Source organism: Roseomonas sp. AR75, assembly GCF_005222815.1.
GTDB lineage: Bacteria > Pseudomonadota > Alphaproteobacteria > Acetobacterales > Acetobacteraceae > Falsiroseomonas.
Map to the genome: position 1 here is coordinate 604,127 of NZ_STGB01000004.1, position 114,107 is coordinate 718,233.

The following is a 114,107-nucleotide window of genomic DNA, read 5'->3' on the forward strand; positions in this document are numbered from 1 at the left end:
TGATGTCGCCCGCGGGCACCCCGAAGAGGACGCACGATCCTCCGAACTGCATCCCGCCGTCATCGCGGCACAGCAGGCTCGGGCTGCGAACCTTCACAGCGCACTGACAGATGGCCTTCCGGAGAGATGCCCTCCACGACCACATTCCTGCGCTCAGGACATGGAAGTGAAGCAAGTGAGCGGCCAACCAGGCCCACCTCGACATCGACGACAGATGTCTTGCCACTCCGGCAATCGTGCTGCGTCACATCGAGGTCAACTCGCACGGCCTCGTCCTCTCCTGGGAAGCGCCAGCCGTCAGCGCTGAGCCCGACATAGGGATGGTCAGGGCGAAGACGACGGCGGTGCCGCGCTGAGCGGGCTCGGCTCCGCGAAGTGGCACGCAGCCGCATGGCCCGGCTTCACCGCGCGCAGCGGCGGCCGCTCCCGCGCGCAGACCTCCTGTGCAAGCGGACAGCGCGTGCGGAAGCTGCAGCCGGAGGGAATGCGGCTCGGGCTCGGCACATCGCCCGCCAGCACGATGCGCTGGCGCGGCGCGTCCGGATCCGGTTGCGGCACGGCGGAGAGCAGCGCCTGCGTGTAGGGGTGATGCGGTGCGCGATAGACCTGCTGCTTGGGCCCGATCTCCACCACGCGGCCAAGATACATCACCACGACGCGATCTGCGATGTGGCGCACCACCGCGAGATCATGCGCGATAAACAGGTAGGAGAAGCCGTGCGCCGCCTGCAGATCCTGCAGCAGGTTCACGATCTGCGCCTGCACCGAGACGTCGAGCGCGGAGACCGGCTCGTCGGCGACAACGAAGCTCGGCCCGGCGGCGATGGCGCGCGCGATGCCGATGCGCTGGCGCTGCCCGCCGGAGAAGCTGCGGGGGAAGCGGTCCATGGCGGCGGCGGGCAGTCCGACCTGCGTCAGGATCTCGGCGACGCGGTCGCGCATCGCGCGGCGGCCGCGGACGATGCCGAAGACCTCGAGCGGCTCTGCGACGATCTGCGCCACGGTGCGCCGCGGGGAGAGCGAGCCGAAGGGATCCTGGAACACCATCTGCGCCTGGCGGCGCACCTCGCGCATCTCCCGTGCGGAGAGCGCCGCAAGGTCGCGCCCCTCGAAGACCACCCGTCCCTCGGACGGCTCGATGAGCCGCAGGATGAGGCGGCCCAGCGTGGACTTGCCGCAACCGGACTCGCCGACGACCGCCACCGTCTCGGCCCGGTCCACCGCAAGACTGACGCCGTCCACCGCGCGGACGCCGCCGGCGCTGTTGCCCCGGAGCAGGCGCCCCGGCGCGTCGAAAGTCTTGCCGATGTTCTCGACGCGGATGAGTGGCTCCCTCATCCCCGCGCCCCGGCCGTCACCCAGCAGGCCGCCCGATGCCGGTCGGCGATCTCGACCAGCGGGGGCATCTGCTCCGCGCAGCGTGCGATGCGCAACCCGCAGCGGCCGAGGAAGGGACAACCCGCCTTGACCCGGCCGGGCAAGGGCACCGAGCCTGGAATCTGGCTCAACCGGTGGCGATCGTCGTCGAGCCGTGGGATGGATTGCAGCAGGCCGCGCGTGTAGGGATGTGCGGCACGATGGAAGATCGCGCGCACCTCGCCATCCTCCACCACGCGGCCGGCGTAGAGCACGACGACGCGCTCGCACATCTCGGCGATGACGCCGAGGTCGTGCGAGATCAGCAGGATCGCGGCGCCGGTCGTGTCGCGGATCCGCTTCATCAGCTCCAGCACCTGGGCCTGGATCGTCACGTCGAGCGCGGTGGTCGGCTCATCGGCGATCAGCAGCTTCGGGTGGCAGGCGAGCGCCATTGCGATCATCACCCGCTGGCGCATGCCGCCCGAGAACTGGTGCGGATAGGCGCCGAGACGCGACGCCGGATCGGGGATGCCGACCAGGCCGAGCAGCTCGACCACGCGGGCGCGACGCGCGGCCCGGTCCAGGTCCTGATGCAGCAGCAGCGCCTCGCCGACCTGGTCGCCGATGGTCATCAGCGGGTTGAGCGAGCTCATCGGCTCCTGGAAGATCATCGCGATGTCGCGGCCGCGGATCTCCGGCATCTGCGCGGCGGGGAGGGCGAGCAGGTCCTCTCCCTGCAGACGGATCTCGCCGCCGGCGATGCGGCCGGGCGCACCGATCAGCCGCAGGATGGAGAGCGCGGTCACCGACTTGCCCGAGCCCGATTCGCCGACCAGACCGACGGCGCCGCCGGCCTCCACCTCGAAGCCGACGCCGTCCACGGCGCGCAGGGGCGCCCCCGGCTTGCCGAAGTCCACCACGAGATCGCGGACCGCCAGCAGCGGTTCGGGCATCATTGGATCTCCGGGTCGAGCAGGTCGCGCATCGCGTCGCCCAGGATGTTGAAGGCCAGCACGACGACGGTGATCGCGAAGCCCGCGCCGATGATCGGCCAGGGCGAGCCGAAGATGTTGCCGAGGCCGTCACGGATGATGTTGCCCCAGCTCGGGTTGGGCGGCTGGGTGCCGAGGCCGAGGAAGCTCAGCGAGGCCTCCAGCCGGATGGCGGAGGCCACCCAGAGCGTCGCCAGCACGACGACCGGCGCGGAGATGTTCGGCAGCACATGGCGCCAGATGGTCTTCATCGTGCCGAGGCCGACCGCGACCGCCGCCTCGATGTAGGGCTCCTGCTTCACGGCCAGCGTGGCGGAGCGCGCGACGCGGGCGAAGCCCGGCACGAAGGCCACCGCGATCACCATCACCACGTTCCAGAATCCGCCGCCGAGCACGGCGGAGACCATGATCGCCAGCAGCAGTTCCGGGAAGGCGAGCAGCGTGTCTATCAGGCGGCTCACTGTGCGGTCGATGACGCCGCCGAAGTAGCCCGCCGCAACGCCGAGCGTCGTGCCGACCACCGCGGCGATCGCCGGGGAGACCAGGCCGAAGATCAGCGAGTTGCGCGCCCCGTAGAGCAGGCGGGAGAACACGTCGCGCCCGAACTGGTCGGTGCCGAGCCAGTGCTCGGCGGAGGGATAGGTGTTGATGCGCAGGTAGCTCTGCGCCAGCGGATCATGCGGCGCCAGCCACGGCGCGGCGAGCGCCACGACGACGAAGACAAGCACGACGGCGCTGGCGACCAGCGTCGCCGGACGCTCGCGCGAGAACAGCCGCCGCAGCGCCGCGAAGCGCGGCTCCTCCGGCGCCAGGTCCTGGGCGGGTTCCAGCGCGCTGCTCATGCCTGCGCCCGGATCCGCGGGTCGATGACGATGTAGGCCAGGTCCACCAGCAGGTTCACGGTGACGACGAAGAAGGCGAAGACCACCACGCCGCCCTGGATCACCGGATAGTCGCGCTTGGCGATGGCGCTGATCAGCAACTCGCCGATGCCGGGTCGGTTGAAGATCAGCTCGATCGCGACCGAGCCGGAGAGCGTCGCCAGCAGGCTGAGGCCGAGCCCGGTGGTGACGGGCAGCAGCGCATTGCGCAGGGCGTGGCGGTAGACGACCCGGTTCTCCCGCGCGCCCTTGGCGCGCGCGGTGCGCACATAGTCCTTGCCGAGCGTCTCCAGCAGCGCGGTGCGGGTCAGCCGGCCGAGGAAGGCGGTCTTGACGAAGGCGAGCGTCAGGGCCGGCAGGAAGACGTGGTACATGCGGTCCCAGAAGCCCTCGCCGCCACCGTTGATCGGGAACCAGCCGAGGTTCAGCGCGAAGACGATCAGCAGCAGCGCGCCGAGATAGAAATCCGGGATGGCGTAGCCGATCAGCGAGAAGGCCCGCACGCCGCTGTCGGGCGCGCGGTTCCGGTGGACGGCGGCGAGCACGCCCATCGGCACGCCGAACAGCAGCCCCATGCCGGTCGCGACCAGGGTGAGCTCGATCGTATAGGGCAGGTTCTGCCCGATCAGCTGCACCACCGGCTCGCGCGTGATCATCGAGACGCCGAAATCGAGCGTCAGCATGTCGCGGACGAAGGCGAACCACTGCCAGAGCAGAGGCTGATCGAGGCCCATCTCGCGCCGGAACAGGTCGAGCTGCTCCTGCGTGGCGTATTCGCCCAGCACAACCAGCGCCGGATCGCCGGGCAGCAGCCGGAGCGCGACGAAGACGAGCGTCAGCACCAGCAGCACGGTCGGCACGGCGTCGAGCAGCCGTGCAGCGATCATCCGCGCCATGCGGCGCCCCTCAGGCGACGCGCCGTGCCCGGTTCAGCGGCCAGTAGGCATAGCCGGACTCCACCGGGAAGCCGAGGTCCACGCGCGGGTTGCGGGCGATCACGTAGGAGAGGGTGACGATCCCCAGCAGAGGCAGGTCGCGCAGCACCTGGCGCTCGATGTCCTGGATGACGGCGACGCGCCGGTCGAAATCCGGCTCGTCCAGCGCCTTCTCGATCTGCGCATCGATGCCGGGCATGGCGACCCCGTAGTGGCTGTAGTTCTCGCCGCCGCGGCCGTCGGGCTTGACCTGCGCGCGCGACAGAAGCTGCTGCAGGAAGGGCTGCCAGGGGATCGGCGGGAAGCTCGAGGAGTAGAGCGTCATCGCGTTGCGGTCGCGCCGGTTCTCGGCATGCATCGTCGCGTGGTCGATGATCCGCATGTCGAGATTGATGCCGGCCGCGCGCAGCTGTTCCTGGATCATCAGCATGATGGAGGCGTAGTCCTCACGCTGGCTGGTGAAGCAGGGGATGGTCACGCCGTTCGGATGCCCGGCTTCGGCCAGCAGGGTGCGGGCACGTGCGATGTTGTGGCCGTAGCGCAGTTCGGCGGGAAGATCCTCGTCCTTCACTGCACCGGCAAATTGCGGCGCGATGATGCCGACCATCGGTACGGAAAGGCCGGAGAAGGCGGCGGCGATCTGCGCGTTGTTGATCGCCAGCCTGATCGCCTGCCGCACGCGCAGATCGTCCAGCGGCGCGCGCGTGAGATTGAGGTGCAGCGAATTGAAGCTGCCCGGCGCGGTGGCGTCGAAGATCGTGCGCGGCGCGCGCTGGCGGATGGTGGGAATCCAGCCCGGCTGGCGCACGCCCTCGATCATGTCCACCTGGCCGGAGGCGAAGGCCAGCGTGCGCGCCGTGGTGTCGGCGATGAAGGCGATGCGCAGCGAGGGGCTGGCCGCCACGCCGCCGAAGTGCTGCGGGAAAGCGGAGAGCATCACGCCCTGGGCCGGGCTCACGCTGTCCACCTGGTAGGCGCCGGTGCCGATCGGGTCCATGTTGAAGCGCTCGGCGCCGCGCTCCTCGAAGGCCCTCTTGCAGAGGATGTTCGCCGAAAGCGTCGTCACCATGCTGCCGTTGAACAGGGGGTCGGGACGCCTCAGGTGGAAGCGCACCGTGTAGCGGTCCGGTGCCTCGATGCGCTCCAGATTCGCGAACAGCGCCTTCTGGTTGGTGACGATCGAAGGGTCGAGCTGGCGGCCGTAGGTGAAGGCCACGTCCTCCGACGTCATCTCGCCCTGGCCCTTGTGGAACTGCACGCCGCGGCGCAGCCGGTATGTCCAGGTGCGGGCGTCGGCAGAACTCTCCCAGGCTTCGGCGAGGCTGGGCCGGAAATCCCCGGGGCGCACCGCGAAGGTGCCGTCCTCCGCCTTCACCAGCGTGTCGAAGACCTGCCGGATCGCCCAGGAATCGCCGCCGGTCAGCGCGGTCTTCTGCGGGTTGAGGCCGGTGGGCGCGCGCGAGGCGAGCGCGATGGTGATCGGTCCAGCCTGCGCCTCCGCGGGCTGCGCGGCGCCGAGCCCGAGCGATGCGGCGCCGAGCGCGGAGGCCTGCGCCAGAAGGCCCCGTCGTGAGGTGGTCATGCGTCTCTCCCCTTGCGCGCCGTGTTTCCCGGTGAGGTCCGGCGTTTGATCCTGATCAGATGGCGAGCGGGATCTTGCGTCGCTCCATCTCCGCGGCGTCGAAGTCCATCCCGAGGCCAGGCGACGTCGGCACGGTGAAGATCCCGTCCTTGGGCTCCGACGGGTTCACGAAGATGGCGCCCGCGCGTTCCCAGTTGTCCGCAAGCTCGACCGGCTTGGCCAGGTGCATCACCGTCGAGAGCAGGTGCAGATTGGCGAGGTGCCCTATGGAGGGCTGCGTCTGGTGCGGCACGAATTCGACGCCATGCGCATGCGCCAGCGCCGCGCACTGCATCATGCCGGTGATGCCGCCCATCTTCACGATGTCCGGCTGCACCATGCGGACGCCCGCGTTGATCAGGTCCTTCAGCCCCTGCAGCGTGTAGGTCTGCTCTCCGGCCGAGACGGTGATGTCGAGCCGCTGCGCAACCTCGCCCATGGAGGCGATGTGATAGTGCTGCACCGGTTCCTCGAACCAAGTGTAGCCGAGATCCTCGAGCGCGCGGCCGACGCGCATGGCGCCACCGACCGAGTAGCCGTTGTTGGCGTCGAACCCGATGACGAAGTCGTCGCCGAGCAGCTTGCGCACTGCGCGCGCCTTGGCGATGTCGCCCTTGATGTCCACGTCCACCTTCGTGCGGTCGCCGTCCCAGCGGATCTTCACCGCCGCAGGCTTCTCCTTCGCCACACGCCGCTCCACGACCCGCAGTACTTCGTCTACGCTGCGCCAGGCATTGCCGCCGATCGAGGCGTAGCAGGCGAGTTGGGTCCGCCAGGCGCCGCCGAGCAGCTTATGGACCGGAAGTCCCAGGCGCTTGCCCTTGAGATCCCATAACGCGATATCGAGCGCCGCCAGCGCGCCCGTGACGGCGCCTTCGGGCCCGAGCTTGATGAGCTTGTGGAACAGCGTGTCGAGCAGGACGGCATGGTCGAACGGGTCCTTGCCCGCCAGAACCGGCGCCATGTGCTTCGCGATGATGACCAGCGAGGCAAGCCCGCCTTCCATGGGCGAGGCTTCCCCGAGCCCCACCAGCCCGTCATCCGTTTCGATCCGGACGAAGGCGCTGCGCGCACCCTGCTTTCCGGGCTCGCCCCATCGCACCTGGAACGGCTCGACCGCGCTGATCTTCATGGATGTCCGCGTCCTCCAGGCATGGACACTGGCATTGCCTCCTCGCCGCGACAATAGATTCCTCGTTCGTCTCTGATCTCGACCGGCACGGCGCGAGCAGCGGGGGAGGATTACTTGCGCCACCCGGATGGCGGCGGCGGCCGCAGTTGCACGCCGCGACAGTGGGAGCCACGGCGCGGACGCCCCTGGTGCGCGACTTCAGAACCGATCGGGCGATCTCGGTCTGTCGGCGCCGAGGGCGAGAGTGGGTCGCTTCGAAGGATCATGACGACAATGCGTGAAAGCCACGAGGACCCCTCGCTCAGCGGTCCAGGCTGGTGTCGCGCAGCCAGGGCGGCGGGCTGCCGTGGAAGGCACCGCTCAGCGCGGTCCGGCAACCGCACCCGGCGGCCGGCAAGGCCCTGACCGCGGCCATCGCCTCGATCAGGATCCGCTCAATCAGGTCGTGCAGCCCGCCGCTGTAGTAGACATCGTTCATGCTGCCGGGCCCGAAATGGATGACGGCCGGCGCCATCCCGGCGCCGTAGTTGATCACGGGCGCGATGGAGGCGAAGCACAACTCGGCCTCGCGCGCCATCACGACCTCCGGCACGAGCGGCGTTCCGACGATATCCGCGCCTTCAAGGCGCAGCGCGCGGATCTCCGCCGGCGTCTCGAAGCGTGGTCCCTCGGTGCAGGCGAAGACGCCGCGCGGGATGACGCGATCACTGAGGCGGGACGCGGCGCCGATCAGCGCGCCGCGCAGCCGCGGGCAGAAGGGCTCGGTCATGTCCACGCGCACCCAGCATTCGCAATCGTCGAACAACGAGAGGGGCCGGTTCTTCGTGCGATCCAGCACATCGTCGCTGATCACGATGTCGCCGGGGCGGATCGCCATGTTCACCGAGCCGATGGCGTTCTGCGACACAACGTCCCGCACGCCGAGTTCGCGCAGCGCCCAGATGTTGGCGCGGAAGTTGATGCGATGGCTTGGCAGCGTGAGGCCGGCACCGTAGCGCAGCAGCACTGCCGCCTCGTGCCCGCCGATGCGGCCGGTGAGGATCGAGGCTTCGCCGAACGGCGTCGCCACGCGATGTTCGCGCCGGTCCTGCAGCAGCGTCTCGGAGGCCGCGCTGGTGATCAGGCCGATGGGGGCGTCGCTCATGCCGGAAGGGCCTCGCAATACAGGCGGGAGATGCGGGCGCGCAGCGCGGCTTCGTCCACGCGAAGCAGGCGGCCATCGACGAAGACGGTTTCGCCGGCGACCAGGACCTCGCGCACATGCTGCGGCCCGGCGCGGAAGACCAGGTCCGACAGCACGCGATGTGGCGTCAGTCCAAGCGGATGATCGAGGTCCAGGACCACGAGGTCCGCCTGCTTCCCCGCTTCCAGGCTGCCGATCTCGTCGTCCCAGCCGAGCACGCGCGCGCCCTCGATGGTGGCCATCGCGAAAGCATCCGCGGCGGTCAGTGCGTAACCGTCCAGGCTGGTGGCGCGGGCCAGCAGCACGCCGAACTTCATCTCTGCGAAGATGTCCTGCGCGTTGTTCGACAGCATCCCGTCCGTGCCGAGGCCCACCGGCACGCGGCGCGCGCGCATCGCCTTCACCGGGGCGATACCGCTGGCAAGCTTGGCATTGCTGATCGGGTTGTGCGCCACGCCCGCGCCGGAGGCTGCAAGCAGGTCCAGCTCCTCCTCGTCGAGCCAGACGCAATGGGCGAGGATGCTGTTGCGATCGAGCAGGCCGAGCCGGTGCAGATGCCGCAGCGGCGTGGTGCCGTGGCGCTCGATGATCATCTCCGTCTCGCGCCGGTTCTCCGCGAGGTGGATGACGAAGGGCAGGCCGTGGCGTTCCGCCGCATCCTTCACCTCGCGCAGCAGTTCCGGCGTGCAGTTGTAGGGCGAATGGGCCCCGAGATAGTGGCGGCAGAGGCCGTTGCCCGACTGCGCGCGCATTGCCTCAAGCGTCTCCTCCAGCGCCAGCGGCCAGTTCGGGCGGCCGGCGCTGCGCAGGCTGGGCGAGTTCGCCAGCGCGCCGCTCAGTGAACGCATTCCCATCCCGCTCGCCACTTCGCCGAAGATGCCGGCACCGAAGCGCGTGCAGTCGCAGACGGTGGTGACGCCGTTGCGCAGCATCTCCGCCACCGCGATGGCGCTGCCCCAGCGATTGTCCTCGAGCGTCAGATGCGCGGTGGTGGGCGCGAGCGCCGCGGCCCATTGGAACAGGTCGCCCTCGTCGCAGCAGCCGCGATGCAGGCTCATGCCGCCATGGGCGTGGGTGTTGATCAGGCCGGGGATCACCACGCGGCCGCCCAGGTCGCGTTCCGCAGTACCCTCCGGCTGCTCGGGCATCGCGGCCACCGGCCCGACCCAGGCGATGCGGCTGCCCTCCAGCACCAGGGCGCCATCGGGGATGAAGCCGTCCGGCAGGCCGGTGCACAGGAACAGGTTGCGCAGGACGCTGCGCATCAGATGAGCGCACCGTTGCGCAGCAACTCGCCACGCAGCGCCTCCACATCCAGCTTCCGTGGCATGACGCGCTTTCCGAGGCTCAGCGCCGCCGCGGTCCCCGCCGCCTGGCCCATCGCCATGCCCGGCCCCATCACGCGCACCGACGCCTGCCCATCATGCGTGGCGGAGACGCATCGGCCGGCCAGCAGCAGCCCATCCACCTCCAGCGGCAGCAGGCAGCCATAGGGCACATGGTAGTAGTCGTCGCCCGGCAGATGCAGGCGCACCGTCTCCATGTTGGGCGTGTGGTCCTCGATCGGCCAGGAACTGCGGCAGATCGCGCTGTCGAAGTGCCGCGCGCCGAGCACGTCCTCGCGCGTCAGCACGTATTCGCCCATGATCCGCCGCGTCTCCCGCACGCCGAGCTGGGGAGCGATGGCATCCACATGCGCCTCCTCAAACCCCGGCACGTATTTCTGCAGGAACTTCGCGAACAACCCGACCTGGCGGCGACCTTCCAGCGTGCCATTGGTCAGACTCCACGGGTCGGTGCCGTCCACGCCATGCACGCGGCTCATGTTCACATGCACCTTGCCCTTCGGAGGGATGGGCGAGAAGGAGCCGCTGACGCGCGGGAAGCTGAATTCGCCGCGCTGCTGAGTCTCGATCAGCAGGCGTCGGATCTCGCTCTCGGGGAAGGCCATGGCCCGCTCGATGTCCACGCCGCCCATGTAGAAGACCATGGTCGGCGCCTGCATCACCTCGCTCTTCTCATATGGCGCGCCGCAGAGCGCCGCGACGTCGCCATCGCCCGAGGCGTCGATCACCCGCCGCGCGAGGATCGCTTCCCGTCCGCCCTTGTGCTCCACGACCACGCCGCGGATCACGCCGTCGCGGATCAGCACTTCCGACATCACGGTATGCAGCAGCAACTCGACGCCGGCCTCCTGCAGCCAGTCGTCGAGCACCAGCTTGAACATCTCGTGGTCCACCTGGAAGCGGTGGCGGTACTTGTAGCCCGCGCCGATGCGCTCCAGCCGCTGCATCGCCTCGTGCGGGATCCCGCCGACGAGGAGCTGGTGCGTGGAGTCCGGCCCGCAGGTGTAGACGCCGCAGAACACGCCGACCATGGCGGCGGTCGCGGTGCCCCCGAGGAAGCCGTAGCGATCCAGCAGCAGCACCTTCGCTCCGGCGCGCGCCGCGGCGACGGCCGCCGCGCAGCCGGAGGTGCCGCCGCCGACCACCAGCACATCCACCTCGCGCGAGACAGGCAAGGTGCGCGCGGGCTCCAGGATGCTGCCGGCGGCAGGATCGAAGGCGATGGCCATGGCTCAGTTCTCCACCTGCGAGAGGCGCGGGTCCAGCATGTCCCGCAGCCGGTCACCAACCAGATTGATGCCGATCACAGTGAGGAACAGCGCGAAGCCGGGCATCGCCGCCACCCACCACGCATTCGCCACGTAGTTGCGCCCATCCGCGATCATCGCGCCCCAGGTCGGGATGGAAGGCGGCACGCCGAGGCCGAGGAAGCTCAGCGAGGATTCGAACAGGATCATCTTCGCCACCAGCAGCCCGCTGATCACGGTGACGGAGGACATCACGTTCGGCAGCAGGTGACGCGTGACGATGCGGATGGGCCGCGTGCCGGCGGCCTGTGCGGCCAGCACGAAGTCCAGGTTCCGCAGCACGAGGCATTCCGCGCGCACCACCCGCGCATACTGCACCCAGTTCGCCACGCCGAGCACCAGGATGAGGTTCAGCAGGCTCGGCCCGAGCACTGCCACGACGGCAAGCGCCAGGACGAGGAAGGGAATGGCGAGCTGCACATCGGCGACCGCCATGAGCGCGCGGCCGACGCCCCGGTCGTCATAGCCTGCGGCGAGACCCGCGGAGACGCCGACCAGGGCCGAAACCACCATCGCCGAGACCCCGACCAGCATCGACACCCGCGCGCCGACGATCAAGCGACTGAGGATGTCGCGCCCCAGCGCGTCGGTGCCCAGCCAGTGCGCACCCTCCTCGCCTTGCGACAGTGGCGGCAACAGGCGGGACATGATGTCCTGCGCATCGGGGTCGTGCGGCGAAATCGCCGGGCCGAGGATGGCCGCGGCGAGCGCAACCAGCACGATCGCCAGACCAGTCGCGGCGGGCAGGCTGCGGAGGAAGCGCCGAAGAACGTCCATTCAGCGCCGCCTGATCCGCGGGTCCAGAAGCGCATAGAGGATGTCGACCAGCAGGTTGATGCTGACGATCAGCACGGCCATGAACACGACGAAGGCCTGAACGACGGTGAAGTCGCGGTTGGTGATTGACTGGATCGCCAGACGCCCGATGCCGGGCCAGGCGAAGATCTCCTCGGTGATCACGGCGCCGCCCAGCAGCGCGCCGACCTGCAGACCGACCACGGTGATCGTGGGAATGGCGGCATTGCGCAACGCGTGGACGAAGATCACCGTGCCCGATGCCAATCCCTTCGATCGCGCGGTGCGGATGTAGTCGGACTGCAGCACCTCGATCATCGAGGAGCGCAGGAGCCGCGTGATGATCGCGGTGGAATAGGCGGCCAGCGCCATCGCCGGCATCACCAGGTTCTGCCAACCGCCGCGGCCCGAGGGCGGCAGCAATTGCCACGTCTCGGACAGCAGCAGGATCAGCATGATCGCCAGCCAGAACACCGGAAAGCTCTGCCCGACCAGCGAGAACAGCAGACCCGCCCGGTCCGCCACCCGTCCCCGCTGGACGGCCGTCAGGATGCCAAGAGGCACGGCGATCGCCAGCGAGAGCGCCAGCGCGGCTGCACTCAGTTCCAGCGTTGCCGGCAGTCGCTCCAGCACCAGACCCATCGCCGGCTGCTCGTAGCGGAGCGACAGGCCGAAATCGCCGCGCAGGGCGTTGCCGAGGAAGTCGAGGAACTGCAGCGGCAGCGGGCGGTCGAAGCCCATCAGATGCCGCACGCGCTGGATCTCCTCCAGCGTCGCCTCGGGCGGCAGGAACAGGGCGGTCGGATCGCCGCCGAGCCGGATCAGGAAGAACACCGCCACCGCGACGCCGAAGACGACTCCGACGGCGTGCAGCAGCCGCGTGACCAGGAAGGCCAACACGTCAGACGTGCATCCTCAGGTGAAGCGCGCCTGCCGCAGGTTGATCATGCCGTCGGTGCGCGGCGCCCAGTCGAGGTTCGCGGCCAGACCGTACAGCAGCGGCGGCTGCAGCATCGGCAGGAACGGCGCGTCCTCGTGGATGATCTCGCGTGCCTGGGCATAGATGCGGCGGCGCTCCGCGGGGTCGATGGTGGAGCGGCCCTGCTGCAGCAGCGCATCCAGCTGCGGGTTGCTGTAGTAGCTCTGGTACTGGCCGGTCACCAGCAGCGGATACCACACCAGGTCCGGATCGCGCCCGCTCCAGCCGCCGAAGATCAGCCCCTCGCGCCCCTTGCGCTCCGACACCTGCGCCCAGACGCCGGGCTCCAGGTAGTTCGCGTTCACGCGGATGCCGACCCGGCGAAGATAACCGATCGACGCCTCCATGATCTCGAAATCCTTGAGATACCGGCCGCGGCGCGAGGTCAGCGGAATGGTGAAGCCGTCGGCGTAGCCGGCCTCGGCGAGCAGCGCGCGCGCACGCGCGGGGTCATAGGGATAGGGCTTCCAGGCCGGGTCGTAGGCGAAGGCGTCGGTCGGCAGCACCGTCGCGATGCGCTGCCCGAGGCCGCCGAGCAGCGCGCGCTGGATCGCGTCCACGTCGATCGCGTGGTTGATCGCCTGGCGCACGCGCCTGTCCTTCAACGGCGTGTCGCGGGTGGTGTCGAAATGGAAGAAATAGAGGAACTCGCTGGCGATGTTCGCGACCTTGGTGCTTCCACCCTGCAGGCCCGGCATGTCTTCCGGCGTGATGTCCGCGACGATATGCGCCCCGCCGCTGCGCAACTCTGCGATTCGCGTGCGCGGCTCGCGGATCGGGCGGAAGATCACGCGGTCCATCGCAGGCCTGCCGCCCCAGTAGTCCGGGTTCGCCTCCAGCACCACGCGGTCGTCGCGTCGCCATTCGACGAACCGGAAGGGGCCGGTACCGACCGGCGTCGCGGCCAGCTTCTCGGCGGCCTCGCCGGGCGGAACGATCATTGCCGCGAAGGAGGCTTCGTAGAGCGAGAACAGCATGGTGGGGAAAGGCGCGGCGGTCTTGAAGTCCACCGTATGGCGGTCCACCACCTGCACGCTGCGGATGGCGGCGATGCGCGAGCGGTAGGGCGCGCGGAATTCCGGGTTCAGCGCACGGTCGAAGGTGAACTTGACCGCGTTTGCGTCGAAGTCCTGGCCGTTGTGGAACTTCACGCCCTGCCGCAGCACGAAGCGCCAGGTCGTCGGGTCCGGGTTGGACCAGGACAGGGCGAGTGCCGGCTTGAATTCGCCCTTCTCGTCCATCGTGACGAGGCCGTCGTAGATGGCGAACATGACGTTGGCCGTGGGGAAGGCCGAATGGCGCGCCGGGTCCATGGTCAGCGCGTCGTTCTGTTGCGCGATGACAAGCGTGCGGCCCTGGGCCTGCGCCGCCACGCGGCTGCCCGGGGCGAGCATGGAGGCCGCAAGGCCACTTCCCAGCAACGGCGCGAAATCTCGACGCTTCATGTCGGAAGCCCCTCTGACGGTGTTGTTGGAGTCCCTGGCGCCTCGGCGAGCAGCGCGATCGCCGCAAATCCGCCTAGCCGGGTCAGCGATATGACAGTTTCATCGCCGTCCCGCGTCAAGGCCAGGGGGGCTGTGTCGCCGTCGAGGCGAATGGCGGCGGCCACCGGCCAGCCCAGGTGCAGGGTGAAGCCGGCCAGCGGCACGAGCTCCGACAGCCCCGCCCCCTGCGGGGCGGCGTTGTTGATGAGATGCAGCAGATGGCCGCGCGGAGACGCATACAGGATGGTCTCCACCGCACCCGGCGCGTCGCTGCGGATCGGCGGCGGCCCGACGAGGCCCTCCACCACCAGCCCGATCAGGCGGCGGTAGTCGAGGATGGCGTGGCGATGGAACAGGGCGCCCGGCTGCCAGGGCAGCCAGCTGGCCCGCCCTCGGCGCAGCAGGCCCGGCAGCGTGCCCGGCCTCCCCACGCTGGTGAACTCCGGCGCGTTGTTGGCGAAGGGGCCGATCAGGCGCAGATCGGCCTCGGTATCCGGCAGGTCGGGCGACCAGAAGCGGCCGGCGGCGCCGAGATGCGGCGCGCCACAGAACGCTTCGCGCAGGCGCGCCGAGCCGAGCGCGAAATAGGCGCCCGCGACATTCCGCGCCGCGCCAGGCAGCGCCGGCAGGCAGCGCAGCGCCGGCGATGCACGCGCGTGTCCATCCGCATCGCAGGCGCCGGTGTCGCCGGTGACGAGCAGCGCGCCACCGGCGGCGACGAAGGCGTCGAGCGCTGCGGCGTCCGCATCCGACAGGCAGCAGACAGCGGGCAACACCACCAGCGCGTAGCGCGCCAGCGCGGCCGGTGTCAGGCCATCGGCCGGCAGGATGTCAAGCGGATGACGAAGCTGCGTCAGCGCCTCGTAAAGGCCGCGATACTCCGCCAGGTGTCCCTCGCCCGCCGGGTCGCCGGCCGGCCGGCCGGCATCCTCGCCCCACAGCACGCTGTCCTCCGAGCGGACCATCGCGATGCGCGCGACGGAGCGCAGGTCGCGGTACCAATCCTCCACGCCGGCGCGCCAACGCCCGAAGCCAGCCATCACCGGCACGGCACGCGGATCGTCCTGCGTCGCGACGCGGCCGTTCACCGCTGGGCAGGTCCCGGCGCCATGCGCCGCGGCCTGCGCCATGTTCCGTAGCATGCGCGCCGCGGGCATGGCGGTCTGGCGGCTGGCGAAGAATCCCGATGCTGTCTGGATCAGCAGCGACGCCGCCTGCGGCTTCACCGCTCGCGCCAGCAGCGCCTCCTCGGCCGCCCAATGGTTCCAGATCGGCTGCGGGTCCACCGGGTTCGGCAGTTCCGGGTTGGAGATCTGCGAACTCACCATGCCGGAGGCTTCCGCCATCGCGCGCATGTCCCAGCCGTCGCGCACATGGTGATAGGGCACCAGCACCGCATCCGGCCGCAATGCGCGGATCAGTTCCGCCATGCCGCGGACCGCCTCGGCGAGGAACCGGCGCCGCCAGCCTTCATGCGCGGGACTGCGCGTGCCGGGCGGCGGGACGTCGCCGCCGGTGGCCTCCCGAACCAGGTGGCGGCAGCGCGCGCACCAGCAGCGGGGCACGTGGAGGTAGTTGTAGAAGAAGCCGTCCACCGGATAGCGGGCCAGGATCTCCGCCAGGATCGCCGGGTTCTGCTCGCGCCAGAAGGGGCCGGTGGCGCAGATCTGCGGCATCTCCCACACTGTGGCGAGGCTGCCGTCGGGGCGATGGACGAACCAGTCGGGATGCCGGGCCGCAAGCTCGGGCCTGCCCTTGCTGATGTCCATCCGCGCCAGCACACGGATGCCGCGGCGCCGCGCGGCCTGCACGATGCCGCCCAGCACGTCGCCCTGCAGATGCGGGTTGCGCGGCTGCGCGTCGATCCCGGTCGGGTACCATGCGGAGAAGCCGCCGCCCATGCAGATCGTGCCGGTCGCACCCATCGCCGCGACCTCCTCGACCACGGCGGCCGGATCGAGCCCGATCGCGTCCACTTCCCGCAGCAGGTGCTGGAAGAAATGGCGCGGCTGGCTTGTCCACCCGCTCACGCGCAGCATCCCCGATGCAGACGCGCATACATGCGGCGGATGGGGCGTTCGAGCGCCGCCGCATCGGCCAGCACGCCGGCATTGTCGCGCAGGCGCTTTTCCGCCAGCGCCTGGGCCTCGGCCCAGATCGCGCCTTCGTCGAGCGTGGTGCAGCGGCCATGGCGCAGCACCGCGCGGCCCGCGACCAGCACCGTGTCCACCGCGGCACCGCTCTCGCCAAGGACGAGTTGCCGCACCGGATCCAGCAGCGGCGAGAAGGCAGGCGACGCCAGACGCAACAGCGTCAGATCCGCCGCCATGCCCGGGGCGATGCGACCGGTGACCGCGCCCAGGCCGAGCACATCCGCGCCACCCGCCGTGGCCATTGCCAGCACCTCACCCGGCGAGACCCACGCCTCCGGCATCGGCGATTTCTGCCGCGAGAGCAGGGTCGCGGCCTTCATCGTCTCGATGAGGTTGTTGCTGTCATTGCAGCATGCGCTGTCCGTGCCGAGCGCCAGTCGCAACCCGACATCGCGCATGCGACGAAGACCGAAGACGCCGCTGCCCAGCCGCGCATTGGAGACGGGGTTGTGCACCACGGCGGCACCGGCTTCCGCCATCAGCTCGGCATCTCCCGGCTCCAACCAGAGCGCATGGGCGAAGCTCGAGCGCGGCCCGAGCAGGCCGAGCCCATTCAGATGCGCCACCGCGCCGCGGCCGTAGAGGCTGAGGCAAAGCTCCCGCTGCGGCCTGGTCTCCAACAGGTGCATGTGCAGCGCCAGCCCGTGCCGCGCCGCAAGCTCCCCGGCCGCGCACAGCAGCGCGTCGGAACAGCGTTGCGGGGCGGAGGGACCCGGCGCGACGGAGAGCCTTGCCTCGTGCCCGTGCCAGTCGCGGATGAACGCTTCCAGGAGCGCGATCTGCTCGGCCGCCGGCATGGCGGGGCGATGGCCGTAGGCGGCGATGTCGGCGCCGTCCAGGTCGTCCTCGGTCAGCGGCATGGTATCGGCCACGGCGCGATCGGCCATCACTGGTGCGATCACCGCGCGCATGCCCGCATCGCGATAGGCCTGCGCCACGGCATCCATCGTCTCCGGCGCCATGGCGGGCGAGAAGCGGATATGGTCCAGGACGGTGGTCGCGCCGGCGCGCAGCATCTCCACGCAGCCGAGAAGGGCCGCGAGATACACTTCTCGCGGGCTCCGCCGCTCGCGCCCCGCACTGGAATGCAGGGACCAGAGCTCGAGCGGCAGATCCGGGGCGGTCCCGCGGATCAGGTTGTCGGGCGAATGCGTATGGGCGTTGACCAGCCCGGGGACGCACAGCATGCCGCGCGCGGCAAGGACCACCTCGCCGGGTGCGTGCTGGGGCGGCGAGTCGTGCAGCGCCGCGATGCGGCCGTGGCGCAGCTCAAGGCTGCATGTGCGACCTTGCCAGTTGCCGGCGGCATCGTGGACGAGGCACAGCGCATCCACCAGCCAAGTGACTTGCATCGTCTCGATGCCTCCGCGCGCCGCAACAACTCTAGAACGAAGGCCGCTGAAGGCACAAACACCTTCCGGCACCGTGGTATCCACACGCGCTGTCGCTCGCCTGCCGGCTGCTGCCGTGCAGGACTGAACCTTGCTCGGGACTCATCGGCCGTCCGGTGCGACGGGCGATCTCCTTGATCGCGGCTCCCGCGCTCGCCATCGCGCGTCTACCGCGGTTCTCCTCGAGCCGACCGCCCCCGCAGGCGGGACAGCAGCGCGCCGGCATGGCGCTTCGCACGGTCATGGCGATGCGCGTGCTGACGATCTCGACCTCGTCGAGCACCAATCCGACCGGAATGGCCGCGTGAAGATCGGGGCCGGACAGAGCGGGGCCCTTGAGGTGGATGCACCTCCTGCGCGCCAACCATGCAGCCGCCGGTGCATCGGCACGGAACGTGAGTCAGAGCCCGCTTTGCACGCCGATCCACACTGGGTCCCAGTTGGCCGCCGCCCTAGCGTGCGCTGACGCCAGAAGGTCGGCGTGGATCGGCTGCCGCCTCGATGCTGCCGGCCGCATCGGTGATGACGACGCCCACGCTCCCCGCGCGCCAATCCCACGCGGCCCAGGGTGCCACCTGGTGGCCCGCGCGCCGCATCCAGCCAAGCACCGCCTCGCCATAGCGGGCCTCGATCGCGACCCGGCCCGGGAAATGCTCATGCGGATCGCTCGAGCGCGGGAAGGACATGGTCGCGAAGCGTGGCGCTTCCACCGCGTCCTGCGCTGCCATGCCCTCGCGCGCGATCCGCAGCAGCACCTGGCCCATCGCCTGCGGCTGCACGTCGTCGCCTGGCGTGCCGAAGGCCATGCGACGGCCATCCGGTAGCCGAGCCATGGCAGGGGAGGTGGTGAGCCGCGGACGCCGCCCCGGCCCGAGGCAGGCCGGATGCGACGGATCGGTCCAGGACTGGCTCCCGCGCGAGGATGGACAGAGCCCCGTTCCCGGCACCATCGGGCCGGCGAAGCAGCCATCGCTCGGCGTCGCGGCGAACAGGCCGCCGTCGCGATCCACCGCGCAGATGAACGCGGTGTCGAGCTCCGGCTCGGTCCAGCGCGCGGCTGCGGCAGGGCGCCGTTTAGGTGGCGCCACGCCGGGCGGCGGCATGTCGCCGAAAGCGCGGTCGGCCTGCACCAGCCTCGCGCGTTCCGCGCCATAGGCGGGGTCCAGCAGGCGCTCGATCGGCACCGCGACGAAGTCGGGATCGCCGAAGCTCGCATGCCGATCCGCGAAGGCCAGCGCGAAGCTCTCGGCCAGGGCGTGGACCGCTTCCGGCTCGGAGAGGTCGCGTCCCGGCGGCAGCAGTGGCGCGGCGTTCACCAGCGCCATGCCGAGCACCGGCCCCTGTGACCAGGCGCTGCACATATGCACCTCCGCGCCGAAGGCGCTGGTGGTGACGGCTCGCTCCACCGGCACCGAGAATGCCGCGAGGTCATCGCGCTCCAGCCAGCCGCCCTGCTCCGCGTAGAAGGCGGCGATCCGCGCCGCGATATCGCCGCGGTAGAAGGCATCGCGCGCCGCCTGCAGCGCCGCCATGCGGCCCCGCGCTGCCGCCGCCCGCTCCTCCTGCACCAGGAAATTGAGCGTTGCGGCGAGCTCCGTCATGCGGATCCGCTCGCCGGGCCGCGGCAGGCGACCTTCCGGCAGGAACACGGCGGCGCTGCCGGGGGAGGCGCGGAAGCCGGCCTGGAACTCGCGCACCACCTCGCAGAACAGCTCCGTTGCCCGAAAGCCTTCGCGCGCATAGGCGATCGCCTGGCTCGCCACCTCGCCGAAGGACATGGTGCCGAAGCGGGCAAGCGCGGTGATCCAGGCATCGGGCGCCGCCGGCACCACGGTGCGCAACACGCCCTCCGGGATGCGCCCGCCATGCGCCCGACGAAAATGTTCCGCATCGGCGCGCCGCGGCCAGGGCCCGACACCGGCGATCACCGTCGGCGCCGCGTCACCAGGCGGCCAGACGATGATCGGCGCGACACCCGCGAAGTGGCAGAACTCGCCCTGGACGACATTCAGCACGAGGCCGCCCGCGACGCCCGCATCCACCGCGTTGCCGCCGGCATCCAGGATGCGTCCGGCCGCCTGGGCCGCCAGGTGATGCGTCGCGGCCGCGGCGTGACGCGTCGCGTAGCCCCGCGCGCGGTAGGGCGCGCTCACCGTGCGGGCCGGACCATGGTGGCCAGCGTGAACTCGTCCTGCCGCGGCGTCTGCACCAGCGTCGCCCGTGTCGCCCAGGCGTTCACCTGATGGTGCACCGGCACCAGCGCGACCTCCTCGATCAGGATGCGCTGCGCGCGGTCCATCAGCGCCGCGCGCGCCGCGGGATCGAGCGTGGTCTGCGCCTGTGCGAGCAGCCCGTCGAACTCCGCGTTGGAGTAGCGCCCGCGGTTGATCGCGCCGGTCCGGCGCTCGCGGTTCATCGTCGCGACGCTGGGCAGCAGCAAGGAGGCGGGCTCGGCCAGCTCGGTGCTCAGCCCGTGCATGAACAGGCTGAACTCGAAGCGTTGCGCGCGAGGCACGAACACCGCCTGTGGCATCGCATCGACGGTCGTGCGGATGCCGATGCGGCCCAGCATCTGCGCCACCGCCTGGCAGATCTGCTCGTCATTGACGATGCGATTGTTCAGGCAATGCAGCGTCAGGCGGAAGCCCTCCGGGAAACCGGCCTCGGCCAGAAGGCGCCGCGCTTCCGCCACATCGGCCGCCGGCACCGCGATGTCGGCCAGATGCCCGGAATAGCCGGGCGGCATGAACTGGACCGTCGGGCTCGCCAGCCCGTCCATCACGCGCTCCGCGATGCCGCGTCGGTCGATCGCGATTAAAACGGCACGCCGCACGCGCGAGTCGCGGAACGGGTTCGGCATCGGCCGCCCGTCATTGGTGGTCGCGAAGGGCGCCTCGCGCTCGCTATGGTCGGGGAAGAAGGTGACGAGCAGCGGCGAGACGCCGGTCACCACCTTGAACCGCGCATCCTGGCGCAACCGAGCGACCTGCTGCGGCGGGACATTGGCGATCATGTCCACGTCACCGGCGAGCAGTGCGGCGACGCGTGCGGCGGGCTGGGCGATGACGCGGAAGGTCACGTTCTCCCAGGGCTCCGGCTCGCCGGTCCAGGTCGTGCTGCGCGTGAGCTCCACGCGCTCGCCCGGCACGAAGCCGCGGAAGCGATAGGGGCCGGTTCCGACGGCGGCCCGGCCGGCATTGTAGTCGGCGGTCTGCGCATCGGCGCCGAGGCGTGCGGAGATGATGCCGATCTGGCTCACATAGGCCGGCAGGTCCGGGAAGGTCGCCGTGGTGGTGATGCGGATGCGCTGCGGATCCAGCACCTGCACATCGCGCACGGGCGCAAGGAAGAACGCGTAGCTGGAGGGGCTGCCCCGCACATCACGGGCGCGACGGAAGGTGAACGCGACGTCCTCGGCCGTGAAGGGCGTGCCGTCATGGAAGCGCGCATCGCCGCGCAGCGTGAATTCCCACTCGTTCGGCGCGGTGGCGCGCCATGCGGTTGCCAGCGCCGGCACCACGCTCTGATCCGGCGCTCGGCCCACGAGCGCCTGGTAGATATGTGCATGCAGGGACTTGTTCGGGCCGAAATTGTGGAAATGCGGATCCATCGAGGTCGGCGCGACCTCTACGCCAATCGTGAGGTCCGCCGCCCGCACGGCCGTTGCCGTGCCGAGCAGCAAGCCAGCCAGTGCGAGCCTCGCTACGATGCGCATCCTTCAACCTCCCGTCCCCGCCGAAGACAGGCTAGCCTGACCTCGGCCATAGACGAAAGGCGGCGCCGACATGGCGGTGTGGCGGCAATACGGACAGGCGGAGCTCGACGCGCAATTCACGCTGGATTCGATCGACAACCTCGATGCGCTGTTCGCGCGGCGGGCCGAGGCCGCGGAACGCGCGCGCGCCACCCTGCCTCACCGGGCTGGGCTGCGTTACGGACCAGGCCCGGCCGAGACGCTGGACTTCTATCCCTCTTCGTCGCCTGGCCCGTGGCCCCTTCTCGTCTTCATCCATGGCGGCTTCTGGCGTTCGCTTGATGCGCGCAGCTTCGCCTTCGTGGCCGAGGGCTACGTCGGTCAGGGCGTCGCTGTCGCCGTGCTTGACTATCCTCTTATCCCGGACGTGCGCCTGGACGACATCGTGGAGAGCTGCCGCCGGGCCGTCACCTGGCTGCATGGTCACGCCGAGTCCCTGGGATGCGATCCCTCGGCGATCTTCGTCTCAGGCAACTCGGCAGGAGGCCACCTTGTCGCCGAGTTGATGGAACGCACCTGGCCGGCGACGCATGCCGTTCCGGAACTGGTCATCGCCGGTGGCTGCGCCATCAGCGGCCTGTTCGAACTGGAGCCGGTGCGGCGCAGCGCGCAGAACGCAACGCTGCGCTTCACCCCGGAGGAGGCGGAGCGCCGCAGTCCCGCGCGCCGTGTGGGCCGAGGCGCGCCGCTCCTGGTCTCGGTCGGCGGGGCGGAGGCTGAGGAGTTCATCCGGCAGTCGCAAGACTTCGCCGCGGCCTGGGCGGAAGCCGGGAACCGGGCGGAGTTGGTCATCCCTGCAGGTGCGGACCACATTACCGTGGTGCTGGACGAATTCGCGGTGCCGGAATCGCGGCTGAACGCCGCGATGGTGACGCTGATCCGAGAAGGCCGCGAGGGATGAGCGGTCCGGCCTGAACTGTGTCTCTCGGCAACTCGCCGCGAGCTCCGGCAGGTGGAGGTGCTGGTTGGCCAGGTCATTTGGAGGGTGCTTTCGTGGCGGAGATTGCCCTCCGCTCCACCACCATCCTTCCTGACCAAGGGCCTGGGGAGATCCTGGGGTCGCCGTGGGACAAGGCGCGCCATACGGGCCGGTCTGCGGCGCTATCGCTGGCCGCTATCGCCCCGCCATCGGCGACGACGAGAGCAGCCGCTCAGCGCACCGGAGCGCCGGACATGCGCGCCTCGATCGTGCCGCGCGCCGCTCGCATTCCATCCCCTGCTGCATCAGGGTCTCGCGGTCGACCTGCAGGCTGATGCTCGTCGCCAGACCCGGTGTCGCGGCAGGCGCCCCACTGCGGGCGATGGTCCCGCTACACACCCGACATTGGCATTCCCGGTGAGCGAGCCGAAGACGCCGGTCGCCCTGCTCAGCGTTTGCCTGCAGTCGAGCCAAGCTCGGCGCGATGTCGGGACTTCGTCGTCAAGACATGCTTCGACTCGATGCGCTTGCGCCGCGCCTGCCGCAAGCACGCGTGCGAGCATGTTCGTTGTGCGCCGAGCGCGAGGAAACTCACGCCGCATTCGCTGCAGGAGATCAGCGAGAGCAACGTCGTGCGACGGTTGTCCGGCCGCGGGCCACCGATGCTTTGCGCCATGAGCGTTGGTCGGTCCTCTGGTGCCGCGGGTGCGGAGCAGCGTCAGGGAGCGGTGTACGACCACAGCGTGTGCGCGGGTGTGAGGACTTGTCAGGAACTGGGAGGAACCGTGCAGGCCGGGCCGACAGACCCGGCCTGCAGCGCCCGAGCAGCGCTGCTGACCTTGCGGGGCGGTCCTGGTGGGGAGACCGCATCGGCGCCGATCGTGGCGACGGTGTCACGCGCCGCCTCCGACGATGCGCGCAGCGCGTACACGCACAGCAGGCCGGGCCTCACCGTGTCGGGAAGCCCGTGCCGACCGCTCACCCGCCCCGCAAGGCGCGCAACGCGAGCGCCCGACCGGCCTCAGATGCAGATCAGGCCGCTGCCCTGCGGGCCGGCAGGCCGGTCGAAGGACTCCAGGGTGGCGAGCAGGTCGGCCAGAAAGCGTCCGACTGCCGTGGGATCCGCTCCGTCGTCGGGCAGGCGCAACAGCCAGGCACGGAAGGGCTGCGCCGGTATGTCGGTGGCCTCCCGCCCCGCCGCGCGCGCATCCAGCAGCGCCACGAGGACGCCAATCCCCTCCGCCGCATAGCGCCCGCGCATGTAGTCCAGGATGTCGGCCTCCATGTCGCGCGCATTCATGGCGGGGATGAGGAAATGCCCCATGCAGGTGCAGCCTGCGGGATGCACCGGCCGCGACAGGGCGACCCGCCACAGCGCCGCCGCCCGCTGCGCCAGCGCGCCCAGATCCGGCGGCGCGCCCGCCGACATCAGCCGGGCGTCAGGTCGAGCGGCGGCCCCTCGCTGGCCTCCGCCATGCTCGTGGGCCGCGCGGCGGAGACGTCGCTATGCGCCCGCAGCGCGCGTGTGGCGGCCTCGTCCACGCGGCCGGCGCCGTCCAGCACCACGCGGTACGTCTCGAGCGCCGTCTCGCGGCTGACATAGCCTTCGCGCACGTCGCGCGCGACGAGATCCGGGTCTCGCTCCATCGGCGGGCCGAAGCCGCCGCCGCCGCCGGAGCGCATCATGTAGGCATCGCCGGGCTTGAGGCGGACATTGAACACCTTGGCGTTCGGGAATTCGGTCTGCCATTCGCCGTTGCGCCGGAGGCCGATGCCGTTGCCCGCCGCCTCGCCGCCGCCATGCAGGCCCCAGGGCTTGCAGTGCATGCGGTCGATGCGCGTGGTGAGCTGGAAGGGCGCGAGCGCCTGCACAACCTGCTCGCAACCGAGGCCCCCGCGCCATCGCCCTGCGCCGCCGCTGTCCTCGCGCAGCGCGTAGCGCTCGACCAGCACGGGATACTTGGCTTCAAGCTGCTCGCTCGGGCCGTTATGCGTGTCGCCATCGTTCATGCAGACGGTGGCGGACATCCCGTCCTCGCTCGCCTTCGCGCCCCAGCCGCCGCCGAGCGGCCCGATGCCGACGATGTAGAATTTTCCGTCGTTCGGATTGATGCCGTGGATGTTCGGGAAGACCAGGTCGGCATGGTGGCCGGCCGCTACGCGGTCGGGGATGGCATCGGCCAGTGCCTTGAAGATCGTGTCGATCACCGTCATCGGATAGGTCATCCAGACGCGCATCGGCGCCGGGCGCTCCGCGCTGACCACCGTGCCCATCGGCATGATCACCTTCAGCGCGCGGAAGCTGCCTTCGTTCACCGGATAATCGGTGGGTGCGGCGAGGCATTTGAACGCCACCTGGGCGCAGGCGATGCCGGTGGTGACGCCGGAATTGTAGAAGCCGCGCACCTGCTTGGAGACATCGGAGAGATCGATCGTCATCTCCTCGCCGCGCTTCTCGATCCGCACGCGGATGGGCACGGGCTCGCCCACCTCCACGCCGTCATCGTCCATGAAGCTCTCCGCCTCATAGACACCGTCCGGGATGGCGCGGGTGTTGGCGCGGGCCAGTGCCTCCGACTGGTCCATGATCACGCTGATGGACTCGCGCACCGCCGTCCAGCCATAGCGGCGCACCAGCTCCAGGTAGCGCCGCTCTCCGGTGGTCACCGCGACGATCTGCGCGCGCAGGTCGCCCAGCGCCTTGTCGGGCAGGCGGACATTCATCGCGATGATGTCCACCAGGTCCTGGTTCACCTCGCCGCGCCTGCGGTACTTCACGATAGGGATCTGGATGCCCTCGGAGTATATGTCCGTCGTGACGGTGCCGAGCGTGCCGCCGACATCCAGCCAATGCGCCATGCAGCAGGCAAAGCCGATCAGCTCGCCCTCGTGGAAGATCGGCAGGCTGAAGGTGAAGTGGTTGAGGTGGCTGCCGGTGGTGTAGGCATCGTTGGTGACGAGGATGTCGCCCTCGTGGATGTTCTCGTAGCCGAAGTGGCGGATCTTCGCCTTCACCGTCTCCGCCATGCCGCGGATGAACATGGGCAGGCCGAGGCCGATGGAGACCGTCTCGCCCTCCTTCGTGAACAGGCCCACGGTGAAGTCCAGCGCCTCGTAAATGATGAGGTTGTAGGCGGTCCTCATCAGGTTGGTCTTCATCTCCTCCGTTACCGCCAGCAGGCCCCTGCGGACGATCTCGACGGTGACGGCATCCACTGCCGCGCTTCGTGTGTCGTTCATCGCACGACGCTCCCGATCGCGACCCGCAGGTTGCCTGCGCTGTCCACCTCCATCCGGTCGCCGGGCTGCAGCAGCGTGGTTGAGGCGTGTTCCTCGATCAGCGCCGGGCCTTCGATGCAGTTGCCGGCGCAGAGCGCTTCCCGCCGATAGACCGGCGTCTCCACCATGCCGCCGCGGTCACGGAAATAGACCGGCTTGCGCCGGCTGAGCGCGTCCGCCGGCGGCAAGGCGCCGCCTTCCGCCACCGCATGGCGCGGCGGCTTGCGCATGATACCGGTGACGGTGGCGCGCAGGCTGACGAGTTCCGCAGGCTCGCCGGGCGCGCTGGTGCCGTAGCGGATGCCGTGCTGCGCATCGAAATGGCGCTTGATCGCCTCGCGGTCCTGCGCGGCGAAGACTTCGCGCGGCAGCTCGACGGTCACGGCGTGTTCCTGCCCGACATAGCGCATGTCCGCCGCGCGTTCGAAGGTGATGCTGTCTGGACGCACGGCGGAGGTCTCGATGGCTGCCAGGCCCTCCTGCTCCATCGCCGCATAGAGGCCTTCGATCTCGCCGAAATCGGCCGTGGCCAGGCGGCGGAAGCAGGAGCGCACGAAGTCGTAGCGCAAATCGCTGTAGAGCATCCCATAGGCCGAGAAATAGCCCGGCGACCAGGGGATCAGCACCTGACGGATGCCGATCTCTCGCGCGATGGCGGAGGCATGCAGCGGACCCGCGCCGCCATAGACCACCATGACGAAGCTGCCGACATCGAGTCCGCGCTCCGTCGTCACCGCCTTCACGGCATAGGACATGGAGGTGACGGCGATGCGCAGGATGCCCTCGGCCGCTTCCATAGGATCCATGCCGAGCGGCGCCGCCACTTTCTCGCGCAGCGCGCGCTCCGCCGCCGCGATGTCGAGCCGCATCTCGCCGCCGAGGAAGTGCTCGGCATCGAGGCGGCCGAGCAGCAGGTTCGCGTCCGTCACCGTGGGTTCCGTGCCACCACGCCCGTAGCAGGCGGGGCCCGGATCGGAGCCCGCGCTCTGCGGCCCGACGCGCAGGCTGTTGCCCTGGCCCAGGCGCGCGATGCTGCCGCCGCCGGTGCCGACCTCGAAGATGTCGGTCATCGGGATCTGGATCGGCAGCGCCTGGTCGTAGCCGCCGATCAGCGCGCTGCCGGTGGTCAGCGGGCGGCCTTCATGGATCACGCCGGCCTTGGCGGTGGTGCCGCCCATGTCGAAGGCGATCGCATCCTGCAGGCCGAGCTGGGCGCAGATCGCCTGGGTGCCGATGACGCCGGCGGCCGGGCCGCTTTCCAGCATGCGCACACAGTCGCGCCGGGCATGCGCCACGGGGAACAGGCCGCCGGTGGACTGCACGACGTAGAAGGCGCCGCGGAAGCCGCGCGCGTCCAGGTGATCCGACAGCTCGCCCAGGTAGGTCGAAACGCGCGGGCCGACATAGGCGTTGGCGGCGACGGTCGAGACGCGCTCGAACTCGCGGTATTCCTGGCTGAGCTCATGGGACGCCGTGACGAAGACGCCCGGCAGCTCCTCCTGCACGATCTGCTTCACGCGGATCTCATGCGCGGGGTTGCGGTAGGAATGCAGCAGCAGGATCGCGACGGATTCGGGGCGCTGCGGCTTCAGCCCGCGCAGCACGCCGCGCAGCCCCTCCTCCTCCAGCGGCTTGTGCACGGCGCCGCTGGCCAGCAGCCGCTCCTGCACCTCGAACCGCCGGGATCGCGGCACCAGCGGCACGTGCCGACGGAAGAACAGGTTGTAGGCATCGGGGCGGTTGACGCGGCCGATCTCGTAGATGTCGCGGAAGCCTTCCGTCACCAGCAGCGCGGTGCGCGCGCCGCTGCGCTCCAGCAACGTGTTGATTGCGATGGTCGAGCCGTGCAGGAACAGCCGCCCGTCGCGGAGCGCGACGCCCGCGCCGTCCAGCGTGTGCTCGATGCCTTCGACCAAGGCGTGGTGGGTGGAGAGCGCCTTGCCGAAGCGCAGCGCGCCGGCCTGCTCGTCGAAGGCGGCTAGGTCGGTGAAGGTGCCGCCGATGTCCACGGCGATGCGCAGGCTGCCCGGTGACGTCACGATCTGCCGCGCATCCGGCGCCCTCCCGCTTGCCGCGCGGCTGGCCGCGCGCCGCCCGGATTTTCGGAATGCGAAAGTTTCTTCGCACGCTGGGCGAGTTGCCTGTATGCCGAGGCGGCTCACGCGGTGTCAATCGCGCGCTCGTCCGCCGGGCGAATCCACGGCTTGACCGACCAGGGCAAAGGCGCGCAGCATCGCCGTGAACGAAAAATCCTTCGCATTCCGAAAGTCCCTCGGAATCACGCGAAGGCGGCGCGAACACGGCGCAAGGCGAGGGAACCTTTGGCACGCGAGGCAGAGGCAGGCGGTCCATCCGCCGCCACCGCAGCCCGGAACCATGTGGGATCGCTCCTCAAGGGGCTGTCGGTGCTCGAGGCCTTCACCGCCGAGCAGCCGGAGCTCTCCGTGTCCGAAGCCGCCGCCGCGGCGCAGCTTGATCCCGGCACCGCCTATCGCATGCTGACCACGCTGGCCGAGGCCGGCTACCTCGCGCGCGATCCGGCGACGCGCCGCTTCCGCCTGACACTGAAGGTGCTCGATCTCGGCTTCGCCGCCATCGCGCGGCGCGACCTGCGCGACACCGCGCGGCCGATCCTGCGCTCGCTGGTCGGCGAGACATCCGAAGCCGCGAGCCTCGGCGTGCTGGACGGCGCGGACATCCTGTATGTCGAGCGCGTGCGCGCGGGCCTCACGCGGCTCGGCGTGGACATTCGCGTCGGCACCACCATCCCGGCCGCGACGAGTGCGATCGGCAATGCGCTGCTCGCCTTCCTCGACAAGGCCGAGGTCGCGCGCATCCTGGCGCTGCCGCCGCGTCCGGGCGCGCTGCCGATGGTGCCGGTCGATCCGGCGGCCCTGGCCAGGCGCCTCGCCGCCGCGCGACGCGACGGCTTCGTGCTGAACGAGAGCCCCTTCACGCCGGGCCTGCGCCTGCTGGCCGTGCCGGTGCTGGACGCTGACCGCCAGCCGATCGCGGTGGTCAGCGTCGCCGCGCCGTCATCGCGCGCCTCGGCCGCCGAGTTCCGCAGCAACCTGCTGCGCCCCGTGATGGCCGCCGCCGCCGAGATCGGCCGCGCGCTCGCCGCGGGCGGCGCCACCCTCGCGGTCGTCGCGCCGGCGACGCAGCCAAGACCCGGCCGGCGCAAGGCGGCCGCCTGACGACCAGGACAGCAAAGGGAGGAAGCAGCATGAACACCACACGTCGCGGCCTGATGGCTGCCACCGCGGGCCTTGCCATCGCACGGCCCGCCGCTGCGCAGGACACGCTGCGCATCGGCGCCATGCCGGTCGGCTCCGGCTGGTACGTCGCCGCCGCCGCCATCCAGCGCGTCATCGCGCCGGTGCTCGAAGGGCGCACGGTGGAGATCATCCCGCGCGGCGGCGGCGTGGCGAACCCGATGGTGGTGGAGCGCGGCACCGCCCAGATTGCGCTGTCCAACGTGCAGACCGCCGTGCTCGCGGCGAATGGCGACGCGCTCTACAACGGGCAGAAGGCTCAGAACATCCGCGCCCTCGTCGGCGGGCTGAACCCGGTCTTCATCGGCGCGATGGTGCGCAACGAATTCCTGCAGCGCAACAACTTCACCACGCTCGACCAGGTGCTGGATTCCGGCAAGCCGCTGCGCATCGTCATGAAGCCGCAGGGCTCGAACGTGCCGCCGGCAGTGGACACCATCCTGGCCGCGCACGGTCTCTCGCGCGACAAGGTGCGCGCCAATGGCGGCAGCATCATCCAGGTGGACGTGGCGCAGATCCCCTCCATCCTGCGCGACGGGCGCGCCGACATCCTGTTCGACACGGTCCTGCGCGGCCATCCGACCATCACGGAGATCGCGCTGACCGCCGATGTCCGCTTCCTTGACCTGTCGGAGAAGTCGCTGCAGGCGCTGGCGCAGGTCGGGCTTCGTCCGGCGATGCTGCCGCAATGGTTCCAGGGGCAGGACGGGCCGACGAAGAGCGGCGATTTCGGCACGGTGCTGATCGCCAATGCCGCACTGCCGGACGACGTTGCCTATCGCGTGGTGAAGGCGATCGTGGAGAACCGCGATAAGCTCGTCGCCGAGTACCCCGCCTTCAACGCCTTCAAGCCGGAGGATGCCTGGAAGCCGGAGAATACCGGCGTGCCGCTGCATCCCGGCGCCGCGCGCTACTTCCGCGAACGCGGCTGGATGAGCTGAGGCACCACGGGTGCGGCGCGGAGTGCTGGATCCGAGATTCTGGCTGGCTGCGGGCTTCTGCGCCTTCCAGTACTGGATCCTCTTCGCGCCGCAGGCGCCGCTGGTGGAGCGGCCGGCGCATCTCGTCACCGCGCTGTTCCTGCTGTTCCTGTTCCAGCCGCTGAAGGCGCCGGCCTTCCCGGCCCTGGTGCGCCATGGGCTGGACGCGCTGTGCCTTGCGGGCGTGGCGGCGGTGGGTTGGTACTACTGGGCCAGCGCGGACCGGCTCGCCAACCGGATCGACATGGTGGATCCGGTCTTCCCGCTGGACATCGCGATCGGCGTGCTGTTCGTCGCGCTGCTGATCGAGGGCGTGCGGCGTGCGGTGGGCGGGATCCTGGTGGCCGTCATCCTCGCCTTCCTGGCCTACGGCATGTTCGGCTTCGTGCTGCCGGGCGAGGCCGGCTTCCGCGGCTTTGCGCTGCCGGAGGCGATCGAGATCCTGACGATGTCCACCAGCGGCATCCTCGGCGTCACCACCGAGACATCGGTGGGCTTCGTCTTCTACTTCGTCGCCTTCGGCGTGGTGTATTCGGCGGTCGGCGGCGGGTCTCTCTTCGTGGACCTCGCGACGCGGCTGGTCGGCACGGCGCGCGGCGGCTCGGCGAAGGTCGCGATCGTCGGCTCCTCGCTGATGGGCACGATCTCCGGCAGCGCGGTGGCCAACGTCACCGCAACTGGCGTCTTCACCATCCCGCTGATGCGCCGCGCCGGCATCACGGCCGAGCGCGCCGCGGCGACGGAGGCGATCGCCTCCACCGGCGGGCAGCTGATGCCGCCCATCATGGGCGTCGCGGCCTTTGTCATGGCGGAGCTGCTGGTGATCCCCTATGCGCAGGTCGCGCTGGCCGGGCTGCTGCCGGCGCTCGGCTTCTATGCGGCGCTGTTCATCGGCGCCCATCTGCACGCGTGCCGCACCGGCCTCGGCACCATCGACCGCGCGACGATCGAGGCCATTCCCGCGGTGTTGCCGCGGCTCGTGCTGCTCGCGCCGCTGTTCGTGCTCATCGGCGCGCTCGCGGCCGGCTGGTCGGCGCCGAGTGCCGCAATGTACTCCACGCTGTCCTGCTTCCTCATCGCGCCCTTCGGGCCGGCTGGCTGGCGCACGCTGCTCGACGCGCCGAAGATCGTGCGCGACGTGGCGCGCCAGGCCGCCGAGATCGCGGTGCCGATCGGCGCGGTCGGCATCGTCATCGCCGTCGCCATCCAGTCGAACCTGGCCCTGAAATTCGCCGCGGGGCTGATGAGCGCGGGCGGCGATACGCTGGGCGGTGCGCTGCTGCTGGTGATCCTCGGCTGCATCATCATGGGCATGGGCCTGCCGACCGTCGCCGCCTACATCATCGGCGCCATCCTCTTCGTGCCGGCGGTGCAGAATTTCGGCGTGCCACCGCTCGGGGCGCATTTCTTCGTCATGTACTACTGCGTGCTGTCCATGGTGACGCCACCGGTGGCGCTGGCCTCCTATGCCGCTGCGGGGCTGGCGCGATCGCCGATCATGGCGACCAGCCTGCGCGCCTTCCAGATGAGCTTCGTGTGTTTCCTGATCCCCCTCGGCTTCATCGCCGATCCCGCGCTGCTGGCGCAGGGCAGCCTGTGGCAGGTGCTGCTGGCCAGCGCGGGGCTGCTGCTCTCGACCGGCGTCTGGGCGGCCGGCGTCGTGGGCTATGCCACGCGCGTGCTGTCCTGGCCGGAGCGCGTGCTGCTGCTGGCCTGCGGGTTCTGCGCGATCATCTATCCCACGATGTCCTTGCCATGGTGGCTGGCCAATGGCGCGGCCGCGACCTTCCTCCTGCTGTCCTGGCGCTTTCCCGGCTTCGTGCTGGGCCTGCCCACGGCGCGCCGCGCCGGCAACGCGCCATGAGCGGGCGCGGCCGCATCTGGCCGGCGGAGGCGCGGCGCTTCCGCGATCCGCGAAGCAGGCGGGTGATCCGCCAGGTGACGGATCATCCCTCGATCCATCATCATCCCTTCTTCTTCGTACCCGCCTGGGACCGCGCGATGACGAAGCTGGTCTTCGTCTCCCATCGCAGCGGCGCGCCGCAGATCCTCTTCGAGGACCGCGCGACGGGAAGGCTGGTGCAGGCCACGGACCGCGCTGACCTCGCCGCCTGGTCGCTGCATCCCTCCCCCTGCGGCCGCTTCGCCTACTACACCGCCGGCACCGCCGCCTTCCGCGTGAACTTCGAAACCTTCGCGGAGGAGGAACTCGCCTCCTTCGGCGCGGTGGAGATGCGGGAGAAGGGCATGGTCGGCGCCGCCATGGGCACCACCGCGCTCTCCGCCAGCGGGCGGTGGTGGGCGGTGCCGGTGCGCGCCGGCGCCGTCTCGCGCTTCGTGCTGATCGACACGCAATCCGGCGAGACGCGCGTCTTCCTGGAGCGCGACACCATCGGCCACCCGCAATTCTGCCCCGATGACGAGGACCTGATCCTCTATGCCGGGCCGATGACCGACCGCGTCTGGGTCACCGACCGCAGCGGCGCGCGCAACCGGCGGGCCTATGCGCGGGAGGACCGGATGCAGTGGATCACCCATGAGACCTGGATCCCCGGCCGGCGCGAGATCGCCTTCGTGGACTGGCCGCGCGGCATGCAGGCGGTGCATGCCGACAGCGGCGCTACGCGCTGGATTACGCGCTTCCCGGCGTGGCATGCCGTGGCCGATGCCAGCGGCGAACGGATCGTGTGCGACACCACCTTCCCCGATCGCGGATTGCACCTGCTGCCGGTTGCGGGCGATGGCGAAGCGCGCTTCCTCTGCGTGTCCGAGGCATCCTCGCAGGGCGCGCATTGGGGCGGGCCGTTTCCGTACAATGACGGACCCGTGGCGGTCGAGGCGGCGCAGCATACGCATCCGCATCCGCGCTTCTCGCCGGACGGCACGCGCGTGGTGTTCACCTCCGACCGCACGGGCCATGCGCAGATCTACGAAGTGACCCTGGACGAGGGCGCATGACGGACCGCATCGACGGATGGACCCATATCCTGCCGCCAGCCTATCTCGCGCGGCTCCGGCGCTATCATTCCGAGACCGGCCGGCTGAAGCGCTGGCTGACGATGACCACGCTGTTCGACCTGGATGCGCGCTTCCGCCTCATGGATCGCTTCGCGCCCTATCGGCAACTGCTCACGCTTTCCATGCCGCCGATCGAGGAACTGGTGCCGCCGGGGGAAGCAGCGGAGGCCGCGCGCATCGCCAATGACGGGCTGGCGGAGATCGCAGCGCGCCATCCGGATCGCTTCGTCGGCTGGACCGCCAGCCTCTCGCTGCTCGATCCCGCGGCAGCCATCGAGGAAGCGCAGCGTTCCGCCTCACTTGGCGCCTGCGGCGTGCAGATCCCCACACACATCCTGGGCCGACCGCTGGACGAGCCGGATTTCGCGCCGGTGTTCGACGCCGTCGCGGCGCTCGGCTGGGCGATCTGGCTCCATCCCGTGCGCGGACCGGATTTGCCGGACTATCGCAGCGAGAGCGCCTCGAAGCACGAGATCTGGTGGTGCTTCGGCTGGCCCTATGACAGCAGCGCGGCGATGGCGCGACTGGTCTTCTCCGGCCTGTTCGACCGGCATCCGGGGCTGCGCGTCGTCACCCACCACATGGGGGCGATGATCCCCTACTTCGCCGGGCGCATCCGACAGGGCTGGGGCAAGGACATGGGCAGCCGGACGCCTTCGGGCGACTCGTCGCTGCTCGGCCCAGGGCTGCTCCGCGCGCCGATCGAGTATTTCCGCGAGTTCCACGCCGACACCGCGCTCTCCGGCGAGGTCGGGGCGATGCGCTGCGGCCTGGATTTCTTCGGCGCCAAGCGGGTGATGTTCGCCAGCGACTTCCCCTTCGACGCCGAAGGCGGCGCGTATCTGGTGCGGGAGACGCTGGCGGGGCTTGATGCGCTGGGGCTGGATGCCGCCACGCGGGACCGCGTCATGCAGGGCACGCTGCACGCGCTGATGGCGCGGCAACAGACGCCATGATCGAGCCGCAGCGCATCCGCGCGCTGATCCGCGCCGGCGAGATCACCGGCACCAGCCGCGGCCTCGCGATGGGCTATGTCCAGTGCAATCTGGTGATCCTGCCGAAGGCCTGGACCTATGACTTTCTCGTCTATTGCCAGCGAAACCAGCGCGCCTGCCCGGTGATGGAGATCGGCGATCCCGGTGACCCCGTGCCGCGCCGCCTGGCGCCCGGCGCCGACATCCGCACCGACGTCGCGCGCTACGCCATCTGGCGCGACGGCGTGCGCCAGGCGGACCGCACGGAGATCGGCGATCTGTGGCGCGACGATCTCGTGCTCGTGCTGATCGGCTCCGGCATCACCTTCGACGGCGCGCTGGAACGCGCGGGCGTGCCGACGGACCGGCATCGCTGGGTGGTGAACACGACGCTGCCGACGGAGCCCGCCGGTCCGTTCCGCGGCCCGCTCGTCGCCACCATGCGCTGGCTCACACCGGCGCAGGTGATCCGCGCGGTGGAGGTGACGGCGCGCTTTCCGCACAATCACGGCACGCCGATCCATCTCGGCGACCCTGCGGCGATCGGCGCCGATCTTGCCGCGCCGCTGTTCGGCGGCCCGGTGCCGCCGCTGCCCACTGGCATGGTGCCGGTCTTCTGGGCCTGCGGCGTGACGCCCCAGGCCGCCGCCGAGGCCGCGCGGCCCGAACTGATGATCACCCATGCCCCGGCGCACAGCTTCATCACGGATCTGCCGGCCGATGCGGTGATGACATGCGCCAATGCCGAGGCCGATCTTCGCACGAGTGCTGGCTGACGAATTTCGGATCTCGTCGCCAGCGGCGGGTGGTGGGCCATGCGTGCGCCTGCCATCGCCATGAGCCGCGAAGGGGTGGACCTGCTGCCGCAGTCAGACCGCGCGCGCATCCATGTCGCCTTCCGCCAACCCGATCACCCAGTCGAGGGCGTTGCCGATATCCGCTTCCATGCTCCTGCGGGCCGAGGGGCCATCGCCGCCCGAAAGCGCCCGCAACGTCGCGGATCGCGGGCTGCCGCGCTGCTGCTGCGCGTGGCCGCGGAACAGCAGGCCCACATGGGGGCCGCTGCGGAGTCAGAGCCCCTCGATCAACTGCACCAGCGCCGGCATCCCCGCGGGGGTGGCGTGGGCGGCGGCGCGCTCGGTGGCCAAGCCCTCCAGCGCGACGCGAATCTCACGCAGCCCGCGCAGTTCGGCGCCGTTGAGCAGCGGGATGCGCATCCAGCGGTTGGGCCCCGCGAAGACCGCTCGTTCGGCTGCCGGCCGCGCCAATGCCCTGCGTACGGCGCTGCGGATGCCCGAGGAAAAAGCCGGATCCGATGATCGCCATCAACAGGCGGATCCGAACTGCGAAGGCTGGCCTCAGTCAGCGTGCGCGAACGCGGCTCCACGCCGCAATTTTGGCCTGTGGACAACTTCGCTAAGTGATGGTGCCGACACCCGGATTTGAACCGGGGACCTACTGATTACGAATCAGTTGCTCTACCGCTGAGCTATGTCGGCCCGACCCCGCGCGGCGCTATAGCGGCCCCGGGCGCGGCGGGCAACCTCCGGCGCGCCAGCCTCCCCCGCCGCACGTAAAATGCTACCCTTCCATCCGACATGCTGCGCCGCACCCTGCTCCTCCTCGCCCTCGTGGCCCTGGGCGCGGGGGCCTGGTGGGCGTGGCGCGCGCTGCCGCCGCGGGTGGCGATCGCCATCGCCACCACCGGCCCCGCGCTGGAAGCCGTCTATGCCACCGGCTCGGTCGAACCGGTGCATTGGGCCCGCGTCGGCCCGGCCACCCGCGCCCGGATCACCGCGGTGCTGGTGCAGGAAGGCGACCGCGTCAGCGAAGGACAGCCGCTTGCACGGCTGGATGACCGTCAGGCCCGGCTGCTCGCGGACGAGGCCGAGGCGCGCGCCCGCTTCGCCGAGGACGACTTCAACCGCACCCGCACCCTCGTCGCCCGTGACATCGCCGCGCGCACCACGCTGGAACGCGCCGAGCGCGACGCCCGCGCCGCCCGCGCCGCTGCGGATGCGCTGGTGCAGCGGCTGGAGGATTTCGTGGTCCGTGCCCCGACCGACGGCCTGGTGCTGCGCCGCGACGCCGAGGTGGGGGAGGTGGTGGACACGCCGGCCTCCCTGTTCTGGATCGGGGAGCCGAAGCCGTTGCGCGTCACGGCGGAAGTGGATGAGGAGGATATCGCGCGCATCCAGCCCGGCCAGCGCGTGCTGCTGCGCGCCGACGCCTTTCCCGGCCGCGTGCTGACCGCCGAGGTCACCCAGATCACGCCCAAGGGCGACACCACGCGCAAGGCCTATCGGGTCCGGCTCTCGCTGCCGGATGATACGCCGCTGCTGATCGGCATGACGGTGGAGGCGAATATCGTGCTGCGCGAGACGCCGGATGCCGTGCTGGTGCCGCCTGCCGCCCTGGTCCTTCCCGGTGGCGGGCGCGGCGCTGCTGCCGCGCCGCCGCCGCCCCGCCCCGGCACGACGCGCAGCGGTATCGTCTGGCTGGTGGAAAAGGAGCGCGTGCACCGCCGCGAGGTCGAGGTCGGCGTGCAGGGGCCCCGCGCCACGGAAATCAACCGCGGGCTCTCGGCCGGGCAGGCGGTGGTGCTCGATCCGCCGACGGGCCTGTCCGACGGGCAGGCGATCAGGCTGCGGCGATGAGGCTGCGGCGATGAGGCTGATCCTGGAACTCGCCCGCGGGATGCTGCGACGGCGCCGGCGGCAGACCATCGTCTCGGTTTCCGGCGTCGCGCTCGGCGTGGCGTTCTTCATCGCCATCGCCGCCCTGATGCGCGGCTTCCAGACCTATTTCATCAACCAGATCATCGACGTCGCGCCGCACATCACGATCAAGGACGAGACAAGGCAGCCGCCCGCGCAGGCGGCGGAGATCGCGGTGACGGACGGCGCCGTGCTCGTGCACGGCGTGAAGCCGCGCGACCGCATCCGCGGCATCCGCGCCGCCGGCGACAAGCTGGCGATGCTGGAGGCGATGGAGGGCGTCGCCGCGGCGCCCGTGCTGCAGGGCCAGGCGCTGCTGCGCTACGGCTCGCGCGACGTGTCGGCGGTGATCACCGGGATCGATCCGGCGCGCCATGTCCGCGTCTCCAACATCGAAAAGGACATGACGGCGGGGCGGCTCGAGGATCTGCGAAGTACCGCGAACGGCATCGTCATCGGCGAAGGCCTGGCCTTCAAGCTCGGCGTGCAGATGGGCGACACCATCACGGCAGTCTCGCCCGCCGGGGTCACGCTGTCGATGAAGGTGGTCGGGCTGTTCCGCACGGGCATCCAGCAGGTGGACCAGGCGAACGGCTTCGCGCTGCTGAAGGTGAGCCAGGTGCTGCAGGACCGCCCGAACGTGGTGAACCAGATCCTGCTGCGCCTGGCCGACGTGACGCGGGCGGAGCCGCTGGCGCGCCAGATCGAGGCGCGCTTCGGCGAGCGCACGGAAAGCTGGGAGGAGCAGAACCAGAACATCCTCACCGTCTTCGTGATCCAGAACGCGATCATGTATTCGGTGGTCGGCGCGATCCTGCTGGTCGCCGCCTTCGGCATCTACAACATCATCTCGACCGTGGTGTTCGAGAAGACGCGCGACATCGCCATCCTGAAGTCGCTCGGCTTCACGGAAGGCGACATCCAGCGCCTGTTCCTGGTGCAGGGGATCATCGCCGGGCTGCTCGGCGCCGCCGCGGGCTGCCTGCTCGGCGCACTGATGGTGGAGGCGTTGGGCCAGGTGCGCTTCGGGCTGGAGACGCCGGCCGGCAACGACCGCTTCATCCTGGCGCGCGACTGGCGAGTCTATGTCGCGGCCACGCTGTTCGCGGTCTTCGCCGCGGGGATCGCCGCGGTGATCCCGGCGCGCCGCGCCAGCCGGCTCGATCCGGTGCAGGTGGTGCGCGGCGCGGCGTGAAGCCGCTTGAATCCGTGATCGTTATGCAGCATAACGATCACGGGAGAACGTCCGATGAATGCCACTCGCCGCGCCCTGCTGGGCGCAACGCTGGTGCTGCCTTTCGCGCGCGCCGCGCTTGCCTTCCCCGATCGTCCCGTCCGCCTGCTGGTCGGCTTTCCGCCCGGCACCGGCCCCGATCTCGTCGCGCGGCTGCTCGCAGAGGGGCTGCGCGAAGCCTGGCCCGGGGGGATGGTGGTGGAAAACCGGCCGGGCGCCGCTGGCCACATCGCCGCACAGGAAGGTGTCCGCGCGCCGGCGGATGGCTACACGCTGCTGTTCAGCGAGATCGGCCAGCTCTCGATGGCGCCGAGCACCTATGCGCGGCTCAGCTACGATCCGCGGCAGCTTGCGCCGGTCGCGCGCGTCGTCACGGCGGATTTCGGCTTCGTCGTGCCGGCCTCGCTGCCGGTGACGGACCTAGCCGGCTACATCGCCTGGGCGAAGCGGCAGCCGCAGGTGTTCATGGGCACCTTCGGCGCCGGCACGCTCGGCCATTTCGGGGCGGTCATGCTCGCGCAGCAGGCGGGATTTCCGCAGGAATCCGTGCACTTCCGTGCCACCGGCGAGGGCATGACGGCCATCCTGAAGGGCGACGTGCAGGGCATGTTCGGCTCCGTCGCGCTGGTCGCGCCGCAGGTGCGCGCGGGTACGCTGCGTGCGCTGGCCACCACCGGCCCGGTGCGCTCGCCCTTGCTGCCGCAGGTACCCACGATGGCGGAGCTCGGCCATCCCGGCCTGGAATTCGAGGCCTGGTTCGGCGTGACCGCGCCGGCCGCCACGCCGGCACCGGTGCTGGCGACGCTGGAGGCGGCGATCCTGCGCGCCATCGCCAACCCGACGACGCGGACGCGGCTGGAGGAGGCCGGCTTCCGCCTGGCGCCGCAGGACCGCGCCGCCTTCGGCGCGCAGATCCAGGCGGATACGCGGCGCTGGGCCGAGGTGGTGCGCCAGACCGGCTTCCGCGCGATCGAGTAGCCGCGCGGTTCAGAGCGCGAAGATGCGCACGCGCACGCTGTCGGGCTGCCGCTCGCCCAGGCCGAGGAACAGGCTGCGCGTCAGCCAGGCATGGGCGGGGGATGCTGTCTCGAAGCTGGGTGTGGTGCGGAAATAGACGCGCTCGGGCGGCACCGTCTCGCCGCGCAACAGCTTCGCCATGTCCTCCGGTGAGGCGTGGCGCAGGCCGCGGTTGACGACATAGACCAGCGCGCCGTCGGTCAGCTTCAGCGTGTAGCGCGCCTCGATCTCCGCCACGCCATCCGCGCGGATCAACTGGTAGTCCGCGCCGCCGGGAAGGATCTCGCCTTCGAGCCGCGGGCCGATGATGCGGCCGCCGAGGATCGGTACGATCCGCCTCTCGCCCGTGGCGCCCTTGCCGATGACGAGCGGCGCGGCGACCGCGGCGCTGACTTCCGCGACGAAATCGAATGCCGGATCCATCGCGTCCTCGCACATGCCGCCACCGGGAGGCTGCAGGATAGGACGCCGCGCGGCCGGCGTGGAGGGGCGCAGCGTTATCGCCGCAACAGGGCGAAGGCAGCACGCCGGCCCAGGCCGCGCTTCAGCGCCAGGTCGATCCACAGCATCGCATGTGCCTCCAGCAGTCGCGCATTCGCCAGCGGTCCGGCATCCAGCGCCTCGAAGCCGAGATCGGCGACCAAGCGCAGCACGTCCGGCTTGCGGGCGGCATCGTCGCCGACCACGAACATCACGGGCGGCATGGCGTAGCCGCGCGGATCCGCCATGATCTCGGCGCCGGTCGTGTTGAGCGTCTTGAACACCGACGCGCCGCGGCACCAGGCCGCGACCCGCTCGCCGCCTGAATCCGAATGCCCGAAGGCGAGGCCGAGGCCCTCCGGCCCCATCGCCAGCGGATTCGTCGCATCCAGCACGAGCTTGCCCGCGAGATTGCCGAGCGCCGCGATGGCGGCTTCCGTCTGCTGCCAGGGCGTCGCGAGCACCACGGCCTCGGCCTCCGCCGCGGCGTCCGCGGGAGCGGCAAGGCGACCAACAGCGGCGAGCGGCGCGTATCTCTCGGCCTCCGGGTCGCGCAGTCCGAAGCCCACCGCATGACCATGGGTGGCCCAGTTGCGCCCGAGCGCGGCGCCGACATTGCCTGCGCCGATGATCGCGATCCGCATGAGCCGCCTCCGCCTGTCGCGCAAGGCTGGCGCGGGCGTATCATGCGCGCAATCGCAATCCGCTCATGTCGGATATCGATGCTGCCGCACTCACGCGCGGGCGGCGTCGCGCAGCGCCTCCCGCACCCGCGCGAGCAGCCATTCCCGCAACGCGCTGCGCGCCTGGCGCCGATGCCAGACCGCGGAGACCGTGAAGCTGCGCAGCGGCAGGGGGGGCTTCGCGCTGGCCAGCCGGAAGCGCCGCGCCTGTGAGCGCACCAGCCGTGCCGGCAGCGTCGCCAGCAGGTCGGAATCCGCCACGGTGGCCAGCGCGGGCAGGAAATGCGGGACTGCGGCGACGACGCGCCGTGCGGCGCCACGCTCGGCCAGCGCCCGGTCCACCACGCCGTGCAGCGCGCCGTCCTGCGACACCAGCAGGTGCTCGGCCGCCAGGAAGCGCGGCAGCGTCAGGCGGCGCAGCGCCGGATGGCCCGCGCGCCCGACGACGGCGTAGTTCTCCTCGAACAGCGTCTCCTGGCCGAACTCCTCCGGCAGCGCCCAGAAATAGCCGAGGGCGAGGTCGAGTTCGTCGGCCGCCAGCGCCCGGAGTGCGTCGCGGCGCGCGGCGGCGCGGAAGCTCACGGTCAGCCCCGGCGCGACGTGGCGCATCCGCGCCAGCAGCGGCGCGGCGAGCAGTGCGCAATGATAATCGAGCCCGCCGATGCGCAGCATGCCCTGCGCGGTGGCGGGATCGAAGCCGGGATCGGCGCCAAGCGCCTCCCGCGTCAGCTCCAGGATCCGGCGGATGGTCGGCGCCAGCGCCAGCGCATGTGCCGTTGGCTCCACGCCGTTCGGGCGGCGCAGGAACAGCTCCTCCCCGAAGATATCGCGCAGGCGCTTGAGCGCATGGCTGATCGAGGATTGCGTGACGCCGAGACGCTCCGCCACCACCGTCGCCTTGCGCTCGCGCAGCAGCCCGTCGAAGACGAGCAGCAGCGTCATGTCCAGGCGGCGCAGCTCGGTGTGTCCGATGGCAGGCATTGGCCGATATCGCCCAAATCGAAATCACATATCAAGCGATTTCAGTTCCGCTGCACCCGGCGCGCGGGCAGCCTGGGGCCATGCGGGATCGCCCGCCGCCGAGGGATGCAGCATCGTGAGCCTGAAGGATCGCAACCTACTCCACCGCACGCGCCCGAAGCGCATCGCGCTGGTCATCGCCAATCCCGCCACCTCCAGCACCACCGGCTGGCCGGTGGGCTTCTGGTGGAGCGAGCTGACGCATGCCTGGCTGGCCTTCCACGAGCAGGGCTACGCCGTCGATCTGTTCAGCCCGGATGGCGGGCGCTGCGTGGCGGATGCGCTGAGCGATCCGCGCGACGCCTCCGGCTACGCCGCGGACGATCTCGTCAGCATGGGCTTCATCGCCACGCCCGCTCTGGCCTCGCTGATCGAGGCGACAAGGCCGGCGGAGGCGATCGCGCCCGAGGATTTCGATGCCATCTTCGTCGCCGGCGGCCAGGCGCCGATGTTCACCTTCGCGGAAGCAACCGCGCTGCAGGCGAAGTTCAGCGCCTTCCTCGAATCCGGCAAGGTCGCCGCCGCGCTCTGCCACGGCACCGCCATCCTGCGCTACGCGATGCGATCGAATGGCGAGCCGGTGGTGCGCGGCCGCACCGTCACCGGCTTCGCGAATGTCGAGGAGGATTTCGCGGACGAAGCGGTCTGGTCCATGGGCGCGTTGCCGCGCGGGACGCATGTGATGCCGTGGCGCATCGAGGATTCGCTGAAGGCGCTCGGCGCCAACTACGTTCAGGCCGGGCTGTGGCGCGGCTTCGCCGTGCGCGATGCGAACCTCATCACCGGCCAGCAGAACTTCTCGGGCTTCGAGACCGCGCAAGCGGTCATCGCGGCGCTCGGCGCCTGAACATGGAGACGAACCGCATGATCCTGCGAACCACGAGGCGCGCGCTGCTGGCAGCCGCCCCGCTCGCCATGGCCGCGCCGCTGCGCGCCCAGGCGCCGGCGCAGCCGCCCATCGTGCTGGTGCACGGCGCCTGGATGGGCGCCGGCGTCTGGCGCACCACCGCGCAGGCGCTCGCTGCTTCGGGCCATGAGGTGCTGGCGCCGGAACTGCCCGCGCATGGCGCCGATCCGACGCCGGCAAACGAGGCGACGCTCGCGCGGTATGTCGAAGCGGTGACCGCCGCCATCGGCGATCGCCGCGACGTGGTGCTGCTCGGGCACAGCTTCGGCGGCATCGTCATCTCCGCGGTCGCCGAGACCGCGCCGGAGCGGCTACGGCGGCTGGTCTATCTGGCAGCCTATCTGCCGCAATCGGGCGAGAGCGCCTATGCGCTGTCGCAGCGCGACCCGGCGAGCCTGGTCGGCCGCTACTGGCGGCAGGAGGATCCGTCGCGCTACTCGCCCGCCAGCATCGCGCGGGAGGGCATCGTGGAAACCTTCTGCGCCGATTGCGCCCCGGCCGAGGCGGCCTGGCTGGTCGCGAATCACCGCGCCGAGCCGGTGCCACCTCTCGCCACGCCGGTCGCGCTCAGCGCCGCGCGCTTCGGCAGCGTGCCGCGCGCCTACATCCTCACCACCGCGGACCGCACCATCTCGCCAGCGTTGCAGCGGGCGATGGCGGAGGCGGCGGGCATCGCGGCGCCGGTGGAACTGCCGACCGGACACGCGCCGATGCTGTCGGCACCGGATGCGCTGGCCGCGGCGATCGGGCGCATCGCCGCGGCGCCATGACCCGCACTGCCGCCAGGCGGCAATTCCGCCTAGCATCGGCTGCGTGGCAGAGACCGAGACGGACAGACCCGCACCCATCGCCGCCGACGGCCCGAAGCTGATCGAGGCGCGCGGCGTCACGCGCAGCCTGGCGGAGGGCGTGACGCTGGTGCGCGACATCAGCCTCGGCATCGGCCGCGGCGAATTCGTCGCGATCACCGGCCCGTCCGGCTCGGGCAAGTCGTCGCTGCTGTATCTGCTGGGCCTGCTCGACCGGCCGACCTCCGGGGAGGTGCTGCTGGAAGGCCGCGACACCGCGCGGCTCAGCACGAAGGAGATGGCGGCGCTGCGGCTGGCGCGGCTCGGCTTCGTCTTCCAGTTCCACTTCCTGCTGCCGGAGTTCAGCGCGCTCGACAACGTGTTGATCCCGATCCGCCGGCTCGGCGCGCTGGCGGAGAAGCCGGCGCGCGAGCGGGCGCTGTCGCTGCTGGATGCGCTCGGCCTCGCCGATGCGGCGCGCAAGCTGCCGGAGCAGCTTTCGGGCGGCATGCGCCAGCGCGTCGCCATCGCGCGCGCGCTGGCCAATGATCCCGCGCTGCTGCTGGCGGATGAGCCGACCGGCAACCTGGACACGAAGAACGCCGCGGCGGTGTTCGACATCTTCGCGCGCATGGCGGCGGAGGAGGGCCGATCGGTGATCGTCGTCACCCATGATCCCGGCCTGGCGGCGCGCGCGACGCGCCAGGTGCACCTGGTAGATGGCCGCATTCTCTACGACGAGGCGACGGCGGCCGCGCCGGGCTGACGGCTTCGTGTTTAATCGTGGCAAGAAAGAGGCGTATACATCACGTGACTGCCATGATCCGAAGGGGGCCCACGGTGCTGATCACGCTCTGCCTGCTGGCCGGCTTCGCTGCCCTGGCGGGGTTGTCGAGTGCTGCCGGCGTGCTGCTGCTGGGCCTCGGCACGGCGGGGCTGATGGCCGCGCTGGGCTTCGGCGTGGTGGCGTTCGGCGCCGCACTCTGGGCGGGGGTCCTTGCCTTCGGGGCGCCGGGCGCGGCCTGACCGTCGGGGACCGCAATCAGGGCAGAAGAATCCGCAGCTTCCCGGCTGCGTCGGTGATCTCCGCCGGCAGCAGCCCCGCGGGGTCGCCATCCGCCTGCACCGGCACGGGGGCGGCGGCGGAAAGCCGGATGTGGCGTGCCGCGACAATCTCCACCCCCGGCAGCCGCGGGATCAGGCCAAGCGGCAGCGCCGCGCCGGCCAGCGCGGCCTGCAGCGCGCCCGGCCTGCGGAACAGCACCAGCTGGAACCCGGGCGCATGCGGCCGCGCTTCCGGCGCGATGCGATAGCGCCCGGCATAGAGCCGCCCCTTGGTCACGATCACGCTGGCGGCCTGCGAGACGACGCCGTCGCTCTCCACCGTGATCGGCGGGAAGTCATAGCGCGCCATCTCCCGCAGCGACTGCAGCACATAGGCCGCGCGACCGATCCGCCGTTTCATCCCGAGATCGAGATGGGCAACCACCGACGCATCGAATCCGGCGCCGAGCATCTGCACGAAGAGCCGCGTGCGGCCGTCGCCGAACTGCGCGAAGCCCGGCCGCAGCACCGCTTCCCGCCCGGCGGCCACCGCCGCCGCAGCGCGTTCGGGCGCGAGCGGCACGCCGAGTTCCCAGGCCAGCACATTCGCCGTGCCGAGCGGCAGCACGCCGAGCGCCGCGGCGCTGCCGGCGAGCCCCGCGGCCACTTCCGCGATGGTGCCGTCGCCACCCGCCGCGACCACCACGCCGACGCCGCGTTGCGCGGCGCTGCGCGCCAGCGTCTCGGCATCGCCCGGCCCGCGCGTCTCCGCGAGTTCCGGCCGCAGCCCGCGCGCGAGCAGGGCGGCGAGCGCGCGCGACAGCCGGCGGCGTCGCCCGGCACCGGCGGCGGGGTTGAACACGATCAGCACGCGCGCCGCGTAGCGCCGCAGCATGACGATTCGCCATCGTTTTCCTGACGGCTGCGTGACATGCGATGCGCGCATCGCTCCACAGCCTGCCGCGTGCAGGACGTCATTCAAGATTCACGTCGAATCGTTGAGCGGCCGGCTAAAGCGCGGCAACGCAACGGAAGCAGCCATGCCGCGTTCCGCGGTGGTGGCGGCGGGAACCGGATGGGCATGCACAGCACCGAGGCGAAGCGCCACTACCGCACCGTGTTCCTCTCCGACATCCATCTCGGCACGCGCGGGTGCCGCAGCGATTTCCTGGTGGATTTCCTCAGGCGCGTGGAATGCGACCGGCTGTTCCTCGTCGGCGACATCGTCGATGGCTGGCGGCTGCGGAAATCCTGGTATTGGGACGCCAACCATGACGAGGTGATCCGCCTGCTGCTGCGCGCCGCGCGCAACGGCACGCAGGTCACCTACATCCCCGGCAACCATGACGAGGCGCTGCGCGACTGGCTCGGCATGGAGATCGCGGGCGTGCGGCTGGTGAACGAGGCGGTGCACACCGGCGCCGATGGCAGGCGCTACCTGGTGATCCATGGCGACCAGTTCGACAGCGTGGTGCGCTACGCCAAGTTCATCGCGCATCTCGGCGACTGGGCATACGACTGGGCGCTGACGATGAACCGCTGGTTCAATGCGGCGCGGCGGCGCTTCGGCTATCCCTACTGGTCGCTGTCGCAATGGCTGAAGCGCCAGGTGAAGGAGGCGGTGAAGGCGATCGACCGCTTCGAGACGGCGCTGGCGCAGGAAGCGCGGCGCCGCGGGCTGGATGGCGTGGTCTGCGGCCACATCCATCACGCGGAGATGCGCAGCGTGCAGGGCGTGCTCTACATGAACGACGGCGACTGGGTGGAAAGCTGCACCGCGCTGGTCGAGCACGCCGATGGCCGCTTCGAATTGGTGGACTGGGCGCGCGAGAATCGCCTGTCCTTCTTCCAGGCGCCGCCGCGCGCCGTCGCGGCGACGGCCTGAGCACGGCCGCGCGCGTGGACAACCCGGCCGAGTGGGGCATGGGCGCGCTGGCGGAAAGCCGCCGCACACCGCATCGCATCCTCGTCGTCAGCGATGCCTGGAAGCCGCAGGTCAACGGCGTCGTCCGCACGCTGTCCGTCGTGGTGGACCGGCTGCGCGCCGAGGGCGACGTCGTGGAGGTGATCGGGCCCGACCGCTTCGTCTCGATCCCGATGCCGGGCTACGCCGAGATCCGCCTGGCGGTCGCGCCCGGCCGCAAGCTTGCGCGGCTGGTCGAAGACTTCGCGCCTGAGGCGGTGCAGATCTCCACCGAGGGCCCGCTCGGCTGGGCGATGCGCGGCATCTGCCTCAAGCGCGGCTGGCGCTTCACCTCGAGCTTCCACACGCGCTTCCCGGACTACCTGCACGCCCGCACGCGCATCCCCACCGCTTGGTCCTGGGCCGTGATGCGCCGCTTCCATGAGGCCGGGGCTGGTACCTTCTGCGCCACGCCGTCGCTCGCGCGCGAGCTCGCCGCGCGCGGCTTCACCCATGTCGTGCCCTGGTCGCGCGGCGTGGATCTTCAGCGCTTCCGCCCCGACGCCGCTACCCATGGCGCGCCCGAGCCGTGGGAGGATCTGCCGCGGCCGATCTTCCTCTATGCCGGCCGCGTGGCGGTGGAGAAGAACATCGAGGGCTTCCTCGCGCTCGACCTGCCCGGCAGCAAGGTGGTGGTGGGCGACGGGCCGCAGCGCGCGGCGCTGATGAAGCGGTTTCCCCAGGTGCATTTCACCGGCTACCGGGAGAACGGCGCGCTGGCGCGGGCCTATGCCCGGGCGGATGTCTTCGTCTTCCCCTCCCGCACCGACACTTTCGGCCTGGTCCTGCTGGAGGCGCTGGCCAGTGGCACCCCGGTGGCGGCCTTTCCGGTCACGGGGCCGCTCGACGTGATCGGCGAGGCCGGGGTCGGCGCACTGGACGAGGATCTGCGGGCGGCGTGCCTCCGCGCGCTCGGCGCCGACCGGGCCGCCTGCCGGGCGCATGCGGAGCGCTACTCCTGGGACGCCTGCGCCCGCCGCTTCCGCGACAGCCTGGTGCCGATCGGGGGATAGACGGCGTCGGGCCGGAAATTTCCTGTCCGCCCGCTCCCGTGCTACGGCCCTCGGCATGACGTGCCTCCTGTCGCGGGACCGATGCAACGGCTGATCCGCCATCCCGCCGTGCAGCTCATGCTGGCGCGCCTCAGCGGTGCCTATCTCGCCCTCGTCGCTCGCACCACGCGGTGGGAGCTGGTGGATGCTGCCCCGGCCCTGGCCGAGGTCGCGGCCGGGCGGCCGCTGATCCTGGCCTTCTGGCATGAGCGGTTGCCGTTGCTGCCGGTGGTCCGCCGCCTGGCCATCGAGGCGAACCCCGCCATCGAGCGCCTGACCCCCTATATCCTGGTCAGCCAGCACCGGGACGGGCGCTTCATCGGCGCGGCGGTGGAGCGCTTCGGCTTCCGCATGGTCTATGGCTCCTCCCGCCGGGGCGGGGGCCAGGCCATGCTGGAGATGCTGCGCATCCTTGAGAGGGGCGACCCCATCGGCATCACGCCCGACGGCCCGCGCGGCCCGCGGCGCCAGGCGGCGCCCGGCGTCGCGCAGCTTGCAGCGCTCTCGGGGGCGGCGGTGCTGCCGCTGGCTGGCGCCACCCGCCACCACCGCCTGCTGCCGAGCTGGGACCGGATGATGGTGCCGCTGCCCTTCGGCCGCGGGGCCATTGCCTGCGGGCCGCTGATCCGCGTGCCGCGCGACGGCGCCGAGGCGGCGCTGCCGGTGATCACGGCGGGGCTGAACGCGGCCTGCGACGCCGCCGATGCGGCGGTGGGCATCGGACGATGAGAATCGGGCCGCTGGCCTGGCGGATCGGCGCGACGCTGCTCGCGCCCGTCCTGCCATGGCACCTCGCCCGGCGTGCGCGCCGCGGCAAGGAGATCGCGTCCCGCCTGCCGGAGCGGCGCGGGGAGGGCGCGGATCGCCCGTCCGGGCGGCTGTTTTGGCTGCATGCCGCGAGCGTCGGGGAAACCGCCTCGGTTCTGCCGGCGCTGCAGGCCATGGCGGCGCGCGATCCCACTCTGCACTTCCTCGTCACCACGGGCACCGTGACCTCCGCCGCGCTGCTCGCCCAGCGCCTGCCGCCCGGCCTCGCCCCGCGCGTGACGCATCGCTTCGCGCCGCTGGACGTGCCCGCCTGGGCGGAGCGCTTCCTGCAGGGATGGCGGCCGGATGCCGGCGCCTTCGTGGAAAGCGAGCTCTGGCCCAACCTGCTGGCTGCCGCAGCCCGACGCGGGCTGCCCATGGCGCTGGTGAATGCGCGGATGAGCGCGCGCAGCCTCGCGCGGTGGCGGCGTGCGCCGGGGCTGGCGCGCGCGACGCTCGGCGCCTTCCGGCTGGTGCTGGCGCGCTCGGCCGAGGATGCGTCGCGGCTCGGCCTTCTGGGCGCGGACCCTGTGCAGGCCTGGGGCGACCTGAAGACGGCCGCTGCGCCGCTGCCCGCCGACCCCGCCGCATTGTCCGCGCTGCGGCAGGCGATCGGCGGACGGCCGGTCTTCCTTGCCGCCTCGACCCATCCGGGGGAGGAGGCCATGGTCGTCGCCGCCCATCGCGCGCTGGCCGCGGATGTCCCGGGCCTGCTGACCATCATCGTCCCGCGCCATCCGGAACGTGGCCCCGCCGTGGCGGAGGAGGCCGCCGGCCTGTCCGTGACCCGCCGTGCCGCCGGCGAGGCGCCCGGGCCGGGCACCGCGATCCATGTGGCGGACACGCTTGGGGAGCTCGGCCTGTTCTACCGGGTGGCGGGGGTGGCCCTGGTCGGTGGCTCGCTGGTGCCGCATGGCGGGCAGAATCCGCTGGAGCCGGCACGGCTCGGCTGCCCGATCCTGCTGGGGCCGCACACCCACAACTTCGCCGAGGCGACCGAGCGCCTGCTGGCCGCCGGGGGCGCGCTGCGCCTGGCCGATGCCGCCGCGCTGGCGCCTGCCGTCGGCGGCGTGCTATCCGATGCCGGCCGCGCGCGGGCCTTGGCTGATGCTGCCGCCGCGGTCGCCGACGGCCATGCCGACTTGCCGGAGCGGGTGGCCACGGCGCTCCTGGGCCTGATGCCGCCGCCGGATCCTCCGGCGGAGACGCCCGCGGAAGGGCGCCGGTCAGGCTTCCTGACGAACGAGGTTGGATGAGGGCACCCGGGTTCTGGGTCGGCGGCGGGGGCATCGCGCCCCTCCTGCTGTCCCCCTTTTCGGCGATCTATGCCGGCGCCACGGCCCGGCGCATGGCGCGCCCGGGCTGGCGCGCCCCGGTCCCGGTTATCTGCTGCGGGAATGCCACCGCGGGCGGCGCCGGCAAGACCACCGTGGCGCTTGATCTCGGCCGGCGGCTCGCCGACCGCGGCGTCAACGCGCATTTCCTGCTGCGCGGCTATGGCGGCAGCCTGCGCGGCCCGGTCCGCGTGGACCCGGACGCGCATGACAGCACCCAGGTCGGCGACGAGGCGCTGCTGCTGGCGGAGGTGCGTCCCACCTGGATCTCCGGCGACCGCGGGGCGGGGGCGCGGGCTGCGGTGGCCGGCGGGGCACAGGCCATCGTCATGGATGACGGGCTGCAGAACCCGACGCTCGAGAAGGATCTTTCCCTCCTCGTCGTGGATGGCAGCTTCGGCTTCGGCAATGGCCGCGTGATCCCGGCTGGCCCGCTGCGCGAGCCCGTGGCCGCGGCCGCGGCGCGCTGCCGGGCGGCGGTGCTGATCGGCGAGGACACCAGCGGAGCCGTCGCGCAGCTTCCCCCCGGCCTGCCGGTGCTGCGCGCCAAGCTGGTTGCGGGGCCCGAGGCGGCGATGCTGGCGGGCCAGCCGGTCTTCGCCTTCTGCGGCATCGCTAACCCCCAGAAATTCTTCGCCACCCTGCAGGAGGCCGGCGCCGTGCTGGCGGGCCGCGAGGCCTTCGCCGACCACTACCCCTATGACGAGGGCGACCTGAAGGACCTGCTGGCCCAGGCCGAGGCGCTGCGCGCGGTGATGGTGACCACGAAGAAGGATTTCGTGCGCATCCCGCCGCAGTTCCGCTCCCGCGTCACGGTGGTGACGGTCGGCCTGGCCTGGGAGGAGCCGGCGGCAATCGAAAGCCTGCTCGATCCGCTTGCCGCGCAGGTGCCGATCCCGGCCTGAGCCTTACGCGGGGCCGTCACCCGCCGGCACGCTGTCCACCGCCGCGGCCAGCGCCTCCACGGCGGCGCGGATATCCGCCTCCTCATGGGCGGAGGAGAGGAAGAAGCGCAGCCGCGCCGCGCCTTCTGGCACCGCGGGGAACACGATCGGCAGCGCGTTCACGCCACGCTCCAGCAGCGCCGCGGAGACGCGCGCGGCGCGTACGGAACTGCCGAGCACCACCGGCACGATGCCGAGGCCGGCGGAGTCTCCCGTGTCGAAGCCGCGCGCGCGGCAGAGATCGCGCAGCAGCCGCGCATTGGCCTGCAACCGCGCCACGCGCTCCGGCTCGGCGTGCAGGATGTCGAGCGCGGCGGCGGCGGAGGCGGCGAGCGGCGGCGGCAGGCCGACCGAATAGACGAAGCCAGGCGCGGTGTGGCGCAGCCAGTCCACCAGCTCGGCGCGCCCGGCGACATAGCCGCCGCAGGCGCAAAGCGTCTTGGAGAGCGTGCCCATCCAGATATCGACCTCGGCCGGGTCCACGCCCGCCGCCTCGAAGGCGCCCTTGCCGGTGGCGCCGACCACGCCGAGGCCGTGCGCGTCGTCCACCATCAGCCATGCGTCGTGCTTGCGCGCCATCCGCACGAAGGCGGCGAGGTCCGGCACGTCGCCATCCATGGAATAGTGGCCCTCGACCACCAGCAGCGCGCGCTGCGCGCCGCGGCGCGCAGCCCGCAACTCGCGCTCCGCCGCCGCGGCGTCGTTGTGTGCGAAGGGCACGCGCCGCGCGCCGGACAGCCGCGCGCCCTCGACGCAGGAATTGTGGATCGCCGCGTCATGCACGATCACGTCGCGCGGCCCCATCAGATGGCCGATCAGCGTGACGTTGGTCGCGTGGCCGCTGACGAAGGCGAGCGCCGCCTCGACGCCGTAATGCGCGGCGAGCTTGCGTTCCAGCGCGCCATGCACCGGCCGTTCCCCGGAGACGAGGCGGGAGGCGGAGGCGGAGATGCCGTAGCGCCCCATCGCCTCGGCCGCTGCCGTATGCAGCCGCGGATCGCCGTTCAGCCCGACATAGTCATAGCTGCCGAAATTGATGACCTCGCGGTTGCCGATCAGGCTGCGCGCGCCGGCAATGCCCTCATGCTGGCGGAAGAACGGGCTCTCGATGCCGAGCGCATCCATCGCGTCGCGCACCAGGCCCCAATCCTTGACGTTCTGGATCGCGCCGAAGCCGCGCGGGTCCGACGCGGCCTGCGCCTCCTGCCCTTCGCGGCGGCGGGCGAGGCGCTGGACCAGGGCGAGCCGGGCAGTGGTGGAAAGTCCGAAGGCCTGGCCTCTGCCCATCCCGCGCGACCTGCTCCTTTGTCTATCCGGCCTCGCGCAGATCCTGCTGCGACGGCTCGAAGGTTTCCATCAGCACGGCGATCGTGGCCTCCTCGGCCGCGGGCGCCAGCACCGCTCCCGCGATCTGCCGCGCCAGGGCGGCGACCGTCAACTCCTCGGACAGGCCGGCGATCGGCACCTGGCGCTTCAGCCGCGATTCCAGCGCGCCGCGCAGCTCCAGCGCGCCGAGGCTGTCGAGGCCGAGGCCGGTGACGGGGGATTCGGCGGAGATCGCCTCGGCGGGCAGGCGCAGGATGCGGCCGATCTCCTCCTGCACCAGGCGCTGGATGGTCGCCTCGGCTTCCTCGCGCGGCATGGCGGCAAGGCGGGCGCGCAGGTCGCCATCGCCCGCGCCGCTGTCCTCCGCGGCGAGCGCGGAAAACATCGGCTCCTCCATCACCGGCAGGCGCAGGCGGGTGCCGGCACCGGCCAGCCGCGCGAGGATCGGCGCGGCATGCGGCGCGGCGAGCAGCGCCGGCAGGGCGGAGAGCGCCTGCTCCGCGGTCATCGCCTCGACGCCGAGGCGGCGATGCAGCGCCTCGGCCTTGTCGGCATCCGCGGCGAGCATGCCGACATCGCCGATCGGCCCCCAGGCCACGGCGAGCGCGGGCCTGCCAGCGGCGCGGCGGCGCCGAGCGAGCGCTTCCAGCGCGGCATTGGCGGCGACGTAATTGCCCTGGCCGGGATTGCCGAAGGCGGTGGTGGCGGAGCCGAACAGCAGGAACAGGCGCAACGGATCGCTCGCGGTCAGCCGGTCCAGCGCCTCTGCCGCGCCCAGCTTCGGCCCCAGCACCTGCCGGAATTTCTGCTCGTCCATCGCGAGCGCCGCGCCATCGGCCAGCACGCCCGCGGCATGCACCACGCCGCCGATCGGATGCGCCTTGCGGATGCGCGCGAGCGTCGCCTCCAGCGCCGCGGCATCGGCGACGTCGCAGGCATGGATCGCCGCCTGCGCCCCGAGTTCCCCGAGTTCGCGCAGCGCGTCGGAATCCTCGATGCGGCGGCGGCCGATCAGGGCGAGGTGCTTCACGCCCTGCCGCGCCAGCCATTTCGCGCAGGCCAGGCCGAAGCCGCGCGTGCCGCCGGTGACGACCACCACCTGCTCCGGCTCCGGCAGCCACGGAGTGGTGGCGGCGGCTTCGCGCGGCGCGGGCGGGCGGATCACCAGCTTGCCGACATGCGCCGAGGCCTGGAGCGTGCGGAACGCCGCCTCCACCTCCTCCGGCCCGAAGACCGAGAGCGGCAGCGGTCGGAAGGTGCCGTCGCGCAGCCCCTCAGTGATGCGGGCGAGCAGCCGCGCGGCGAGCGCCGGCCTGGCGCGCGGCAGTTCGTCCACGTCCACCGCGTAGTAGGTGGCGTTGCGCCGCAGCGGGCGCAGCGGGGCGCGGCGGTTCTCCACGAAGTCGCGCTTGCCGAGTTCGACGAAGCGGCCGAAGGGCTTGGTCAGTGCCAGGCTGCGCTCCATCGCCTCGCCGGCCAGCGAGTTCAGCACCACGTCCACGCCCTCCGGCCATTCGGCACGCAGCGCGTCGGCGAAGCCGGGGTCGCGGCTGTCCAGCACCAGGTCGGCGCCGGCGGCACGCAGGAAGGCGCGCTTGGCAGCGCTGCCCGCGGTCATCGCCACGCGCGCGCCGTTCGCCTGCGCCACCTGCAGCGCCGCGAGGCCGACGGCACCGGCTCCGCCATGGATCAGCACTGTCTCCTCGGGCTGGAGACGCGCGCATTCCTCCAGCGCGTAGACCGCGGTGAGGAAGGCGACGGGGATCGTCGCCGCCTGTTCGGGCGTCAGTCCTTCGGGCAGCCGCGCCAGCGCCTCCACCCGGGTGATGGCGCGCGCCGCGAGGGCGGCCGGCGCCACGCCGAACACCCGCGCGCCGGGGCGCAGCGCGACGCCCGGCCCCGCGGCTTCCACGACGCCGGCGCATTCCATGCCGAGAGTCGGCCCGGCGAAACCGGCTTCCAGTACTTCCTCCGGCAGCAGCCCCTGCGCCCACATCAGGTCGCGGAAGTTCAGCCCCGCCGCCTCGACCCGGATCGCCACTTCGCCGGGGCCCGGGCGGCGCCGCGCGGCCGCTTCCCAGCGCAGCGTGCCGAGCCGGCCGGGTTGCGCGATGCCAAGGGCGAGCGGACCGGCAGGCGGCGGCGCGAGGAGGCCCGGCAGCAGGCGCGGCACCAGCCGGCCGGTGGCGGCGAGGCTCGCTTCCGGCTCGGCGGACTTGGCGTCGAGCTCCGCGGCCAGCCGCCGTGCCGCGGCGGAGGCCGGCATGTCCGGTGCGAGATCCACGCGGCGCGGCCTCAGCGCCGGCATCTCGTTGGCCAGCACGCGCAGAAGCCCGAGCGCGGCGGCACCTGCGGGGCGATGGGTGGCTTCCGCCGGCTGCGCGCCGCCCTGCGTCACGGCGACGAACTCCGCTGCGCTTCCGGCGGCGGCATTGGCCAGCGCCACCAGCCCCGCAAGCGTCGCCGCCAGGTCGGGCGACTCCGGCGCGAGCAGCGCGATCACCCGCGCACCCGCCAGTGCTCGCGGAGCCGGAGCCGGGCCGAAGGGCAGCCGTTCGGGCGCCGAAGCACCGGCGGCGAGGCGTGCGGCGAGCGCAGCCGCGAGCTTCTCGGCGCCCGGCTCGGCCACCAGGATGGATCGCGAAGCCGCGGGCGGCGCGGCGGCCGGCGGCGGCGGCGCCTCGGCGCCCAGCAGCACCGCGGGCCAGGGCGCGCAGGTCAGCGCCTCTGCCACGCCGGCGCGGTAGCCGGCCTCGTCCAGCCGGTTCAGCCACAGCGCCGCATCCGGCAGCGCGCCGCCTTCCGAGCCGCCGGCCGGATCGGGCCCGAGCCCGGTCCACCAGGCCGGGTCCTGGCCGCAGACGAAGGTCCAGACGCGGCCGGGGGTCGGTTCGGCCAGCAGCAGCGCACCGCCTTCGGCGAGCGCCGGGCGCACCGTGGCGGGCAGGCGCGCGCCAAGCCGCGTCCGCGCAGCGGCAGCCAGGCCGAGCACCACATCGGCCGGGCCGGGCGGCGGCGCCTCGCCGCGCGGGTCCCAGGCGGCGGACTCCAACGCCATGCCCGCAGGGGCTTCCGGCAGGGCCAGCCGTGCTTCGCCGGCCGCGATATACTCCACCCGGCGACCAAGCGGGGCGAGTCGCGCCAGCACGCGCCGCGCCAGCAAGTCGCCGGCGGCGCCCACTTCCAGGATGCGCAGCGGCCGGGCTTCCGGCCAGGAGGCCGCGAGCCCTGCCACGGCGGCGGCCAGCGCATCGGCCAGGGCGCTGAAGGCCGCGCCCGACAGCGGCGGCGGCGCGACCGGGCGCGGCATGCCGCGCAGCGCTTCCGGCACGCGCTCCGCGGCCTCCGCGATCCAGGCGAGGTCGAGGGCGAGGTCGGGATGCTCCGCCAGCACGGAGCGCCAGATCTCGGCGGATGGCGGCAGGCCGCTCTCCGGCAGCAGCCGGAAGCCGCGCGGACCGGATTCCGCGGCGCCATCCTCCACCAGCGACAGCCGCAGGAAGGCGAGATAGGCCGCGGCGGACGGCGCGGCGGCGAGCAGCGGCACCTCCTGCGCGGCGGCAGCGACATGCGCTTCCAGCAGCAGTGCGGCTTCCGCCAGGTCGCGTTGCGCCGCCTGCTCCTTCGCCGCGGCGATCGCCGGCGGCAGGGCGGGCAGCGGCGGCGGGCCTTCGGGGGCGGGGATAAGTTCGATGCGGGCGGCGGCGTCCAGCGGGTCGGCCGCGCCGGGCAGCGGGATGCGCTGGAACACCACGCCGTCCAGCCGCGCGACGACGCGACCGGCGCCATCGCGCAGCACGCAATCCGCCGCCGCCGAGCGCACGCCGCGTCGCATCAGCGCGATCTCGGCCGAGGCCGCCGGGGCAGCCGCGGTGGCGGCGACGAGCCGCCCGGCCTTCACCGGCACCAACCCAACGCCGGGCGGCAGCGCCGCGGGATCGAGCAGCGCGAAGAGCCCCTGGAACGCCCCGTCCAGCCGCGCCGGATGCAGCACGAAGTCTTCGTCCGTGGGCGCCGCGTCCGGGAGGGTGAGGCGCACCAGGGCGCGGTCGCCTTCCGCCTGCACGGACTCGACGGTGGCAAAGGCGTCCGCATAGGTCAGGCCCAGCATGGCGGCACGCGCCCGCACCGCCTCGCCCGGCAGGGGCGCGCCGGCCGCCGGCGCGCTGGGCGCGACCTCCAGCGCGGCCTGCGCCACCGGCCGCACCTCGCCCAGCGCATGCAGCGTCCAGGCCTCCTCGGCCAGGCGACGCCGGCTTTCCAGCCGGAAGGCGCCATCGGCGTCCAGCGTGCTGCGGACCTCCCGCGCCACATCCGGCTCCAGCATCAGCGGCCGCAGGATGCGGAACTCCGCCGCTTCCAGCGCGGCCGCATCCGGATGCTGCGCGCGGCCGGCGGCGAGCGCCATGTCCAGCATCGCCGCAGCCGGCAGCACCGCATCGGCACCGAGCCGATGATCCGCCAGCCAGGGCTCCAGCGCCGTGTCCAGGATGCGTGTCCAGACGCCCGGCTCCGCGCCGCGGCGGAAGCCGAGCATGGGATGGTCCAGCGCCGGCTCGGTCAGCCGGGCGCCCTCGGCGGTGGTCGCCTGCACGTAGCGCTGGCGGTCGAAGGGGGTCAGGGGCAGCCGCCGCTCGGCCGCGCCGGCGAAGGCGGGGCCGCCGCGCGGATCGGCGCCGGCCTGCACCGCACGGTCCGCGATGAGGGCGAAGGGATCTTCGTGGGTGTCCGCATCGCGGCGCGAGAGGCTTGCGAGCTGGGCCGCTTCCGTCCCAACGGCGCGCGCGGTGTCGCGCAGATAGGATTGCAGCACCGGATGCGGGCCGATCTCGAGGAAGATCCGCGCGCCCTGCTCCTGCGCGGCGCGCACCGCCGCCTCGAAGCGCACGGGTTCGCGCAGGTTGCGCCACCAATAGGCGGCATCGGCCTCGCCGGCCTCGAGCGCCGCGCCTGTGACGGTCGAGAACATCGGCCGCGCCGGCGCGCCGCAGCGGAGCCCGGACAGATCTTCGAGCAGCGCCTCCCGCACAGGGTCCATGGCCGCGCTGTGGAAGGCGTAGTCGAGGTCGAGCGGCACGAAGACATGCCGTCGCGCCTCGGCCGCCTGGCGCACGCGTTCCAGCGCCTCGGCCGGGCCGGCCAGCGTGAAGGCGCCGGGCGCGTTGCGCGCCGCGATCTCCACGCCTTCGGCGGCGGCCAGCGCCTCGGCTTCGTCCGGTGGGGCGTTGAGCGCGGCCATGCGGCCGATGCCGCGCCGCGCATGCTGGTGTCGGCTGCGCGCGACGACGAGCCGCGCCGCTTCCGGCAGGTCGAGTAGCCCCGCGGCATGCGCGGCGGCGACCTCGCCCACCGAATGGCCGAGCACCATCTCCGGCACGATGCCCTGCGCCGCCAGCGCCGGCAGCATCGCCACCTGGATCGCGAAGAGCAGCGGTTGTGCCACGTCGGTCGCCGCCAGCGCCTCGGCCGTGACGCCGGCCTCGATGCTGGCGAAGGGTGACCAGCCCAGCAGGGGGGCGAGCGCCGCGTCGGCCGCGCGCAGCCCGTCGCGGAAGGCGGCGGAGTTTCGCAGCGCCTGCTGCGCCATGCCCGCATGCTGCGCGCCATTGCCGCTGAAGACGAAGCAGAGCCCGCCGGAGACGGCGGCCGAGGCGGGACCTCCCTCGCGCCAGGCGGCCAGCGCGCCACGCAGCGATGCGACATCCGCGGCGCGCAGCGCCAGCCGCCAGGGCAGCAGGTCACGATGCCGCGCCACGCCGCGTGCCAGCGCCGCGGCCTGCCTTCCATCGGCTCCGTCCAGCCGCGCTTCCCAGCGCTGGGCCAGGGCCTTGAGCGCGGCGGCGGAGCGCGCCGAGATCACCAGCGGCGGCATCGCGCGCGACGCTGCGCTGCGCCCGCGTTTCGGCTTCGGCGCGGACCCGAGCAGCGCGCAGGCATTGGTCCCGCCGAAGCCGAAGGAATTGACGCCCGCCAGCGCATCGGCCGGCGCGTCCAGGGCCTCGGTCTGCGCGGGGACGCGGATGTTGAGTCTGTCGAAGGAGATCTGCGGGTTGGGCTCGCCCTGGTGCAGCGTCGCGGGGGCGCGGCGCTTCTCCAGCACCAGCATCGCTTTGAGCAGCCCGGCGATGCCGGAGGCCGGCTCCAGATGGCCGATATTCGTCTTCACGGAGCCGACCGGCAGCGGCGCGGCGCGGCGCGATGCGGCGGCCTGCCCGATCGCCCAGGCCTCGGCCGGATCGCCTGCCTGGGTGCCGGTGCCATGCGCCTCGAAATACGCCAGGCGGTCGGGCGCAACGCCCGCCTCCGCCATCACCTGCCGGATCAGCCGCGCCTGCGCCTCCCGGTTCGGCAGGGCCAGGCCGATGGTGCGGCCGGCGCTGTTCACCCCGGTGGCGTGGATCACGCCGCGCACAAGGTCGCCGTCGCGTAGCGCGGCGTCGAGCGGCTTCAGGAGCAGCGCGCCCGCACCCTCCGCCCGCACATAGCCATCGGCCAGCGCCGAGAAGGCGCGGCAGCGACCGGTAGGCGACAGCATGCCGGCGCGGGAGAAGCCGACGAAGGCGTAGGGCGAGAGCAGCAACTGCACCCCCGCCGCGATCGCTGCCGGGATGCGCCCCTCCGCCAGCGCCCGGCAGGCGGCGTGCAGCGCGACGAGGGAGGAGGAGCAGGCGGTGTCGATCGTCTCCGCCGGGCCGCGCAGGTCGAACACGTTGGTCAGCCGGTTCGCCAGGATCGAGAGCGCGTTGCCCGTCATGAAGTAGCGGTCGCCGCCCGAGGGATCCTGCAGGCGCAGTTCGCCGTAATCGGTGGAGGAACCGCCGATGAAGACGCCGACCTCCTGCCCGGCGAGGGTGGAAGGCCGCCAGCCGGCATCCTCGATGGCGCCCTGCGTCACCTCCAGCAGCAGGCGCTGCTGCGGGTCCATCTCCTGCGCCTCGCGCGGGGAGATGCCGAAGGCGGCGGCGTCGAAGCCGTGCGCGTCGCCGATATGGCCGGCCGCGAAGGTGTAGCTGCGGCCGGGCTCGCCACGCCGCGGATGGAAGAAGGCGGCCTGGTTGAAGCGGTCCGCCGGCAGCGTGGTCACGGCGTCGGTGCCGGCGTCCAGCAGCGTCCAGAACGCGTCCAGGTCCGGCGCCCCCGGCAGGCGGCAGGCCGCGCCGACGATGGCGATGGGCATGGGTTCGGCAGCCGCCCGGGGGCGGCGACGGGGAGGCGCCATCAGGCCGGTTCCGTCCGCGTCAGGGGCGGCCGGCGCGCAGCCGCGCGCGGCCCGGCCTTGCGGGAGGTGTCATGCCCGCGCTCACCCTGCCGGCTCGTGGTCGCGCGCGACGGGGCGCCGCGCCACGGGCACCGCCGGCGACGCGGGCAGGCGCTCCGGCGAGGGGCCCCGCACCAGGAGCTCCAGCAGCCGGTCCACTGCCTCGAAATGGTCGGACCAGGCGGGCGGCCTCCAGGCGCCGAGGCGGCCAAGCTGGGCGCGGCGCGCGCTGCTGTCCGAGCGGGCATAGTCCAGCACGCTGCTCCGCCAGGCCGGCCCGTCCAGCGGATCGAGATAATCCGGCACGCTGCCGCCCACCTCCCGCAGCGCCGCGAGGTCCGAGGCGATGGCCGGCACGCCGAGCGCCAGCGCCTCGGCCAGCGGCAGGCCGAAGCCCTCGGCGAAGGACGGGAAGAGCAAGGCGCGCGCGCCACGCAGCAGGGAGGCGACCTCGCGGTCCGGCAGGGCGCCCGTTTCCCGCACGAGTCCGTCGATGGCGGCGCAGCGCTCGAGCATGTCGAGCACGTTCTCGTTCTCCCAGCCGCGCCGTCCCACCACGACCAGGCGCGGCGCGGCGGGCCCCAGGGTCGCGGCGAACTGGCGCCACAGGTTCAGCAGCAGCAGGTGGTTCTTGCGCGGCTCGATCGTGCCGAGCGCAACGAAATAGGGGCGCAGCGCGACCGGCGGCTCGTCCACGGCGGGCGGGCTGACGCCGAGCGGGGCGACGGCGATCGCCGGCGGGTTGGAGCGCCCTGCCAGCCAGGGCGTCAGCTCCGCGCCGGTGGCGGCGGAGTTCACCACGATCGCATCGGCAAGCGCGGCGGTGGTCGCGATCCGGCGGCGATGCGTCTCGGCCACGCCGGCGCGGGCGAATTCGGGATGCTGCAGCGGGATCAGGTCGTGGATGAGCGGGATGAACCAGCAGCCCTGCCGGCGCAGCGCGGCGATCCGGGCCGGTCGTTCCAGCGCACGATGGGACACCAGCAGGAACGCCTTTGCGCCGGGCTTGCGCAGCAGCGCGACCAGCGCGCTGCGGCCGAAGGGCAGGGCGAGTCGCGCCCGGCGCGCCGCGGGTGCGGCGCTGCGGCCACCATGCAGCCAGCATTCTTCCAATGCGGCAACGAGGTCGGCCACAACCTGGCGTGGCAGTGCCGCGAATCCCAGCAGGGGCAACTCCGCGACGAAGGTGCAGTCACCATCCGGTTCCGACGACCAGCGGCGCGCATAGGCAAGCTCGACCCGGTCGATTCCCGTCGGTGCAGGCCGATGCGCGACGGTCAGAAGCCGGGAGATGTCAAGGATGACCTGCAACCGACCCCCCAAAATCCCGTGAACACGGCGACATCATGTCAAAACATTCCAGTACCGTAGGCAAAACTCGCCTCCCGGGCTTGGACGGTCCAGTTTTTCTGACGCGTGGGGAGAGTATGCTACGCTGCGGCGCAACGATCAATCAAAGGTGCGTCATCGAATCCAACACACGCACCAGTTGTGACTTTGCAGCCCTGCGTGGGCTCGCCCGGTGGCCATGCCACCGGGCGGCGAGCCGGATCAATCCGATTCAGGAGGAATCGCGTTCGCCGAGCCGCCGAACAGCAGCGCGTCGCGCATCGTCTCCGCGCTCTTGCGGCGGATGTCGGCCCAGGCCTCCGGCGTGTGGAAGGCGCTGTGCGGGGTGATGATCACCCGCCCAAGCAGCCAGGGCTCCTTGCGGCGATAGGCGGCAAGCAGGGAGGGCACCGGTTCCACCGGCGGCTCCACCGGGATCACGTCCAGCCCGGCGCCGGCGAGATGGCCGGAGCGCAGCGCCGCCTCCAGCGCATCGATGTCGAGGCTGGTGCCGCGCGCGGTGTTCACGACGATGGCGTTCCGCGGCAGCAGCGCCAGTTCCGGCGCGCCGACCAGGCCGCGCGTCTTGCGCGTGTCCGGCACATGGATCGACAGCACGTCGGCCTGCGGCAGGAGCTCCTGCAAGGTGCGGGCGCGCTCGATGCCGAGCGCCCGGTCCACGCCATTCGGCAGGAAGGGATCGAAGAAGACCACGCGGAAGCCGAGCGCCTTGGCGCGCAGCGCCGCCGCGGTGCCGATGCGCCCGAGGCCGATGATGCCGAAGCTCTGGGCGCCAAGCCGGCGGATCAAAGGGCTGTCCATGTAGCGCCAGGGCGCGGGCGGATCGGCGCGCTGCAGGTCATGATGCAGCAGCAGCCCCCGACGCAGCGCCAGCGTCAGGGCGATCGCGTGGTCCGCGACCTCCATCGTGCCGTAATCCGGCACGTTGCAGACGGTGATGCCGCGCGCCGCGCAGGCGGCGCGGTCCAGCCGGTCATAGCCGACGCCCATGCGCACCACGGCCTTGAGCTTCGGGAAGCGCGCGATGTGATGGGGCTTCAGCCAGTGGCGGAAGATCAGCAGCCCGTCCACCTTCTCGCAGACCGCGTCCGGCAGCATGTCCAGGCTCTCGGTGTGCGGCGCGCCGCCATGGATGATCTCGACCTCCGGGCCGAAGACCTCCTGCTCCAGCGCGGTGTCCGGATACATCGCTTCCGGTTCGAGCACCGTCAGTCGGGCCACGTGCAAGGCTCCTGCAAGGAGGCCGCCGCGCCTGCGCGCGACGGCCCTCGGGTTGGTCTGGAAAGGGGTCGGGGAGGCGCCTAGCGGCGCCACCAGCCGCGCTTGCGCGGCATCTCCCCGGCCTCGCCGCCAAGCACGATCGGCGCGACGGGCGGGCCGATCACGGGCTCGGCCGGCGTCCGCGGGCCGGGCTCCGCCGGAGCGGGCGCGGCCGCAGGTTCGGGCGCGGCGGCTGGCTCGGCGGGTGCCAGCTCGGCCGGTGCCGCCTGGGCCGGTGCCGCCTGGACGGGTGCCGCCTGGGCAGGTGGTGCCTCGGCCGGGGCCGCTTCGGCCGGCGCAGGCGGTTCGGGCTCAGGGGCGGCCTCGGCGGGCGGGGCGGCGAGCGCTTCCGCCGTGGCCGGAGCGGGCTCGGCCGGAGCCTCCATCGCCGGAGTCTCCGCGACGGGCGCCTCCACGGCGGGCGGCGCGGCGCGGCGCGGGCGGGTGGCGCGCGCCGCGGCCTCCTGCTCGGCGGCTTCCATCGCCATCAGGATCTCGTCCATCTGCCCGGCGAAGGGATCGGCGGGCGTGGGCGCGCGGCGCGGTGACGGCGGTGCCGCGGGCGGCGGTGCGGCGGCGACAGGGGGTGCCTCCGCCGGCTCCTGGCCCTCACCCTCGGGGCGCCGGCGACGGCCACCCCGGCGTCCGCGGCGGCGGCGCGCCTCGCCGGCTTCGCTGTCCGCCTCGGACTCGGCTTCGGCGTCGGGTTCTGCCTCGCCGTCCGCGGCGGGCTCCGCCGCAGGCTCGGCACCTGGCTGCGCCTCGGCGGCCTGGGCCTCGGCCTCCTCGGCCTCGTCCTCCTCCTCGCCATCCTCGGCGCCGGCGTCGCCGGGCGTGCCCTCGCTGCCCTCGCGACGACCACCGCGGCGGCGGCGGCGGCGGCGGCGGCCGCGATTGGCGGCGGCATCGCCCTCCGCCTCGGCGCGCGGCTCGGAGTCGGGGCGCGCCTCGGCGGCCTCGGGCTCGGCCTCGGCGGGCTCGGGCGCCTCAGGCTCTGGCGCGTAGTCCATGCGCAGCGCGGCGGGACGCTCGGCGATGGCATCGGGATTCTGCGCCCGCGTGCGGTCGATCCGCAGCCCCGGCGCCGGCAGGCTGTCATCGGCCTGGACCAGGATCGTCATGCCGAAGCGCTGCTCGTCCTCCATCAGGCGCTCGCGCTTCTTGTTGAGCAGCCAGAACGCCACCTGCGTCGCGCAATGCACGACGATCTCGGCGGCGCGGCGGCGGCCGCCCTCCTCCTCGATCGCCCGCAGCACGGCCAGGCCGCTGCTTTCCACGCTGCGCACCAGGCCTCGGCCCTGGCAGTGCGGGCAGGCGACGAAGGCATGCTCGACCAGGGAGGGGCGAAGCCGCTGGCGCGACATCTCCAGCAGGCCGAAATGGCTGATGCGGCCGACCTGGATGCGCGCGCGGTCCTGCTTCAGCGCCTCCTTCAGGCGGCGCTCGACCATGCCGTCGTGCTTGGACGACTCCATGTCGATGAAGTCGATGACGATGAGGCCGGCCAGGTCGCGCAGGCGAAGCTGGCGCGCCACCTCGTCCGCGGCTTCCAGGTTGGTGCGCAGCGCGGTGTCCTCGATGTGGCGGTCGCGCGTGGCGCGGCCGGAGTTCACGTCGATGGCGACCAGCGCCTCGGTCTGGTTGATGACGATGTAGCCGCCCGACTTCAGCTGGACCGTCGGGTTGTGCATCTGCTCCAGCTGCTGGTCCACGCCGAAGCGGGCAAAGAGCGGCATGCCGTCGCGGGAGATGCGGACCTTCTGCGCGTGCTGCGGCATCAGCATCCGCATGAACTCGCGCGCGTCGTTGTAGGCGTCGTCGCCCTCGACGACGACCTCCTCCACGTCCTTGCCGAAGGTGTCGCGGATGGAGCGCTTGATGAGGTCGGCTTCCTCGTAGATCAGGGCGGGCGCCGTGCTGGCGAAGGTGCGTTCGCGGATGTTGTCCCAAAGCCGCAGCAGGTATTCGCAGTCGCGCTTGATCTCGGGCTTCGGCCGCTGCGCCCCGGCGGTGCGCACGATCAGGCTCATGCCGTCGGGCAGTGAGAGGTCGTCGATCACCTCCCGCAGGCGCTTGCGGTCGGCGGCCGAGGTGATCTTGCGGGAGACGCCGCCGCCGCGCGGGCTGTTCGGCATCAGCACGGAGAAGCGGCCGGCGAGCGAGATGTAGGTGGTGAGCGCCGCGCCCTTCGTGCCGCGCTCCTCCTTCACCACCTGCACCAGCATGATCTGCCGGCGCTTGATGACTTCCTGGATCTTGTAGTGGCGCAGGAACTTCGGCGGGATGCGGCGTTCGCGCACGTCATCCTCGGTGGAGCCGCCGACGGTCTCGGGCGGCAGGGCAGGCTCGCCGGCATCGCCGTCGTTCTCGGCGCCGTCGTTGTCGCCGCCGTCGCTCTCGCCGTTGTCGCGATCGCCATTCGCCTCCGCCGCCGCGGCGGCGTCCTGCGCGGCCTCGCCGGGCAGGCGGTCCTCTCCGTCGGGCGCGGGCTCGGCCGTTTCCGGGGCTGCGGAGGGCACGCCGGCGGGCGGCAGCGCCACGCCCTCATGCGGCACGGTCGCCTCGGCGGCGGCGGCTTCGATGGTGACGATCCGGGCCTCGACCGTCTCGGTCACGACGGCCTCGGCATCCCCCGGCGGGGCGGTGTCGGCGGCGGCGGCGAGGGGTTCGCCATCGCCAGTCGGCGCCTCCGCCACGGCGGCTTCCAGCGCGTCGTTCAGCGCGGCGTCGTTGGCGCGGGCGGCATCCTCGGCCTCCTCGCGGCGGCGATCCTCCTCCGCCTCGGCGCGCTGCATCTCCAGCAGGCGCTGCCGGTCGGCGATGGGGATCTGGTAGTAGTCGGGATGAATCTCGCCGAAGGCCAGGAAGCCGTGGCGGTTGCCGCCGTATTCGACGAAGGCGGCCTGCAGGCTGGGCTCCACCCGCACGACGCGGGCGAGGTAGATGTTGCCCTTCAGGGGCATCCGGTTGGCGGACTCGATGTCGAAGGCTTCGAGCCGGTTGCCGTCCAGCACCGCCACCCGCGTCTCTTCGGGGTGGGATGCGTCGATCAGCATGCGCTTGGTCATGGAAGCGGGGACTCCGCGCCGCAGCGGCGGTAGGCCCGGCTGCGACGGAGAAGGGTGGCGGGGCCCGGGAAGCGGCGGCGGCGCGGCAGGAGACTGACCATGCGGCGGCGACCCGATCCTCTTCTCGGTGGACCGGCCCGTCGGGGGCAGGTCCGGGTGGGGTCTCTGGACCGGCTTGCGTGACGGCGGCCGCGCCGCATCCACGTCCGCCGGTCCGGCGGAAGCGCCTCGCGATGCCCCGTAGCCCTCCGGGCGGCGCACGCGGGCCGCGCCGAAGGGCGGGCCGAAGGTCGCGGGCGCCGATCGCAGGCGCGGTCGGGCGGGCGGCGGGCGTGGGGCAAGCCCCGGGCCCGGGCGGAAATGGCCAGGGAGGGGGCGTGTCGCGCGCGCTCCGCGCCGGCGGGGACGTGGTTGCGGCTTCTGGCGAAGCGCGAGAGGGGCCAGGAACAGCCCATCCCATGCCAGAACTGAGACCCGGGCCTGCCGCCGCGCGCCGCGCACGGCGGTCGGGACGGGGGCAGGCGGGTCACGCGAACGGATACGACCCTGCCGACGGCGTCGCCGCCGGGGCACCCCACCATAAGTGTCACGCTCGCTCTCCACAAGGCGCTGCTGCCGGGCTGCTCACGTCGGGTTCAACCGCGGCGGCAGGCTTTCCTGGCAAGCCCCGGAGCGCATGTGGTATTCCCGGCGGGGCCGGACTGCGGGGGCGGTGCCGGCACAGGGGGATCCGATGCTGCGCCGTCGCGAGCTGGCGGGAATTCTGCTCGCCTTCGCCGCGCTGCCGCCGCCGGCAGCCGCACAGACCAGCCGCAGGACGCCGCGCCAGGGGGCGGCGCCGAAGCCGCTCGTCGTGCTCGATCCCGGCCATGGTGGCCGGGACCCCGGCGCGATCGGCACCAGGGGCACGCGCGAGAAGACCATCGTCCTGGCCACCGCGCAGGAACTGCGCCGGCTGCTGGAAGCCTCCGGCCGGTGCCGGGTGGTGATGACCCGCACCGGCGACCGCTTCGTCTCGCTGGGCGGAAGGGTGGAATTCGCGCGGCGGCGCGAAGCCGCGCTGTTCGTCTCGATCCATGCCGACAGCGCGCCGGGTGCGCGCGGCGCCTCGGTCTATACGCTCGGCGAGAATTCCGACGCCCTCGCGGGCGCGCTGGCGCGCCGGGAGAACCAGGCGGACCGTGCCGGCGGGTTGCGCACGCCCTCCCTCTCGCCCGAGGTGCAGGCCATCCTGCTCTCCCTGATGCGGGCGGAGACCCGCGCCGGCAGTGCCCGCATGGCGAGGCTGGTGGTGGACTCGCTGGATGGCGAGGTGCCGCTGCTGCCGAACACGCATCGCCGCGCCGGCTTCGCCGTGCTGAAGGCGCCCGAGATCCCCTCGGTGCTGGTCGAGATCGGTTTCCTGTCCAACCCGCAGGACGAGGCGGCGCTGCGCCGGCGCGACCACCGCGCCAAGGTGGCGCGGGCCCTGTCGCTGGCGGTGCAGAGCTATCTGGCGCGGGCCGGCCGGTCGCCGGCCTTGGCAACGGGATAGCGGCCTCGCGCGGGCGGCATGTGCCAGCGCCGCGCGGCTGGTGTATGGAGCGCGGCATGGATATCCCCGAGCTTCGCGCCGAGGGCCGGATGGTGGGCGGGAAGGGCGCTGCCCAGGCGCCCGCCGCCGCCCCGGCCCCCGACGCCCCGCCGCCGCCCGAGAAGCGCCCGCGCAAGCGGCGCCGGATGAGCTTCCTTGGCCTGCTGGTCCGCACGGGTCTGGTGCTGGGCGTCGCCGGCGCACTGGCGGCGGGCGTCGCCGGCTTCGCGCTGTACCGCTCGGCCGACGCCGACCTGCCGGACTACACCTGGCTGGCCGACTACCAGCCGCCGCAGTTGAGCCGCGTCTACGCCGCCGACAGCCGCCTGATGGCGGAGCTGGCGCAGGAACGCCGCGTCTTCGTGCCGATCGAGGCCATCCCGCAGCGTGTGCAGCAGGCCTTCGTCTCCGCCGAGGACCAGAATTTCTGGTCGCATCCCGGCGTCGACCCGATGGCGATCGCCCGCGCGGTGCTGGTGAATGTGGAGCAGATGAGCACCGGCCGCCGGCCGATCGGCGCCTCCACCATCACGCAGCAGGTCGCCAAGAACATGCTGGTCGGCAACGACCGGACCATGGCGCGCAAGCTGCGCGAGGCGATCCTGGCGATGCGCATCGAGCAGGCGATGCCGAAGGCGCGCATCCTGGAGATCTACCTCAACGAGATCTTCCTGGGCGCGCAGGCCTATGGCGTCGCCTCCGCCGCGCAGAACTACTTCAACAAGTCGCTGGACGAGCTGACGCTGGCGGAGGCCGCCTTCCTGGCGGCGCTGCCGAAGGCGCCCAACAACTACAACCCGCTGCGCTACCCCGACGCCGCAAAGGCGCGGCGGGACTGGGTGCTGGGCCGCATGGCGGAGGATGGCCACATCACCCGGGCCGAGGCCGAGGCCGCGATGGCCGAGCCGATCGTGCCACGTCCATCCCGCCGCCCGGACATGGTCGCCGTCGGCCAGCACTTCACCGAGGAGGTACGGCGCGAACTCGTCGCCCGCTTCGGCGCCGACCAGACCACGATGGGCGGGCTGGTGGTGCGCACCTCGCTCGAACCGACGCTGCAGGCGGAGGCCGAGCAGTCGCTGCGCCGCGGCCTGCTCGACTTCGATCGCCGCCGCGGCGGCTGGCGCGGCCCGGTGGCCAAGATCCCCGCCGGCGCGACCGAATGGCTGCCCGCCCTGCAGGAGGTGCAGCGGCCGCCGGGCATGCTGCCCGAATGGCGGCTGGCCGTGGCGCTCGAGGTGCGCGACCGGGAGGCGAAGCTCACCTGGCTGGAGCGCCCGGACCAGCGCGCGGCGCCGCAGCCGCGCAGCGCCTCGCTGTTCCTGGAGGACGTCACCCCCTGGGCGCGCCCGGTGCGCGACGGCCGGCTCGGCGCCGTGCCGCGCCGCCTGGCGGACGTGATCCAGCCCGGCGACGTGGTGATGGTGGAGACGCTGCCCGCCACCCCCGCGCAGGGCCGCACGCCCGCCCGGCCGGAGCGCCTGGCGCTGCGCCAGGTGCCGGAGGTGGAAGGCGCGATCGTCGCGCTCGATCCGAACAACGGCCGCGTGCTGGCGATGGTCGGCGGCTGGTCCTTCGACAAGTCCTGGTTCAACCGCGCCACCCAGGCGCAGCGCCAGCCCGGCTCCTCCTTCAAGCCTTACGTCTACCTGACGGCGCTGGAGGCGGGCATCCCGCCGAACCAGCTCCTGCTGGATGCGCCGGTGGAGATCATGACGCCGCAGGGCCTGTGGCGGCCGGGCAATTACGGCGCCACCGCGCCGCAAGGCTGGGTCACCATGCGCAGCGCCATGGAGCGTAGCCTGAACCTGGTGACGGTGCGGCTGGCGCAGCAGGTCGGCATCGCGGCGGTGGCCGAGACGGCGCGGAATTTCGGCGTGATCCCGAACATGCCGCGCTACCTCGCGATGTCGCTCGGCGCGGGCGAGACGACGGTGCTGCGTCAGGCCGCGGGCTATGCGGGCTTCGTCAATGGCGGACGTCAGGTGACGCCGACGCTGATCGACACCGTGCAGGACCGGCACGGGCGCCTGGTGTGGCGCACCGACCAGCGGCGCTGCGAGGGCTGCGACAGCACCAGCCCCTCCGCGGGCCCGCCGACCCTGACCGAGGAACGCCGGCAGATCGCCGATCCCGTCGCGTCCTTCCAGATGGTGAGCCTGCTGCAGGGTGTGGTGCAGCGCGGCACCGGCACCCGGGCGGGCGAGGGTCTCGGCCGGCCGGTCGCCGGCAAGACCGGCACCACGGACGACTACAAGGATGCCTGGTTTGTCGGCTTCACGCCTGACCTCGTCGTGGCGGTGTGGATCGGTTACGACGACCCCCGCAGCATGGCGGTGCCCGGGCTGCCCGATGCGGATGTCACGGGCGGTCGGCTGGCTGCCCCGGTATTCCATGACGTGATGGCAGCCGCGACGCAGGGCACCCCGCCGCTGCCCTTCCGGGCGCCGCCGGGCACGGCCCTGGTGCGCATCCAGATGGCGAACGGCCAGACCATCCTGGAGCCCTTCCGGCCCGGCACGGAGAATTCCGCGCGGCCGCCTTCCGATCCCTTCGCCTCGGGCGGCAATGCGGGCGGCTCGGCGGCCGCCGGGTTGGACAGCGGATTGGGGGGACTTTATTGATGCCCTGCCTATCACTGCCCTCAGGCGCCGGGCGCGCGCATCATGCCGGAGGCATGCCAAGGCATGACGCGCTTGGCTTCCGCACCTCAGACCTGTTCCGCTGACGTCGCGGCCGTTCTCTGCGCGGCGCGCTGACGCGCGCTGCGTGCGCTCATTCCCGTTGGATCCTAGCTGCTGCCATGCGTGCTGACGCCGAGAGCCTGAAGACCGAGATCGCGGAGAGCGTCGCGCTGCTCCGCCGCCACCTGGACTGGGACGCCGCCCTGGTGCGGCTGGCCGAGCTGAATGCGCGCGCCGAGGACCCGGATCTCTGGAACAAGGCCGCGGAGGCGCAGGCGGTGATGCGCGAGCGCAACCGCATCGCCGCCCAGGTCGAGGGCGTGCAGAAGCTGGAGAAGGACGTCACCGACGCGCTCGAGCTGATCGAACTCGCCGAGGCGGAAGGCGATGCCGGCACGGCCGATGCCGCGGTGGCCGACCTTCGCCGCGCCGCCGCCGAGGCCAAGCGCCTGGAGATCGAGAGCCTGCTCTCCGGCGAGGCCGATGCGAATGACTGCTACCTCGAGGTCAATGCCGGCGCCGGCGGGACCGAGGCGCAGGACTGGGCCGAGATGCTGCTGCGCATGTACACCCGCTGGGCCGAAGCGCATGGCTACAAGGTCGCGATGACCGAGCAATCCGAGGGCGAGCAGGCCGGCATCAAATCCGCCACCATCCAAGTGACTGGCGCCAACGCCTATGGCTGGCTGAAGACCGAGAGCGGGGTGCACAGGCTGGTGCGCATCAGCCCATTCGACGCCGCGGCGCGACGCCAGACCAGCTTCGCCAGCGTCTATGTCTATCCGGTGATCGACGACCGCATCGAGGTCGAGATCAACCCAGCCGATCTCAAGACCGACACGTTCCGTGCGTCGGGCGCCGGCGGCCAGCACGTCAACAAGACCGAATCCGGCGTGCGCTTCACCCACATGCCGACCGGCATCGTGGTGGCGAGCACGCAGGACCGCAGCCAGCACCGCAACCGCGCGATCGCGATGGAGATGCTGAAGGCGCGGCTGTACGAGCTGGAGCTGCGCAAGCGCGAGGCGATCAACGCCGCGACGGAAGCCGGCAAGACCGATATCGGCTGGGGCCACCAGATCCGCAGCTACGTTCTGCAGCCCTATCAGATGGTGAAGGACCTGCGCACCGGCGTGGAGAAAGGCAACCCCGACGCCGTGCTGGATGGCGAGCTCGACGAGTTCATGGCCGCCGCGCTCGCGCTGCGCGTCGGCACCACCCGATCCGACGCCAGCGCGCAGGCGCAGTAGGCGCGCGACCGCCTTGGCGGATCAGCGCCGCGCTTCGCCTGCCGCGCTGTCCTCCCAGCGGTCCAGTTCCTGCGCCGCGGCGCGGATCGCATCCAGGATCGTCTGGTAGCCCGTGCAGCGGCACAGGTTGGAGGAGACGGCGTGGCGCAGCGCCGCCTCGTCCAGTCGTTCGTCCCGTTCCAGCAGCCATGTCGCCAGCATCAGGAAGCCCGGCGTGCAGAAGCCGCATTGCAGGCCGTGATGCGTGCGGAAGGCGCGTTGCAGCACGTTCAGCGTGCCATCCGGTGCCGCCAGCCCCTCGATGGTGCGTATCGCGCAGCCTTCGGCCTGGACGCCGAACATCAGGCAGCTTCGCACCGGCTCGCCATCCACCAGCACAGTGCAGGCGCCGCAGACGCCGTGCTCGCAGCCGAGATGCGTGCCGGTCAGGCCGCAATCCTCGCGCAGCATGTCCGCCAGCGTGCGCCGCGCTTCCAGCTCCACGCGCTTCGGCACGCCGTTGACGGTGAAGCTGACGACATGCCGGCTCATGCGCGCGCCTTCGCCTCGGCCGCGCGGATCAGCGCGCGGATGCGCGGCGGCGTCGCGGGGATCTCCGCGATGTCTACGCCGAGATGCGCCAGCGCGTCGCTGATCGCATTCGCCACCGCCGCCGGCGCGCCGATGGACCCGCCCTCGCCCAGCCCCTTCGCGCCCGTCGCCGTGGCTTCGCTGATGGTCTCGAGGTGGTGGATCTCGATCGCCGGGATCTCGGCGGAGGTCGGCGGGATGTAGTCGGCCAGCGTGCCGGTCAGGATGTTGCCGTCCGGCGCATGCACGATCTCCTCGTACAGCGCATTGGCGATGCCCTGTGCGATGCCGCCACGCACCTGGCCGTCGGCGATCATCGGGTTGAGGATGCGCCCGGCATCCTCGACGACGAGGTAGCGCAGGATGGCGACGCCGCCGGTCTCCGCGTCCACCTCCACCACCGCCAGGTGGCAGGCGTTGGAGAAGGTGCCGGGCGGATCGTAGCTCGCGCTCTCCGCCAGGTTGTACTCGCCGAACAGGTCGCTGCGCTGATGCACCTGCTGCGCCAACGCAGATATGGCGATGGAGGCATCGTGCGGCCCGACCGCATGCCCGTCGCGCAGCATCACCTGCTCCGCGGTGGTCTGCAGCACGACGGCCGCGGCGCGCTTCAGCCGCTCCGCCAGCTTGTCCGCCGCCGCCTGGCATGCGCCGCCGCTGATCACCGCGTTGCGGCTCGCGAAGGTGCCCCAGCCATAGGGCGTGCGGTCGGTGTCGCCATGCACGATGCGCACCTGGTCCGGCGCGAGGCCGAGCCGGTCGGCGATCACCTGCGCCAGAGTCGTGCGCGTGCCCTGGCCGTGCGGGGAGGCGCCGATGCGCGCCTCCACCTCGCCCTGCGGCGTCATCGCGATGTCCACCACCTCGTAGCCCGGCACGATGCCCATGGAGCGCGCCGCGAAGGCGGGCGTGCCGTAGCCGGTGCGCTCGTTGAACACGGAAAGGCCGAGGCCGAGCAGCCGGCCTTCGGCGCGCGCGGCCGCCTGCCGCGCGCGGAAGGCGGGAATGTCGGCAAGCCGCACCGCTTCCTCCATCGCCTCGACATAGGTGGCGTCGTCCAGCGTCATGCCGGTGGCGGTGCGGTACGGAAAATTGTCCACAAGGTTGCGCCGCCGGATTTCCGCCGCATCCAGCCCGAGCGCGGCGGCGGCGCGGTCCATCAGCCGTTCCATGCCGAATGTGATGACCGGGCGCGACACGCCGCGATAGGGCGCCATGGGGCAGGTATGCGTCAGCACGCCGCGCGCCCGCGCGCCGTAGAGCGGCACCTTGTAGGGGCCGGGATACTCGGCGAAGGCCATCAGCGGCTCCACCGCGCAGGTCGTGGGGTAGCAGGAGAAGGCGCCGACATTCGCGAGGATGTCGGCTTCCAGCGCCAGGATGCGGCCAGCGGCGTCGAAGGCGGCGCGCACGACATGGCGCTGGTCGCGGCTGTGGGCGGAGGCGATCAGGTTCTCGTTGCGATCCTCGATCCAGGCGAAATCCCGGCGGTGGCGCCGCGCGAGCCAGACCAGCACCGCATATTCGGGGAACAGCGACATCTTCTGCCCGAAGCCGCCGCCGACATCGGGCGCGACCACCTGCAGGTCGGCCTCAGGCATGCCCAGCAGCTCGGCGATGCCGGTGCGGAGCATGTGCGGCATCTGGGTGGAGGCGGTGAGCCGCACGCGCCCCGTCGCGCGGTCATAGCCGGCGCAGCCGCCGCGGCCTTCCAGCGGCGTCGCGTTCTGCCGGCGGGAGCGGAAGGCGAATGTCTCGACGTGATGCGCGCCGGCCAAGGCCGCGTCCACGCCCTCCTGCCGCACGAAACCTTCCACCACGACGTTGCCGGGCGCGACGGCGTGGACGGTCGGCGCGCCGGGCGCGAGCGCGTCGTCGAAATCCGCCACCGCCGTCTCGTCGGCGATCTCCAGCGTGGCGAGTTCCACCAAATCCTCCGCCAGCTCGGCGCTGGCGGCGACGATGGCGGCGACCGGCTGGCCGACGAAATGCACCCGGTCCCTCGGCAGCACCGGCTGCTCCACGGCGCGGTAGCTGAAGCGATGCAGCATCGGCCGGATCGCGCCGACCTCCGGCATGTCGGCGGCGGTGACGAACAGCGCACCGGCCGGCATCTCCGGCGGCGGCGCGAGGCGCGTGATGCGGCCCGCGGCGACGGGGCTGCGCAGGAAGCGCACGACGCGCGCGCCGATGGCGACATCGGCCGTGAAGCGCCCCTCGCCGCGCAGCAGCGCGGGGTCCTCGAAGCGCTCGATCGCGCGGCCGACCCAATTCATGCGGCGAGCGCCTGGCGCAGCGCGCGGCGCGTCATCGCCCGCACCAGGTCGCGGCGGTATTCCGCGGGGGCGTGGATGTCCTCCTGCGGATCACAGCAGGCGGCCGCCGTCTCCGCCGCCGTCGCGATCACGGCGTCGGTCGGCGCGGCGCCGATCAGCGCCAGCGCGGCCTCCTTCGCCAGCACCGGCGTGCCGCCGATGCCGCCGAGCGCGATCCGCGCCTGACGCACCACGCCGCCTTCCACCCGCAGCACCGCCACTGCCATCGCCAGCGCGAAATCGCCGGCGCGGCGGCTGAACTCGGCGAAGCCGTAGCGCCAGTCGGGCCCGAGCAGCGGCAGCCGCACCTCCGTCAGCATCTCGCCCGGTTGGAGCGCAGTGGTGAAGACGCCCTGGAACCACTCCTCGGCCGCAACCTCCCGCGTGCCGGTGGCCGAGGCGCAGCGCATCCGCCCGCCAAGCGCCAGCACCGTGGCGCACCATTCCGACGCCGCGTCGGCATGCGCCAGGCTGCCGCAGAAGGTGCCGCGGGTGCGGATCGGCGCATGCGCGACGTGGCGCACCACCGCCGCCAGCAGCCGCCCAAGCGGTCCTCCGGCGCGCGGGGTCTCGAACCACGCGTGCCGCGCCAGCGCGCCGATGGCCAATGCGCCGTCGCGCTTCTCGGCATAGGCGAGCGCGGGGATGCGGTTGATGTCCACCAGGATGCCGGGCCGCGCCATGCGGAAGGCCATGGTGGGCACCAGGCTCTGCCCGCCGGCCAGCACCCGCGCTTCCTCCCCCCGCAGCAGGTCGAGCGCGCCGGCCAGCGTCGCGGGGGCGTGGTAGTCGAAGGCGGCGGGCTTCATCGCGGCCATTACACATGGCCGCGGCGCGCACCGGCAACCCCGGCGGCCGGGCATGGCTTGATCCCGCGGGCGCAGGCGTCATCTTCCCGGGCAGGCTGTGCCTTCCATCCGGGAGGTCCTGGTATTGAGAGTGATTCTCAATTAGACTGAAGCCGCCACGCCTGGGAGCCCCGATGCCCGACACCATCACCCCGCACAGCCCCGCCCTTGCCGCCCTGCTCGGCCGTGCCTCCGTCCCCGCGCGGCTGCTGCGCGACCCCGGCCCGGACGAGGCCGCGCTCGACCTCGCCGTCGCCGCCGCGCTGCGCGCACCGGACCATGGCGGGCTGAAGCCCTGGCGCTTCGTGGTGATAACGGGCGAGGCACGCAACGCGCTGGGCGAGGTGCTCGCCGCCTCCCTCGCCCGCCGCGACCCCGCGACGCCGCCGGAGCGGCTGGAACTGGAACGCGCCAAGCCGCTGCGCGCGCCCGTGGTCATCGCCGCCGGCGCCGCGCTGCGCCACGACTACAAGATCCCGGTCTGGGAGCAGGAGGTCAGCGCCGCGGCCGGCGCGATGAACCTGCTCAACGCGCTGGATGCGCAGGGCTATGGCGCGATCTGGCTGTCCTCCGGCTCGCTGCGCGATCCGCAGGTGAAGACGGCGCTCGGCTTCGCGGAGACGGATGCGCTGCTGGGCTGGATCTATGCTGGCACCGCGCTGCCGGACCGGCCGCGCCCGTCCCGCCCCGACCCCGCCGCGCATCGCCGGCTGTGGGTGCCCGGCCCGGCGGGAGAGACCGCCTGATGTTCGTCGCCGCCAACCGCTTCCGCGTCATCCCTGCGCATGCCGAGGAGTTCGAGCGCGCCTGGCTGACGCGCGAGAGCCATCTGCATGAGCTCGACGGCTTCCTCACCTTCCACCTGCTCAAGGGGCCGCAGGCCGAGGACCACATCCTCTATTCCTCCTTCACGCTGTGGGCGTCGCGCGCGGCGTTCGAGGCCTGGACGCGCTCCGAGCAGTTCCGCCGCGCCCATGCCGGCGCCGGCTCCACCAAGCCGATCACGCTGGGCCCGCCGCAATTCGAGGGGTTCGAGGTGCTGCAGACCATCGGCGCGCCGGGGCACGCATCCGGCTGACCGGCGCGCGCCGGCTTCCGCGCCGGCGTCGCTTCGCCTAATCGATTCCCCAACGGATGGGCCGCGCGCTTGTCCGGCGGGGATCATGCATGTCCGGCGTTGCGCAGTCCTTCGAGCAGCCCGTCCGCCGCCGCCGGTGGCCGCCCCTGGTCATCCTGCTGCTACCGGTGGTCTTCGCCCTGCTCCCCTGGGTGCTGGGCAAGGACAACAACGTCGACCTCATGCACTACCACTACTACCTGCCCCACGCTTGGCTGAACGGGCGTTTCGCGCACGACCTGTTTCCGGCCGGCTTCCACACCTTCTTCAACCCGCTGGTCGAGGTGCCCTTCTATTGGCTGAACCAGCGCCTGCCCGGCGTCGCGGTGGCGGGGGTGTTCGGCGCGCTGCACGGGCTGGGCGGCGTGCTGATCTGGGCGCTGGCGCGCCGCGTGCTGCGCCCTGCGACGCTCACCGGCGTGCTGGCGCGGCCGCAGTTCCTGCCCGTGCTGGTCGCGCTGCTCGGCACGGCGAGCGCGGGCTCGCTGCTGGTGGTCGGCACCGCGCATTACGACACGCTGGTCGGGCTGCCGGTGATCCTGGCGCTGCTGCTGGTCGCGCAGGGCGGGCCGGCGCTGTTCGCGCGGATCACGGCGCGCGGCGCGCTGCGCCTTGTCGTGGCGGGCTTCGCCGCGGGTGCTGCGATCGGGCTGAAGCAGACGGTCGCGCCCATCTCCCTCGGCGTCGGGCTGGCGCTGCTGCTGGTGCCCGGGCCGGTCGCGACGCGCATGGCCAATGCCGCCTGCTTCGCGCTGGGCGGTGCGCTCGGCGTGCTGGCCTTCTCGGGCTTCTGGCTGTGGCATCTGTGGGAACTCACGGGCAATCCGCTGTTCCCCTATTTCAACGAGATCTTCCGCTCGCCCTTCGCGCCGGCGGGCAACAATCGCACGTTGCACGCCATGCCGCGCAGCCTGTGGGAGGCGCTGGCCTGGCCCTTCATCTTCACCTGGAAGCCCTGGCGCATCGACGGCGACGTGCGCGACCCGAAGCTGCTGATCGCCTATCTGGCGGTGCCGCTGGGCATCGCCTGCGCGCTGCTGCGCCGCCAGCGCGGGGATGACACGACGCTGGCGGAGCCGCGGATCGGGCTCTTCCTGCTGGTCGCGGGCGCCTGCGCGTATCTGCTGTGGCTCGGCCTGTTCTCGATCTACCGCTACATCCTGCCGCTGGAGATGCTGGCGCCGCTGCTGATCGTGGTGGCGATCGGCTTCCTGCCGCTGCGCGCCGCACTGCGCAGTCCGGCGCTGGCGCTCGGGCTGCTGGCGGCGGCGCCGATCCAGCCGAGCACGATGTTCCGCCTGCCCTGGGGGGGCGGCGCATTCCTTCCCTATGTGCATGCGACCGTGCCGGCGGAATTCGACTATCGCGACGCGATCGTCGTCGCGCCGGGCTGGTCGCCCGGCTGGCAGCCCTATGGCTACACCATCCCCTTCTTCCCGCCGCAGGTCGCCTTCGTCCATGTCCTCGGCGCGGAGCACCAGGATGCGCGCATCTTCGAAGGCTTCCTGCCCTGGATCGAGCGGCGCATCGCCGAGCATCGCGGCCCGATCTACCTGCTCTACACGCCGCCGCATCGCGATGCGCCAGCGGCGAGCATCGCGAAGCACGGGCTCGTCGCCGATTTCGCCGCCTGCCGGCCGATCCGCGGCTCCATCGGCCGCGAACTGGCGCTGTGCCCGGTGCGCCGGGCCGCGCCTAACGCTTCCTGAGCAGCTGCTTCGTGAGCGTCTCCGCAATCGGCTTGCGCGGCAGGTCGAAGAAGCGCGAGAGGCTCCATCGCCCGTGCCGCACGCGCGCGCGCATGTCGGAGAATTCCAGGAAGCCGGCGCGCCCGTGATAGCGCCCCATGCCGGAGGCGCCGACGCCGCCGAAGGCGAGCGACGGGAACGCCGCATATTCGATGGCGCGCCCCGTCACCAGCGCGCCTGACCGCGTGCGGGATGCGACCTGCGCTTCCTCCGCGCGCGTCGCGCCGAACAGGTAGATGGCGAGCGGGGCCGGGCGCGACGCGATCCAGCCGATCGCGGCATCCAGATCCGCGACTTGCTGCACCGCCAGCAGCGGCCCGAATATCTCGTCACGTTGCAGCGGCGAATCTGCGGGCGCTTCGGCCAGCGCGATCGCGCGGCGCCGGCCCGCGGCGTCGTCGGCCAGCTTCGTGATGCGTGCGCCGTCCGCCAGCGCATCCAGCCGAGATGCCTGCACATCGGACGCGATGGCGCCTTCCGGCAGCGCGATGCCGCTGGCGCGGCAGGCCGCCGCGAAGGCCTCGGGCGCATGGCCCACCAGCAGCACCGTATCCGGCGCGATGCAGGTCTGCCCCGCATTCACCGCCTTGCCCGCCAGGATGTTCCGGGCCGCGACCGCGAGGTCGGCGCCCGGCAGCACGATGCAGGGGCATTTGCCGCCGAGTTCCAGCGTCACCGGCACCAGGTTGCGCGCCGCCGCCTCCGCCACCTTGCGGCCCGTCGCGGTGCCGCCCGTGAAGACCAGGTGGTCCCAGGGCTGCGCGCAGAAGTCCCGGGCAACCTCCGCGCCGCCCTGCACGCACCGTGCATTGTCGGGTCCGAGCGCCGCGTTCAGCACCTGCGCGATCAGCTCCGCGGTGCGCGGCACGAATTCGGATGGCTTCACGGCGACGCGGTTGCCCGCGGCGATGGCGTCCACGACCGGCCACAGGGCAAGCTGCACCGGATAATTCCAGGGCGCCACGATGCCGATGACGCCCTTCGGCACCGGCTCCTCCGCCGCGGTGGTCGGCCAGAAGGGATAGGGCACCCAGGCAAGGCGCGGGCGTGCCCACCAGCGCAGCCAGCGGCGCGAATACATCGCAGCATCCGCGACGATGAGAACGTCAGCCAACAGCGTGTCGTAGCGGGACCGCCCGCCGTAATCGGCATCCAGCGCGCGCGCGAACTCCTCGGCGTGATCGCGCAGCACCGCGGCCAGCTTCGCCAGCAGGGGGCGCCGGTGATCCAGCGGCAGGCGGCCCTCGCGCGCCTCCGCCTCGCGCAGCGCGGCCAGCGCCTCGGCAGGCGACATCACGGTTCCTTCGGCAAGGGCGCGCTCATCAGCACCGCGGCGGCGGTCTCGCCCGACCGCACCGCGGCCTCGATGGTCGCGGGCAGGTCGGGCAGCGTCCAGTCGCCGGCCAAGGCGAGGTTCGCCAGCGGTCGCCGTGCGGGGCGCGGGCGCGCGAGCAGCCCGTGGCGCGGCGTGGCGCGCTTCTCGCGCACCGCACGGGCCGACGGCGGCGCCACCGGCCACTCGCCAGGCAGGCCGAAGCGCAGCGCGGCTTCCCGCACTTCCGGCCAGATGCGCACGACCGCCGCCTCGTCCGACAGGCCCACGGAGGTATCGGCTGCACTGACCGTCACCGCGACGCCGCCGGGCCGGACCAGCACCCACTGCGCCAGGCCGCCGAGCAGGCCGATGAAGCGCACCGGACCATCGGTCGCATGCGCGAAATGCAGGTTCAGGATCGGCGCGTGATGCTCGGGCGTCGGCACGGCGGGCAGCAGCCGCGCCGCTTCCCAGGGCGGCACGGCGAGCAGCACCTCATCCTCCGGCTGCAGGCCGATGCGGTCCTCGCCGAAGTCGAGCGCGGTGGCGCGGCCGTCGCGCTGCTCGATGCCGCGCAGCCGGGCGCCGATGCGCAGCGTTGCGCCGTGGCAGGCCAGCGTGGCGAGGGCGGGCGCCACCAGGTCCGGCCCGAGCCCGCGCGAGGCGACGAAAAGCCGCGCCGCGCCCGGAACGGCGAGCCGGCGCAGCACGATGCCGAGCAGCCGCGCCGAGGCTTCATCGGCCGGCGTGTTCAGCGCCGCGACGGTCATCGGCTCGACCAGGCTGCGCAGCAGCGCGGGATGGGCGGCGAAGGCGGCGGCGACGCTGCGATCCGTCCCGGGCAGCGACAGGCGCATCAGCGCGAGCAGGCCGCCGAAGGTCAGCCCTTCCGGCCGCTGCGCGCCGCGTATCCATCCCACCGGCGAGAGTGCGACGCGGCGCGCGCTGTGGTCGGCGAAGTCCAGCATCGGCAGGCCGTGCGGCTCCGGCTCGATCCAGGCGTCGCGCGCGCCGATGGCGGCCAGGAAGCGCAGCGCGACGCGGTTGGCGCCGAGCAGCGCATGGGTGCCGTTGTCGGTGCCGTCGGGCAGCGCGCGGGCGCGGCCGCCGGGGGTAGGGGTGGCTTCGTGGACCGTCACGCGATGCCCGGCCTTCGCCAGCAGCAGCGCGCCCGCGAGGCCGGCCACGCCGGCGCCGACGACGTGGAAGGTCATGTCGATGCGACGGAGGTTGCGCGGGGCGCGTGCGATGGTGCCGACATCACGCCGGCCTCAGCGCCACCAGGGCCATGCGCATCTTCTCGCCGCGCGTGAGGCGCGCGCGCATGCGCGGCGCGCCGAAGCCCTGCGCGAGCATGCGATCCAGCAGGCGGCGATAGCCCCACATCATCACGCGCGCCGGCTTCAGCGCGCGCAGGTCATGTTGCGCAAGCTCGGCCTCCGCCCGCGCGAATCCGTCCGCCGCCTCTCGCGCGAGCGCGTCGCAGCAGGCCGCGAAGCCGGGATGCGCGACGATCGTCGTGGCGTCGTCGGTCGTCACGCCATGCGCGTCCAGCAGCGTGCGCGGCACATAGACCCGATCGCGCGCCGCATCCTCCTCCGCATCGCGTAGGATGTTCACGAGCTGAAAGGTGCGCCCGAGCGCCAGTCCCCAGCCTTCCGCCTGCGGTGCGCCGAAGATCCGCACGGAGAGCGCACCGACGCTGCCCGCGACGCGGCGGCAGTAGAGGTCCAGCGCATCCGCGTCCGCGATCCGCACGCGGCTTTCGGCATCGGTCTCCATGCCAGCGACCATCGCCGCGCACTCCGCGACCGGCAGCGCGAAGGCATCGCGCGCCCAGGCCAGCTCCGACGACAAGGCGCAATCCGGCGTGGCGAGCTTCCGGTGCCAGGCCGCGAGGAAGCGGCGCTTCTCCGCCAGCGGCATCGCGGCGTCGGCGATGTCGTCCACCGCGCGGCAGAAGCCGTACACCGCGAACAGCGCACGCCGCCGCTCGCCCTTCAGCACGCCCATGCCACGCGCGAAGCTGCTCTTCGCGCGTGTCACGCGCGCCTGCACCACGGCCGCGTCCGACTGCGGTGGCAAGGCGAGGCGCGTGAAGGCCGCCGCGAAATCCGCTTTCGTCAGCGCGACGCGGCCCAGCACCGGATCGGCCGCGCGCAACTTCGCGAGCAGCCGCCAGGCCAGCGCCAGCGTCACCGCGGCCTGGAATCGCAGCCGGGAGCGCAGCAGGCGCGGCAGCGGCGCGGCGACCTCAAGCGTTGCCTCCACGCGATCGAGCGCCGCGTCCAGGACGTCCCGCCGGCGCGGGTTGCTGGGTGTGAAGAAGGCGGCCTCGCCGCCGGCCTGATCCATCCAGGTCACGGGCAGGTAGATGCGGTCCAGCGCGTCGCGGTCCGGCACCAGGTCCTGCAGGTGGTTCAGGATCTGCAAGGCCGTGCAGAGCGCATCGGATGCGCGCTGTGCCGTCGCATCCTCGCCATGCACGCGCAGCAGCATCCGCCCCACCGGATCGGCGGAGCGGCGGCAATAGTCTTCCAGCGCCGCCCAGTCGGCATAGCGCGTCTGGACGGCATCCTGCCGGAAGGCGGAGAGCATCAGCCGCGCCTCGGCCTCGCCGACCGTGGCCAGCGCACCCGGCGCCGTGGCTTCCAGCGCATCCAGCCGGTGCAGCTTCTCCTCCGGAGATAGCGCGGCGGCATCGGCGATGTCGTCGGCGGTGCGGACGAAGCGGTAGAACTCCATCACGCGCGCCCGCGCCGCCTTGGCCAGCAGCAGCGACGCGACCGGGAAGTTCTCCGAATCGTGATCCCGCGTGGGCGGGCCGACCGCGATGGGGCCGCCGCCTTCCATGTCGTTCAGGCGGTGCCGTCTGGCTGGTAGGCGGAGTCCTGCTCCCGCGCGCCATAGGCGCGACCTTTCCACCCCGCCGGCTTGCCCATCAGCCCACGCACCAGCGCGGTCCACTGGATCGCCAGCGCCACCGCGACGGCCGCCGGATGCAGCGGGATGGTCCACCAGGGCTCGCGCACGCGCAGCGTGACGGCGGCGCGCAGCGCGAAGCCGATGGCCAGCGCCAGGAAGGCCCAGGCGCAGGGAAGCAGCGCGATCGGCCAGAGGAAGGCGCCGGCCAGCATCACGGTCCAGATCGGCAGCCCGACCGGCGTCGCCATGCCTTCGCGCGCGTTCTTGATGAAGCCAGACCAGCTCTGCGCCAGGCCGTCATACATCCGACAGGTCGCCAGCGGCGCGCCCTCGACGATCTCCGTCGCGAAGCCGGCGGCGCGCATGCGGCGCGCGAGCTGCAGCGCGTCGTGCAGCAGGCCGCGGATCGCGGTGTGGCCGCCCGAGGCGTTGTAGGCCTTCCGCTCCACCATCATGAGCTGACCGCAGCCCGCCGCCATGTCGGGCCGCCTGGTGAAGGCGCGGCCGCCGCCGGGCAGGTAGCAGAACAGCAGGAAGTTGATCATCGGCACTGTCACGGCCTCGCCGAGGCTGCCGATCTCCTGCCGCGGCACGCCGGTGACCATCGCGGTGCCGGTGCGGTCGGCGTGGCCCGCCATGGCGGCGGCGGCGTCGCGCTCCAGCCGCACATCGGCGTCGATGAACAGCAGATGCGTCCCTTCCGACTTCTCCGCCAGCCGCGCGCAGGCATGCACCTTGCCCGTCCAGCCGGGCGGCAGCGGCGGGCAGCTTTCCAGCCGCACGCGCGGATCGGCCAGCGCGATGTCGCGCACGATCTGCGCCGTGCGGTCGGTGGAGCCATCATCCATCACCACCACCTCGACCGCCACGCCGCGCGAGGCGAGGGCGTGGCGCAGGCAGGTGGCGATGTTGGCTTCCTCGTTCCGGGCGGGAATCAGGATGGAAACGAGCGTGCCGGCACCCGGCGTGCCGCGCGGCGGGCGGACGAAGAACAGGTTCGCCACGCCCATCGCGGCCGGGAAAAGGGCCAGCCACAGCGCGAGCCACGCCCAGGTGAACTGCAGGTCCATCAGCCCGCTTCCTCCCGCGGATCGTGGCGCGGATCGTAGCGTTGGCCGCGCAGCGCCGCGACCATTCTCCGCCACAGGGGGAACACGCCCCCCATCCCTTCCTGCCCGCGCAGCAATGTCTCGAAGCGGCCGGGGTCGCGCGCAACGGCGTCGCCCGCCAGCCGGTCCATCGTCGCGCCCAGCGCGTCCGACAGCGCGGCGGCGCGCGCATCGCGGTCCATCGCTTCCAGCACGCGGCCCTCGATGGGCGTGCCGAAGGCGCAGAGCATCTCCGCCTTGCGCTCGGTCCAGAACGGGTAGTCCAGCGCGAGCGGGATGAAGAGCGCGTCGGGCGCGAATTCCGGCAGGCGCGTCATGCCCGGTGCGATCGGCACCGGCCGCTCCCGCACATCGGAGAAGCGGCCGGGCGCGTTCATCCAGAGCATGCGGTCCTGGTGCGACAGCACCTCCTTCGCCAGTTTCAGGAAGGCGACCGCGCCGCGCGGCGTGCCGGTCTCGATACCGAAGACGCCGATGCGGCGCATGAACGGGTATCGGTCGAGTGCTGCCTTGTCCATCGGGATGTACATGCGCCGCGGCAGGAACAGCGCCTGCGACAGCAGCATGAAGGCGACGCCGTCCCACCAGCCCGGATGGTTCGCGAAGACCACGAGCGGCCGCGCACCGTAGTCGCCGGGCATGCCCCATCGCGCCACGCGCGCGGCGCGCATGTGCTTGCGGAAGAAGCCGCGGAACCAGAAGTGGAAGAACGCCATCCGCCGCGGGTCGAAGCGGCTGATGGGATCTTCCGGCAGAGCAGGCGGCTTCGTCATGGGGAAGTTGGCCGCGCGGGCTACTCCGCCGCGGCCGGCAATTCGCGGTCGCGGCGGCCGGCCTGGCGGGCGCGCTCGCTCATGCCGCGTCCGCCGGCGTCGGTGTCCATCGCATCGGCCGCGATCCAGCCGGACATCATCACCATCGGCATGCCCGGCCCGGGATGCGCCGCGCCGCCGCAGAGATAGAGGCCCTTCACCACCTTGCTGCGGTTGCCCGGCTTGAAGGCGCCCATGAAGCTGCCGTGCGAGGCGAGGCCGTAGATCGCACCGTCCAGCACCTTGTAGCGGTTGTGGATGTCCACCGGCGTGAGCTGGCTCTCCACCACGATCCGCTCCTCGATGTCCTCCATGCCGGCGGTGCGCTTCAGCTTGTCCAGGATCTTCTGGCGGTACGGCGCGAACATCTTCGACCAATCATGGCCGGGGCGAAGATGCGGCGTGTGCACCAGGACATACAGCGCCTCCCCGCCGGGGGGTGCGCTGGTGTCGTCGCTGCACGACGTCGCGGCGAGGTAGGCGGTCGGGTCGGGTGCCGGCTCGCCCTTCTTGTAGATCGCGTCGAACTCCTCCTCCGCGTCGCGGGAGAAGACGAAGCAGTGATGCGCCAAATGGTCGTAACGCTTCTTGAGCCCGAGATAGAGCACCACGCCGGAGCAGGCCGGCTCGAAGCCCTTGCCGTCGTATTTGCGCGCCGGCTCGCCGCCCACCAGCTCGCGATAGGTGCGGATCGCATCCATGTTGGAGATCACGGCATCGCAGGGGATCTTCTCGCCCGTCGCCGTCACGACCGCCTTTACGGCGCCGTCCACGATGTCGAACCCGGTCACCTCCACGCCCGGCCGCAGATCGGCTCCGAGATCGCCGGCGAGCTTCGCCAGCCCCTCCGCCACGGCCCGCGTGCCGCCGACCGGGTACCACACACCCTCATGCGCCTGCATGTCGGCGATCGAGGTCAGCACCGCCGGGGCGAGATAGGGCGAGGAGCCGACATACTGGCAGTAGTGATCCAGCATCTGCGCGAGACGCGCATCCGGCACATGGCCGCGGATCACCTTCGCCACGGTGCGGCCCATCTTGAGGCTCAGCACGTCCTTCAGCGTGTCCGGGTTCAGGTTGGCCTTGAAATTCAGCGTGTCGGCGATGCCCTCGACCGGCTTCCAGAAGAAGAAATTCTCCGAGACGCGGTGCAGGTTCTCGGCTTCCGCCTGCAGGCGGCGATAGCCCGCGCCCTGGTTGGTGCCGGGGGCGAAGCGGTCCATCTCCGCCGCCATCCGGTCCACGTCTTCCATCAGGTCGATGCGCGTGCCGTCCTCGAAGAAGCAGCGCCATTGCGGATCGAGCCGGATCAGCGGCAGGTCGGTCGCCTGGTCGCGCCCGGCCTCGGCGAAGATGCGGCGCAGCACGCGCGGCACCGTCAGGATCGTAGGCCCCATGTCGAAGCGGAAGCTGCCCGAGCCATCCGGCGCATCCAGGCTCAGCACGGCGCATTTCCCGCCGAGCCAGGCGTTCTTGTCGAGCAGCGTGACCTTGTGGCCCCGCGCCGCGGCGACGGCGGCGGCGGCGAGCCCGCCGAGACCGCCCCCGATGACGACGACACGCTGGCTCATTGCGACGCCTCCGTTCTGGCGATTCTTGTCATCGTGCTCATTGGTTGCCCGCATAGGCGGGACGCGGCGTGGCGCTGGCCAGGTCGCCGCCGATCGGCGGGCTGGAGGGCGCCGAGGTCAGGCCCAGATCCTTCGCCATCAGCCCCGTGGTGATGCGAGCACCTTCGTAGATCACCGGCAGCCCGCTGCCCGGATGCGTGCCGCCGCCGACGAGATACACGCCCTCCACGTCGCGGAACCGGTTCCCCGGGCGCGAATAGAGCATCTGCGGCAGCTCATGCGACAGGTTGAAGGTTGCGCCATAGCCCACGGCGAATTCGCTTTCCCAATCCTGCGGCGCGACGATGCGCTCGTGGCGGATATGGGGACGCAGGTCGGGCAGGCCGAGCGCCTTCAACCGATCCAGCGCGACCTCGCGGTAGCGCGCGGCCTGCGCCGGCCAGTCCGGCTGCTTCATCAGGTTCGGCACCGGCACCAGCACGTACAGCGCCGAGTGCCCCGCCGGCGCCAGGGTGGGATCGGTGACGCAGGCGTTCTGCACATACATCGAGGGCACGTCCGGGATCGTACCGCCCTCGATGTCGGCGATGTTCTGCTTGTAGCCCTCGCTCAGCAGCACCGTGTGGTGCGCCAATTCCGGCAACGGGCGATCCAGCCCGAGATAGAGCATGAAGGTCGAGCAGGAATAGCGCGCCTTGCCGATCTTCGCGTCCGACCAGTCGCGCCGCAGATGGCCGGGGATGAGCTTCGGCACCGCATGGGCGAAGTCGGCATTCACCACCACCGCGTCGGCATCGTGCCGCGCGCCGCCGGCCTCGATGCCCTTCGCGCGGCGCCCGTCGAAGGCAATGCGCTCGATCGGTGTCGAGAGCCGGAACTCCACGCCCAGCCGCTCCGCCACGCGCGCCATGGCGTTGGAGACGGCGCCGCAGCCGCCGATGGGATGGAAGATGCCGTGGTCGTATTCCAGGTAGGACAGGATGGTGAACAGCGACGGGCAGCGGAACGGGCTCATCCCCAGGTATTTCGTCTGGAAGCTGAAGGCGAGCCGGACGCGCGGGTCCTTGAAGTGGCGCGACAGGTCGCGGTCCACGGTGGACCACGGGCGCAGCAGCGGCAGCGCCCGGATCATGTCCCACTTCACCATGTCCTGCGGCTTCTCGAAGGCGCGCTCCAGCACCGGGCGGAACACCGCCAGCTTGGCGCGGTTCTCCGCCATGAAGCTGCGCAGCCCCTTCGCATCGGCCGGCGCGAATTTCGCGAGCTCGGCCTCCATCCGGTCGAGGTCGGAGGAGCAGTCGAGCTGCGTCTGTCCGCCGGCGCCTTCGAAGACCAGGCGGTACTGCGGATCGAGCCGCTTCAGCTCGACCTCCGCCTCCAGCGCCGATCCGCAGCGCTCGAAGATCTCCTTCAGGATGCGCGGATAGAGGAAGAAGGTGGGGCCAAGATCGAAGCTGTAGCCTTCCGGCGATGTCAGCGTGCGCGTGCGGCCGCCGACGACCTCGTCCTTCTCGAAGACGGTGACGCGCGCGCCGGATCGCGCGAGCAGCATCGCCGCGGCGAGTCCGCCGGGGCCGGCGCCGACGATGGCAATGTTGGGCCTGAGCGGCCGGATGGCGGGCTTGGGAAGACTGGCGTTCACGTACATCCCGCGCGAGATGCGCCCGATCCCCATCGGCGCAAGGGTTTCATGACATCGAGGAGAACTGACGCCGCCGCATCAGCGCCCCCGAGCGGCCCGGACTCTAGCAAAGCGCCGTCAGGCCGCAATCGCGGATGCGCCGGTCGCCGCCGCGATCTCCAGGCAGCGCGCGGCGGCACGCGGCAGCAGCCTCACCCGATAGAAAGTTGCGAGGTGCTGGTGGGCGGGCGAAGCGGCGGCGGCGCGCGCCAGCATCCAGCCGCCGAGCGTCCAGCCGCAGGCTTCCAGATAGGCGACGGCGAGCGACTGCGCCGCATCCGGGTCGCGCGCCAGCACTGCGAGCATCGCCTCCGTCGCCGTGCCGAGTTGCGCCGCGGCCTCCGCCAGGCCGGGCGTCGCGGCAACCTCGGCCAGCAGAGCCCGCATCGCCGCGCCCTGGTCCTTGCCCAGCTTGCGCACCAGCAGGTCGATCGCCTGGATGCCGTTGGTGCCTTCGTAGATCGGCGCGATGCGGGCGTCGCGCAGCACCTGCGCCGCGCCGGTATCCTCGACGAAGCCCATGCCGCCATGCACCTGGATGCCGAGCGAGGCGACATCCACGCCGCGGTCGCTGCACCAGGCCTTCACGATCGGGATCAGCAGGGCCAGCCGGGTCGCTGCCGCCTCGTCCTGCAGCAGGTGGTGGCGATCCAGCGCCGCCGCGGCTTCCAGCGCCAGCAGCCGGCCGGCGAGCGTGATCGCGCGCATCTCGGTGAGCATGCGCGCGACATCCGGATGCTCCGCGATGGCACGGCCGCCCTGGACACGCTGGTCGGCGTAGGATTCGGCAAGCTGCAGGGCGCGCGCGCCCTGGCCGACGCCCTGCACGCCCACGGCCAGCCGCGCGGCGTTCATCATCGCGAACATCGCGTTCAGGCCGCGGCCGGGCTCGCCGATCATCTCCGCCTCCGCGCCCTCGAACAGCATGACGCAGGTGGGCGAGGCGTGGATGCCCATCTTCTTCTCGATGCCGCCGCAGCGCAGCGCGTTGCGCGTGCCGTCCTCCAGCACGCGCTGCGCGGCAAAGAGGGAGATGCCGCGCGACCCCGCCGGCGCGTCGGGCAGGCGCGCCAGGATCAGGTGGAGGATGTTGTCGGTGGTCTCGTGCTCGCCCCAGGTGATGTAGATCTTCTGGCCATGGATCGCGTAGCGCCCGTTGCCGAGCGGTTCGGCGCGGGTGCGGATGGCGCCTAGGTCCGATCCGGCCTGGGGCTCGGTCAGGTTCATCGTGCCGGGCCACTCGCCGGTGATCAGCTTCGGCAGCCAGCGCGCCTGCTGGTCCTCGGTGCCGAAGAGCTGCAGCAGGTCGATCGCGCCGGCGGTCAGGATCGGCCCAAGGAAGAAGGCCATGTCGGCGGCGGAGGCGAGCTCCGTCACAGCGGTCCAGATGGAATGCGGCAGGCCCTGGCCGCCCTGCGCCTCGGGCGCGGCGACGCCCTGCCAGCCGCTCTCGATCCAGGCCTTCATCGTGGCGTGGTACTGGGCGGGCACGGTGACCTTGCCATTGGCGTAATGCGCGCCTTCGCGGTCCGCGGATTGCCAGCCCGGGGCGAGCACCTCCGTGCAGAAGCGGTCGGCCTCGCCGATCAGCGCGGCGATGTCCTCGGCGCCGAGCGGGGCGCCGGCGGCAGTGGTCAGGCCGGGCAGGTCCACCACCTTGGTCAGGCCCAGGATGAGGTCGTCGGCGGCGGTCGGTCGCGTCATGGCCTGTGTCCCTGCAACTCGTCCAGAAGTCCCGGCGTCGGTGGCGCGGTGCCGGCCGCCCAGGCGGCGAGCGGGCCGTGCAGCGCGGGATCGCGCGCGGCGCGCGCCAGCGCAAGCCCCAGCACCGGGCCGAACTTGAAGCCGTGGCCGGAGAAGCCGGACATGACGAAGCCGCGCGCGCCGACGCGCTCCAGCACGAAGCGCTCCTCGGGCTCCACGTCGTACCAGCAGGCGGCGGCGCCCAGCAGGCGGTAGCGGTCCAGGTCGCGGATGCGGTGGCGCGCCAGACCGAGGATCTCCTCCGCCTCGGTCGGCGTGGCGTCGCGCGGGCCGTCCGGGTCGGCGGTGGGCGCGAAGCGGTGGTCGCCGATCTTCAGCGGGGTGCCGGCGACGGGCGGCACGGCGTAGAAGCCGCCATCCGCGGCAAGGTCGAGCAGCATCGGCGCCCTGGCCCATGCCTCGGCGATCTCGGGCGGCGGGGCAAGGCGCAGGATGATCTGGCGCGTCGGCCGCACCCGCGCGGCGAGGCCCGGCACCAGGCCCGGAGTCCAGGGACCGCCGGCGAGCACGAGAAGGTCGCCCTCCCGCCGCGAACCGTCCGACAGCGTCAGGCTTGCGCGGTCGGCATCGAAGCCGGTGGCCTGGGCGCGCTCGATCGGGACGCCGCGCGCCGCGAGCAGCCGGGCCAGCATCGCCACGATCCGGCGGGCCAGCAGCACGCCGCCCCGATCCAGCCGAAAGGCCGCGGCGATGCCCTCGGGCCGCAGGAACGGATAGGCCGCGGCGACGGCGGCGGCGTCGAGCGTTTGCGTCGCACGGCCATCGGCCGCCAGCGCGTCCCGGCTTTCCGCCAGCCAGCCGCCGTCATGCTGGGAGAGGGCGAGCACGCCGGTCTCGACATACAGGCGCTCGCCGGCCTCGGCGAACAGCAGGTCCCAGGCGGCATAGGCCGGGTCCACCATCCGCATGTAGCCTTCATGCGCGCCATAGGCGTGGCGGATCAGGCGGTGGTCATCCACCGAGGAGCCCCGCGGGTTGGGCACCGCATCCTGCTCGACGACGCGCACGGCGATGCCGGCGCGCGACAGCGCCCAGGCAGCCGACAGGCCCATGATCCCTGCGCCGAGGACGACTGCCGTTTCCATGCCGCCAGTGTCGCAAGGCGGCGCGGGCTTGGGGAGGGGGGCGCCGGCCGGGTCGGCGCCCCGGCCGGGCTACCGTTCAGTGCATCCGGCTGCGGCCGCTGCCGCCGCGGGCGGTGCTGCCCCGGCCGCCCTTCGCCGTGGTACCGGTGCGACGCGACGCGGCCGGCTTGGCGGCGGCGCGCTTCGCCGTGCCTGCCGAGCCTGTGCCGGTCTTGCCGGTCTTGGCCGCAGAGCGCGCCGTCGTCTTGCCCGTGCCGCGCGTGCTGGTGGACTTTGCGGCGCTGCGCGGCTTCGCCGTGCGTGTCGTCCCACCGCGCGAGGGCTTCGCGGCAGTGCTGCGCTTGGAGGTCGCGGCGGTGCCGCGCTTGGAGGTCGCGGCGGTGCCGCGCTTGGGTGTCCCGGCGGTGCCGCGCTTCGTCGCAGCGCCGCGCTTCGCGGCGGCGGCGCTACCGCGCTTCGCGGTCGTCGTCTTGCCGCGCGCGACGGACGCCTTGCCGCGCGCGCCGGACGCCTTGCCGCGCGCGCCGGTCGCGGCGCTCCGGCCGCGCGTGCCCGTAGCCGCCTTGCCGGTCGCCGCCTTCGCGGTGCGGCCCTTCGCGGCGGTCCCGCGGCTTGCCGGCTTGCGCGTGCCGGTGGCGCGCTTCGCGCCGCCGCTTTCGGCGGATCGCGCGCGCGGCCCGGCCGCGGTGCGGCCCGTCTTCGCCTTCGCGTCACGGGCCGTGCTGCTGCGCGCTTTCGGCCCGGTCTTGCGCGCGGAGGTGCCGGCGACGAGCTTGCCCTGTCCGCGCGCGGCGCTGCGCCTTGCGGGAGCGCGACGCTTCGGCTTCTCCTGCTCGGGCCGCTCCGTCGTCGGGTCATCCTCCTCCGGCGCGCGGGTCTGCTCGATGTCGTCGCTCATGCCGTGATGCTCCTGTCGCGTCCCCTGCAGGGCTGCGCGGGCCAGTCGTGACCGCCGCGCCCGCGCGCGACGCGATGCGCGCGGTTGCAGGGGCGAACGTCACGTCGCGGCGATTGTTCCCGTCGGGGATGCGCTCAGCGCCAATGAATCCTCAGTGAGCCGTCGAGAGTCGCGCCGGGCTGCAGCACGTGCATCGCGCCATGCCCGGCGGCGGCGTCGTCGTTCGCCGCATTCGGCGCGTGGCTCACCGGCTCCAGCGCGACGGCATCGGCGCCGCGCGGCACGAAGACATGCAGGTTCTTCGCCCAGGCTCCCTCGGCCTGCAGCAGCAGCCCGCTTCCATCCGGCCAGTCGAGGTGCAGCGTACCGTCCCAGCCGGCGAAATGCCCGTCGAGTCCCTCGAGCCAGTCCAGCGTGGCGTCGAGGCCTTGCGAGGCATGCGGATCCACGGCGAGGCCGCGTGCATTGCGGCCGAACGCGGTGCGCGCGACGAAGCGCAGGCGCGTGCCCGGGTGCCGCGCGAAATAGGGATGCCAGCCGAAGCCCATCGGCACCGGCGCCGCGCCATGGTTCGTCAAGGCGAAGGACATCGCCAGGTGATCGGGATGCAGCCGCAGCGTCATCCGCGCGCTTCCCTTGAAGGGTGCGCGGTCGAAGCTGCAGTCGAGCACCGCGGCATCCGCGCTCGCTTCCCGCACCGTCCAGGGCATGTCGCGGAGGAAGCCGTGGATCGCGGTGTTCTCCTCCGGCCGGTTGATGGGCATGCGGTGTTCGACGCCGCTTGCCGTGAAGCGCCCGGCATCCAGCCGGTTGGTCCAGGGCGCCATGAGGAAGGCGGCAAACCAGCCGCGGCCGGGCTCCGCGCCCTCCGGCAGGGGGGCGACCAGCGCGCGCCCCGCATGATCGAGGCGCGCGAGCGCGGCGCCCTGCTCTGGCAGGATCAGCGCGGCGGCGTCACCCGCTTCAAGCCGGATCATCGGAGACATCCTTGGGCGGCCCGCTGTGGCGGGCCGAGGCCGCGAAGCGGCCCGCGCACAGACCAGCCGCGCCACGTGATGCGACAGCGGCCTGCGCGAAGGCAAGCCAGCGGAGCTGCCGCCCGCCGTCTGAGGGCTTAGTCAAGATCGAAGACGTTGCGCGGCGAGAAGCCGCCTTTCCGGGAATACTCGATCGGCGTGTAGAAGCCGCCCTGGTAGCGCTCCTCGACCGGGTTGCCGGAGACCTTGCCCTCGATCTCCGCACGGTAGTCCTCGGCGCTGTCCTGCGGCTGCCAGCCGATGCGGTCGCGATGGTCCTTGCCCCAGAAGGTCTTCGGGTTGTTGGAGGCACCCCAGATCACGCAGTGGCCCACGCGCTCCGCCTCGATGCAGCGGATCATCATGCGCGCGAGGTCCGGGTAGGACAGCCAGGTGGACAGCGCCCGGGCGTTCATCGGCTTCGGCTGGCAGGAGCCGATGCGGACATTGACGTTCTCGACGCCGTGCTTGTCCCAGTAGAGCCGTCCCATCATCTCCCCGTACACCTTCGACAGGCCGTAGTAGCCGTCGGGCCGGAACTGGCAGTCGAAGTCCAGCTTCGCCTCGTTGCCCGTCGGGCGCTCGTGGAAGCCGATGGTGTGGTTGGAACTGGCGAAGACCACGCGCGCGCCCTCGCGCCGCGCGGCTTCGTAGATGTGATAGAGGCCGCGGATGTTCGGCTCGATGATCGTCTCGAAGGGCTGCTCGGTGGCGTTGCCGCCGAAATGCAGGATGGTGCCGCAGCCTTCCGCCTGGCGGACGATGGCCAGCGCCTCGTTCAGGTCGGCGCGGACGAAGCGCGCGCCGGGCGGCAGCGGGTCGGGGAAGGGGTTTATGTCGGTCATCCGCAGCACGTAGCCGGCCGCGCCGAGCTCCCTTGCCAGCATGCGGCCGAGCGCGCCGGAGGCGCCGGTCAGGAATACGGGCTTCTTGGTCATGGCGGGATTCCTCAGGATCAGCCTTCGTAGCCGAGCAGCAGGCGAGGCAGGGTCAGGGAGATCTCGGGCAGGTAGGTGGTCAGCATCAGCGCCACCAGGATGGCGCCCCAGAAGGGCCAGATGGTGCGCATCACATGCTCCATCGGGATGCGACCGATGGCGCAGCCGACGAACAGCACGGCGCCCACCGGGGGCGTCGTCAAACCGAGCCCGAGGTTCATCATCATGATCATGCCGAACTGCACGGGGTCCACGCCGATGGCGGTGACCACCGGCAGGAAGATCGGCGTGGTGATCAGGATCAGCGCGGCCATGTCCATCACCGCGCCGAGCAGCAGCAGGCAGACATTGATCAGCAGCAGGATGACGACCGGGTTGTCGCTGATGGCGAGCATGCCCTCCGTCAGGATCTCCGGAAGCCGGTAGAGCGCGAGCAGGTAGGCGAAGGCGGTGGCGGTGCCCACCAGCAGGAACACCACCGCGCTGGTGCGCACGCTGGCGGCGACCGCGATCTTGAAATCCGCCCAGGACAGGGCGCGGTAGACGAGGATGGTGACCATCAGCGCCCAGATCGTGCCGAAGGCAGCGCTCTCCGTCACCGTGAAGATGCCGGAGAGCACGCCGCCCAGGATGATGATGGCGGTGAACAGGCCGGGCAGCGCATCCAGGAAGGTCCAGGCCAGGTGGCGGAAGCCCTGCCAGCCATCCGCCGGATAGCCCCGGCGTACCGCCATCACATAGGCGGCCACGCCGAGGAACAGGCACATCAGGATCCCCGGCACGATGCCCGCGATGAACAGCGCGCTGACGGAGATGCCGCCGCCCGCCGCCAGGGAATAGAGGATCATGTTGTGGCTCGGCGGGATCAGGATGCCGGCGATGGAGGAGGTGACGGTCAGGCTGACCGCGTAGTCCACGCCGTAGCCCTTGGCCTTCATAGCGGGGATCAGGATGGTGCCCGTGGCCGAGGTGTCCGCCACCGCGGAGCCGGAGATGCCGCCGAACAGCATGGAGGTGGAGACGTCCACCATGCCGAGCCCGCCGCGCATCCAGCCGACGCAGGCGGATGCCAGAGCCACCAGCCGCTTCGCGATGCCGCCATGCAGCATCAACTCGCCCGCGAAGATGAAGAAGGGGATCGCCAGCAAGGAGAAGATGCTCATGCCGCTGGCCATCTGCTGGAAGGCTACCGCGGGGTTCAGCCCTTCCCACAGGAAGCCCGCCACCGCCGCGATGCCGAGCGTGAAGGCCACCGGGACGCCGGCGACGACGCCGACGACGAAGGCCGCGATGATCAGTACCAGGCCGATTTCCACGCCGCGCTACTCCAGGAAGGCGGCCTTGATGCCGCGCTGTTCAGGGCCTTCCTTGCGGAGGATGTCGAGCAGCACCTGCTCGATGGCGAACAGCGTGATCAGTCCGCCGCAGACCATCAGCGGTACGTAGGTCCAGCCCTGGCTGATGCCGAGCAGCGGGATGCGGAAGGTCCACACCATGTCCACCAGCTCGCGCGAGTAGACCATCATCGCCAGGCCGAACAGCCCGACCAGCGTGTCGCAGCCCACCGCGATCCAGCGCTGCACCTGCAGCGGCAGCGCTTCCCGGAAGCCGAGGACGGAGAGGTGGAAGCGCTCCCGCACGCCGACGGCGGCGACCGGCAGCGCGATGCAGAGGATGGACAGCGTCGCCGCGCGCTCCACCCAGGTGGGGGTGTCGTTCAGCACGTAGCGGCCGAAGACCAGCCATCCCATCATGGCGACCAGCCCCACCAGCGCACTGCCGGCGACGATGATCACGAGCCGGCAGAAGATGTCGAGCACGCGGGAGAAGATGGCCATCCAGGGATCCCTTCCCCGCTCGTCCGCTCCCTCCCCCGCGCTTGCGGGGGAGGGCCGGGGTGGGGGCACAAGGTGCGAAGTGCTCGGCAAGGTGCTGCCCGCAGCCCTGACCCTCCGCCCGCATATGCGGGGGAGGGAAGCGGACGAGCAGGGAGGTAGAAGGCGCGGCCTATGGCAGCGCGCGGATGCTCTGCACCAGCCCGGAGAGCCGCGGGTTGCTGCCCGTGTATTTCTGGTAGACCGGCTCCATGAGCTGCGCCCAGGGGCTGCGGTCGGTGATCTCGATCACCGTCACCCCGGCCTGCTCGACCCGGCGGCGGGAGGTCTGCTCGCGCTCCGCCCAGAGCTGGCGCTGCAGCGTGGCGGATTCACGCGCGGCATCGCGCAGGATGGCCTGGTCCTGCGGGCTCAGCCGGCGCCAGCGCTGCACGCCGACGGCCAGCACTTCCGGCACGTTGGAGTGCTCGGTGGTGGTGTAGAAGCGCGCGACCTCGAAGTGGCGGGTGCTCTCGTAGCTCGGCCAGTTGTTCTCCGCGCCGTCGATCACGCCGGACTGGAGCGAGGTGAACACCTCGCCAAAGGGCAGCGGCGTCGGGTTGGCGCCCATCGCGCGCATCAGGTCGATCCAGAGGTCGGAGGTCTGCACGCGGATCTTCATGCCACGCACATCGGCCGGCGTGCGCACCGGGCGGACGGTGTAGAGGCTGCGCGCGCCCGCGTCGTACCAGGCCAGCGCGATGATGCCGATCGCCTCGAGGTCCTTCGCGATCTCCTGCCCGGCCACGCCGTCGATCGCCGCCTGCATGTGCGCCACGTTGCGGAACAGGAAGGGCAGGGTCACCACCTGGGTGGAGGGTGCCAGGTTGTTGAAGGGCGACAGGTTGAAGTTGGCGAAGTCGATCGAGCCCAGCCGCATCTGCTGGATCGCCTCGTCCTGCTGGCCGAGCTGGGCGGAGTGGTAGGTGCGCATGCGGATGCGGTTGTTGGTGCGCTGCTGCACCAGTTCGCCGAAGCGGTCCATGCCGCGGCCATTGGGGTAGTCGGCGGCGTGGATGTTCCAGCCGCGCCATTCCTGCGCCTGGCCGGGCGTCGCAGCCCAGGGAATGAGGGCGGCCGCGGCGATGGCCGCAGCCTTGAGCACGCGCGTGAGCTTCATGGACGCTCTCCCTGTGGGGCGGCGAACCGCCTGGTTACCGGCGCATCATAGGTGCCACCCCGCGGCGTCTGTCAAATCGTCGCAAGGTCCGAACGCCGCCCGCTTCCATGCGCTAAGCTCGCATCTGAGCAGGTGATTTCCATGGACGCCGATGGCGGTGCGAAGCCGGACGAGATGCCGGATGTCCCACTGGTTCCGGCCGGTGCGGTGGGCTTCCTGCTGTACCCCTATGCGGTGCAGCTGATCCTTGGCAATCCGCCGGCCAACGATCTCGGCCCGGCACCGTCCGGCGCCCGCTGAAGGGCGGCTTGCGGCGGCGGGACGGGCCGCGCAGCATCCGGCCGGTTTTCGCCGGGACGACACGGATGCGCTTTCCCACCATCGCGGCCGCCGCCGCAGACCTCGCCGCAGGGCGCGTGACCGCGCGTGGGCTGGTCGAGGAGTCGCTTGCGCGAATCGCCGATCCCGCGGGCGAAGGCGCGCGGGCGTTCGTCGCCGTGCAGGCGGAGGCGGCGCGCGCGGCGGCGGACGCGGCCGATTCGCTCCGTGGAGCGGGCCGCGCGCCCAGCCCCTGGGCCGGCATCCCCATCAGCATCAAGGATCTCTACGACCAGGCAGGCGTGGTGAGCCGTGGCGGTTCCGTCGCGCTGGCCGACGCGACGCCGGCGGCAGCCACGGCGGTCTCCGTAACGCGGCTGGAACGCGTCGGCTTCGTGGTGCTGGGCCGCACCAACATGACCGAATTCGCCTTCTCGGGCCTTGGCGTGAACCCGCATTTCGGCACGCCGCGCAGCCCGTGGGATCGCGCGACCGGGCGGCTGCCGGGCGGCTCCTCCTCCGGCGCGGCGGTGGCGACGGCGGATGGGATGGGCTTCGCCGGGCTGGGCTCCGATACCGGCGGGTCCTGCCGCATCCCGGCCGCGCTCTGCGGCATCGTGGGCTGGAAGCCGACAGCGCGCCGCGTCCCGCTGACGGGCACGCTGCCGCTCTCCTTCACGCTGGACAGCCTCGGGCCGCTGGCGCGCTCGGTCGGCTGCTGCGCGCTGCTCGACAGCCTGATGGCAGGCGAGGAGCCCTGGTCGCCCGGCCTGCCCATGCCGGTCGCGGGGCTGCGCCTCGGCGTGCTGCAGGGCTATGTGACGGAAGGCTGGGATGGCGGCGTGACGGCCGCCTTCGAGCGGGCGCTGGCCCGCCTTTCCGCCGCCGGCGCGCGGGTCGAGAAGCTGGTTGTCCCCGAACTGGCCGAAATCCCCACCGCCATGGCAAAGGCCAATTTCGCCGCGGCCGAGGCCTGGACCTGGCATCGCGACCTGGTCGCCCGCAAGCGCGACGCCTACGACCCGCGCATCCTGGCGCGCATCCTGCGGGGCGAGCAGATCTCGGCCGCCGACTACATCGCGCTCGGCCAGGAACGCGCGCGGATCATCGCCGCCATCGCGCCGCGCACCGCGCCCTTCGACGCCGTGGTGCTGCCCACCTGCCCGCTGGTGCCGCCGCCGCTCGCCGCGGTGGATGAGGAGGCCGAATACGGCCGCATCAACCTGCTGCTGCTGCGCAACCCAACGGTTGCCAACTTCCTCGACCGCTGCGCCATCAGCCTGCCCTGCCACCGCGAAGGGGAAGCGCCCGTCGGCCTGATGCTGATGGGCGAGACGATGGGCGATGCGCGGCTGTTTGCCGTGGCGCAGGCGGTGGAGGCCGCCCTGGCGGCCTGATCGCCGGCCGGGAGCCCCGCGCGCCTCGCGGGTCTGGGACGCGCGGGAAACGGCTGCTCGCCGCCGTGGGGGAAGCGCATCTCCCCGCGCCCAACGGCAACGGATGACTCCGGTGCAATCTTCCCCCCGGCGGCGCGCCACGCGGCTGCATGCGCGGGTTCATCACTGGCTGACGCGGCCGAACCCGGTCCGCTACGTCGCCTTCGGCTATCTCTCCTACATGGCGGTCGGCTGGGCGCTGCTGGCGCTGCCCATCGCGCAGCAGGCGCCGGTCGCAGCCGTGGACTCGCTGTTCATCGCGGTGTCGGCGGTCTCCACCACGGGTCTCGTCACCGTCGATCCGGCTGGCGCCTTCACCACCTTCGGCGAGGTGGTGATCGTCGCCCTGATCCAGGTCGGCGGCCTCGGCTTCATGACCATCGGCTCCTTCGCCTGGGCGGCGCTGTCGCGCCCCGCCAACGGGCTGCGGGACCGCGTCGCGCGGATGGTCTTCTCCGTCGCGGCCACGCAGGATGTGCGCCGCTTCCTGCGCCGCGTCGTGATCTTCACGCTGGTGGTCGAGACGCTGGGCGCGCTGGCGCTCTACCCCCGCTTCGCCGCGGCCGGCGTGCCGGATGCCGCCTGGGTCGCGCTGTTCACCAGCGTCTCCGCCTTCTGCACGGCGGGCTTCGCGCTGTTCTCCGACAGTCTGGAGGGCTTCGCGGCGGATCCGCTGGTGCTCGGCATCGTCGCGCTGCTCAGCCTGCTGGGCGCGCTCGGCTTCCTCGTCGTGTCGGAATTGTGGGACCGCGTGCGGGGCCATCTGCCGGCGCTCGGCGTGACGTCCCGCCTGGTGCTGCGCGCGATGCCGCTGATGGTGCTGGGCGGGGCGGCGCTGCTGCTGGCCGTCGAGCCGGGCATCCGCGACCGGCCATGGTCCCAGGCGCTTTCCGCCGCGCTGTTCCAGTCGATGTCGGCGGCGACCACGGTCGGCTTCAACTCAGTTCCGATGGCGGGGCTTGTCCCGGCCTCGGTGATGGTCCTCTACCTGCTGATGCTGGTGGGCGCCTCGCCCTCGGGCACCGGTGGCGGGCTCAAGCTGACCACGGTCGCGGTGCTGGCCGGCCTGGTGCGCGCGACGGCGCGTGGCGAGGCGCAGGTCCGGCTGCTCGGCACGCCGGTGCGCGAGGAGCGCGTGCGGCAGGCGGCGAGCGTGCTGGGCGTCGCGGTGGCGGTGCTCGGCGTCGCGCTGTTCCTCCTCTCGCTGACCGAAACGGCGGATTTCGAGCGGCTGCTGTTCGAGGCGCTGTCCGCCCTCGGCACGGTCGGCCTGTCGCTCGGCGTGACGGGGGAACTCAGCACGGCGGGCAAGCTGATCATCATCGCGCTGATGGCGATCGGGCGCATAGGCGTCCTGGGCTTCGCGGTGGCGATCGCGCTGCGCGCGCGGCGGGAGGCGCCGAGCGCGACGCCGCCGCAGGATGTCGCGCTCTGATACCGAGCGCATGAAGGCCCGACCTGCGCCCGCCGAAGGCGGGCGAGGCCGCGAATGCGGCCCGCCGCCTATGCGGCGAGCCAAGCCAAGCGCCGGCGATTGAGGGCACGAAGGTGAAACCTTCGTGCGCCTGGTATGAGACCGATTCAGCGCCGGCGGAAGGTCCAGTAGATCGGCGTGCGGCCCTCGCGCAGCGCCTTGGCTTCGTAGCGCGTGCCGGGCCAGTCGGTCGGGCGCTGCACGACGCGGCCGACCGGTTCGAAATCGGCGGCGTCGCGCATCACCTCCTCCGTCCAGGCCTGGTAGGTCGGATCGTCGCTGGCAATGCGCCAGATCCCGCCGGGCTTCAGCGCGCGCGCGACGAGCGGCAGCAGGGAGGGATGCACGAAGCGGCGCTTGGCGTGCCGCGCCTTCGGCCAGGGGTCGGGGAACAGCAGGAACAGCCGGTCGAGCGACGCCTTCGGCAGCGCGCCCAGCAGGTGCCGCGCATCGGTCGGCCACAGGCGCAGGTTTGGCGGCAGCGCCCCGGTCGCCTCCTCGCCCTCCGCCGCCAGGCGCGTCAGCAGCGAGCACAGCCCGTTCTCGAACACCTCGGAGGCGATGTAGGCGACCTCGGGATGTGCCGCGACCTGATCGAACGCGTGCTCCCCGCCACCGAAGCCCACTTCCAGCCACAGCGGCGCATCGCCCATGCCGAAGGCGGCGCGCGGATCGCGCGCCTGCTCCGCCGTCAGGCGCAGGCGCGGCAGCGTGACGTCGAGCAGCCGCTGCTGCCGTGGCCGCAACGGGTGGCCGCGGCGGCGGCCATAGAGGCGGTCCGGGACGCCTTCGGCGAGCGGCGGGCGGTCGGCGGTCATGGGGTCTTCCGACGAGAAAGAGCGGCAGGTTTGCGCCTGCCGCCCCCGAAGCGTCCTGCGCGCGAAGCGCGCCGCGCGCAGACCATCAGTTGAGCCGAGCGCGCCATGTCTGAGGCGCGGAAGCCAAGCGGCCGGAGGCCGCGCCCGGCGTCTGAGGAGAAACTACCGCCCGAAGGCGCGCTTCAGCTCGTCCACCAGGTCGGTCTTCTCCCAGGTGAAGGTGCCCTTCTCCGGGTCCGGCGTGCGGCCGAAATGACCATAGGCGCTGGTCGGCACGTAGATCGGGCGGTTCAGGTGCAGGTGCTCGCGGATGCCGCGGGGGGAGAGGTTCACCAGCCCGTCCATCACCTTCGCCAGCTTCACCTCGTCGATGTCGCGGCCGGTGCCGTGCAGGTCGAAATACACCGACAGCGGCTTGGAGACGCCGATCGCGTAGCTGACCTGGATCGTGCACTTGTCGGCCAAGCCGGCCGCGACGACGTTCTTCGCCACGTAGCGCGCCGCATAGGCGGCCGAACGGTCGACCTTGGTCGGGTCCTTGCCGCTGAAGGCGCCGCCGCCATGCGGGGCCGCGCCGCCATAGGTGTCCACGATGATCTTGCGCCCCGTCAGGCCGCAATCGCCATCGGGGCCGCCGATCACGAACTGGCCGGTCGGGTTCACGTAGAACTCGTTGTCCGGGCACATCCACCCCTTGGGCAGCGTGCTCTCCACGATCGGGCGCAGCAGGCGCTTGATCTCGGCCTGCTCCATGCCCTCGACATGCTGTGTGGAGACCACGACCGAGGTCGCCTGCACCGGCTTGCCGTCCACGTAGCGCAGCGTCACCTGGCTCTTCGCGTCGGGCAGCAGACCCTTCACCGCGACATCGCCGTTGCGGCGCATCTCGCTGATGCGGCGCAGGATCATGTGCGCGTAGTAGAGCGGCGCGGGCATCAGGTCCGGCGTTTCCGTGCAGGCATAGCCGAACATGATGCCCTGGTCGCCGGCGCCCTCGTCCTTGTTGCCGGCGGCATCGACGCCCATCGCGATATGCGCGGACTGGGCATGCAGGTGGCACTCGACGCTGGCGTTCTGCCAGTGGAAGCCTTCCTGCTCGTAGCCGATGTCATGGATCGCCATGCGGGCCAGGTGCTGCAGCAGGTCCGGGGTGACGCTGCCGGGGCCGCGGACTTCGCCCGCGAGCACCACGCGGTTGGTGGTCACCAGCGTCTCGCAGGCCACGCGCGAATAGGGATCGGCGGTCAGGAAGGCGTCGAGGACGGTGTCGGAGATACGGTCTGCCACCTTGTCCGGGTGGCCCTCGGAGACGCTCTCCGAGGTGAACAGATACTCGCCGGTATCGCGCATGGCTTGGTTCGGCCTCTTGTCGCGTGGAAGGGCCGGCAGACCCCGGCCAGGGAGGGCCCGGCCGATCCGGGACGGGGGCGTATCGCAGCGCAGTGAGGCAGGGTCAAGGCGGCGCGGCCGCGCCGCCCGCTGCTGCCGCAGCGTCGTTTGCGGCCTGCGTCACGCGCGCATCAGGCTCCGTGCCGGTGCGGGCGCACACCGCGAGGTAGGTCCGCACCAGGCGCCGGTGCAGCGGCCGGCGCAGCACCGCAAAGGTCAGATAGGGCAGGGCCTCCGCATGGCGGCCCACAACGGTGAGATGCGTCCCCAGTGCCGCCTGCAGCCAGATATGCAAGGGATCGAGCAGCAGCCCCTGGCGCAGCGCCGCTTCGCGCGTCTCGGCCGGTCCCTGATTCGCACGATTCAGGTGGTATTGCGGGCTGGCCTCGACCCGCGCGGCGATCTCCGCATGGACCTGTTCGGCGCTCGGCGCTTCCTGCATCACGCGGCGGACGATGACGGAGAGCGCGCCGGCCTCGGCCAGGACCTTGCCGATGGTGTGGCCGCCGCCGGGCAGGTCGATCCGCACGACATCGGGGGCGTTCTGCGCGATCAGCGTGGCGTGCTCCGTATCGAGCGTCAGCGGGTCGGAGAAGACGAAGTGCCGGCAGCGCTGGGCGATGCTGCCATCCCAGTCGAGGAAGTGGATCGCCTCCGCCTCGGCCGCCCAGCGCGGCTCGAAGGGCACCAGGCGGCGCTGGATGCTGAATTGTGGCGCCAGCGCGATGCTGCGCGCCGCGCCGAAGCGGTCGGCCAGCGTCACCGCGGCATAGCCGCCCATGCTGGCGCCGACCACCGTCGCCCCGGGTGCCACCGCCGCGGCGACGGCCGCCATGCAGGCATCGAGATCGGCGTATTGGTACCACTTGATGTCCGCCGGCACGATGTGCAGCGCATTGACCTTGTATTTCGTCGCAAAGCTTTCGCCGAAGGGCCGGCGCTGATTGCCGCGCCACAGCGGCTCGAAGGTGACGAGTTCGAAACCGGTGCCGTCCAGCCGTGCCGGATCGGTCACGTTGGGCACCACCCGCAGCGTGTCGGACCGGTAGAGGTCGGGTCGGCTCACGGCGTTTCGGTCGTCCTGGCTCAGCGGATGCCGAGGACGTCCTGCATGCCGTAGAGGCCGGGCAGGCGGCCCTGCAGCCAGAGCGCGGCGCGTACCGCGCCGGTGGCGTAGGCGCGGCGGTCGAAGCTCCGATGGGTCAGTGCGATGTGCTCCGTCGCGCCGGCGAAGAGCAGCGTGTGCTCCCCCACCACCTGGCCGCCCCGGAGCGCGGCGAAGCCGATGGCGCCGGTGGCGCGGGGGCCGGTGTGGCCGTCGCGCCCGCTTTCCTTGCCGGCTTCCTCCAGCGTGGTGCCGCGGCCCGCGGCGACGGCGCGCCCCATGGCGATGGCGGTGCCGGAGGGTGCGTCCACCTTCTGCCGGTGGTGCATCTCGACGATTTCCGCGTCGTATTGCGCGGCGGGCAGGGCGGCGGCCATGCGCTCGGCCAGCGCCAGCACCAGGTTCACGCCGGGCGAGAAATTGGCGGCATAGACGATGGGGGCGCGTTGCGCGGCTTCGGCGACGGCGCGTTCCTGCGCGGCGTTGAGGCCGGAGGAGCCGAGCACCAGCCCCTTGCCGGCGGCGGTCGCGAGGGCGGCGTGCGGCGCGGCTTCCTCGGCATGGGTGAAGTCGATCACCACGTCGGAAGCGGCGAACAGCGCCGCGGCATCCGGCAGCAGCGCGGCGCCTGGCGGTGGCGCCTTGTCGGAGCCGGGGCGGACGGTGCCGCCGGCCAGCGTCGCACCCGCGGCGGTCACTTCCTCAGCCAGCAGGCGTCCCATGCGGCCTGCGATTCCGGCGATCCCGATGCGCATGCCGCACCCTCCCACAAAGAGGTTGCTGATTCGCCCTTGGATGCGGAGGGGTCAAGCGTCGAGGCGGCCGGAAAGGCGGCGCGCGCTGCGCGCCGAGGCGCCGAATGGCGCCCGCCGCCAGTGCGGCGAGCCAAGGCCGCGGATGCGGCCGCCTGGCGCTTGAGGGCAACGAGAGAATGCGGCGCGCGCTGCGCGCCGAGGCGCCGAATGGCGCCCGCCGCCAGTGCGGCGAGCCAAGGCCGCGGATGCGGCCGCCTGGCGCTTGAGGGCAACGAGAGAATGCGGCGCGCGCTGTGCGCCGAGGCGCCGAATGGCGCCCGCCGCCAGTGCGGCGAGCCAAGGCCGCGGATGCGGCCGCCCGGCGCTTGAGGGCACTCAAAACACAACAACGCCCGGCCGAATGGCCGGGCGTTGTTGGGGGGCGGGCGGCGGCGCGGGTGGGACCGTCTCCGCGCCGCCGCCTGCCGAAGCCGCCGCTGGGGGGAATGCGACGGTCCCAGCTTGAACGCCGCCTCCCGTCGGAGGTTTCCTCGCATGGCAGGCCGACGCCCCAGCACGCGGCCTCACATCGCCGTTGGTGCGCTCAGCGCCCGAGGCCGTCCCAGAACTCCTTCACCTTGGCGAAGAAGCCCTCGCTTTCCGGGCTGGACTTGCCGGACTTGTCGGCCTCGCGCTCGAACTCCGCCAGCAGCTCCTGCTGGCGTTTGGTCAGATTCTGCGGGGTCTCCACCGCGACCTGGACGTACATGTCGCCCCGTGCCGCGCTGCGCAGCACCGAGAAGCCCTTGCCGCGCAGACGGAACTGGTCGCCGGTCTGGGTCCCCGCGGGGATGGTGACCTTGGCACGGCCGCCATCCACCGTCGGCACCTCCACCGCGCCGCCGAGCGCCGCCTGGGTCATGCGCAGCGGTACGCGGACAAAGATGTTGGCGGCATCGCGCTGGAAGATCGGGTGCGATCGCACGGCGACGTCCACATACAGGTCGCCCTGCGGCGCGCCGCGCAGCCCGGCCTCCCCCTCTCCGGTCAGGCGGATGCGCGTGCCGTCCTCGACGCCCGCGGGGATCGTCACCGAGAGGGTCCGGTCGCGCTGCACCCGGCCCTGGCCGGCGCAGACCTTGCAGGGGTTCTTCACGATGCGGCCGGAGCCGCCGCAGGTCGGGCAGGTCCGCTCGATCAGGAAGAAGCCCTGCTGCGCCCGCACCTTGCCCGAGCCGCCGCAGGTGCCGCAGGTCGCCGCCGCCTGGGCCGCGGGGCCTTCCGCCCCGGTGCCCTTGCAGGCCTCGCAGGCGACGGAGGTGGAGATGCGGATGGTCTTCTTCGCGCCGGCGAAGGCTTCCTCCAGCGTCACCTCGACCGCGGTGCGCAGGTCGCTGCCGCGCCCGACGGGCCCGCCGCGGCCACGGCCGCGCACGCCGCCGAACATCTCCTCGAAGATGTCCTCGAAGGCGCCGCCGAAGGGATTGCCGCCGGCGAAGCCGCCACCGGGACCGCCGCCGCCCTGCTCGAAGGCAGCATGGCCGAAGCGGTCATAGGCGGCGCGCTTCTCGCCGTCCTTCAGGACGTCATAGGCCTCGTTGAGCTCCTTGAACTTCACCTCGGCCGCCTTGTCGCCCTGGTTGCGGTCCGGATGGTACTGCATGGCGAGCTTGCGGTAGGCCTTCTTCAGGTCCTCCTCGCTCGCGTCCCGGGCGACGCCCAGGACCTGGTAGTAGTCACGCTTGGCCATGGGGCCGTCGGTCCTCGATGCGCGGCAACTGCGACATGGCAGCGCCCGACTTCCTTGCGGAAGCCGGGCGCGCCGGTTCTAGCCCCTGTACGGAGAGGCCCCGTTACGAGGGCTTCTTCTTGTCGGGATCGACTTCCTCGAACTCGGCGTCCACCACCTTGTCGTTCGGGTTGCCGCCCGGGCCGCCCTGCGCACCGCCGCCGCCGGCCTGCTGCTGCTGCTCGGCCGCCTGCTGCTGCTTGTAGAGCGCCTCGCCCATCTTCATCGCCGCCTGCGAGAGCTTCTCGGACGCGGCGCGGATCGCGTCGGCGTCCTGGCCTTCCATGGCGCCGCGCGCTTCGGTCAGCGCGTTCTCGACCTCGGCCTTCTGCGCCGCGCCGATCTTGTCGCCGTTCTCCTTCAGCGTCTTGTCGGTGGAATGCACCAGCGCGTCGAGCTGGTTGCGCGCCTCCACCGCTTCGCGGCGCTTCTTGTCGGCCTCGGCATTGGCCTCCGCCTCGCGCACCATACGCTCGATGTCGCTGTCCGACAGGCCCGACTTGGCCTGGATCTTGATCTGCTGCTCCTTGCTGGTGGCCTTGTCCTTCGCGCTGACGGAGACGATGCCGTTCGCGTCGATGTCGAAGGTCACCTCGATCTGCGGCACGCCGCGCGGCGCGGGCGGGATGCCCTGCAGGTCGAACTGGCCGAGCAACTTGTTGTCCGCCGCCATCTCGCGCTCGCCCTGGAACACCTTGATGGTCACCGCCGACTGGTTGTCGTCCGCGGTGGAGAACACCTGGGACTTCTTGGTCGGGATGGTGGTGTTGCGGTCGATCAGACGGGTGAAGACGCCGCCCAGAGTCTCGATGCCGAGGGACAGCGGTGTGACGTCCAGCAGAAGCACGTCCTTGACGTCGCCCTTCAGCACGCCGCCCTGGATGGCCGCGCCGATGGCCACGACCTCGTCGGGGTTGACGTTGCGCGCGGGCTCCTTGCCGAAGAACTGCTTCACCGCCTCGATGACCTTCGGCATGCGGGTCATGCCGCCGACCAGGATCACCTCGTCGATCTCGCCGGCCGAGAGCTGCGCGTCCTTCAGCGCCTGCTTGCAGGGCTCGAGCGTGCGCTGGATCAGGTCATCGACCAGCGCCTCCAGCTTCGCGCGCGTCAGCTGCAGCACCAGGTGCTTCGGGCCGGACGCGTCGGCGGTGATGAAGGGCAGGTTGATCTCGGTCTGCTTGCTGGAAGACAGCTCGATCTTCGCCTTCTCGGCCGCTTCCTTCAGGCGCTGCAGCGCCAGCCGGTCGCCGCGCAGGTCGATGCCCTGCTCCTTCTTGAACTCGTCCGCCAGGTAATCGATCACCCGCGCGTCAAAGTCCTCGCCGCCGAGGAAGGTGTCGCCGTTGGTGGACTTCACCTCGAACACGCCGTCGCCGATCTCCAGAATGGAGACGTCGAAGGTGCCGCCGCCGAGGTCGTAGACCGCGATGGTGCCGCCCTTCTTCTGGTCCATGCCGTAGGCGAGCGCGGCGGCCGTCGGCTCGTTGATGATGCGGAGCACCTCGAGGCCCGCGATCGCCCCGGCTTCCTTGGTGGCCTGCCGCTGCGCGTCGTTGAAGTAGGCCGGGACGGTGATGACGGCCTGGGAAACCTTCTCGCCGAGGAAGGCCTCGGCGGTTTCCTTCATCTTGGTCAGGATGTAGGCGCTGATCTGCTGCGGGGCGTATTTCTTGCCCTCGACCTCGACCCAGGCGTCGCCATTATCGGCGCGCACGATGGAATAGGGCACCAGGCCCTTGTCCTTCGAGACCATGGGGTCGTCGTAGCGGCGGCCGATCAGGCGCTTAACCGCATACAGCGTGTTCATGGGGTTGGTGACGGCCTGCCGCTTTGCGGACTGGCCGACGAGGCGCTCGCCGTTCTTGGCGAAGGCGACCATGGAGGGGGTGGTGCGGGCACCTTCGGCGTTCTCGACGACCCTTGCGTCCTTGCCTTCCATGATGGCGACGCAGGAATTGGTCGTGCCGAGGTCGATGCCGATGACCTTGCTCATCCGTATGAAACTCCTCTGTGGCGGCGTGGGGCGGCCCCGAAGGCACCGCGCCCGGCCCCTGCCGGATGGGGGTGGGAATTGGATCGCTGTGACATATTCACCGCACCGTGGCGCGGCAAGGGGTCAGCCCGATTCCGGATCGCCTTTGTGGGCAGTGCGGGCGTCGGCGCCCCGCAGGCTTTCAATCGCCTACCCCGCGCCGCGCCGCCCCGCTATCGTGCGCCCCGCGAGATGATCCAGACCCTCCCCCTGCATCCCGACCGCGACCTGCTGGCCGGCGAGCTGCACGCGCGCCCGTCGCTGCCGCTTGTCACCCCCGTCGCCATCACGCGCCTGGCCTGTGTCACCGACGCGGCCGCCGAGAAGGGCGCCGCCATCGCGCATCTGGCGCTGCTTTGCCGTCGCTACGGCGTGGCGCCGCCGGCGCCGGGCTCGGATTTCTGGATCGGCGATTTCGGGCGCTTCTCCCTGCGCTACGAGCGCCACACCGAATTCGACGGCTGGACCTTCTTCCGCCCCGGCCCGGACGCCGCCGCGCCCGACCCCTTCGACGAGACGGCGATCGAGGCAGTGCCGACCGACTGGCTTGCCGCCCTCCCGGGCCGGACCCTGGTCGCCAGCCATATCGCCGTGACCCGCAGCGCCGGGGAGGACGAGCCGCCGCCGCCCTCCTGCTTCGCGCCGGACAATCTGGCGGGTGCCAATCTCAGCGCGGGCGCGGCCACCTGCTGGACCGATTTCCGCCTCGGCCCGGACGGCTTCACCCGGCTGCTGCTGCAGGACCACGGCATGACGGCCGCGCTGGCCGGCCGCCTGGCGCAGGCGCTGTGGGAGATCGAGACCTACCGGATGCTGGCCCTTCTCGCGCTGCCCGCCGCCCGCGCCGCGACGGCGGAACTGGCGCGCGCCTCGGAGCGCCTGGCCGCCATCGCCGGCCGCCTGCCCGGCCTGAGCGAACTGGAGGAGGAGCGCACCGCGCTCGAGGAACTGACCGACCTCGCCACCGGCATCGAGCAGCAGGCGGCGATCACCGCGGACCGCTTCTCGGCGGGGCGCGCCTACCACGCGCTGGTCGGGCGGCGGCTGCACCTGCTGCGGGAACAGCGCCTGCACGGCCTTCCGACGCTGACGGAATACCTGGAGCGGCGGCTCGACCCGGCGATGGCGACGGTCGATGCGGCGCGCAACCGCATCCAGACGCTCTCCACCCGCTGCGCCCGCGCGCTGGAACTGCTGCGCGCCCGCGTGGCCGTGGCGCAGGAGGAGCAGACCCAGCGCCTGCTGGCCGCCATGGCCGATACCGGCCGCGCCCAGCTTCGCCTGCAGGAGACTGTGGAGGGCCTCTCGGTCGCGGCGATCAGCTACTACGTGCTGTCGCTGCTGGGCTATGCCATCAAGCCCTTCGCCTTCGGCGGCTGGCTCAAGGGCGAGATGATCGTGGCGATCCTGGTGCCGGTGATCGCGGCCATCGTCTGGACGCGCATGCGCCGGCGCCGGATCAAGCCCTCGCTGCTGTAGCCGGGGACGGGGTCAGCCCTTCCCCGCCACCACCACCATCGCCGGCTTCAGCAGCCGCCCGTTCAGCGTCCAGGACGGGGTCCAGGCCTGGATCACGGTGCCGGGCGCCACGCCCTCCGGCGCGGGCTGCTCGGCCATCGCCTGGTGCAGCTCGGGGTCGAAGGCGGCGCCCTGGGCGTCCTTCTTCTGGATGCCGTGGCGCTCCAGCATGGCAACGAAGCCGCGCTCCACGCCCTCGAAGCCGTTGCGGAGCTTGGCCAGCAACTCGTGCTCGCCCTCCTCGGCCTTCGGCAGGCTGTCCAGGCCGCGGCGGAGGTTCTCGGCCGTCTCGACCACGTCGCGGGCAAATTTCTGCACCGCGTAGAGCCGCGCCTCCTCGGCCTCCCGCTTGGCGCGGGCGCGCAGGTTCTGCATCTCGGCCTCGGCGCGCAGCCACTTGTCGCGCAGCTCCTGCACCTCGGATTCGAGCGCGAGCAGACGCTCCTCCTGGCTCATCAGGGGCGCTTCGGTCGTGTTCATCTCGGGGCCGGAGGGCGGATGCTCCGCCGCTTGTCCGGTCGGCGTCTCGGTCTTCTCGTTCATCGTCATCATCGGGGAAGGAGGGAGTGGCCGCCCGGAGGGACGGCGCGTTGCCTGTCAGGTAGGCGCAAGCCAGCCCCAGGACAACCCGAACGGACCGGCCCACCACACCTGGCCGGGCCTTCCGGCACCCCGGCCGGGCTGCTAACCCGCGGGGATGCTTCGCAGCGTGGCGACCGTCGGCGGCTGGACCATGGCAAGCCGCATCCTCGGCTTCGCCCGCGACATGCTGATCGCGGCCAAGCTCGGCGCGGGGCCGGTGGCGGATGCCTTCTTCGTCGCGCTGAAGCTGCCCAACCTGTTCCGCCGCCTGTTCGGCGAGGGCGCCTTCAACGCCGCCTTCGTCCCCGCCTTCGCCGGCACCTATGCGGCGGAGGGCGCGCGCCAGGCGCGGGACCTCGCGAACAGCCTGGCGGGGCTGATGACGATCTGGCTGTCCAGCCTGGTCATCCTCGGCGTAATCTTCATGCCGCAGGTGCTCTTCGTGCTGGCGCCGGGCTTCGTGGGGGAGGCGGTGCGCTTCCCGCTGGCCGTGGAGCTGACGCGGATCACCTTCCCCTACCTGCTGTTCATCTGCCTGACCGCGCTGGTCTCGGGCGTGCTGAACGGCATGGACCGCTTCGGCGCGGCCGCCGCGGCGCCGGTGCTGTTCAACCTGATGGCGATGGCTGCGCTGTTCGGGCTCACGCCCTTCGTGGCGACGCCGGGCCATGCCCTGGCCTGGGGCGTGATGGCCTCCGGCATTGCGCAGCTCGCCCTGGTACTGGTGGCGGCGCGGAGCGCGGGGATGGCGATCAACCCGCTGTCGCGCCCGCGCCTGACGCCTGCGGTGCGCGGCGTGCTGCGGCGGATGCTGCCCGGCCTGGTCGGCGCGGGCGTGACGCAGCTCAACCTGGCCATCGACGTGGTCATCGCCAGCCTGCTGCCCGCCGGCGCGGTGAGCTTCCTCTACTACGCCGACCGGGTGGCGCAGCTGCCGCTCGGCGTGATCGGCGCGGCGGTGGGCACGGCGCTGCTGCCGCTGCTGTCGCGCCAGTTGCGCAGCGGCCAGCGGCTCTCGGCGCATCGCAGCCAGAACCGCGCCATCGAGCTGTCGCTGGCCTTCGCGCTGCCGGCGGCCTTCGCCATGGCGGTGGCGGCGGTGCCGATCGTCTCCGCCCTGTTCGAGCGCGGCGCCTTCGGCGCGGCGGCGGCGCACGCCACCGCGATGACGCTGGTCGCCTATGCCATCGGCCTGCCGGCCTTCGTGCTGGTGAAGGCGCTGACCCCCGGCTTCTTTGCGCGCGGCGACACGGCGACGCCGGTGAAGGTCGGCTTCGGCATCGTGCTGCTGAACCTGATGCTCAACCTGGCGCTGACGCCGATCCTCGCGCATGTCGGCATCGCGCTGGCGACCTCGGTCGCTGCCTGGGTGAATGTGGGTGTGCTGGGCTGGCTGCTGGTGCGGCGGCGCGTGCTGGTGCTGGACCGCCGCCTGCGCCGCGTGGTGCCGCGGCTGCTGCTGGCGGCGGGCGCGATGGCGCTGGTGCTGGCTGGGCTGCAGCTTGCGCTGTTCCCGCTCGCCGGCGGCTGGGCGCGGCTGTTCGCGCTGGCCTTCCTCGTGGGGACGGGGATGGCCGCCTATTTCGGCGCCGCGCATCTGGTGGGCGGCCTCGACCTGCGCGAGGCCGCCCGCATGCTGCGCCGGAGGCGGTGATTCCTGGTCGCCTCGATCGCCGGCGCGGCTGCCAGCCGCTTGGCTTGCGCGCCGGCCGCCACGTGTCCGCCGTCGTGGTCAGCCCGCCGGCTGCTTGACGATGCGCAGATAGGGCTTCGGCGCCTTCCAGCCTTCGGGGAATTTCTGCCGCGCCTCCTCCTCGCCGACGGAGCCGGCGATGATCACGTCGTCGCCCTGCTGCCAGTTCGCCGGCGTCGCCACCTTGTGCTTCGCGGTGAGCTGCAGGGAGTCCAGCACGCGCAGGATCTCCGCGAAGTTGCGGCCCGTCGTCATCGGATAGGCCAGCACCAGCTTGATCAGCTTGTCGGGCCCGATCATGAACACCGTGCGCACCGTGGCGTTGTCCGCCGCCGTGCGTCCATCGGAGGTTTCGCCCGCGCCGGCCGGCAGCATGCCGTAGAGCTTCGAGACCTTGAGGTCGGTGTCGCCGATCATCGGGTACTCCGGCAGGAAGCCGGTAACCTCCTTGATGTCGTCCGCCCATTTGGCGTGCGAGGTCACGGGATCGACGCTGAGGCCGATGATCTTGCAGTTGCGCTTCGCGAATTCGCCGGCCAGGCCGGCCATGGTGCCGAGCTCGGTCGTGCAGACCGGCGTGAAGTCCTTGGGATGCGAGAACAGGACGCACCAGGAATCGCCGATCCACTCATGAAAGCGGATGCGGCCGATGGTGGTCTCGGCCTCGAAATCGGGTGCCTTCTGGTTGATGGGCAACATGTCGTCCGTCCCTTCGCGGTATGTCCGCGGGGCGCGAGGTTGGCGGGCGCGCGTGGGTTGTCAACGTGGAAACACGTGACGCGTCCGGGCGGCTTCGCGGCAGCATGTCATGCTGCGCCGCGTGCGGTGCGGAGACGAAGCTACTCCCCGAGCACCGCGACCCCTTCCAGCCCCGCCTCGAGCACCGCGCGCAGGTCCCGTGGCGCCAACGCGACGCAGCCTTCGGTCGGCGCGAAATCCGGCCGCGCCACATGCAGGAAGATGGCGCTGCCTCGGCCGGGCTGCACGGGATCGTCGTTCCAGCCGAGCACGCCGACGATGTCGTAGAGCGCATCCTCGCGCCACAACCGTTCGTGCGAGCCGTCGAAGGGCAGCCGCACCGGTCGGTTGTAGGCACGATGGCGCGGATCGTCGCACCAGCCATCCTCCGGCGCGATGGGCTCCACCGGCACGGCGCAGCGCGGCGGCGGGCCGCGATCGGCGCGGAACAGCACGCGGCGCAACGCCATGCGGGCAGCGGGCGTGGCGCCGTCGCCCTCGCGCTTCTCGGCGGGCGTCCGGACGCCGCCCTTGCCCAGCGCGCAGCGCAGCACCAGCCCACCCAGCACCAGCCGCCCTTCCGGCAGCACGCGCGCATATCCGCCCTCAGCCGCTGCCATGTCCGCCTCTCCCGAGCGACGCGGTCCGCGTCGGCGCGGCCTCGGCGGAGGATCGGACCTCGTCCACCAGGGCCATGACCGCCGAGGAAAGCATGCCGAGCGGCCCGCCGAACAGCGCCCCGCCGAGCACCCGCATGACCGGGGCGATGCGCTCCCCGGTCGCTTCCCGGTAGATCGTGCCCACTGCCGGCAGATGATGCAGCGGGTTCAGCCCGGCGAGGAACTGCTCGAAGGTGATCTCGCCGGGGATCGGCTCGTAGCCGTCGGGGCCAACCGCCGGCGGCGCCTGCGGTGGCGCGCCGGGCGGGCGGGTGAAGAGGGTGGAAATGTCCATCGCGTCGGCCTCCCTGCGGCCATGCAGGGGAGGCAAGCCGCGTGCCGGAGTGCCGCCCCGCGCCCGAGGGCCGAAAACTACGCCAGCAGGTGGCCGAAGCGGCGCGCCTTGGTGGCGAGGTACTCGTCGTTCACGCCATTCGCGGCGAAATGGTGCGCCTCGCGGCCCGCCACGGCGATGCCGCACGCAGCCAGCCCCGCCAGCTTGTCGGGGTTGTTGGTCAGCAGCCGCACGCTGCCGATGCCGAGCGACCGAAGCATCTCCGCCGCCACCCAGAAGTTGCGCTCGTCGGCGCCGTAGCCCAGCGCGCGGTTGGCATCGAGCGTGTCCAGCCCCTGGTCCTGCAGCGTGTAGGCGCGCAGCTTGTTCACCAGCCCGATGCCGCGGCCTTCCTGCGCCAGATACAGCAGCACACCGCCGGCCGGGTCCTCCGCCATGCGCTTGATCGCGCCGCGAAGCTGCGGACCGCAATCGCAGCGGAGGCTGCCCAGCAGGTCGCCGGTGAAGCATTCCGAATGGACGCGCGCCAGCGGTGCCGGGCCATCCGCGCCGGCCGCCTCGGGCTGGCCGACCAGGATCGCCAGGTGCTCGATGCCACCATCCGCGGCGCGGAACGCGATGATCCGGGCTTCCGGAGCATCCTCCAGCGGCACCCGCGCCTCCGCGACGCGGGTCAGGGTGGTCGCCGCGCTGTCCGGATAGGCCAGCACCTGCTCCGCCGAGACGGAGAGCACGTCCAACCGCTCGGCCGCCGCCGGGCTGGCCGGAGCGACGACGAGGGCCGGCAGCAGCCGCGCCAGCTTCGCCAGCGCGATCGCGGCGGGCGCCAGGGCCGGCACCGGCACTCGTTCCGGGTCGGCGGGCAGCAGCCGGTCCGCGGTGGGATCGGCCAGGCTGCGCAGGACGGCGGGGTCGAGGAGCGAGGGCGGCAGGCGCAGCGCCACGGCCGCGGCCTCCGGCGCCGGTGCGCGGGGGTCGCCCTGGGGCACCGGACGCTGCAGCACCGCCGCCGCGCGGACCGGTGCGAGCAGCAGGCTGGCCGGGCCGCGGGCGCCACCGGCGAGTTCGGCAAGGCCGCGCGCCGAGACGGTTTCGGCAGCGGCCGCAAGCAGGGCGGTCTCGGCACCGCGGATCAACACCGGCGTGCCGCGCCGCAGGTCGGAGGCGGCGCGATGCACCGCACGCAGGTCCTGGACCGCGGCATCGGGGGTGGCTTGATCGCGAAGCTGTGACGGGAGGGGTCCCGCTATGCTCATTTTGTCACATTCCGTGCTGGCGGCCGGGATTCACGCGGCCCAATGTGGCGCGGCCAAGGCGTTTGGGAGGGGTGGCGGATCAGAAAATCCTCCGCGTGCTCACCAGGCCGCTATCGTGTCGTGAACGCCACGAGGTCTGGCGCGTTGAAAAGACGGACGCCGAACTCCAATTGTTCGGCTGTGACCCCGTGCCGCAACTCGGTGGTTTCCATCCGGGCGTGTCGGCTGTACTTTACATCATAGACAGGAGCGGGAGCACCGATGGCTGGCCCTCGACCCATCCTTGTGGTGGACGACGACGAAGCACTGCGGGAGACGCTCTGCGAACAACTCGCGCATGACGGCGAGTTCGCGCCGGAGCAGGCCTCCAATGCTTCGGAAGCTGCGTCGCGCCTTGCCATGGAGGATGCGCGCTACGACGCCGTGATCCTCGATATCGGCCTGCCGGATGGCGACGGGCGCGAGCTTTGCGCCCGGCTGCGACGGCAGGGCCTGCGCATGCCGATCCTGATGCTGACCGGCGCCGATGGCGAGCAGGACATCGTGCGCGGCCTCGACAGCGGCGCGAACGACTACATCGCGAAGCCCTTCCGCGTGTCCGAACTGACGGCGCGGTTGCGCGCGCAGCTGCGCGTCTTCGACAATTCCGAGGACGCGGTCTTCACGGTCGGCCCCTACACCTTCCGCCCCTCCGCGAAGCTGCTGCTGGATGGCGGGCGCAACCGCAAGATCCGCCTGACCGAGAAGGAAGCCGCGATCCTCAAGTATCTCTACCGTGCCGGCGGCCGGCCGGTGGGGCGGCAGATCCTGCTGAACGAGGTCTGGGGCTACAACAGCGCGGTCACCACCCACACGCTGGAGACCCACATCTACCGGCTGCGGCAGAAGATCGAGCCCGATCCCACCCAGGCCAAGCTGCTGCTGACCGAGGGCGGCGGCTACCGCCTCGATCCCCATGCAGGGCGCTCTGCGGCCCAGGCGGCGGCCTGAAGGGCCCGCCCGCCCGCGCCGGACGCGGGCGGGCCGCCTTCCACGCTATTCGAGCCGGCATGCCTCGTCGAAGGCCAGGCGCGGGCTGCGCGGGAACAATCCCTTCGGATCGCCATAGCCGAGATTGACCAGGAAGTTCGACTTCCAGCCCGTCCCCGCCAGGAACAGTTCGTCCAGCTTGCTCGCGTCGAAGCCGCTCATCGGCCCGGCATCGAGCCCCACCGCGCGCGCCGCCATGATCAGGTAGGCGCCCTGCAGGCTCGCATTGCGGAAGGCCGTCTGTTCGGCGAAGACCGGGTTGCCGGCGAACCAGCTGCGCGCATCGGCATGCGGGAAGAGAAAGGGCAGCTTCTCGTGGAAGTCCGAATCCTGCGCGACGATCACGGTGACCGGCGCGGTCATCGTCTTCTCGACATTGCCGGGCGACAGCGCCTGCTTCAGCTTCGCCTTGCCTTCCGCGGTGCGCACGAAGACGAAGCGGGCGGGAGAGGCATTGGCCGAGGTCGGGGCGAATTTCAGGAGGTTGTAGACCTCCTCGAGCAGCGAATCCGGCACCGGCCGGTCCTGCCAGGCGTTCTGCGTCCGCGCCTCGCGGAAGAGCTGGTCGAGAGCGCGGTCGTCGAGGATCGAGGGGTCTGAGAGCATGGGCGGCGGCTCCGGCTGTTGCGTTCGGGCCAGGAGATAGGCCCGCGCGGCCGTTGCGCCAGCGTCGCCCGCCGGATGACGCTCATCCGCGCCGTCAATGGCGGCGGGCGCGTGCCCGCCGCCCGCGGATCAGGCGTCCACCTGCTCCACCCGCATCACTTCCGGCACGTAGTGGCGGAGCATCGTCTCGACGCCGTGCTTCAGCGTGGCGCGCGAGGAGGGGCAGCCGCTGCAGGCGCCCTGCAGATGCAGCTTCACCACGCCCTCGCGGAAGCCACGGAACACGATGTCGCCGCCATCGCCGGCCACGGCCGGGCGGACACGGGTGTCGAGCAGTTCCTTGATCTGCGCGACGATCTCGCCGTCCTCGGGTGCGAAATCCTCCTCGCCCTCGGCCTGGTCCGCGCCTTC

The 114,107-nt window shown here is 71.7% G+C and carries 93 protein-coding genes and 1 tRNA gene (1 of these 94 cut by a window edge); 31 read left to right on the plus strand and 63 right to left on the minus strand.

Going from position 1 to position 114,107, the window contains the following annotated elements; translation table 11 throughout:
• Nucleotides 1–324: 324 nt before the first annotated feature.
• From E4T13_RS16980 to E4T13_RS17055, 16 genes are all read right to left on the minus strand, one after another.
• Nucleotides 325–1,338, minus strand: coding sequence for an ABC transporter ATP-binding protein (locus E4T13_RS16980; protein WP_137179472.1), 1,014 nt, complete (start codon nt 1,336–1,338; stop codon nt 325–327).
• A complete protein-coding gene (locus tag E4T13_RS16985) occupies nt 1,335–2,312 on the minus strand; it encodes an ABC transporter ATP-binding protein (RefSeq protein ID WP_137179473.1) in 978 nt (325 codons plus the stop codon). Before E4T13_RS16985 ends, E4T13_RS16980 begins: the two co-directional genes overlap by 4 nt.
• On the minus strand, nt 2,312–3,193 hold the full coding sequence (locus tag E4T13_RS16990) for an ABC transporter permease (protein WP_137179474.1): 882 nt from the start codon (nt 3,191–3,193) through the stop codon (nt 2,312–2,314). The genes E4T13_RS16985 and E4T13_RS16990 overlap by 1 nt, the downstream gene beginning before the upstream one ends.
• Nucleotides 3,190–4,128, minus strand: a complete 939-nt coding sequence (locus E4T13_RS16995) for an ABC transporter permease (protein WP_137179475.1) — start codon at nt 4,126–4,128, stop codon at nt 3,190–3,192. The genes E4T13_RS16990 and E4T13_RS16995 overlap by 4 nt, the downstream gene beginning before the upstream one ends.
• 10 nt (nt 4,129–4,138) lie before the next feature.
• Nucleotides 4,139–5,749, minus strand: coding sequence for an ABC transporter substrate-binding protein (locus tag E4T13_RS17000; protein WP_137179476.1), 1,611 nt, complete (start codon nt 5,747–5,749; stop codon nt 4,139–4,141).
• A gap of 55 nt (nt 5,750–5,804) precedes the next feature.
• Nucleotides 5,805–6,920: a mandelate racemase/muconate lactonizing enzyme family protein gene (locus tag E4T13_RS17005; RefSeq protein ID WP_137179477.1), complete on the minus strand. Its 1,116-nt coding sequence runs from the start codon at nt 6,918–6,920 to the stop codon at nt 5,805–5,807.
• 301 nt (nt 6,921–7,221) lie between these two features.
• A complete protein-coding gene (locus tag E4T13_RS17010; protein ID WP_137179478.1) occupies nt 7,222–8,064 on the minus strand; it encodes an MTAP family purine nucleoside phosphorylase in 843 nt (280 codons plus the stop codon).
• Complete coding sequence (locus tag E4T13_RS17015) at nt 8,061–9,368, minus strand: amidohydrolase family protein (RefSeq protein WP_137179479.1); 1,308 nt, start codon at nt 9,366–9,368, stop codon at nt 8,061–8,063. Before E4T13_RS17015 ends, E4T13_RS17010 begins: the two co-directional genes overlap by 4 nt.
• Nucleotides 9,368–10,678, minus strand: coding sequence for an FAD-dependent oxidoreductase (locus tag E4T13_RS17020; RefSeq protein ID WP_137179480.1), 1,311 nt, complete (start codon nt 10,676–10,678; stop codon nt 9,368–9,370). Before E4T13_RS17020 ends, E4T13_RS17015 begins: the two co-directional genes overlap by 1 nt.
• A 3-nt stretch (nt 10,679–10,681) precedes the next feature.
• Nucleotides 10,682–11,533 carry an ABC transporter permease gene (locus tag E4T13_RS17025; protein WP_137179481.1) on the minus strand — a complete coding sequence of 284 codons (852 nt, stop codon included), beginning with the start codon at nt 11,531–11,533 and terminating at the stop codon, nt 10,682–10,684.
• A complete protein-coding gene (locus tag E4T13_RS30900; RefSeq protein WP_137179482.1) occupies nt 11,534–12,451 on the minus strand; it encodes an ABC transporter permease in 918 nt (305 codons plus the stop codon).
• Nucleotides 12,452–12,466: 15 nt separating this feature from the next.
• Nucleotides 12,467–13,975 carry an ABC transporter substrate-binding protein gene (locus tag E4T13_RS17035; RefSeq protein ID WP_137179483.1) on the minus strand — a complete coding sequence of 503 codons (1,509 nt, stop codon included), beginning with the start codon at nt 13,973–13,975 and terminating at the stop codon, nt 12,467–12,469.
• Complete coding sequence (locus E4T13_RS17040) at nt 13,972–16,044, minus strand: alpha-amylase family protein (protein WP_170985037.1); 2,073 nt, start codon at nt 16,042–16,044, stop codon at nt 13,972–13,974. Before E4T13_RS17040 ends, E4T13_RS17035 begins: the two co-directional genes overlap by 4 nt.
• Entirely contained in the window at nt 16,041–17,519 is a 1,479-nt protein-coding gene (locus E4T13_RS17045; protein WP_137179485.1) for an amidohydrolase family protein, read from the minus strand. Before E4T13_RS17045 ends, E4T13_RS17040 begins: the two co-directional genes overlap by 4 nt.
• A gap of 491 nt (nt 17,520–18,010) precedes the next feature.
• Complete coding sequence (locus tag E4T13_RS17050; protein ID WP_170985038.1) at nt 18,011–19,711, minus strand: gamma-glutamyltransferase family protein; 1,701 nt, start codon at nt 19,709–19,711, stop codon at nt 18,011–18,013.
• Nucleotides 19,708–21,273, minus strand: coding sequence for an ABC transporter substrate-binding protein (locus E4T13_RS17055; RefSeq protein WP_137179487.1), 1,566 nt, complete (start codon nt 21,271–21,273; stop codon nt 19,708–19,710). The genes E4T13_RS17050 and E4T13_RS17055 overlap by 4 nt, the downstream gene beginning before the upstream one ends.
• Before the next feature lie 70 nt (nt 21,274–21,343).
• Here E4T13_RS17055 and E4T13_RS17060 point away from each other — a divergent pair, with 70 nt between their 5' ends.
• Nucleotides 21,344–22,213, plus strand: coding sequence for an alpha/beta hydrolase (locus tag E4T13_RS17060; RefSeq protein WP_137179488.1), 870 nt, complete (start codon nt 21,344–21,346; stop codon nt 22,211–22,213).
• A 466-nt stretch (nt 22,214–22,679) separates the two neighbouring features.
• Here E4T13_RS17060 and E4T13_RS17065 read toward each other — a convergent pair whose 3' ends face one another.
• The 4 genes from E4T13_RS17065 to E4T13_RS17080 all read right to left on the minus strand — a co-directional run bounded on the left by E4T13_RS17065 (nt 22,680) and on the right by E4T13_RS17080 (nt 27,549).
• Nucleotides 22,680–22,907, minus strand: coding sequence for a hypothetical protein (locus E4T13_RS17065; protein WP_137179489.1), 228 nt, complete (start codon nt 22,905–22,907; stop codon nt 22,680–22,682).
• A 345-nt stretch (nt 22,908–23,252) separates the two neighbouring features.
• Nucleotides 23,253–23,660, minus strand: coding sequence for a hypothetical protein (locus tag E4T13_RS17070; RefSeq protein ID WP_137179490.1), 408 nt, complete (start codon nt 23,658–23,660; stop codon nt 23,253–23,255).
• Nucleotides 23,660–25,471 carry a hydantoinase B/oxoprolinase family protein gene (locus tag E4T13_RS17075; protein ID WP_137179491.1) on the minus strand — a complete coding sequence of 604 codons (1,812 nt, stop codon included), beginning with the start codon at nt 25,469–25,471 and terminating at the stop codon, nt 23,660–23,662. Before E4T13_RS17075 ends, E4T13_RS17070 begins: the two co-directional genes overlap by 1 nt.
• A complete protein-coding gene (locus tag E4T13_RS17080; RefSeq protein ID WP_206030201.1) occupies nt 25,468–27,549 on the minus strand; it encodes a hydantoinase/oxoprolinase family protein in 2,082 nt (693 codons plus the stop codon). Before E4T13_RS17080 ends, E4T13_RS17075 begins: the two co-directional genes overlap by 4 nt.
• Nucleotides 27,550–27,888: 339 nt before the next feature.
• Here E4T13_RS17080 and E4T13_RS17085 point away from each other — a divergent pair, with 339 nt between their 5' ends.
• Genes E4T13_RS17085 through E4T13_RS17110 form a run of 6 tightly spaced genes read left to right on the plus strand, consistent with a single transcriptional unit; the run spans nt 27,889 to nt 34,533 of the window.
• Nucleotides 27,889–28,707, plus strand: a complete 819-nt coding sequence (locus E4T13_RS17085; protein WP_240791170.1) for an IclR family transcriptional regulator — start codon at nt 27,889–27,891, stop codon at nt 28,705–28,707.
• 29 nt (nt 28,708–28,736) lie between these two features.
• A complete protein-coding gene (locus tag E4T13_RS17090; protein ID WP_137179493.1) occupies nt 28,737–29,726 on the plus strand; it encodes a TAXI family TRAP transporter solute-binding subunit in 990 nt (329 codons plus the stop codon).
• Between the two features lie 22 nt (nt 29,727–29,748).
• Entirely contained in the window at nt 29,749–31,629 is a 1,881-nt protein-coding gene (locus tag E4T13_RS17095) for a TRAP transporter fused permease subunit (RefSeq protein ID WP_170985039.1), read from the plus strand.
• On the plus strand, nt 31,626–32,723 hold the full coding sequence (locus E4T13_RS17100; RefSeq protein WP_137179495.1) for an oligogalacturonate lyase family protein: 1,098 nt from the start codon (nt 31,626–31,628) through the stop codon (nt 32,721–32,723). Before E4T13_RS17095 ends, E4T13_RS17100 begins: the two co-directional genes overlap by 4 nt.
• Entirely contained in the window at nt 32,720–33,739 is a 1,020-nt protein-coding gene (locus tag E4T13_RS17105; RefSeq protein ID WP_137179496.1) for an amidohydrolase family protein, read from the plus strand. Before E4T13_RS17100 ends, E4T13_RS17105 begins: the two co-directional genes overlap by 4 nt.
• Entirely contained in the window at nt 33,736–34,533 is a 798-nt protein-coding gene (locus E4T13_RS17110; protein WP_137179497.1) for a D-glutamate cyclase family protein, read from the plus strand. The genes E4T13_RS17105 and E4T13_RS17110 overlap by 4 nt, the downstream gene beginning before the upstream one ends.
• A gap of 93 nt (nt 34,534–34,626) precedes the next feature.
• Here E4T13_RS17110 and E4T13_RS17115 read toward each other — a convergent pair whose 3' ends face one another.
• The 3 genes from E4T13_RS17115 to E4T13_RS17120 all read right to left on the minus strand — a co-directional run bounded on the left by E4T13_RS17115 (nt 34,627) and on the right by E4T13_RS17120 (nt 35,256).
• Complete coding sequence (locus E4T13_RS17115; RefSeq protein ID WP_137179498.1) at nt 34,627–34,809, minus strand: hypothetical protein; 183 nt, start codon at nt 34,807–34,809, stop codon at nt 34,627–34,629.
• 18 nt (nt 34,810–34,827) lie between these two features.
• Nucleotides 34,828–34,974 (minus strand): hypothetical protein, encoded by a 147-nt coding sequence (locus E4T13_RS29930; protein ID WP_170985040.1) that lies wholly within the window; start codon nt 34,972–34,974, stop codon nt 34,828–34,830.
• Between the two features lie 207 nt (nt 34,975–35,181).
• Nucleotides 35,182–35,256 (minus strand) — tRNA-Thr (locus tag E4T13_RS17120).
• Nucleotides 35,257–35,355: 99 nt separating this feature from the next.
• Here E4T13_RS17120 and E4T13_RS17125 point away from each other — a divergent pair.
• The 3 genes from E4T13_RS17125 to E4T13_RS17135 are packed head-to-tail and all read left to right on the plus strand — an operon-like array spanning nt 35,356 to nt 38,686.
• Nucleotides 35,356–36,414 (plus strand): efflux RND transporter periplasmic adaptor subunit, encoded by a 1,059-nt coding sequence (locus tag E4T13_RS17125; RefSeq protein WP_137179499.1) that lies wholly within the window; start codon nt 35,356–35,358, stop codon nt 36,412–36,414.
• A gap of 10 nt (nt 36,415–36,424) precedes the next feature.
• Complete coding sequence (locus E4T13_RS17130) at nt 36,425–37,669, plus strand: ABC transporter permease (RefSeq protein ID WP_137179500.1); 1,245 nt, start codon at nt 36,425–36,427, stop codon at nt 37,667–37,669.
• Nucleotides 37,670–37,723: 54 nt separating this feature from the next.
• Complete coding sequence (locus E4T13_RS17135; protein ID WP_137179501.1) at nt 37,724–38,686, plus strand: tripartite tricarboxylate transporter substrate binding protein; 963 nt, start codon at nt 37,724–37,726, stop codon at nt 38,684–38,686.
• Between the two features lie 9 nt (nt 38,687–38,695).
• On the opposite strand, the gene E4T13_RS17140 is transcribed toward E4T13_RS17135, so the two are convergent.
• The 3 genes from E4T13_RS17140 to E4T13_RS17150 all read right to left on the minus strand — a co-directional run bounded on the left by E4T13_RS17140 (nt 38,696) and on the right by E4T13_RS17150 (nt 40,869).
• Entirely contained in the window at nt 38,696–39,148 is a 453-nt protein-coding gene (locus E4T13_RS17140; RefSeq protein WP_137179502.1) for a DUF3237 domain-containing protein, read from the minus strand.
• A gap of 74 nt (nt 39,149–39,222) precedes the next feature.
• Nucleotides 39,223–39,849, minus strand: a complete 627-nt coding sequence (locus E4T13_RS17145) for an NADPH-dependent F420 reductase (RefSeq protein WP_137179503.1) — start codon at nt 39,847–39,849, stop codon at nt 39,223–39,225.
• A 90-nt stretch (nt 39,850–39,939) separates the two neighbouring features.
• Nucleotides 39,940–40,869 (minus strand): LysR substrate-binding domain-containing protein, encoded by a 930-nt coding sequence (locus E4T13_RS17150; protein ID WP_137179504.1) that lies wholly within the window; start codon nt 40,867–40,869, stop codon nt 39,940–39,942.
• Nucleotides 40,870–40,984: 115 nt separating this feature from the next.
• Here E4T13_RS17150 and E4T13_RS17155 point away from each other — a divergent pair, with 115 nt between their 5' ends.
• The 4 genes from E4T13_RS17155 to E4T13_RS17170 are packed head-to-tail and all read left to right on the plus strand — an operon-like array spanning nt 40,985 to nt 43,629.
• Nucleotides 40,985–41,755, plus strand: a complete 771-nt coding sequence (locus E4T13_RS17155; protein ID WP_137179505.1) for a type 1 glutamine amidotransferase domain-containing protein — start codon at nt 40,985–40,987, stop codon at nt 41,753–41,755.
• A gap of 17 nt (nt 41,756–41,772) precedes the next feature.
• Nucleotides 41,773–42,585 (plus strand): alpha/beta fold hydrolase, encoded by an 813-nt coding sequence (locus E4T13_RS17160; RefSeq protein WP_170985041.1) that lies wholly within the window; start codon nt 41,773–41,775, stop codon nt 42,583–42,585.
• A gap of 43 nt (nt 42,586–42,628) precedes the next feature.
• Nucleotides 42,629–43,369 carry an ABC transporter ATP-binding protein gene (locus E4T13_RS17165; protein ID WP_240791171.1) on the plus strand — a complete coding sequence of 247 codons (741 nt, stop codon included), beginning with the start codon at nt 42,629–42,631 and terminating at the stop codon, nt 43,367–43,369.
• A gap of 53 nt (nt 43,370–43,422) precedes the next feature.
• Entirely contained in the window at nt 43,423–43,629 is a 207-nt protein-coding gene (locus tag E4T13_RS17170; RefSeq protein WP_137179508.1) for a hypothetical protein, read from the plus strand.
• A 16-nt stretch (nt 43,630–43,645) separates the two neighbouring features.
• Here the strand turns inward: E4T13_RS17170 and E4T13_RS17175 are convergent, their stop codons facing one another.
• Nucleotides 43,646–44,542, minus strand: coding sequence for a diacylglycerol kinase family protein (locus tag E4T13_RS17175; RefSeq protein ID WP_170985042.1), 897 nt, complete (start codon nt 44,540–44,542; stop codon nt 43,646–43,648).
• A gap of 186 nt (nt 44,543–44,728) precedes the next feature.
• Here E4T13_RS17175 and E4T13_RS17180 point away from each other — a divergent pair, with 186 nt between their 5' ends.
• From E4T13_RS17180 to lpxK, 5 genes are all read left to right on the plus strand, one after another.
• Nucleotides 44,729–45,532: a UDP-2,3-diacylglucosamine diphosphatase gene (locus E4T13_RS17180; RefSeq protein WP_137179510.1), complete on the plus strand. Its 804-nt coding sequence runs from the start codon at nt 44,729–44,731 to the stop codon at nt 45,530–45,532.
• 38 nt (nt 45,533–45,570) lie between these two features.
• Nucleotides 45,571–46,623, plus strand: a complete 1,053-nt coding sequence (locus tag E4T13_RS17185) for a glycosyltransferase family 1 protein (protein WP_137180007.1) — start codon at nt 45,571–45,573, stop codon at nt 46,621–46,623.
• A gap of 81 nt (nt 46,624–46,704) precedes the next feature.
• A complete protein-coding gene (locus E4T13_RS17190; RefSeq protein WP_137179511.1) occupies nt 46,705–47,391 on the plus strand; it encodes a lysophospholipid acyltransferase family protein in 687 nt (228 codons plus the stop codon).
• Nucleotides 47,388–48,725, plus strand: a complete 1,338-nt coding sequence (locus E4T13_RS17195) for a 3-deoxy-D-manno-octulosonic acid transferase (RefSeq protein WP_137179512.1) — start codon at nt 47,388–47,390, stop codon at nt 48,723–48,725. Before E4T13_RS17190 ends, E4T13_RS17195 begins: the two co-directional genes overlap by 4 nt.
• Nucleotides 48,722–49,708: a tetraacyldisaccharide 4'-kinase gene (gene lpxK / locus E4T13_RS17200; protein ID WP_137179513.1), complete on the plus strand. Its 987-nt coding sequence runs from the start codon at nt 48,722–48,724 to the stop codon at nt 49,706–49,708. The genes E4T13_RS17195 and lpxK overlap by 4 nt, the downstream gene beginning before the upstream one ends.
• 3 nt (nt 49,709–49,711) lie before the next feature.
• Here lpxK and E4T13_RS17205 read toward each other — a convergent pair whose 3' ends face one another.
• The 5 genes from E4T13_RS17205 to E4T13_RS17225 form a co-directional block, all read right to left on the minus strand.
• Nucleotides 49,712–51,034 (minus strand): aminotransferase class I/II-fold pyridoxal phosphate-dependent enzyme, encoded by a 1,323-nt coding sequence (locus E4T13_RS17205; RefSeq protein ID WP_137179514.1) that lies wholly within the window; start codon nt 51,032–51,034, stop codon nt 49,712–49,714.
• 22 nt (nt 51,035–51,056) lie between these two features.
• Entirely contained in the window at nt 51,057–58,250 is a 7,194-nt protein-coding gene (locus E4T13_RS17210; protein ID WP_170985043.1) for an SDR family NAD(P)-dependent oxidoreductase, read from the minus strand.
• Nucleotides 58,251–58,373: 123 nt separating this feature from the next.
• Nucleotides 58,374–59,642, minus strand: coding sequence for a glycosyltransferase family 1 protein (locus E4T13_RS17215; protein ID WP_240791172.1), 1,269 nt, complete (start codon nt 59,640–59,642; stop codon nt 58,374–58,376).
• Nucleotides 59,643–59,882: 240 nt separating this feature from the next.
• Nucleotides 59,883–60,902: a C-terminal binding protein gene (locus E4T13_RS17220; protein ID WP_240791173.1), complete on the minus strand. Its 1,020-nt coding sequence runs from the start codon at nt 60,900–60,902 to the stop codon at nt 59,883–59,885.
• Nucleotides 60,903–60,982: 80 nt separating this feature from the next.
• A complete protein-coding gene (locus E4T13_RS17225) occupies nt 60,983–64,009 on the minus strand; it encodes a ribonuclease E/G (protein ID WP_137179517.1) in 3,027 nt (1,008 codons plus the stop codon).
• Between the two features lie 733 nt (nt 64,010–64,742).
• On the opposite strand from E4T13_RS17225, the gene E4T13_RS17230 reads away from it, so the two are divergent.
• From E4T13_RS17230 to prfB, 3 genes are all read left to right on the plus strand, one after another.
• Nucleotides 64,743–65,543 (plus strand): N-acetylmuramoyl-L-alanine amidase, encoded by an 801-nt coding sequence (locus E4T13_RS17230; protein ID WP_240791174.1) that lies wholly within the window; start codon nt 64,743–64,745, stop codon nt 65,541–65,543.
• A gap of 56 nt (nt 65,544–65,599) precedes the next feature.
• Nucleotides 65,600–68,206, plus strand: coding sequence for a penicillin-binding protein 1A (locus E4T13_RS17235; protein WP_137179519.1), 2,607 nt, complete (start codon nt 65,600–65,602; stop codon nt 68,204–68,206).
• Between the two features lie 179 nt (nt 68,207–68,385).
• Nucleotides 68,386–69,516: a peptide chain release factor 2 gene (prfB, locus tag E4T13_RS17240; RefSeq protein WP_137179520.1), complete on the plus strand. Its 1,131-nt coding sequence runs from the start codon at nt 68,386–68,388 to the stop codon at nt 69,514–69,516.
• 21 nt (nt 69,517–69,537) lie between these two features.
• On the opposite strand, the gene E4T13_RS17245 is transcribed toward prfB, so the two are convergent.
• The 3 genes from E4T13_RS17245 to E4T13_RS17255 are packed head-to-tail and all read right to left on the minus strand — an operon-like array spanning nt 69,538 to nt 73,219.
• A complete protein-coding gene (locus E4T13_RS17245) occupies nt 69,538–70,047 on the minus strand; it encodes a (2Fe-2S)-binding protein (RefSeq protein ID WP_137179521.1) in 510 nt (169 codons plus the stop codon).
• On the minus strand, nt 70,044–72,362 hold the full coding sequence (locus E4T13_RS17250; RefSeq protein WP_137179522.1) for a xanthine dehydrogenase family protein molybdopterin-binding subunit: 2,319 nt from the start codon (nt 72,360–72,362) through the stop codon (nt 70,044–70,046). The genes E4T13_RS17245 and E4T13_RS17250 overlap by 4 nt, the downstream gene beginning before the upstream one ends.
• Nucleotides 72,359–73,219, minus strand: coding sequence for a xanthine dehydrogenase family protein subunit M (locus E4T13_RS17255; RefSeq protein ID WP_170985044.1), 861 nt, complete (start codon nt 73,217–73,219; stop codon nt 72,359–72,361). The genes E4T13_RS17250 and E4T13_RS17255 overlap by 4 nt, the downstream gene beginning before the upstream one ends.
• Nucleotides 73,220–73,383: 164 nt before the next feature.
• On the opposite strand from E4T13_RS17255, the gene E4T13_RS17260 reads away from it, so the two are divergent.
• From E4T13_RS17260 to E4T13_RS17270, 3 genes are all read left to right on the plus strand, one after another.
• A complete protein-coding gene (locus tag E4T13_RS17260) occupies nt 73,384–73,995 on the plus strand; it encodes a nitroreductase (RefSeq protein ID WP_137179524.1) in 612 nt (203 codons plus the stop codon).
• The gene (locus E4T13_RS17265; RefSeq protein ID WP_137179525.1) at nt 73,995–74,327 is read left to right on the plus strand and encodes an antibiotic biosynthesis monooxygenase; all 333 of its coding nucleotides are present in this window, start codon (nt 73,995–73,997) and stop codon (nt 74,325–74,327) included. The genes E4T13_RS17260 and E4T13_RS17265 overlap by 1 nt, the downstream gene beginning before the upstream one ends.
• A gap of 89 nt (nt 74,328–74,416) precedes the next feature.
• Nucleotides 74,417–76,075 (plus strand): hypothetical protein, encoded by a 1,659-nt coding sequence (locus E4T13_RS17270; RefSeq protein WP_137179526.1) that lies wholly within the window; start codon nt 74,417–74,419, stop codon nt 76,073–76,075.
• On the opposite strand, the gene E4T13_RS17275 is transcribed toward E4T13_RS17270, so the two are convergent.
• The 15 genes from E4T13_RS17275 to E4T13_RS17345 all read right to left on the minus strand — a co-directional run bounded on the left by E4T13_RS17275 (nt 76,062) and on the right by E4T13_RS17345 (nt 94,222).
• Nucleotides 76,062–77,408: an aldehyde dehydrogenase family protein gene (locus E4T13_RS17275; RefSeq protein ID WP_137179527.1), complete on the minus strand. Its 1,347-nt coding sequence runs from the start codon at nt 77,406–77,408 to the stop codon at nt 76,062–76,064. The two genes, E4T13_RS17270 and E4T13_RS17275, sit on opposite strands and share 14 nt — an antisense overlap.
• The gene (locus tag E4T13_RS17280; RefSeq protein WP_137179528.1) at nt 77,408–78,643 is read right to left on the minus strand and encodes an FAD-dependent oxidoreductase; all 1,236 of its coding nucleotides are present in this window, start codon (nt 78,641–78,643) and stop codon (nt 77,408–77,410) included. The genes E4T13_RS17275 and E4T13_RS17280 overlap by 1 nt, the downstream gene beginning before the upstream one ends.
• A gap of 46 nt (nt 78,644–78,689) precedes the next feature.
• Nucleotides 78,690–80,282: a squalene/phytoene synthase family protein gene (locus E4T13_RS17285; RefSeq protein ID WP_137179529.1), complete on the minus strand. Its 1,593-nt coding sequence runs from the start codon at nt 80,280–80,282 to the stop codon at nt 78,690–78,692.
• 5 nt (nt 80,283–80,287) lie between these two features.
• Nucleotides 80,288–81,424, minus strand: a complete 1,137-nt coding sequence (locus E4T13_RS17290; RefSeq protein WP_137179530.1) for a glycosyltransferase family 2 protein — start codon at nt 81,422–81,424, stop codon at nt 80,288–80,290.
• A complete protein-coding gene (locus E4T13_RS17295) occupies nt 81,424–82,236 on the minus strand; it encodes a lysophospholipid acyltransferase family protein (RefSeq protein ID WP_137179531.1) in 813 nt (270 codons plus the stop codon). The genes E4T13_RS17290 and E4T13_RS17295 overlap by 1 nt, the downstream gene beginning before the upstream one ends.
• Nucleotides 82,237–82,256: 20 nt before the next feature.
• Nucleotides 82,257–83,846: an NAD(P)/FAD-dependent oxidoreductase gene (locus tag E4T13_RS17300; protein WP_137179532.1), complete on the minus strand. Its 1,590-nt coding sequence runs from the start codon at nt 83,844–83,846 to the stop codon at nt 82,257–82,259.
• A gap of 37 nt (nt 83,847–83,883) precedes the next feature.
• Nucleotides 83,884–85,521: a phytoene desaturase family protein gene (gene crtI, locus E4T13_RS17305; RefSeq protein ID WP_240791175.1), complete on the minus strand. Its 1,638-nt coding sequence runs from the start codon at nt 85,519–85,521 to the stop codon at nt 83,884–83,886.
• An 84-nt stretch (nt 85,522–85,605) separates the two neighbouring features.
• Nucleotides 85,606–87,231, minus strand: coding sequence for an acyl-CoA dehydrogenase (locus E4T13_RS17310; RefSeq protein WP_137179533.1), 1,626 nt, complete (start codon nt 87,229–87,231; stop codon nt 85,606–85,608).
• Nucleotides 87,228–88,376, minus strand: a complete 1,149-nt coding sequence (locus E4T13_RS17315) for an FAD-dependent oxidoreductase (RefSeq protein ID WP_137179534.1) — start codon at nt 88,374–88,376, stop codon at nt 87,228–87,230. Before E4T13_RS17315 ends, E4T13_RS17310 begins: the two co-directional genes overlap by 4 nt.
• A gap of 76 nt (nt 88,377–88,452) precedes the next feature.
• Nucleotides 88,453–89,274: a hypothetical protein gene (locus E4T13_RS17320; protein ID WP_137179535.1), complete on the minus strand. Its 822-nt coding sequence runs from the start codon at nt 89,272–89,274 to the stop codon at nt 88,453–88,455.
• A gap of 134 nt (nt 89,275–89,408) precedes the next feature.
• Complete coding sequence (locus E4T13_RS17325) at nt 89,409–90,251, minus strand: aldose epimerase (protein ID WP_170985045.1); 843 nt, start codon at nt 90,249–90,251, stop codon at nt 89,409–89,411.
• Between the two features lie 137 nt (nt 90,252–90,388).
• Nucleotides 90,389–91,228, minus strand: coding sequence for an NAD(P)-dependent oxidoreductase (locus tag E4T13_RS17330; protein ID WP_137179537.1), 840 nt, complete (start codon nt 91,226–91,228; stop codon nt 90,389–90,391).
• A gap of 17 nt (nt 91,229–91,245) precedes the next feature.
• Nucleotides 91,246–92,544, minus strand: coding sequence for a TRAP transporter large permease (locus E4T13_RS17335; RefSeq protein ID WP_306768499.1), 1,299 nt, complete (start codon nt 92,542–92,544; stop codon nt 91,246–91,248).
• Between the two features lie 6 nt (nt 92,545–92,550).
• Nucleotides 92,551–93,066 (minus strand): TRAP transporter small permease, encoded by a 516-nt coding sequence (locus tag E4T13_RS17340; protein ID WP_137179538.1) that lies wholly within the window; start codon nt 93,064–93,066, stop codon nt 92,551–92,553.
• Nucleotides 93,067–93,235: 169 nt separating this feature from the next.
• Nucleotides 93,236–94,222 carry a TRAP transporter substrate-binding protein gene (locus E4T13_RS17345; protein WP_137179539.1) on the minus strand — a complete coding sequence of 329 codons (987 nt, stop codon included), beginning with the start codon at nt 94,220–94,222 and terminating at the stop codon, nt 93,236–93,238.
• 141 nt (nt 94,223–94,363) lie between these two features.
• Here E4T13_RS17345 and E4T13_RS29935 point away from each other — a divergent pair, with 141 nt between their 5' ends.
• The 3 genes from E4T13_RS29935 (at nt 94,364) to E4T13_RS17355 (ending at nt 97,411) form a co-directional block, all read left to right on the plus strand.
• Nucleotides 94,364–94,522, plus strand: coding sequence for a hypothetical protein (locus E4T13_RS29935; RefSeq protein WP_170985046.1), 159 nt, complete (start codon nt 94,364–94,366; stop codon nt 94,520–94,522).
• 65 nt (nt 94,523–94,587) lie between these two features.
• The gene (locus E4T13_RS17350) at nt 94,588–95,937 is read left to right on the plus strand and encodes an amidase (RefSeq protein WP_137179540.1); all 1,350 of its coding nucleotides are present in this window, start codon (nt 94,588–94,590) and stop codon (nt 95,935–95,937) included.
• Nucleotides 95,938–96,049: 112 nt separating this feature from the next.
• The gene (locus E4T13_RS17355; protein ID WP_170985047.1) at nt 96,050–97,411 is read left to right on the plus strand and encodes a TrkH family potassium uptake protein; all 1,362 of its coding nucleotides are present in this window, start codon (nt 96,050–96,052) and stop codon (nt 97,409–97,411) included.
• A 146-nt stretch (nt 97,412–97,557) separates the two neighbouring features.
• On the opposite strand, the gene E4T13_RS17360 is transcribed toward E4T13_RS17355, so the two are convergent.
• From E4T13_RS17360 to dnaK, 6 genes are all read right to left on the minus strand, one after another.
• A complete protein-coding gene (locus tag E4T13_RS17360; RefSeq protein ID WP_137179542.1) occupies nt 97,558–98,268 on the minus strand; it encodes a tRNA (guanosine(46)-N(7))-methyltransferase TrmB in 711 nt (236 codons plus the stop codon).
• 162 nt (nt 98,269–98,430) lie between these two features.
• Nucleotides 98,431–99,618, minus strand: coding sequence for a methionine adenosyltransferase (gene metK, locus E4T13_RS17365; protein WP_137179543.1), 1,188 nt, complete (start codon nt 99,616–99,618; stop codon nt 98,431–98,433).
• A gap of 103 nt (nt 99,619–99,721) precedes the next feature.
• Complete coding sequence (locus E4T13_RS17370) at nt 99,722–100,723, minus strand: YqiA/YcfP family alpha/beta fold hydrolase (RefSeq protein ID WP_137179544.1); 1,002 nt, start codon at nt 100,721–100,723, stop codon at nt 99,722–99,724.
• 20 nt (nt 100,724–100,743) lie between these two features.
• Nucleotides 100,744–101,517: a 4-hydroxy-tetrahydrodipicolinate reductase gene (gene dapB / locus E4T13_RS17375; RefSeq protein ID WP_137179545.1), complete on the minus strand. Its 774-nt coding sequence runs from the start codon at nt 101,515–101,517 to the stop codon at nt 100,744–100,746.
• A gap of 583 nt (nt 101,518–102,100) precedes the next feature.
• Complete coding sequence (gene dnaJ, locus E4T13_RS17380) at nt 102,101–103,246, minus strand: molecular chaperone DnaJ (RefSeq protein WP_137179546.1); 1,146 nt, start codon at nt 103,244–103,246, stop codon at nt 102,101–102,103.
• 103 nt (nt 103,247–103,349) lie between these two features.
• A complete protein-coding gene (gene dnaK / locus E4T13_RS17385) occupies nt 103,350–105,281 on the minus strand; it encodes a molecular chaperone DnaK (protein ID WP_137179547.1) in 1,932 nt (643 codons plus the stop codon).
• A gap of 231 nt (nt 105,282–105,512) precedes the next feature.
• Between dnaK and E4T13_RS17390 the strand changes: the two genes are divergently transcribed.
• Nucleotides 105,513–106,799 (plus strand): DUF3422 family protein, encoded by a 1,287-nt coding sequence (locus tag E4T13_RS17390; protein WP_137179548.1) that lies wholly within the window; start codon nt 105,513–105,515, stop codon nt 106,797–106,799.
• Between the two features lie 12 nt (nt 106,800–106,811).
• Here E4T13_RS17390 and E4T13_RS17395 read toward each other — a convergent pair whose 3' ends face one another.
• Nucleotides 106,812–107,387, minus strand: a complete 576-nt coding sequence (locus E4T13_RS17395) for a nucleotide exchange factor GrpE (RefSeq protein ID WP_408906394.1) — start codon at nt 107,385–107,387, stop codon at nt 106,812–106,814.
• A 148-nt stretch (nt 107,388–107,535) separates the two neighbouring features.
• Here E4T13_RS17395 and murJ point away from each other — a divergent pair, with 148 nt between their 5' ends.
• Nucleotides 107,536–109,074 carry a murein biosynthesis integral membrane protein MurJ gene (gene murJ / locus E4T13_RS17400; RefSeq protein WP_137179550.1) on the plus strand — a complete coding sequence of 513 codons (1,539 nt, stop codon included), beginning with the start codon at nt 107,536–107,538 and terminating at the stop codon, nt 109,072–109,074.
• Nucleotides 109,075–109,152: 78 nt separating this feature from the next.
• On the opposite strand, the gene E4T13_RS17405 is transcribed toward murJ, so the two are convergent.
• From E4T13_RS17405 to E4T13_RS17420, 4 genes are all read right to left on the minus strand, one after another.
• On the minus strand, nt 109,153–109,812 hold the full coding sequence (locus E4T13_RS17405; protein WP_137179551.1) for a peroxiredoxin: 660 nt from the start codon (nt 109,810–109,812) through the stop codon (nt 109,153–109,155).
• A 140-nt stretch (nt 109,813–109,952) separates the two neighbouring features.
• Nucleotides 109,953–110,471, minus strand: coding sequence for a L,D-transpeptidase (locus E4T13_RS17410; protein ID WP_137179552.1), 519 nt, complete (start codon nt 110,469–110,471; stop codon nt 109,953–109,955).
• On the minus strand, nt 110,458–110,805 hold the full coding sequence (locus E4T13_RS17415; RefSeq protein ID WP_137179553.1) for a hypothetical protein: 348 nt from the start codon (nt 110,803–110,805) through the stop codon (nt 110,458–110,460). The genes E4T13_RS17410 and E4T13_RS17415 overlap by 14 nt, the downstream gene beginning before the upstream one ends.
• 77 nt (nt 110,806–110,882) lie before the next feature.
• On the minus strand, nt 110,883–111,983 hold the full coding sequence (locus E4T13_RS17420) for a GTP cyclohydrolase II (protein WP_306768501.1): 1,101 nt from the start codon (nt 111,981–111,983) through the stop codon (nt 110,883–110,885).
• A 339-nt stretch (nt 111,984–112,322) separates the two neighbouring features.
• On the opposite strand from E4T13_RS17420, the gene E4T13_RS17425 reads away from it, so the two are divergent.
• Complete coding sequence (locus E4T13_RS17425) at nt 112,323–113,051, plus strand: response regulator transcription factor (RefSeq protein WP_137179555.1); 729 nt, start codon at nt 112,323–112,325, stop codon at nt 113,049–113,051.
• A gap of 45 nt (nt 113,052–113,096) precedes the next feature.
• On the opposite strand, the gene E4T13_RS17430 is transcribed toward E4T13_RS17425, so the two are convergent.
• Entirely contained in the window at nt 113,097–113,696 is a 600-nt protein-coding gene (locus tag E4T13_RS17430; RefSeq protein ID WP_137179556.1) for a malonic semialdehyde reductase, read from the minus strand.
• 129 nt (nt 113,697–113,825) lie between these two features.
• Nucleotides 113,826–114,107, minus strand: partial view of a NifU family protein gene (locus tag E4T13_RS17435; protein ID WP_137179557.1) — the end only. It continues 285 nt past the right edge of the window; only the last 282 of its 567 coding nucleotides appear in the window; the start codon falls outside the window, past its right edge — the gene reads right to left on this strand; the stop codon is at nt 113,826–113,828.

Excerpts from the sequence above, each read along its gene's own strand:
- E4T13_RS17245 (WP_137179521.1), bottom strand. The coding sequence starts at position 70,047 with ATGAGCCGGCATGTCGTCAGCTTCACCGTCAACGGCGTGCCGAAGCGC.
- E4T13_RS17055 (WP_137179487.1), bottom strand. The coding sequence starts at position 21,273 with ATGCGCATCGTAGCGAGGCTCGCACTGGCTGGCTTGCTGCTCGGCACG.
- E4T13_RS29935 (WP_170985046.1), top strand. The coding sequence starts at position 94,364 with ATGGACGCCGATGGCGGTGCGAAGCCGGACGAGATGCCGGATGTCCCA.
- E4T13_RS17280 (WP_137179528.1), bottom strand. The coding sequence starts at position 78,643 with ATGACCTTCCACGTCGTCGGCGCCGGCGTGGCCGGCCTCGCGGGCGCG.
- dnaK (WP_137179547.1), bottom strand. The coding sequence starts at position 105,281 with ATGAGCAAGGTCATCGGCATCGACCTCGGCACGACCAATTCCTGCGTC.
- E4T13_RS16980 (WP_137179472.1), bottom strand. The coding sequence starts at position 1,338 with ATGAGGGAGCCACTCATCCGCGTCGAGAACATCGGCAAGACTTTCGAC.
- E4T13_RS17015 (WP_137179479.1), bottom strand. The coding sequence starts at position 9,368 with ATGCGCAGCGTCCTGCGCAACCTGTTCCTGTGCACCGGCCTGCCGGAC.
- E4T13_RS17145 (WP_137179503.1), bottom strand. The coding sequence starts at position 39,849 with ATGCGGATCGCGATCATCGGCGCAGGCAATGTCGGCGCCGCGCTCGGG.
- E4T13_RS17275 (WP_137179527.1), bottom strand. The coding sequence starts at position 77,408 with ATGTCGCCTGCCGAGGCGCTGGCCGCGCTGCGCGAGGCGGAGGCGCGC.
- E4T13_RS17325 (WP_170985045.1), bottom strand. The coding sequence starts at position 90,251 with ATGATCCGGCTTGAAGCGGGTGACGCCGCCGCGCTGATCCTGCCAGAG.
- E4T13_RS17000 (WP_137179476.1), bottom strand. The coding sequence starts at position 5,749 with ATGACCACCTCACGACGGGGCCTTCTGGCGCAGGCCTCCGCGCTCGGC.
- E4T13_RS17315 (WP_137179534.1), bottom strand. The coding sequence starts at position 88,376 with ATGGAAACGGCAGTCGTCCTCGGCGCAGGGATCATGGGCCTGTCGGCT.
- E4T13_RS17105 (WP_137179496.1), top strand. The coding sequence starts at position 32,720 with ATGACGGACCGCATCGACGGATGGACCCATATCCTGCCGCCAGCCTAT.
- E4T13_RS17150 (WP_137179504.1), bottom strand. The coding sequence starts at position 40,869 with ATGCCTGCCATCGGACACACCGAGCTGCGCCGCCTGGACATGACGCTG.
- E4T13_RS17345 (WP_137179539.1), bottom strand. The coding sequence starts at position 94,222 with ATGAAGCTCACGCGCGTGCTCAAGGCTGCGGCCATCGCCGCGGCCGCC.
- E4T13_RS17180 (WP_137179510.1), top strand. The coding sequence starts at position 44,729 with ATGCACAGCACCGAGGCGAAGCGCCACTACCGCACCGTGTTCCTCTCC.
- E4T13_RS17070 (WP_137179490.1), bottom strand. The coding sequence starts at position 23,660 with ATGTCGGCGGGCGCGCCGCCGGATCTGGGCGCGCTGGCGCAGCGGGCG.
- E4T13_RS29930 (WP_170985040.1), bottom strand. The coding sequence starts at position 34,974 with ATGCGCATCCCGCTGCTCAACGGCGCCGAACTGCGCGGGCTGCGTGAG.
- murJ (WP_137179550.1), top strand. The coding sequence starts at position 107,536 with ATGCTTCGCAGCGTGGCGACCGTCGGCGGCTGGACCATGGCAAGCCGC.
- E4T13_RS17410 (WP_137179552.1), bottom strand. The coding sequence starts at position 110,471 with ATGGCAGCGGCTGAGGGCGGATATGCGCGCGTGCTGCCGGAAGGGCGG.
- E4T13_RS17090 (WP_137179493.1), top strand. The coding sequence starts at position 28,737 with ATGAACACCACACGTCGCGGCCTGATGGCTGCCACCGCGGGCCTTGCC.
- E4T13_RS17270 (WP_137179526.1), top strand. The coding sequence starts at position 74,417 with ATGTCCGGCGTTGCGCAGTCCTTCGAGCAGCCCGTCCGCCGCCGCCGG.
- E4T13_RS16985 (WP_137179473.1), bottom strand. The coding sequence starts at position 2,312 with ATGCCCGAACCGCTGCTGGCGGTCCGCGATCTCGTGGTGGACTTCGGC.
- E4T13_RS17350 (WP_137179540.1), top strand. The coding sequence starts at position 94,588 with ATGCGCTTTCCCACCATCGCGGCCGCCGCCGCAGACCTCGCCGCAGGG.
- E4T13_RS17260 (WP_137179524.1), top strand. The coding sequence starts at position 73,384 with ATGCCCGACACCATCACCCCGCACAGCCCCGCCCTTGCCGCCCTGCTC.
- E4T13_RS16990 (WP_137179474.1), bottom strand. The coding sequence starts at position 3,193 with ATGAGCAGCGCGCTGGAACCCGCCCAGGACCTGGCGCCGGAGGAGCCG.
- E4T13_RS17075 (WP_137179491.1), bottom strand. The coding sequence starts at position 25,471 with ATGAACGACACACGAAGCGCGGCAGTGGATGCCGTCACCGTCGAGATC.
- E4T13_RS17430 (WP_137179556.1), bottom strand. The coding sequence starts at position 113,696 with ATGCTCTCAGACCCCTCGATCCTCGACGACCGCGCTCTCGACCAGCTC.
- E4T13_RS17360 (WP_137179542.1), bottom strand. The coding sequence starts at position 98,268 with ATGACCGCCGACCGCCCGCCGCTCGCCGAAGGCGTCCCGGACCGCCTC.
- E4T13_RS17160 (WP_170985041.1), top strand. The coding sequence starts at position 41,773 with ATGATCCTGCGAACCACGAGGCGCGCGCTGCTGGCAGCCGCCCCGCTC.
- E4T13_RS17210 (WP_170985043.1), bottom strand. The coding sequence starts at position 58,250 with ATGCCCATCGCCATCGTCGGCGCGGCCTGCCGCCTGCCGGGGGCGCCG.
- E4T13_RS17340 (WP_137179538.1), bottom strand. The coding sequence starts at position 93,066 with ATGGCCATCTTCTCCCGCGTGCTCGACATCTTCTGCCGGCTCGTGATC.
- E4T13_RS17060 (WP_137179488.1), top strand. The coding sequence starts at position 21,344 with ATGGCGGTGTGGCGGCAATACGGACAGGCGGAGCTCGACGCGCAATTC.
- E4T13_RS17005 (WP_137179477.1), bottom strand. The coding sequence starts at position 6,920 with ATGAAGATCAGCGCGGTCGAGCCGTTCCAGGTGCGATGGGGCGAGCCC.
- crtI (WP_240791175.1), bottom strand. The coding sequence starts at position 85,521 with ATGGGGATCGGGCGCATCTCGCGCGGGATGTACGTGAACGCCAGTCTT.
- E4T13_RS17190 (WP_137179511.1), top strand. The coding sequence starts at position 46,705 with ATGCAACGGCTGATCCGCCATCCCGCCGTGCAGCTCATGCTGGCGCGC.
- E4T13_RS17065 (WP_137179489.1), bottom strand. The coding sequence starts at position 22,907 with ATGGCGCAAAGCATCGGTGGCCCGCGGCCGGACAACCGTCGCACGACG.
- E4T13_RS17130 (WP_137179500.1), top strand. The coding sequence starts at position 36,425 with ATGAGGCTGATCCTGGAACTCGCCCGCGGGATGCTGCGACGGCGCCGG.
- E4T13_RS17035 (WP_137179483.1), bottom strand. The coding sequence starts at position 13,975 with ATGAAGCGTCGAGATTTCGCGCCGTTGCTGGGAAGTGGCCTTGCGGCC.
- E4T13_RS17285 (WP_137179529.1), bottom strand. The coding sequence starts at position 80,282 with ATGGAAGGCGGCGGCCCCATCGCGGTCGGCCCGCCCACGCGGGATCAC.
- E4T13_RS17100 (WP_137179495.1), top strand. The coding sequence starts at position 31,626 with ATGAGCGGGCGCGGCCGCATCTGGCCGGCGGAGGCGCGGCGCTTCCGC.
- E4T13_RS17225 (WP_137179517.1), bottom strand. The coding sequence starts at position 64,009 with ATGACCAAGCGCATGCTGATCGACGCATCCCACCCCGAAGAGACGCGG.
- E4T13_RS17390 (WP_137179548.1), top strand. The coding sequence starts at position 105,513 with ATGATCCAGACCCTCCCCCTGCATCCCGACCGCGACCTGCTGGCCGGC.
- E4T13_RS17010 (WP_137179478.1), bottom strand. The coding sequence starts at position 8,064 with ATGAGCGACGCCCCCATCGGCCTGATCACCAGCGCGGCCTCCGAGACG.
- E4T13_RS17310 (WP_137179533.1), bottom strand. The coding sequence starts at position 87,231 with ATGACGCGACCGACCGCCGCCGACGACCTCATCCTGGGCCTGACCAAG.
- E4T13_RS17135 (WP_137179501.1), top strand. The coding sequence starts at position 37,724 with ATGAATGCCACTCGCCGCGCCCTGCTGGGCGCAACGCTGGTGCTGCCT.
- E4T13_RS17205 (WP_137179514.1), bottom strand. The coding sequence starts at position 51,034 with ATGGGCAGAGGCCAGGCCTTCGGACTTTCCACCACTGCCCGGCTCGCC.
- E4T13_RS17045 (WP_137179485.1), bottom strand. The coding sequence starts at position 17,519 with ATGCAAGTCACTTGGCTGGTGGATGCGCTGTGCCTCGTCCACGATGCC.
- E4T13_RS17185 (WP_137180007.1), top strand. The coding sequence starts at position 45,571 with ATGGGCGCGCTGGCGGAAAGCCGCCGCACACCGCATCGCATCCTCGTC.
- E4T13_RS17025 (WP_137179481.1), bottom strand. The coding sequence starts at position 11,533 with ATGGACGTTCTTCGGCGCTTCCTCCGCAGCCTGCCCGCCGCGACTGGT.
- E4T13_RS17255 (WP_170985044.1), bottom strand. The coding sequence starts at position 73,219 with ATGGCCGCGATGAAGCCCGCCGCCTTCGACTACCACGCCCCCGCGACG.
- E4T13_RS17125 (WP_137179499.1), top strand. The coding sequence starts at position 35,356 with ATGCTGCGCCGCACCCTGCTCCTCCTCGCCCTCGTGGCCCTGGGCGCG.
- E4T13_RS16995 (WP_137179475.1), bottom strand. The coding sequence starts at position 4,128 with ATGGCGCGGATGATCGCTGCACGGCTGCTCGACGCCGTGCCGACCGTG.
- E4T13_RS17175 (WP_170985042.1), bottom strand. The coding sequence starts at position 44,542 with ATGCTGCGGCGCTACGCGGCGCGCGTGCTGATCGTGTTCAACCCCGCC.
- E4T13_RS17170 (WP_137179508.1), top strand. The coding sequence starts at position 43,423 with ATGATCCGAAGGGGGCCCACGGTGCTGATCACGCTCTGCCTGCTGGCC.
- E4T13_RS17415 (WP_137179553.1), bottom strand. The coding sequence starts at position 110,805 with ATGGACATTTCCACCCTCTTCACCCGCCCGCCCGGCGCGCCACCGCAG.
- E4T13_RS17250 (WP_137179522.1), bottom strand. The coding sequence starts at position 72,362 with ATGAATTGGGTCGGCCGCGCGATCGAGCGCTTCGAGGACCCCGCGCTG.
- E4T13_RS17195 (WP_137179512.1), top strand. The coding sequence starts at position 47,388 with ATGAGAATCGGGCCGCTGGCCTGGCGGATCGGCGCGACGCTGCTCGCG.
- dnaJ (WP_137179546.1), bottom strand. The coding sequence starts at position 103,246 with ATGGCCAAGCGTGACTACTACCAGGTCCTGGGCGTCGCCCGGGACGCG.
- lpxK (WP_137179513.1), top strand. The coding sequence starts at position 48,722 with ATGAGGGCACCCGGGTTCTGGGTCGGCGGCGGGGGCATCGCGCCCCTC.
- E4T13_RS17425 (WP_137179555.1), top strand. The coding sequence starts at position 112,323 with ATGGCTGGCCCTCGACCCATCCTTGTGGTGGACGACGACGAAGCACTG.
- metK (WP_137179543.1), bottom strand. The coding sequence starts at position 99,618 with ATGCGCGATACCGGCGAGTATCTGTTCACCTCGGAGAGCGTCTCCGAG.
- E4T13_RS17140 (WP_137179502.1), bottom strand. The coding sequence starts at position 39,148 with ATGGATCCGGCATTCGATTTCGTCGCGGAAGTCAGCGCCGCGGTCGCC.
- E4T13_RS17300 (WP_137179532.1), bottom strand. The coding sequence starts at position 83,846 with ATGAGCCAGCGTGTCGTCGTCATCGGGGGCGGTCTCGGCGGGCTCGCC.
- E4T13_RS17230 (WP_240791174.1), top strand. The coding sequence starts at position 64,743 with ATGCTGCGCCGTCGCGAGCTGGCGGGAATTCTGCTCGCCTTCGCCGCG.
- E4T13_RS17110 (WP_137179497.1), top strand. The coding sequence starts at position 33,736 with ATGATCGAGCCGCAGCGCATCCGCGCGCTGATCCGCGCCGGCGAGATC.
- dapB (WP_137179545.1), bottom strand. The coding sequence starts at position 101,517 with ATGCGCATCGGGATCGCCGGAATCGCAGGCCGCATGGGACGCCTGCTG.
- E4T13_RS17295 (WP_137179531.1), bottom strand. The coding sequence starts at position 82,236 with ATGACGAAGCCGCCTGCTCTGCCGGAAGATCCCATCAGCCGCTTCGAC.
- E4T13_RS17405 (WP_137179551.1), bottom strand. The coding sequence starts at position 109,812 with ATGTTGCCCATCAACCAGAAGGCACCCGATTTCGAGGCCGAGACCACC.
- E4T13_RS17265 (WP_137179525.1), top strand. The coding sequence starts at position 73,995 with ATGTTCGTCGCCGCCAACCGCTTCCGCGTCATCCCTGCGCATGCCGAG.
- E4T13_RS17320 (WP_137179535.1), bottom strand. The coding sequence starts at position 89,274 with ATGAGCGACGACATCGAGCAGACCCGCGCGCCGGAGGAGGATGACCCG.
- E4T13_RS17395 (WP_408906394.1), bottom strand. The coding sequence starts at position 107,387 with ATGACGATGAACGAGAAGACCGAGACGCCGACCGGACAAGCGGCGGAG.
- E4T13_RS17020 (WP_137179480.1), bottom strand. The coding sequence starts at position 10,678 with ATGGCCATCGCCTTCGATCCTGCCGCCGGCAGCATCCTGGAGCCCGCG.
- E4T13_RS17235 (WP_137179519.1), top strand. The coding sequence starts at position 65,600 with ATGGATATCCCCGAGCTTCGCGCCGAGGGCCGGATGGTGGGCGGGAAG.
- prfB (WP_137179520.1), top strand. The coding sequence starts at position 68,386 with ATGCGTGCTGACGCCGAGAGCCTGAAGACCGAGATCGCGGAGAGCGTC.
- E4T13_RS17330 (WP_137179537.1), bottom strand. The coding sequence starts at position 91,228 with ATGACCAAGAAGCCCGTATTCCTGACCGGCGCCTCCGGCGCGCTCGGC.
- E4T13_RS17290 (WP_137179530.1), bottom strand. The coding sequence starts at position 81,424 with ATGGACCTGCAGTTCACCTGGGCGTGGCTCGCGCTGTGGCTGGCCCTT.